This is a genomic window from Microvirga sp. VF16, from assembly GCF_016864375.1.
GTDB lineage: Bacteria > Pseudomonadota > Alphaproteobacteria > Rhizobiales > Beijerinckiaceae > Microvirga.
This window is the reverse complement of the sequence record NZ_CP069354.1, coordinates 4486496-4598861: the sequence shown is the minus strand read 5'-3', so window position 1 is coordinate 4598861 and position 112366 is coordinate 4486496. Positions and strand designations below refer to the sequence as shown.

110 protein-coding genes, 2 tRNA genes and 2 pseudogenes (2 of these 114 cut by a window edge) are annotated in these 112366 nt (G+C 62.5%); 58 read left to right on the top strand and 56 right to left on the bottom strand.

The window, feature by feature from the left end; translation table 11 throughout:
* On the bottom strand, positions 1 to 381 hold the 5' portion of the coding sequence (locus tag JO965_RS21575) for a glycosyltransferase (RefSeq protein ID WP_203441034.1). Its footprint begins 1449 nt before the window's first position; 381 of the gene's 1830 nt are visible here — the first part of the coding sequence; its start codon is at positions 379 to 381; its stop codon lies beyond the left edge, outside the window.
* A 67-nt stretch (positions 382 to 448) separates the two neighbouring features.
* Between JO965_RS21575 and JO965_RS21570 the strand changes: the two genes are divergently transcribed.
* On the top strand, positions 449 to 1327 hold the full coding sequence (locus tag JO965_RS21570) for a transporter substrate-binding domain-containing protein (RefSeq protein WP_246776645.1): 879 nt from the start codon (positions 449 to 451) through the stop codon (positions 1325 to 1327).
* 105 nt (positions 1328 to 1432) lie between these two features.
* Positions 1433 to 3166 carry a lysine--tRNA ligase gene (locus JO965_RS21565; protein WP_203441032.1) on the top strand — a complete coding sequence of 578 codons (1734 nt, stop codon included), beginning with the start codon at positions 1433 to 1435 and terminating at the stop codon, positions 3164 to 3166.
* Between the two features lie 6 nt (positions 3167 to 3172).
* Here the strand turns inward: JO965_RS21565 and JO965_RS21560 are convergent, their stop codons facing one another.
* Positions 3173 to 3805 (bottom strand): helix-turn-helix transcriptional regulator, encoded by a 633-nt coding sequence (locus tag JO965_RS21560; RefSeq protein WP_203441031.1) that lies wholly within the window; start codon positions 3803 to 3805, stop codon positions 3173 to 3175.
* A 154-nt stretch (positions 3806 to 3959) separates the two neighbouring features.
* Between JO965_RS21560 and JO965_RS21555 the strand changes: the two genes are divergently transcribed.
* Positions 3960 to 4304 (top strand): DUF952 domain-containing protein, encoded by a 345-nt coding sequence (locus JO965_RS21555; protein ID WP_203441030.1) that lies wholly within the window; start codon positions 3960 to 3962, stop codon positions 4302 to 4304.
* The gene (locus JO965_RS21550; protein WP_203441029.1) at positions 4301 to 5386 is read left to right on the top strand and encodes a quinone-dependent dihydroorotate dehydrogenase; all 1086 of its coding nucleotides are present in this window, start codon (positions 4301 to 4303) and stop codon (positions 5384 to 5386) included. The genes JO965_RS21555 and JO965_RS21550 overlap by 4 nt, the downstream gene beginning before the upstream one ends.
* A gap of 6 nt (positions 5387 to 5392) precedes the next feature.
* Here the strand turns inward: JO965_RS21550 and JO965_RS21545 are convergent, their stop codons facing one another.
* Together JO965_RS21545 and JO965_RS21540 are read right to left on the bottom strand one after the other, a co-directional pair.
* Entirely contained in the window at positions 5393 to 6736 is a 1344-nt protein-coding gene (locus JO965_RS21545; protein ID WP_203441028.1) for an MATE family efflux transporter, read from the bottom strand.
* 17 nt (positions 6737 to 6753) lie between these two features.
* Positions 6754 to 7017, bottom strand: coding sequence for a DUF6460 domain-containing protein (locus tag JO965_RS21540; protein WP_203441027.1), 264 nt, complete (start codon positions 7015 to 7017; stop codon positions 6754 to 6756).
* A 95-nt stretch (positions 7018 to 7112) separates the two neighbouring features.
* Between JO965_RS21540 and JO965_RS21535 the strand changes: the two genes are divergently transcribed.
* Positions 7113 to 8054, top strand: a complete 942-nt coding sequence (locus tag JO965_RS21535) for an alpha/beta hydrolase (RefSeq protein WP_203444302.1) — start codon at positions 7113 to 7115, stop codon at positions 8052 to 8054.
* Here JO965_RS21535 and JO965_RS21530 read toward each other — a convergent pair.
* The 4 genes from JO965_RS21530 to JO965_RS21515 form a co-directional block, all read right to left on the bottom strand.
* The gene (locus tag JO965_RS21530; protein WP_203441026.1) at positions 8051 to 8722 is read right to left on the bottom strand and encodes a response regulator transcription factor; all 672 of its coding nucleotides are present in this window, start codon (positions 8720 to 8722) and stop codon (positions 8051 to 8053) included. The genes JO965_RS21535 and JO965_RS21530 overlap by 4 nt on opposite strands.
* Positions 8723 to 8849: 127 nt before the next feature.
* On the bottom strand, positions 8850 to 9299 hold the full coding sequence (locus JO965_RS21525) for a secondary thiamine-phosphate synthase enzyme YjbQ (RefSeq protein ID WP_203441025.1): 450 nt from the start codon (positions 9297 to 9299) through the stop codon (positions 8850 to 8852).
* On the bottom strand, positions 9296 to 11176 hold the full coding sequence (locus JO965_RS21520; protein ID WP_203441024.1) for a cisplatin damage response ATP-dependent DNA ligase: 1881 nt from the start codon (positions 11174 to 11176) through the stop codon (positions 9296 to 9298). The genes JO965_RS21525 and JO965_RS21520 overlap by 4 nt, the downstream gene beginning before the upstream one ends.
* Complete coding sequence (locus JO965_RS21515; protein WP_203444301.1) at positions 11173 to 12222, bottom strand: ligase-associated DNA damage response exonuclease; 1050 nt, start codon at positions 12220 to 12222, stop codon at positions 11173 to 11175. The genes JO965_RS21520 and JO965_RS21515 overlap by 4 nt, the downstream gene beginning before the upstream one ends.
* Positions 12223 to 12298: 76 nt before the next feature.
* Between JO965_RS21515 and JO965_RS21510 the strand changes: the two genes are divergently transcribed.
* Complete coding sequence (locus JO965_RS21510) at positions 12299 to 13228, top strand: class I SAM-dependent methyltransferase (protein WP_203441023.1); 930 nt, start codon at positions 12299 to 12301, stop codon at positions 13226 to 13228.
* Here the strand turns inward: JO965_RS21510 and JO965_RS21505 are convergent, their stop codons facing one another.
* Positions 13229 to 14050: an SDR family oxidoreductase gene (locus JO965_RS21505; RefSeq protein WP_203444300.1), complete on the bottom strand. Its 822-nt coding sequence runs from the start codon at positions 14048 to 14050 to the stop codon at positions 13229 to 13231.
* Between the two features lie 87 nt (positions 14051 to 14137).
* Entirely contained in the window at positions 14138 to 14620 is a 483-nt protein-coding gene (locus JO965_RS21500; protein ID WP_203441022.1) for a GNAT family N-acetyltransferase, read from the bottom strand.
* Positions 14621 to 14714: 94 nt separating this feature from the next.
* Here JO965_RS21500 and JO965_RS21495 point away from each other — a divergent pair, with 94 nt between their 5' ends.
* Both JO965_RS21495 and pdeM read left to right on the top strand, forming a co-directional pair.
* Complete coding sequence (locus JO965_RS21495) at positions 14715 to 17336, top strand: ligase-associated DNA damage response DEXH box helicase (RefSeq protein ID WP_203441021.1); 2622 nt, start codon at positions 14715 to 14717, stop codon at positions 17334 to 17336.
* On the top strand, positions 17333 to 18034 hold the full coding sequence (gene pdeM, locus JO965_RS21490; protein WP_203441020.1) for a ligase-associated DNA damage response endonuclease PdeM: 702 nt from the start codon (positions 17333 to 17335) through the stop codon (positions 18032 to 18034). Before JO965_RS21495 ends, pdeM begins: the two co-directional genes overlap by 4 nt.
* 176 nt (positions 18035 to 18210) lie before the next feature.
* Here pdeM and JO965_RS21485 read toward each other — a convergent pair whose 3' ends face one another.
* The 3 genes from JO965_RS21485 to JO965_RS21475 form a co-directional block, all read right to left on the bottom strand.
* On the bottom strand, positions 18211 to 18972 hold the full coding sequence (locus tag JO965_RS21485; RefSeq protein WP_203441019.1) for a TIGR02186 family protein: 762 nt from the start codon (positions 18970 to 18972) through the stop codon (positions 18211 to 18213).
* Positions 18969 to 19898, bottom strand: coding sequence for a sulfite exporter TauE/SafE family protein (locus JO965_RS21480; RefSeq protein WP_203441018.1), 930 nt, complete (start codon positions 19896 to 19898; stop codon positions 18969 to 18971). Before JO965_RS21480 ends, JO965_RS21485 begins: the two co-directional genes overlap by 4 nt.
* A 103-nt stretch (positions 19899 to 20001) precedes the next feature.
* The gene (locus JO965_RS21475) at positions 20002 to 23184 is read right to left on the bottom strand and encodes an SEL1-like repeat protein (protein ID WP_203441017.1); all 3183 of its coding nucleotides are present in this window, start codon (positions 23182 to 23184) and stop codon (positions 20002 to 20004) included.
* A 364-nt stretch (positions 23185 to 23548) separates the two neighbouring features.
* Between JO965_RS21475 and JO965_RS21470 the strand changes: the two genes are divergently transcribed.
* The 8 genes from JO965_RS21470 (at position 23549) to JO965_RS21435 (ending at position 32424) form a co-directional block, all read left to right on the top strand.
* The gene (locus JO965_RS21470; protein WP_203441016.1) at positions 23549 to 23959 is read left to right on the top strand and encodes a MerR family DNA-binding transcriptional regulator; all 411 of its coding nucleotides are present in this window, start codon (positions 23549 to 23551) and stop codon (positions 23957 to 23959) included.
* 288 nt (positions 23960 to 24247) lie between these two features.
* Positions 24248 to 26041 (top strand): acyl-CoA dehydrogenase C-terminal domain-containing protein, encoded by a 1794-nt coding sequence (locus tag JO965_RS21465; RefSeq protein WP_203441015.1) that lies wholly within the window; start codon positions 24248 to 24250, stop codon positions 26039 to 26041.
* Between the two features lie 117 nt (positions 26042 to 26158).
* Positions 26159 to 27367 carry an acetyl-CoA C-acetyltransferase gene (locus JO965_RS21460; RefSeq protein ID WP_203441014.1) on the top strand — a complete coding sequence of 403 codons (1209 nt, stop codon included), beginning with the start codon at positions 26159 to 26161 and terminating at the stop codon, positions 27365 to 27367.
* A 122-nt stretch (positions 27368 to 27489) separates the two neighbouring features.
* Entirely contained in the window at positions 27490 to 29700 is a 2211-nt protein-coding gene (locus JO965_RS21455; protein ID WP_203444299.1) for an FAD-dependent oxidoreductase, read from the top strand.
* 278 nt (positions 29701 to 29978) lie between these two features.
* Positions 29979 to 30488 (top strand): DinB family protein, encoded by a 510-nt coding sequence (locus JO965_RS21450; RefSeq protein ID WP_203441013.1) that lies wholly within the window; start codon positions 29979 to 29981, stop codon positions 30486 to 30488.
* Positions 30485 to 31033, top strand: a complete 549-nt coding sequence (locus tag JO965_RS21445; RefSeq protein ID WP_203441012.1) for a thioesterase family protein — start codon at positions 30485 to 30487, stop codon at positions 31031 to 31033. Before JO965_RS21450 ends, JO965_RS21445 begins: the two co-directional genes overlap by 4 nt.
* Positions 31034 to 31088: 55 nt before the next feature.
* Positions 31089 to 31712, top strand: a complete 624-nt coding sequence (locus tag JO965_RS21440) for a 2-hydroxychromene-2-carboxylate isomerase (protein WP_203441011.1) — start codon at positions 31089 to 31091, stop codon at positions 31710 to 31712.
* 7 nt (positions 31713 to 31719) lie between these two features.
* Positions 31720 to 32424, top strand: a complete 705-nt coding sequence (locus tag JO965_RS21435) for an aspartate/glutamate racemase family protein (RefSeq protein ID WP_203441010.1) — start codon at positions 31720 to 31722, stop codon at positions 32422 to 32424.
* A 276-nt stretch (positions 32425 to 32700) separates the two neighbouring features.
* Here the strand turns inward: JO965_RS21435 and JO965_RS21430 are convergent, their stop codons facing one another.
* Positions 32701 to 36210 (bottom strand): PAS domain-containing hybrid sensor histidine kinase/response regulator, encoded by a 3510-nt coding sequence (locus JO965_RS21430; protein WP_203441009.1) that lies wholly within the window; start codon positions 36208 to 36210, stop codon positions 32701 to 32703.
* A 61-nt stretch (positions 36211 to 36271) separates the two neighbouring features.
* Entirely contained in the window at positions 36272 to 37186 is a 915-nt protein-coding gene (locus tag JO965_RS21425; protein ID WP_203441008.1) for a LysR family transcriptional regulator, read from the bottom strand.
* A gap of 103 nt (positions 37187 to 37289) precedes the next feature.
* Here JO965_RS21425 and JO965_RS21420 point away from each other — a divergent pair, with 103 nt between their 5' ends.
* The 4 genes from JO965_RS21420 (at position 37290) to JO965_RS21405 (ending at position 40070) form a co-directional block, all read left to right on the top strand.
* Positions 37290 to 37724, top strand: a complete 435-nt coding sequence (locus JO965_RS21420) for a DoxX family protein (RefSeq protein ID WP_203441007.1) — start codon at positions 37290 to 37292, stop codon at positions 37722 to 37724.
* Between the two features lie 10 nt (positions 37725 to 37734).
* The gene (locus JO965_RS21415; RefSeq protein ID WP_203441006.1) at positions 37735 to 38262 is read left to right on the top strand and encodes a VOC family protein; all 528 of its coding nucleotides are present in this window, start codon (positions 37735 to 37737) and stop codon (positions 38260 to 38262) included.
* A gap of 55 nt (positions 38263 to 38317) precedes the next feature.
* Positions 38318 to 38752 (top strand): large conductance mechanosensitive channel protein MscL, encoded by a 435-nt coding sequence (mscL, locus tag JO965_RS21410; RefSeq protein ID WP_203441005.1) that lies wholly within the window; start codon positions 38318 to 38320, stop codon positions 38750 to 38752.
* A gap of 115 nt (positions 38753 to 38867) precedes the next feature.
* A complete protein-coding gene (locus JO965_RS21405; protein WP_203441004.1) occupies positions 38868 to 40070 on the top strand; it encodes a pyridoxal phosphate-dependent aminotransferase in 1203 nt (400 codons plus the stop codon).
* Between the two features lie 10 nt (positions 40071 to 40080).
* On the opposite strand, the gene JO965_RS21400 is transcribed toward JO965_RS21405, so the two are convergent.
* On the bottom strand, positions 40081 to 40545 hold the full coding sequence (locus JO965_RS21400) for an RbsD/FucU family protein (protein WP_203441003.1): 465 nt from the start codon (positions 40543 to 40545) through the stop codon (positions 40081 to 40083).
* 161 nt (positions 40546 to 40706) lie between these two features.
* On the opposite strand from JO965_RS21400, the gene JO965_RS21395 reads away from it, so the two are divergent.
* A complete protein-coding gene (locus JO965_RS21395; protein WP_246776644.1) occupies positions 40707 to 41759 on the top strand; it encodes an AbrB family transcriptional regulator in 1053 nt (350 codons plus the stop codon).
* Positions 41760 to 41762: 3 nt separating this feature from the next.
* Here the strand turns inward: JO965_RS21395 and JO965_RS21390 are convergent, their stop codons facing one another.
* Entirely contained in the window at positions 41763 to 43382 is a 1620-nt protein-coding gene (locus JO965_RS21390; protein WP_203441002.1) for a hypothetical protein, read from the bottom strand.
* Positions 43383 to 43484: 102 nt separating this feature from the next.
* Entirely contained in the window at positions 43485 to 44357 is an 873-nt protein-coding gene (locus tag JO965_RS21385) for a MurR/RpiR family transcriptional regulator (protein WP_203441001.1), read from the bottom strand.
* Between the two features lie 139 nt (positions 44358 to 44496).
* Between JO965_RS21385 and JO965_RS21380 the strand changes: the two genes are divergently transcribed.
* The 7 genes and pseudogenes from JO965_RS21380 to JO965_RS21350 form a co-directional block, all read left to right on the top strand.
* Complete coding sequence (locus tag JO965_RS21380; protein ID WP_203441000.1) at positions 44497 to 45285, top strand: N-formylglutamate amidohydrolase; 789 nt, start codon at positions 44497 to 44499, stop codon at positions 45283 to 45285.
* 63 nt (positions 45286 to 45348) lie between these two features.
* Positions 45349 to 46884: an amino acid permease gene (locus JO965_RS21375; protein ID WP_203440999.1), complete on the top strand. Its 1536-nt coding sequence runs from the start codon at positions 45349 to 45351 to the stop codon at positions 46882 to 46884.
* A gap of 63 nt (positions 46885 to 46947) precedes the next feature.
* Positions 46948 to 48318 (top strand): glutamine synthetase family protein, encoded by a 1371-nt coding sequence (locus JO965_RS21370; protein ID WP_203440998.1) that lies wholly within the window; start codon positions 46948 to 46950, stop codon positions 48316 to 48318.
* 68 nt (positions 48319 to 48386) lie between these two features.
* Positions 48387 to 49778, top strand: coding sequence for an aldehyde dehydrogenase family protein (locus tag JO965_RS21365; protein ID WP_203440997.1), 1392 nt, complete (start codon positions 48387 to 48389; stop codon positions 49776 to 49778).
* 11 nt (positions 49779 to 49789) lie between these two features.
* Positions 49790 to 50953: an iron-containing alcohol dehydrogenase gene (locus JO965_RS21360; RefSeq protein WP_203440996.1), complete on the top strand. Its 1164-nt coding sequence runs from the start codon at positions 49790 to 49792 to the stop codon at positions 50951 to 50953.
* 77 nt (positions 50954 to 51030) lie between these two features.
* A protein-coding gene (locus JO965_RS21355; protein ID WP_203440463.1) for an IS5 family transposase occupies positions 51031 to 51785 on the top strand; the annotation gives its coding sequence in 2 pieces (ribosomal slippage) (positions 51031 to 51370 and positions 51370 to 51785; 756 coding nt in all).
* A 79-nt stretch (positions 51786 to 51864) separates the two neighbouring features.
* Positions 51865 to 53031, top strand: a pseudogene (locus JO965_RS21350) (IS701 family transposase); the annotation flags it as partial.
* Between the two features lie 441 nt (positions 53032 to 53472).
* Here the strand turns inward: JO965_RS21350 and JO965_RS21345 are convergent.
* Positions 53473 to 54504, bottom strand: a complete 1032-nt coding sequence (locus JO965_RS21345) for an IS110 family transposase (RefSeq protein WP_203439776.1) — start codon at positions 54502 to 54504, stop codon at positions 53473 to 53475.
* Between the two features lie 182 nt (positions 54505 to 54686).
* On the opposite strand from JO965_RS21345, the gene JO965_RS21340 reads away from it, so the two are divergent.
* Together JO965_RS21340 and JO965_RS21335 are read left to right on the top strand one after the other, a co-directional pair.
* On the top strand, positions 54687 to 55961 hold the full coding sequence (locus JO965_RS21340) for an IS701 family transposase (RefSeq protein WP_246776643.1): 1275 nt from the start codon (positions 54687 to 54689) through the stop codon (positions 55959 to 55961).
* Between the two features lie 199 nt (positions 55962 to 56160).
* Positions 56161 to 57192: an IS110 family transposase gene (locus tag JO965_RS21335; protein ID WP_203439776.1), complete on the top strand. Its 1032-nt coding sequence runs from the start codon at positions 56161 to 56163 to the stop codon at positions 57190 to 57192.
* 441 nt (positions 57193 to 57633) lie between these two features.
* Here JO965_RS21335 and JO965_RS21330 read toward each other — a convergent pair.
* The 3 genes and pseudogenes from JO965_RS21330 to JO965_RS21320 form a co-directional block, all read right to left on the bottom strand.
* Positions 57634 to 58800 (bottom strand): annotated as a pseudogene (locus JO965_RS21330) (IS701 family transposase); the annotation flags it as partial.
* A 62-nt stretch (positions 58801 to 58862) separates the two neighbouring features.
* Positions 58863 to 59849 carry an IS481 family transposase gene (locus JO965_RS21325; RefSeq protein WP_203444297.1) on the bottom strand — a complete coding sequence of 329 codons (987 nt, stop codon included), beginning with the start codon at positions 59847 to 59849 and terminating at the stop codon, positions 58863 to 58865.
* Positions 59850 to 60143: 294 nt separating this feature from the next.
* Positions 60144 to 60740 (bottom strand): NADPH-dependent FMN reductase, encoded by a 597-nt coding sequence (locus JO965_RS21320; RefSeq protein WP_203440995.1) that lies wholly within the window; start codon positions 60738 to 60740, stop codon positions 60144 to 60146.
* 103 nt (positions 60741 to 60843) lie between these two features.
* Between JO965_RS21320 and JO965_RS21315 the strand changes: the two genes are divergently transcribed.
* A complete protein-coding gene (locus JO965_RS21315) occupies positions 60844 to 61248 on the top strand; it encodes a helix-turn-helix domain-containing protein (RefSeq protein WP_203440994.1) in 405 nt (134 codons plus the stop codon).
* A gap of 1 nt (position 61249) precedes the next feature.
* On the opposite strand, the gene JO965_RS21310 is transcribed toward JO965_RS21315, so the two are convergent.
* Positions 61250 to 61909 (bottom strand): HAD family phosphatase, encoded by a 660-nt coding sequence (locus JO965_RS21310; RefSeq protein ID WP_203440993.1) that lies wholly within the window; start codon positions 61907 to 61909, stop codon positions 61250 to 61252.
* A gap of 178 nt (positions 61910 to 62087) precedes the next feature.
* Here JO965_RS21310 and JO965_RS21305 point away from each other — a divergent pair, with 178 nt between their 5' ends.
* On the top strand, positions 62088 to 62855 hold the full coding sequence (locus tag JO965_RS21305) for an ion transporter (protein ID WP_203440992.1): 768 nt from the start codon (positions 62088 to 62090) through the stop codon (positions 62853 to 62855).
* Positions 62856 to 62860: 5 nt separating this feature from the next.
* Here the strand turns inward: JO965_RS21305 and JO965_RS21300 are convergent, their stop codons facing one another.
* The 4 genes from JO965_RS21300 to JO965_RS21285 all read right to left on the bottom strand — a co-directional run bounded on the left by JO965_RS21300 (position 62861) and on the right by JO965_RS21285 (position 68237).
* On the bottom strand, positions 62861 to 63967 hold the full coding sequence (locus tag JO965_RS21300; RefSeq protein ID WP_203444296.1) for an ABC transporter ATP-binding protein: 1107 nt from the start codon (positions 63965 to 63967) through the stop codon (positions 62861 to 62863).
* A 5-nt stretch (positions 63968 to 63972) separates the two neighbouring features.
* Complete coding sequence (locus tag JO965_RS21295) at positions 63973 to 66162, bottom strand: iron ABC transporter permease (protein ID WP_203440991.1); 2190 nt, start codon at positions 66160 to 66162, stop codon at positions 63973 to 63975.
* Positions 66163 to 66274: 112 nt separating this feature from the next.
* The gene (locus JO965_RS21290; protein ID WP_203440990.1) at positions 66275 to 67321 is read right to left on the bottom strand and encodes an ABC transporter substrate-binding protein; all 1047 of its coding nucleotides are present in this window, start codon (positions 67319 to 67321) and stop codon (positions 66275 to 66277) included.
* Positions 67322 to 67442: 121 nt separating this feature from the next.
* Positions 67443 to 68237, bottom strand: coding sequence for an inositol monophosphatase family protein (locus tag JO965_RS21285; protein ID WP_203440989.1), 795 nt, complete (start codon positions 68235 to 68237; stop codon positions 67443 to 67445).
* A gap of 195 nt (positions 68238 to 68432) precedes the next feature.
* Here JO965_RS21285 and JO965_RS21280 point away from each other — a divergent pair, with 195 nt between their 5' ends.
* From JO965_RS21280 to JO965_RS21245, 8 genes are all read left to right on the top strand, one after another.
* Positions 68433 to 68879, top strand: coding sequence for an NUDIX hydrolase (locus JO965_RS21280; protein WP_203440988.1), 447 nt, complete (start codon positions 68433 to 68435; stop codon positions 68877 to 68879).
* 113 nt (positions 68880 to 68992) lie between these two features.
* Positions 68993 to 70165, top strand: coding sequence for a zinc-dependent alcohol dehydrogenase (locus tag JO965_RS21275; RefSeq protein ID WP_203440987.1), 1173 nt, complete (start codon positions 68993 to 68995; stop codon positions 70163 to 70165).
* 11 nt (positions 70166 to 70176) lie between these two features.
* Positions 70177 to 70752 carry a cyclase dehydrase gene (locus tag JO965_RS21270; protein ID WP_203440986.1) on the top strand — a complete coding sequence of 192 codons (576 nt, stop codon included), beginning with the start codon at positions 70177 to 70179 and terminating at the stop codon, positions 70750 to 70752.
* Between the two features lie 9 nt (positions 70753 to 70761).
* Positions 70762 to 71211: a DUF488 family protein gene (locus JO965_RS21265; RefSeq protein ID WP_203440985.1), complete on the top strand. Its 450-nt coding sequence runs from the start codon at positions 70762 to 70764 to the stop codon at positions 71209 to 71211.
* Positions 71212 to 71250: 39 nt separating this feature from the next.
* Complete coding sequence (locus JO965_RS21260; RefSeq protein ID WP_203440984.1) at positions 71251 to 71793, top strand: MOSC domain-containing protein; 543 nt, start codon at positions 71251 to 71253, stop codon at positions 71791 to 71793.
* Between the two features lie 301 nt (positions 71794 to 72094).
* A complete protein-coding gene (locus JO965_RS21255; RefSeq protein WP_203440983.1) occupies positions 72095 to 73906 on the top strand; it encodes an ABC transporter ATP-binding protein in 1812 nt (603 codons plus the stop codon).
* Positions 73907 to 73947: 41 nt separating this feature from the next.
* Positions 73948 to 74445: a GAF domain-containing protein gene (locus tag JO965_RS21250; protein ID WP_203440982.1), complete on the top strand. Its 498-nt coding sequence runs from the start codon at positions 73948 to 73950 to the stop codon at positions 74443 to 74445.
* Between the two features lie 9 nt (positions 74446 to 74454).
* Positions 74455 to 75744, top strand: coding sequence for an FAD-binding oxidoreductase (locus JO965_RS21245; RefSeq protein WP_203440981.1), 1290 nt, complete (start codon positions 74455 to 74457; stop codon positions 75742 to 75744).
* A 228-nt stretch (positions 75745 to 75972) separates the two neighbouring features.
* Here the strand turns inward: JO965_RS21245 and JO965_RS21240 are convergent, their stop codons facing one another.
* The 5 genes from JO965_RS21240 to hemA form a co-directional block, all read right to left on the bottom strand.
* Complete coding sequence (locus tag JO965_RS21240) at positions 75973 to 76284, bottom strand: hypothetical protein (RefSeq protein WP_203440980.1); 312 nt, start codon at positions 76282 to 76284, stop codon at positions 75973 to 75975.
* Positions 76285 to 76393: 109 nt separating this feature from the next.
* Positions 76394 to 78073, bottom strand: coding sequence for a M10 family metallopeptidase C-terminal domain-containing protein (locus JO965_RS21235; RefSeq protein ID WP_203440979.1), 1680 nt, complete (start codon positions 78071 to 78073; stop codon positions 76394 to 76396).
* A gap of 383 nt (positions 78074 to 78456) precedes the next feature.
* The gene (locus JO965_RS21230) at positions 78457 to 78723 is read right to left on the bottom strand and encodes a hypothetical protein (RefSeq protein WP_203440978.1); all 267 of its coding nucleotides are present in this window, start codon (positions 78721 to 78723) and stop codon (positions 78457 to 78459) included.
* A 215-nt stretch (positions 78724 to 78938) separates the two neighbouring features.
* A tRNA-Thr gene (locus JO965_RS21225) sits at positions 78939 to 79013 on the bottom strand.
* 64 nt (positions 79014 to 79077) lie between these two features.
* The gene (gene hemA, locus JO965_RS21220; protein ID WP_203444295.1) at positions 79078 to 80304 is read right to left on the bottom strand and encodes a 5-aminolevulinate synthase; all 1227 of its coding nucleotides are present in this window, start codon (positions 80302 to 80304) and stop codon (positions 79078 to 79080) included.
* 384 nt (positions 80305 to 80688) lie between these two features.
* Here hemA and murA point away from each other — a divergent pair, with 384 nt between their 5' ends.
* The 5 genes from murA to JO965_RS21195 all read left to right on the top strand — a co-directional run bounded on the left by murA (position 80689) and on the right by JO965_RS21195 (position 84954).
* Positions 80689 to 81978 carry a UDP-N-acetylglucosamine 1-carboxyvinyltransferase gene (murA, locus tag JO965_RS21215; RefSeq protein WP_203440977.1) on the top strand — a complete coding sequence of 430 codons (1290 nt, stop codon included), beginning with the start codon at positions 80689 to 80691 and terminating at the stop codon, positions 81976 to 81978.
* A gap of 140 nt (positions 81979 to 82118) precedes the next feature.
* Entirely contained in the window at positions 82119 to 82559 is a 441-nt protein-coding gene (locus tag JO965_RS21210) for a DUF2948 family protein (RefSeq protein WP_203440976.1), read from the top strand.
* Positions 82559 to 83851, top strand: a complete 1293-nt coding sequence (hisD, locus tag JO965_RS21205; RefSeq protein ID WP_203440975.1) for a histidinol dehydrogenase — start codon at positions 82559 to 82561, stop codon at positions 83849 to 83851. Before JO965_RS21210 ends, hisD begins: the two co-directional genes overlap by 1 nt.
* Positions 83852 to 83982: 131 nt before the next feature.
* Positions 83983 to 84468 carry a UPF0262 family protein gene (locus JO965_RS21200; RefSeq protein WP_203440974.1) on the top strand — a complete coding sequence of 162 codons (486 nt, stop codon included), beginning with the start codon at positions 83983 to 83985 and terminating at the stop codon, positions 84466 to 84468.
* 54 nt (positions 84469 to 84522) lie between these two features.
* Entirely contained in the window at positions 84523 to 84954 is a 432-nt protein-coding gene (locus JO965_RS21195) for a low molecular weight phosphatase family protein (RefSeq protein WP_246776916.1), read from the top strand.
* Here the strand turns inward: JO965_RS21195 and JO965_RS21190 are convergent.
* The 3 genes from JO965_RS21190 to JO965_RS21180 all read right to left on the bottom strand — a co-directional run bounded on the left by JO965_RS21190 (position 84919) and on the right by JO965_RS21180 (position 86689).
* Complete coding sequence (locus tag JO965_RS21190) at positions 84919 to 85242, bottom strand: AzlD family protein (protein WP_203440972.1); 324 nt, start codon at positions 85240 to 85242, stop codon at positions 84919 to 84921. The genes JO965_RS21195 and JO965_RS21190 overlap by 36 nt on opposite strands.
* Positions 85239 to 85940, bottom strand: a complete 702-nt coding sequence (locus JO965_RS21185) for an AzlC family ABC transporter permease (protein WP_203440971.1) — start codon at positions 85938 to 85940, stop codon at positions 85239 to 85241. Before JO965_RS21185 ends, JO965_RS21190 begins: the two co-directional genes overlap by 4 nt.
* A gap of 80 nt (positions 85941 to 86020) precedes the next feature.
* Positions 86021 to 86689 (bottom strand): TerC family protein, encoded by a 669-nt coding sequence (locus tag JO965_RS21180; RefSeq protein ID WP_203440970.1) that lies wholly within the window; start codon positions 86687 to 86689, stop codon positions 86021 to 86023.
* A gap of 435 nt (positions 86690 to 87124) precedes the next feature.
* On the opposite strand from JO965_RS21180, the gene JO965_RS21175 reads away from it, so the two are divergent.
* The 6 genes from JO965_RS21175 to JO965_RS21150 all read left to right on the top strand — a co-directional run bounded on the left by JO965_RS21175 (position 87125) and on the right by JO965_RS21150 (position 92593).
* A complete protein-coding gene (locus tag JO965_RS21175) occupies positions 87125 to 87793 on the top strand; it encodes a tripartite tricarboxylate transporter TctB family protein (protein ID WP_203440969.1) in 669 nt (222 codons plus the stop codon).
* A complete protein-coding gene (locus JO965_RS21170) occupies positions 87793 to 89295 on the top strand; it encodes a tripartite tricarboxylate transporter permease (RefSeq protein ID WP_203440968.1) in 1503 nt (500 codons plus the stop codon). The genes JO965_RS21175 and JO965_RS21170 overlap by 1 nt, the downstream gene beginning before the upstream one ends.
* A 59-nt stretch (positions 89296 to 89354) precedes the next feature.
* Positions 89355 to 90329, top strand: coding sequence for a tripartite tricarboxylate transporter substrate-binding protein (locus JO965_RS21165; RefSeq protein ID WP_203440967.1), 975 nt, complete (start codon positions 89355 to 89357; stop codon positions 90327 to 90329).
* A gap of 122 nt (positions 90330 to 90451) precedes the next feature.
* Positions 90452 to 90528: transfer RNA gene (locus JO965_RS21160), tRNA-His, on the top strand.
* Between the two features lie 269 nt (positions 90529 to 90797).
* Positions 90798 to 91904, top strand: coding sequence for a DUF262 domain-containing protein (locus tag JO965_RS21155; RefSeq protein WP_203440966.1), 1107 nt, complete (start codon positions 90798 to 90800; stop codon positions 91902 to 91904).
* Complete coding sequence (locus tag JO965_RS21150; protein ID WP_203440965.1) at positions 91901 to 92593, top strand: MAE_28990/MAE_18760 family HEPN-like nuclease; 693 nt, start codon at positions 91901 to 91903, stop codon at positions 92591 to 92593. Before JO965_RS21155 ends, JO965_RS21150 begins: the two co-directional genes overlap by 4 nt.
* Here the strand turns inward: JO965_RS21150 and JO965_RS21145 are convergent.
* From JO965_RS21145 to JO965_RS21125, 5 genes are all read right to left on the bottom strand, one after another.
* Positions 92560 to 93603 carry a DNA cytosine methyltransferase gene (locus tag JO965_RS21145; RefSeq protein ID WP_246776642.1) on the bottom strand — a complete coding sequence of 348 codons (1044 nt, stop codon included), beginning with the start codon at positions 93601 to 93603 and terminating at the stop codon, positions 92560 to 92562. The two genes, JO965_RS21150 and JO965_RS21145, sit on opposite strands and share 34 nt — an antisense overlap.
* Positions 93600 to 93980, bottom strand: a complete 381-nt coding sequence (locus JO965_RS21140) for a very short patch repair endonuclease (RefSeq protein ID WP_246776641.1) — start codon at positions 93978 to 93980, stop codon at positions 93600 to 93602. The genes JO965_RS21145 and JO965_RS21140 overlap by 4 nt, the downstream gene beginning before the upstream one ends.
* A gap of 251 nt (positions 93981 to 94231) precedes the next feature.
* Positions 94232 to 94408, bottom strand: a complete 177-nt coding sequence (locus JO965_RS21135; protein WP_203440963.1) for a hypothetical protein — start codon at positions 94406 to 94408, stop codon at positions 94232 to 94234.
* 83 nt (positions 94409 to 94491) lie between these two features.
* Complete coding sequence (locus JO965_RS21130; RefSeq protein ID WP_203440962.1) at positions 94492 to 94743, bottom strand: hypothetical protein; 252 nt, start codon at positions 94741 to 94743, stop codon at positions 94492 to 94494.
* Positions 94740 to 95153, bottom strand: coding sequence for a hypothetical protein (locus JO965_RS21125; protein ID WP_203440961.1), 414 nt, complete (start codon positions 95151 to 95153; stop codon positions 94740 to 94742). Before JO965_RS21125 ends, JO965_RS21130 begins: the two co-directional genes overlap by 4 nt.
* A 158-nt stretch (positions 95154 to 95311) precedes the next feature.
* Between JO965_RS21125 and JO965_RS21120 the strand changes: the two genes are divergently transcribed.
* The 3 genes from JO965_RS21120 to JO965_RS21110 all read left to right on the top strand — a co-directional run bounded on the left by JO965_RS21120 (position 95312) and on the right by JO965_RS21110 (position 96261).
* Positions 95312 to 95515, top strand: a complete 204-nt coding sequence (locus JO965_RS21120) for a hypothetical protein (protein ID WP_203440960.1) — start codon at positions 95312 to 95314, stop codon at positions 95513 to 95515.
* Between the two features lie 78 nt (positions 95516 to 95593).
* Complete coding sequence (locus JO965_RS21115; RefSeq protein ID WP_246776640.1) at positions 95594 to 96043, top strand: DUF5681 domain-containing protein; 450 nt, start codon at positions 95594 to 95596, stop codon at positions 96041 to 96043.
* On the top strand, positions 96040 to 96261 hold the full coding sequence (locus JO965_RS21110; RefSeq protein WP_203440959.1) for a hypothetical protein: 222 nt from the start codon (positions 96040 to 96042) through the stop codon (positions 96259 to 96261). Before JO965_RS21115 ends, JO965_RS21110 begins: the two co-directional genes overlap by 4 nt.
* A gap of 98 nt (positions 96262 to 96359) precedes the next feature.
* Here the strand turns inward: JO965_RS21110 and JO965_RS21105 are convergent, their stop codons facing one another.
* Positions 96360 to 97031: a metallophosphoesterase family protein gene (locus JO965_RS21105; RefSeq protein WP_203440958.1), complete on the bottom strand. Its 672-nt coding sequence runs from the start codon at positions 97029 to 97031 to the stop codon at positions 96360 to 96362.
* A gap of 1189 nt (positions 97032 to 98220) precedes the next feature.
* On the bottom strand, positions 98221 to 98478 hold the full coding sequence (locus JO965_RS21100; protein WP_203440957.1) for a hypothetical protein: 258 nt from the start codon (positions 98476 to 98478) through the stop codon (positions 98221 to 98223).
* A 166-nt stretch (positions 98479 to 98644) separates the two neighbouring features.
* Between JO965_RS21100 and JO965_RS21095 the strand changes: the two genes are divergently transcribed.
* Together JO965_RS21095 and JO965_RS21090 are read left to right on the top strand one after the other, a co-directional pair.
* Positions 98645 to 98989 carry a helix-turn-helix transcriptional regulator gene (locus tag JO965_RS21095; RefSeq protein ID WP_246776639.1) on the top strand — a complete coding sequence of 115 codons (345 nt, stop codon included), beginning with the start codon at positions 98645 to 98647 and terminating at the stop codon, positions 98987 to 98989.
* Positions 98990 to 99084: 95 nt separating this feature from the next.
* Entirely contained in the window at positions 99085 to 99252 is a 168-nt protein-coding gene (locus JO965_RS21090; protein WP_203440956.1) for a hypothetical protein, read from the top strand.
* A 43-nt stretch (positions 99253 to 99295) separates the two neighbouring features.
* Here JO965_RS21090 and JO965_RS21085 read toward each other — a convergent pair whose 3' ends face one another.
* Positions 99296 to 99670 (bottom strand): hypothetical protein, encoded by a 375-nt coding sequence (locus tag JO965_RS21085; protein WP_203440955.1) that lies wholly within the window; start codon positions 99668 to 99670, stop codon positions 99296 to 99298.
* A gap of 219 nt (positions 99671 to 99889) precedes the next feature.
* Between JO965_RS21085 and JO965_RS21080 the strand changes: the two genes are divergently transcribed.
* Positions 99890 to 100213: a hypothetical protein gene (locus tag JO965_RS21080; protein ID WP_203440954.1), complete on the top strand. Its 324-nt coding sequence runs from the start codon at positions 99890 to 99892 to the stop codon at positions 100211 to 100213.
* Positions 100214 to 100573: 360 nt separating this feature from the next.
* On the opposite strand, the gene JO965_RS21075 is transcribed toward JO965_RS21080, so the two are convergent.
* The 5 genes from JO965_RS21075 to JO965_RS21055 all read right to left on the bottom strand — a co-directional run bounded on the left by JO965_RS21075 (position 100574) and on the right by JO965_RS21055 (position 104738).
* Positions 100574 to 101569, bottom strand: a complete 996-nt coding sequence (locus JO965_RS21075) for a catalase family peroxidase (RefSeq protein WP_203440953.1) — start codon at positions 101567 to 101569, stop codon at positions 100574 to 100576.
* A gap of 566 nt (positions 101570 to 102135) precedes the next feature.
* Positions 102136 to 102405, bottom strand: a complete 270-nt coding sequence (locus JO965_RS21070; protein ID WP_203440952.1) for a hypothetical protein — start codon at positions 102403 to 102405, stop codon at positions 102136 to 102138.
* 210 nt (positions 102406 to 102615) lie between these two features.
* Entirely contained in the window at positions 102616 to 102960 is a 345-nt protein-coding gene (locus JO965_RS21065) for a hypothetical protein (RefSeq protein WP_203440951.1), read from the bottom strand.
* Between the two features lie 453 nt (positions 102961 to 103413).
* Positions 103414 to 103572 (bottom strand): WGR domain-containing protein, encoded by a 159-nt coding sequence (locus JO965_RS21060; protein WP_203444291.1) that lies wholly within the window; start codon positions 103570 to 103572, stop codon positions 103414 to 103416.
* Positions 103573 to 104231: 659 nt separating this feature from the next.
* The gene (locus JO965_RS21055) at positions 104232 to 104738 is read right to left on the bottom strand and encodes a MucR family transcriptional regulator (protein WP_203440950.1); all 507 of its coding nucleotides are present in this window, start codon (positions 104736 to 104738) and stop codon (positions 104232 to 104234) included.
* A 701-nt stretch (positions 104739 to 105439) separates the two neighbouring features.
* Between JO965_RS21055 and JO965_RS21050 the strand changes: the two genes are divergently transcribed.
* On the top strand, positions 105440 to 105646 hold the full coding sequence (locus JO965_RS21050; RefSeq protein WP_203440949.1) for a hypothetical protein: 207 nt from the start codon (positions 105440 to 105442) through the stop codon (positions 105644 to 105646).
* Positions 105647 to 105764: 118 nt separating this feature from the next.
* Here JO965_RS21050 and JO965_RS21045 read toward each other — a convergent pair whose 3' ends face one another.
* From JO965_RS21045 to JO965_RS21010, 8 genes are all read right to left on the bottom strand, one after another.
* Positions 105765 to 106496: a Crp/Fnr family transcriptional regulator gene (locus JO965_RS21045; RefSeq protein ID WP_203440948.1), complete on the bottom strand. Its 732-nt coding sequence runs from the start codon at positions 106494 to 106496 to the stop codon at positions 105765 to 105767.
* A 226-nt stretch (positions 106497 to 106722) separates the two neighbouring features.
* On the bottom strand, positions 106723 to 106956 hold the full coding sequence (locus tag JO965_RS21040; protein ID WP_203440947.1) for a hypothetical protein: 234 nt from the start codon (positions 106954 to 106956) through the stop codon (positions 106723 to 106725).
* Between the two features lie 484 nt (positions 106957 to 107440).
* A complete protein-coding gene (locus JO965_RS21035; RefSeq protein ID WP_203440946.1) occupies positions 107441 to 107776 on the bottom strand; it encodes a hypothetical protein in 336 nt (111 codons plus the stop codon).
* Complete coding sequence (locus JO965_RS21030; protein ID WP_203440945.1) at positions 107773 to 108039, bottom strand: hypothetical protein; 267 nt, start codon at positions 108037 to 108039, stop codon at positions 107773 to 107775. The genes JO965_RS21035 and JO965_RS21030 overlap by 4 nt, the downstream gene beginning before the upstream one ends.
* Positions 108040 to 108300: 261 nt before the next feature.
* Positions 108301 to 109581, bottom strand: a complete 1281-nt coding sequence (locus JO965_RS21025; RefSeq protein WP_203440944.1) for an AAA family ATPase — start codon at positions 109579 to 109581, stop codon at positions 108301 to 108303.
* Positions 109581 to 110570, bottom strand: coding sequence for a toprim domain-containing protein (locus tag JO965_RS21020; RefSeq protein WP_203440943.1), 990 nt, complete (start codon positions 110568 to 110570; stop codon positions 109581 to 109583). Before JO965_RS21020 ends, JO965_RS21025 begins: the two co-directional genes overlap by 1 nt.
* A gap of 62 nt (positions 110571 to 110632) precedes the next feature.
* Positions 110633 to 110980: an AlpA family transcriptional regulator gene (locus tag JO965_RS21015; RefSeq protein ID WP_203440942.1), complete on the bottom strand. Its 348-nt coding sequence runs from the start codon at positions 110978 to 110980 to the stop codon at positions 110633 to 110635.
* Positions 110981 to 111361: 381 nt separating this feature from the next.
* Positions 111362 to 112366: the 3' portion of a site-specific integrase gene (locus JO965_RS21010; RefSeq protein ID WP_203440941.1), read on the bottom strand. It continues 189 nt past the right edge of the window; the window shows 1005 of its 1194 coding nt (coding positions 190-1194); its start codon lies beyond the right edge, outside the window — the gene reads right to left on this strand; the stop codon is at positions 111362 to 111364.

Below are 112366 nucleotides of genomic sequence, written 5' to 3'. Positions count from 1 at the left end.
GATCGCAACTGGCCGGCCCTTGGGCCACGTGCTGAAAAGACGAGCGAGTGCTGCGCCGCGAGGCGCCATCACAAACCCGGATTTCGTACCGGCCAAGGGAGCGATGCCCGTCAGGATGCTGTTGGGATAATCAGACGAGCGTGACAGGCGAGGGGCTGCCAGAAAAGGCAGTTGGAGTTCGGCGGCAAGGGCGCGGTAGAAATCGTCCTCATGAACGATGTTATGCTTCAGCAGAAATTCGTCGGCCGATACACCGGCGAATTCGGCGAGGATCGCGGCTTGGCGTAATGTTTCCGGCGAGTACCCGTGATGAGCCAGAAAGCCGATCTCGATCGGCAGCGCTGTTGACTGTGGACGCCTCTCCGCTAGACCCTGCCTCATGAGCACAGGGCGCTTTCGGAAAGTCGTCTTGATGGGTGCCGGGCCACGTGCAAGAGAATATCGGTTTATGGTTCGAGATATCGTTACATTGGTCGCGCGCTTCCCATCGAAGATCAAGCCCTCCGGGTTCATCGGGGCCGCCTTGTCGCTGCTTTTGGCGTCGAGCCTCGCTCAAGCTCAGGCCGTGAACATCCCGAACTTCTGGGATCCAAGAACGCAGCTTGAGCGGCCGGACCTGCCGACGACCCGCACGATCCGCTTTCTCGTCGACGATGATTTCCCGCCGCTTCATTTCCCGGGTCTCGATGGCGGCCCAACCGGATTTTCGGTGGAGCTTGCCCGCGCCGCCTGCGAGCGCCTGGGCCTCACCTGCACTATTCAGGTCCGCCGCTTCGACATGCTGCTCGATGCTCTGAATGAACGGCAGGGCGATGTGGTGGCTGCAGCCATTCCCGTGAATGCGGATTTGAGGCGGCGCTTCGCCGTCACGTCCCCGTATTTCAAGATTCCGGCGCGCTTTGTCGTGCGCAGGGACCGCAATCAGCCGGCTCCCGACGCCAAGACGCTTCAGGGCAAGACCATCGGTGTCGTCGGCGGCACGGCCCATGAGGCCTTCGCGAAGGCCTTCATGGCGGGCAGTACCCTCAAGCCCTATCCGGAGGCAGCCGCGGCTCAGGCTGCCCTTAAGGCAGGCGAGGTCGACTACCTGTTTGCCGATGGTCTGGGTTTTGCTCTCTGGATAGGGGGAGAGGAGGCTGGCGGGTGCTGCGACTTTTCCGGTGGTTCTTATCTGGAGAGCCGCTTTTTCGGTGAGGGGATCGGCTTCATCACCCGCACCGATGACGATGCTCTGCGCCGTGCCCTGGATTTCGCCCTGCAGCAGCTTTGGAAGGAAGGAAAATACGCGGAGCTTTATCTGCGCTTCTTCCCGATCAGCCCATTCTAGGCGTCCCTTTACCTCGGACCAGACAGGTTTACCGCATTGACCCTAACGGGTCTCATCCCTAGTGTGCCGCGCTTCTGGAAGCATTTTCCTGCAAGCACTAGGCCCATGTCCCGACCCCTGACCCTCGATCCTGCCCTGATTGAAGCCGCCCAGACCGCCAATGCCTGGCCTTTCGAGGAGGCGCGCAAGCTCGTCGAGCGGCTCAAACGGACGGGAAAGAAAGAGGCTTTGTTCGAGACGGGCTACGGTCCCTCGGGCCTGCCGCATATCGGCACCTTCGGGGAGGTGGCCCGCACCAGCATGGTGCGCCATGCCTTCCGGGTGCTGACCGGAGACAGCATCCCCACGCGCCTCGTCGCCTTCTCGGACGACATGGACGGCCTGCGCAAGGTGCCGGACAACATCCCGAACAAGGAACTCGTGGCCTCTGCTCTTGGCATGCCCCTGACCCAGGTGCCAGACCCGTTTGGCACCCATGAGAGCTTTGCGCATCACAACAATGCACGCCTGCGCGAATTCCTCGATGCCTTCGGCTTCGACTACGAATTCATGTCCGCGACCGAGTGCTACAAGGCGGGGCGCTTCGACAAGACTCTGCTCACGGTGCTCGAGCGCTACGATGCCGTGATGGCGATCATGCTACCCTCGCTGCGCGAGGAGCGTCAGCAATCCTACTCGCCCTTCCTGCCGGTCCACCCGAAGACTGGCATCGTCATGCAGGTGCCGATCGACGAGCGGAAGCTCGACGCCGGCACCATCGTCTGGCGCGATCCCGATACCGGCGAGCGCTTTGAGACGCCGGTGACGGGCGGTCATGCCAAGCTGCAATGGAAGCCTGACTGGGCCATGCGCTGGGTGGCGCTCGGCGTCGATTACGAGATGGCCGGCAAGGATCTGATCGACAGCGTGAAGCTCTCAGGCGAGATCGCCAAGGCGCTCGGCGGCCTGCCGCCGGACGGGTTCAACTACGAGCTCTTCCTGGACGATAAGGGCCAGAAGATCTCCAAGTCGAAGGGCAATGGACTGACCATCGACGAGTGGCTGACCTATGGCACGCCGGACAGCCTGCGGCTGTTCATGTTCAACAAGCCGCGTGAGGCCAAGAAGCTCTACTTCGACGTCATCCCGCGGCAGGTGGACGATTATCTGACCTTCCTGGAGAAATATCCGGCGCAGGATGCCAAGGCGCGTCTGATGAATCCGGTCTGGCATCTCCACGCGGGTGAGCCGCCGGCTCCCGAGCTGGTCGCCTCCGGCGGCGCCAACCAGCCTGGCACGACGATTTCCTTCTCCATGCTGCTCAACCTAGTGGCCGTGGCGAATTCCGAGGATCCCAACGTGCTGTGGGGGTTCATCCGCCGCTATGCACCGGGCGTCTCGCCGGAAACCCATCCGCGCCTCGACAGCCTGGTAAAGCGCGCCGGTCGCTATTTCGAGGACTTCGTGAAGCCGCAGAAGGCGTATCGTCTGGCGGACGAGGTCGAGGCGGCTTCTCTACGCCGGCTTGAGGAAGTGCTCGGCTCCTTCGAGACCGGAGAGCGGCCCGCGACCGCGGAGGCGATCCAGGAAGAGATCTACAATGTGGGCCGGGCCGAGCCGCGCTATCAGGATCTCAAGGCCAAGGGCGCGACGCCCGAGCGCCCGGGCGTATCCATCGAGTGGTTCAACACGATCTATCAGGTGCTTCTGGGTGAGCCCCGCGGCCCGCGCTTCGGCTCGTTCGTGGCTCTCTATGGCGTGAAGGAGACGCGTGCGCTGATCGAAAAAGCGCTCAACGGCGATCTGGTGCGCGACCACGAGACATTCTTGAAGGAGCGCGAAGCCGGCCGCGCGGCTTAAAAGCGCTTACTGCCGTGCCCACATGATCCGGGCGGCCCAGGAAATCTCTTCCGCCGGGATCACCTGGTCTTCCTGGTCCTTGGCGAGGGACGTCATCTCCAGGGTCTTGGCCGAGCGGCGCTTGAGCTCCTTGGCCAGGATCTTCCCATCGGTCGTGCATACGACGATCCGGTCGCCCTTGCGGGTGCTGGCGGTCGGCGAGACGATGAGGATGTCGCCGTCACGGTAGAGAGGCGCCAAGCCATCGCCCGTGACTTCGAGGGCGAAGACCTTCTCCTGCCCGAAATCGGGGAATTCGATCTCGTCCCAGCCCGGGCCTTCGCTCGGCATGCCTTCTTCGTTGAAGATCTTGCCGGTTGCTGCTTCTTCCATGCCGATCAGCGGGATCATGGATCGGCGTAAAGAGCCTGAGGGTTCGACGAGGCGGAGGAAATCCTCCAGGGTCGCGCCGGTGGCTTTCAGGATTTTCGAGATTGACTCCGTGGAGGGCCAGCGCTCTCTGCCCTCGGGACTCACGCGCTTCGATTTATTGAAGCTGGTCGCGTCGAGACCAGCCTTGCGAGCCAGTCCTGATGCGGTCATGCCATGACGTGATGCCAACGCATCAATAGCAGCCCACACGCGCTCGTGAGATAACATCGGACTAACCTTCGCTAGGAGCGAAATAAATGAAAGCGAACCTATAATTAGGAATTAAGTGTACTCGAAACCTGAGACAACTACCAACAGACTATTGAGACAATATGTCTAATTTGGGTTGCTCCTGATGTGACGCAAGGCTAGCGAAGACTTCATGCACATTATTTATAAAATCTGCCCCGCTTTTCTTTGGCGGGAGGCTGAAAAAGCCGGATCCTTCGAAGGAGCACCCGTCGATATCCAGGATGGGTACATCCATTTTTCAACGGCAAAACAGGTCCGCGAGACGGCCAAGAAGCACTTTTCCGGGCAGGACAATCTGCTGCTGATCGCCATCGATGGCGATTCGCTGGGCCAAGCCCTTCGCTACGAACCCTCCCGCGGCGGTGACCTATTCCCGCATCTCTATGCTCCGCTATCCCTCTCTGCTGTCCGCTGGGTGAAGCCGCTGCCTCTCGGCGCGGATGGGCAGCACATTTTTCCGGATCTTCCCCGATGATCGGCGCTCTCTTTTCCCTGGCCAAACCCGCTCTCCATGCGCTCGATGCGGAGACCGCGCACCAACTGACGATCCGTGGATTGTCGCTGATGCCCATATCGCCCGCGCCCGCGGACGATGCGCGACTGTCGGTCAATGTGCTGGACCGGCACTTTCCCAATCCCGTCGGGCTTGCCGCAGGCTTCGACAAGCAATGCGAAGTACCCGACCAGCTTCTCGGTCTTGGTTTCGGCTTCGTCGAACTCGGCGGCGTGGTGCCGAAGCCGCAAGAGGGCAATCCGCGGCCGCGGGTCTTTCGGTTGCCGCAGGATGAGGCCGTGATCAACCGGTTCGGCCTCAACAGCGAGGGGCTCGATGCGGCGCGCCGGCGGCTCGCAAGCCGTCGCGGACGTCCGGGCATCGTCGGCGTCAATATCGGCGCGAACAAGGATTCGACGGATCGCATCGCCGATTATGTTCTGTGTATCGAGCGCCTGTGCGGGTTGGCCGATTTCCTGACGATCAACGTATCCTCGCCCAACACGCCTGGGTTGCGCGACCTGCAGGGCGAGGCGTTTCTCGACGATCTTCTCGCCCGCAGCATGGAGGCGCGCGACAAGGCGGATCAGGGACGCAAGAAGACGATCGTTCTGTTGAAGATTGCGCCCGATATTTCGCTCGACACGCTCGATGCGATCGTCGCCACGGCGCTCAAGCGCGGCATCGATGGGCTGACCATTTCCAACACCACCATTGCCCGGCCCGACAGCCTGAAGGAAAAAGCGCTCGCCACGGAAACGGGCGGTCTGTCAGGCAAGCCATTGTTCGTGCCGTCCACCAAGCTTCTTGCCGAGGCATTCCTGCGCGTCGAGCGCAAGATACCACTCATCGGTGTTGGCGGCATCGATTCCGCACAAGCCGCCTGGGCGAAAATCCGGGCAGGAGCAAGCTTGGTGCAGCTCTATTCGGCCATGGTCTACAAGGGCCCCGGTCTCGTCGGTGAGATCAAGAGCGGGTTGCTGCATATACTCGCGCACGAAAAGACGTCACTGGTGCAAGCACTCGGTAGAGATGCATCGGCGATCGCGCAGGGTCGATTCTGAGGATCTCTATGTTCCGGACATGCTGGCGAAGGTCTTCTTCGCCAATCTGGGATAAAGGGCGAACTGGCCGAGACCTCTTGCACTCAGGAAGGTCAGGAGGGCGATCCAGAGCGCGGTGTTGCCGAGATGGCCCGCGACCAGAAGAATGGCGCCGTAGATCGCAAAGGCGATCATCATGAGATCGCGCATGGACCGGGTCCAGGTGGCTCCCGTGTAGATGCCGTCGAAGGCGAAAGCGGCGGCGCCGAAGAATGGCGTCAAAGCCGCGAAAACCAAGTATTCTCGTGCGTAGGACCGCACCTCCGGATTCGTCGATACGAAGTCGATGAAGAACCCGCCACCGATCAGGAAGATACCCGAAACGGCAAGTCCGAAGCCGAGGCTCCATCCCAGGCTCAAGTTGATGGCGCGCCGGAAGCCGCGCTCGTCCCGGGCACCGATGCTCTGGCCGCACAGGGTCTCGGCGGCGGTGGCGAAGCCGTCGAGGAAATAGCCGCCGATCAGGAACATGTTGTAGAGCACTGCATTCGCCGCGAGCGTGACATCGCCCGAGCGCGCGCCAAGCGCGCTGAAGGTCGCGAAGGCGAGGATCAGCGCCACGTTACGGATCATGATGTCCCGGTTCATGGCGAGCGTCTGCAGCATCGCCGCCCGGTTCAGGACCTCATGCCATGTGACGGCGAGCGGATTGGAGCCGAGACGGCGCAGGACCACGATGCCAAGTCCGACGCCCAGCACTTCCGCCAAAGCCGTGCCGGTAGCAGCACCGGCTATGCCGAGACCGAAGCCGAGCACCAGCGCCATCGTGAAGATGATATTGGCCACATTGATTGCCACCTGCAGCAGCAAACCGAGATCCGTTCGGCCGCGCCCGAGGGTGGATCCTAGGATGACATAGTTCGCGAGCGTGAACGGTGCGGCCCAGATGCGGATGAAGAAATAGGTCGAAAGCGCCTCTGTCACCGCCTGGCTCGCGCCTGCCATGGGAAACGCGACGGCGGCAATGGGCCATTGCAGCAGGATCAGCAGGAGGCCGATAACTCCCGCCACCAGGAAAGCGCGGGCGAGCGTCAGGTCGACCTCGTGCCGGTTGCCGGCGCCGGTCGCCTGGGCAGTCAGGCCGGCGGTTGCCATGCGTAAGGAACCGAAGCTCCAGAACACGAAATCGAAGATCACGGCCCCCAGCGCCACCGCTCCGAGCAGATGCGCCTCGCCGAGCCGCCCGATCACCGTCGCATCGACGAGGCCCAAGAGGGGTGTCGTCACATGCGACAGGGTCATCGGCAGCGCAAGGGCCAGCATGCGGCGATGGGAAATGTCCAGCCGCTGAGCGGTCGGGGAGCCGTCCATGATCAGCCTCGAAAGTCTCAGCGCCGGTTGCTGAACAGGCGGGAAATGAGCCAGAGCGGCACGACGATCACCGCGCCGTACAGGATCCAGCGGCCGACCTTGAGAACCGTCTCCAAGCTGAGATCGAAAACGGAGGCGATCCAGTTGAACAGGCGCTCGATCAGTTCGAACGGCGTGATTTCGTAAAAGGCCAAGAAGGCGCCGACGAGCAGAGACAGGAAAATCAGCCTCACCAGCACAGAGCCGGGAGAGCCGCCGAGAAAACGGTTCAGGTTGGACATGTCCTCATCTCGTCAGAAAGCTTAACTAGACCTGGGTGTTCGCGTGTGCTTCATCGCAAGGGCCGGCGATGAACGCAACCCAATCCGAGCTTCGCATGATCGATCCCGCCCTTTTCGACCCCTCGGCCATCAGCGATGAGATCCGAGCCCAGAACGCTGAGATCGTGGCAAAGCTCGCCGTTCTGCCCGATCCGATGTCCGTGCCGCCGGCCCTTGTGCGGGAGCGGCGGCGCCAGGGGCTGGGGCCTTTCCCTCTGATGCCCTTGAGCGGCAAAGCCCGGACGATCACCATCGATGGGCCGGCCGGTCCGATCCCGTTGCGCATCATCGCCCCGGACAATCCGCGCGGCGTCTATTTCCACATCCATGGCGGCGGCTGGACCTGGGGCACGGCGGATGAGCAGGATCCCTGGCTCGACCGCTTGGCGGAGCGTTGCGGGCTGGCGGTCGTGTCCGTCGAATACCGCCTTGCACCTGAGAATCCCTATCCGGCCGCGCCCGACGATTGCGAGGCAGCGGCCCTTTGGGTCATTCGCGAGATGGAGAGCCGGTTCGGCACTTCGCGCCTGTTCATCGGCGGCGAGTCGGCCGGCGCCCATCTTTCGGCGGTGACGATCCTGCGCCTGCGGGACAGGCATGGCCTGAAGCCGTTCCGAGGTGCTAACCTGTTCGCCGGTTGTTATGATTTATCTTTGACGCCGAGCGTCCGGCATTGGGGCACCGAGCGGCTGATCCTCAACACGAATGACGTGAAGGTCTTCGCCGACAATTTCTGCGGTCATGTCCCTGATCGTCGCGATCCCGACCTCTCGCCCCTTTATGCCGACCTGAAGGACCTGCCGCCGGCTTTGTTCTCAGTCGGCACCAAGGACATGCTCCTCGACGACACGCTCTTCATGGCCTCGCGCTGGGTGGAGGCCGGGAACAAGGCCGATCTCGCCATCTGGCCGGGCGGCTGCCACGTGTTCATCCGCTTCGACAGCGCTCTGTCCGAGCAGGCGCTGTCGCGGATCGATGAGTTTATCGAGAAGCTTTAATCGGCTCCGGCCGGGGAGGGGCGCTGGGTCACGCCGATCTTCGAGGCGGCGATGACGGCCTGCGTGCGGCTGTCGACGCCGAGCTTGTCGAGGATGGCCGAGACGTGGGCCTTCACGGTGGCTTCCGAGACGCCGAGCTCGTAGGCGATCTGCTTGTTGAGCAGGCCCTCGGACAGCATGGTCAGGACGCGCACCTGCTGTGGAGTCAGGGTCCCGAGGCGGCGGACGAGATCGGCGGTTTCCGCATCTTCCGAGGCGGACAGGTCCACATCCGGCGGGGTCCAGGTATCGCCGGCCAAAACTGCCTGGATGGCGCCGCCGATGCTGTCGGTGTCGATGGATTTCGGGATGAAGCCGGAGGCGCCGAAATCCATGGCCCGGCGGATCACGGTGGGCTCTTCCGTGGCGGACACGATCACGACGGGCAGTTCGGGATATTGGGCTCGAAGCGACATCAGGCCGGAAAAGCCCTGAACGCCCGGCATCGTCAGGTCGAGCAGGATCAGGTCGACGTCCCGTTCCTGAGTCAGCGTGGCGTTCAAGTCATCCATGCCGCTCGCCTCGACCACCCGGGCCTGGGGCATGGTGGAGGCGACGGCCTGCCTCAACGCTCCGCGAAACAACGGATGGTCATCGGCAATGATGATCGTGGTGGTTTGACTTTGCACGTGTGCCTTCTCCCACGAGACGCTTGCTTGAGCCTTAGCCGCATCCCCGATGAAATAGCAAGGCGGCAATCGAAGACCTTGGCTATTCTAGGGGAAAGTACGGAGGCGTCACATCCCATCATGTGGATTACGCCCCGATCAGGTGAAAAATAAGGTCCCGCCGATGAGGCCTGTCCCGGTGCTCAGCAAGGTAAATCCCCTGCCAGGTTCCCAAGCCCATCCGGCCCTCGACCACCGGAATGCTCAAGGACACACCGGAAAGTACCGTTCGGATATGAGCCGGCATGTCGTCGGGGCCTTCTGCCGAGTGGACATAGCTCGCATTCCGGGGCGCCAGGCGATCGAAGGCGGTGAGCAGGTCCCGTCTAACATCCGGATCGGCATTCTCCTGGATCAGGAGCGAGGCCGAGGTGTGGCGACAGAAGACGGTCAGCAGGCCATGCCGGATGCCGGTGCCGGAGACCCAATGCGCCACCGCATCGGTGACCTCGGTCAAGCCTTGGCCCAGCGTCTCGACGCGGAGCTGGCCGCTGGCCTGCTGTGTCACGTCGCCTGCAGAGAGAGTGTCGATCCTCATCCCTTCTGCCTCTTCGCTTCCTTGTCCTGCAGCGGATAGACCTCCTTTTCGCCCCGTTCCAGGATCTTCTCCAGGGTCTCGATCCGGTCGGCCTCGGCCGCTGGCTTGTCCCAGCGGATGCGGTTGATACGGGGGAAACGCATGGCGACCCCGGATTTGTGCCGGGTCGAGCGCTGCAGCCCCTCGAAGGCCACCTCCAGCACGAGGCCCCGATCCTTGCCGTATTCCACCTCCCGAACCGGGCCGAAGCGGTTGACCGTGTGATTGCGGACATAGCGGTCGAGCCTCAAGAGCTCCTCGTCGGTAAAGCCGTGATAGGCCTTGCCGACCGGCACCAGTTCCTCGCCGCCGGGGCCGTCGCGCCAGACGCCGAAGGTGTAGTCGGAATAGAAGGACGAACGTTTTCCGTGGCCGCGCTGGCCGTACATCATCACGGCGTCGACGAGATAAGGGTCACGCTTCCACTTGTACCAGTAACCCTTGGGGCGGCCAGGGAGATAGGGGCTGTTTGCCCGCTTGATCATGCATCCCTCGATGGCATCCGCATCGGGACCGGCGCCGACGGAGGCCGGGTCGGAGCGGGCGGCGGCGAGGTCCTCCCAGCTTGAGAACGGCACCATGGGCGAGAGGTCGATGCGCGGATCGTCGATGCGGGCGACGAGAGCTTCGAGGCGTTTACGCCGCTCGGCGAAGGGGAGGGGACGCAAATCCTCCTCGCCCTCGAACAGGATGTCGTAGACCCGCAAATGCGCCGGAAACTCGGCGATGAGTTTCGGGGTCACGGCTTTCCGGTTCAGGCGCTGCTGCAGCACGTTGAAGCTCTGAACCCGGCCCTCGCGGACGATCAGCAACTCGCCGTCGATGGCGCCTTCGAAGTTCAACGCTTCGACCAGATCGGGAAAGGCGCGGGACACGTCCTCGCCGGTGCGGGAATAGATCCGCCGCACCGGACGCCCGTCGCTGCCGTGGCCGGAAGCCGCCTGGAGGCGGATGCCGTCCCATTTCCATTCCGCCAGGAACTCGTCGGCATCGAGCTTGCCAAAATCCTCGTCCTCCAGCGGGTGCGAGAGCATCGGCGGGCGAAAGGGCGCGGGATTGCTGGTCTCGGGCTTCGGCCCCTTGCCTTCGACCCAGGCGAAAAGATCCTCGTAAGGAGCCTCCAGCCCATGCCAGATCAGCTCGACCTCGTCGGGTTCGACCTGCCCAAGCTGGGCGACTGCCGTCTTGGCAAGCCGCGCTGAGACACCGACCCGCAGCTCACGCGTGATGAGCTTGATCAGCGCCCAGCGTCCGGTTTCATCCAGCGCGTCCATCCACGCAGCAACCCGCGCGGGCAGGTCGCTCTTGCCCGTGGTGGCGAGCGTCTCGATGACCTCGGTGAGGGTCGGGACATGGGGCGGCGGGTTGTTGTGGCCGGGCCCGATCTCTCCTCTCCCTTGCGGGGAGGAGTTGGAGGTGGGGGTGGTTGGACCGGGTAAGCGGCCGCTTTGAGAGGCACTGGCAGGACCGGTTGCGAAGATACTGTCCGCATCCCGTTCTGGCTTTTCGACCCCCACCCCTGCCCCTCCCCGCAAGGGGGAGGGAAGCGCCACACTCTCATGCCCCGGGGACGGCCAGATCAACGCCACGGTCTCGGCCAGATCGCCCACATAGTGATAGGACACCCGGAACAGCTCCGGATCGGTCCGCTCCTCGACAAGCCCGCGGATCAGACCAGGCTTGGCCTCCTTGAACATGAGCGCTCCGGTCATGGCGGCCAGCGCGTAGCCGCGGTCCGGGTCCGGGGTATGGCGGAAATAGTCGGTCAGCAGCCGCAGCTTCGCGTTGCGGCGCGGCTCGTAGCCGAGACGGTCGAGGAGGGCGGCGAAGCGGTTCATGCGGCGCTCCCCTCGGCCGCGGTGGCTTGCGGTTCCTCCGCCTCCTCGTCGCCGTAGCCTAGCATGTGCAGAGGTCGCGCCCTGATGCCATGGGTGGTGCACCAATGGACCAGCGCGTCCTCCTGGCCATGGGTGACCCAGACCTCGCCGGCGCCGGTCTCCTGGATCGTGCGACAGAGGTCGTCCCAATCGGAATGGTCGGAGATCACGAGGGGCAGTTCGACGCCCTTCTGCCGGGCCCGCGCCCGCACCCGCATCCAGCCGGAGGCGAAGCAGGTGACCGGATCGGGAAAGCGGCGGGACCACAGGTCCTGGATCGAGGAGGGCGGGCAGATCACGATGGCGCCGGCGAGCTTCGAGCGCTCGGCGGCCGCGACCTTCGGCGTGTCGCCCAAGGGGATGCCTTCCGACTTGTAGAGCTCGGTCAGGCGTTCCATGGCGCCGTGGAGGTAGATCGGCTTGTCGTAGCCCTCCTCGCGCAGCAGCGCCATGACGCGCTGCGCCTTGCCGAGCGCATAGGCTCCGACGATATGGGCGCGCTCGGGAAACAGTTCGACAGAATCGAGGAGCTTGCGCACCTCAAAGCGCGTGTCCGGATGGCGGAAGACCGGCAGGCCGAAGGTCGCCTCCGTGATGAAGACGTCGCAGGGCACGACCTCATAAGGAAGGCAGGTCGGGTCCTCCGCGCGCTTGTAATCGCCCGAAACGACGACGCGGGTGCCGCCGGCCTCGATGGTAATCTGCGCCGAGCCCAGCACGTGGCCGGCGGGCGTGAAGCGCACATCCACCTCGCCGATCCGCTGACTCTCGCCCAGGGGAGCCTCCTGCGTGGAGCCTGCGAAATCCGCGCCGTAGCGCACCGCCATGATGAGCAGGGTCTCCCGCGTCGCCAGGACCGAACGGTGGCCCGATCGGGCGTGATCCGAATGGCCATGGGTGATCAGTGCCCGTTTCACGGGCCGAACCGGATCGATGTGGAAGTCGCCGAGGGGACAATAGAGCCCTTGCGGGGTCTGGGTGAGGATGTCGGTGGAACGCAGCGCCATGGGATCGATATAGGATTGCCGGATGGGTAATCCGAGTCGCATTGACACTGTTCCGTCTCTCCCTCATGCCACAGCCATGTCTCCGACCACGACCGTTCGATCCACCGGCGATTTTCGCGCCGATCGCCGCTATGAATATGCCCGCGCCGCCTTCGACGAGGGCGATTTCGAGGCTGCCGCCGATCTGGCGCGGCAGGTGATCGAGCTTGCTCCGGATTTCGCGCCTGCTCAGGCCATGCTGGGGCGCTCGGCGGCCGAACTGGGGTTGCGGGATGAGGCGGTGAACGCGCTCCGTCAGGCCCTCGCGCTCGAGCCCGGGGACGCGCTGGGCGTGCGCCTCGATCTTGCGAAGCTCGGTGCGCTCGCGCCCGACGAGGCGATTACCGACGGCTATGTGCGAGCGCTGTTCGACGATTACGCGCCGAAATTCGACCGGCATCTGACCAAGAGCCTCGCCTATCGCGGTCCGGAGTTGATCGCCGATGCGCTGCGGCGCGCCTGTTCCAAGCGGATCCGGGATTATCGCTTCGGGCTGACGCTTGATCTCGGCTGCGGCACCGGGCTGATGGCGCAGGAACTCGCAGGATGCTGTGACACCATCGAAGGTGTCGACCTCTCCCCGCGCATGCTGGAGAAGGCGGAGAAAACGAAGCTCTACAATGCCCTTCACGAAGGCGAACTCGGTGCGTTCTTGAGCGGACGCCGGACGAGCGAGGCCGATCTCGTGGTGGCGGCCGACGTGTTCGTCTACATGGCGGCGCTCGATGCGGCCTTCCGCGAGGCGCATCGGGTATTGAAGCGCGAAGGACTCTTCGCCTTTACCGTCCAGGCTCACGAGGGCGAGGGTTTCGTCCTCGGCGAGGATGCGCGTTACGCCCATAGTGAGCTCTATCTGCGCAGGCTCGCGGACGACACCGGCTTTGCGACGGTGATCGTCGAGCGCGTCTCGACCCGGGAGGATCGCGGTGTACCGGTTCCCGGGCTTCTCGTGGTGCTGCAGCGCTGATTAGTACTGAGACGGCGTCGAGGGGTGCGGCGCGCTCTCGTAGCAGCCCGCCACCGATTGATCGAAATCGATCACAGAGCCGGTCATCATGCCGGATTCCGAACTGCACAGGAACGCGACGGCACGGGCCACTTCGCGCGGCTCCAACAGGCGGCCGAAGGGCTGATTCTTTACGGCGTTTTCGAGCCAGCCGTCCTGGGCCGCGTGGTAGGTCTTCATGATCCGGTCCTCGCCCGGCGTGTTCATCCAGCCGATGTTGAGCGCGTTCACGCGGATACGCCAGGGCATGAGGCTGAAGGCGGCGTTTTTGGTCAGCGTCGCGAGCGCGCCTTTCGAACCGCTATAGGCGGTGATGAAGGGCTGGCCGCCATGGGCCGACATGGACAGGATGTTGACCATCGCGCCTTGAATCTTCTCGCGCCGCATGATCTTGGCGGCTTCCTGCATCAGGAAGAACGGGGCGCGGACGTTGACCGCGAACATGCGGTCGAACAGCTCCGGGCTGGTGTCGAAGATCGTGCCGCGATCGGTGATACCGGCGGCGTTCACCAGCGCGTCGATGCGCCCGAACACGTTGTCCGCCCGCGCGGTCACCTGGCGCGCCTCCTCGACGCTTTCGAGATCGGCCTGGACGAATTCCGTGTGGCAGCCCTGTTCGGAAATCTCGCGCGCCACCGCATGTCCGCGTTCCGCGTTGCGCCCGCAGATCACGAGGCCCTTGGCACCGCGCTCGGCGAAGGTGCGGGCGATGGCCTCGCCTAATCCTTGCGTGCCTCCGGTGACAACCGCGATGGCATTCTGGAATTGGAAATCGTCGGGCATGGCGTTGGCCTTTTCATTCTCGTTGTTGGCGTTAAGCCGAACTGAAATGATCTTGAGGGAGATGGCAAGGGGTTTAGGCCCCGGCACTCACACCTTAAGCTCCTTCACCATCTCCCAGCATGCGACCGAAACGGGCCCGCTCCAGGTCTCCGCAGCTTCGACGATGTCAGCAGCATGGCGCCAGCCGCAGCGTTCATAGAAGGCGCGGGCATCGTGATTGCCGACGAGGCAAAGGAGACGAGCCCGGTCGAAGCCGCTTGCCCAGATCGCATGTTCGCTCGCCTGAAGCAGGGCACGGCCGAGGCCAAGCTTTCGCCCGGCCGGAGCGATGTAGAGTTGGCCGAGCGTGTTTCCCGCCCAGGCGGCGAAGCCCAGAAGCCGGTCTTCGGAATAGGCGGCCAATGGCTGGACGGGAAAGTTCCTCACCCGCTCGATGAAGAAGGTTTCGTCGCGAAAGGCTGCCACGCTCGGTGGCTGCAGCGGAGCCTGGGTCTCCTGCCAGACCGCATGGTAGAGCCTGCCGATCTCTTCCAGTTCATTGTGCCCGGCCGCGCGAAGTCCGTCGCCCATGGCTGTCCCTCCGGCACCCCAGTAGACGTAATGCTGTATCGGGCGTCAAGGAAGTCTCTGGCGAAAGTACCGGCGGCCCTTATGTTGAGGATACATGTTGCAAGCCTCCGCCTCCCTTCTCCCCGAAGCCTTCCATGACTGGTTCAAGCGCCGTGGCTGGGAGCCGCGGGAGCACCAGCTCGAACTCCTCGCCAAGGCGCGGCAGGGTCGCTCGGTGCTGCTCGTGGCGCCGACGGGTGCAGGCAAGACGCTTGCCGGCTTCCTGCCGAGCCTGGTGGAACTGGCGGAGAGGGGGCCGAGCCGGGGCACAGCCAAGGACGGGCGGGGGATTCACACCCTCTACATCTCGCCGCTCAAAGCCCTTGCCACCGATATCGCCCGCAATCTTGAGACGCCGGTGCAGGAGATGGCGCTTCCCGTGCGCATCGAGACGCGCACCGGCGACACGCCCTCGCACAAGCGCGCCCGGCAGATCGAGCGGCCGCCCGACATTCTTCTCACCACGCCGGAGCAGCTGGCGCTGCTTCTCGCCCATGCGGAGGCGCGGGAGTTCTTCAAGGACCTGCGGCGCGTGGTGCTGGACGAGCTGCATTCCCTCGTCACCTCGAAGCGCGGTGATCTGCTGTCGCTTGGATTGGCAAGGCTTCTGTCCATCGCCCCGCAGGCGACGGCGGTAGGGCTCTCGGCGACCGTGCGCGAGCCGGATGATTTGAGACGGTATCTGGTGGGGCGGCGGACAGCAGATTCCCTCCCCCCTTGTGGGGGAGAGGGTAGGCCAGCGCCTGACTCGGAGCCTGTCCCACCCGGCCGCACCACCCCCACCCCTAACCCTTCCCCGCAAGGGGGAGGGGAAACAACCATGGCCGATCTCGTCGTGGTCCATGGCGGCGCGCAGCCCGATATCCAGATGCTGGAGATCGACGAGCGTCTGCCGCTGGCGGGCCACACGGCCTCTCTGTCGATGCCGGCGATCTACGATCTCATTCGCACGCACAAGACCACGCTTGTTTTCGTCAACACGCGGCTGCAGGCGGAATACACGTTTCAGGAACTCTGGAAGCTCAACGACGACAACCTCGCCATCGCGCTCCATCACGGCTCGCTCGACGTATCGCAGCGCCGCCGCGTCGAAGAGGCCATGGCGGCGGGAAAACTGAAGGCGGTGGTGTGCACCGCGACGCTCGATCTCGGCATCGACTGGGGCGATGTGGATCTCGTGGTGAATGTGGGTGCACCAAAAGGCGCGTCGCGCATCATGCAGCGCATCGGCCGCTCGAACCATCGCATGGACGAACCGTCGGAGGCCTATCTCGTTCCGGCGAACCGCTTCGAAATTCTTGAGTGCCGCGCGGCACTGGATGCGGTGCACGAGGCGGCGCAGGATACGCCGGATGCGCGCATCGGCGCACTCGACGTGCTCTGCCAGCACATCCTCGGCATGGCCTGCGCCGAGCCGTTCAAGCTCGATGAATTGTATGAAGAGGTGCGCTCTGCAGCACCCTATGCCGACCTTCCTTACGAGGATTTCGAGGCCTGCGTCGCCTTCGTCGCCACCGGTGGCTATGCGCTTCGGGCCTACGAACGCTTTGCCAAGATCGTGAAGGGCAAGGACGATCTGTGGCGCGTGCGCGATGCGAGGATCGCACAGCAGTACCGGCTCAATGTCGGCACCATCGTCGAATCCACCATGATCAAGGTGCGGCTCGGCAAGACGGCGCGCTCGCGGCCCGGCACCGTGCTGCCGCGCGGACGCATCCTTGGTGAGATCGAGGAATATTTCGCCGAGACACTGACGCCCGGCGACACGTTTCTGTTTGCCGGCGAGGTGCTGCGCTTCGAAGGCATTTCCGAGGACGAGGTGCTGGTCACGCGCGCAGGCTCCGGCACCGATCCGATGATCCCGTCCTACGAGGGCGGCAAGTTTCCGCTTTCCACCTTCCTTGCCGCGCGGGTGCGCGCAATCCTCGCCGATCCCTTCGAATGGGACCGCCTGCCGCAACAGATGACGGAATGGCTGCTGCAGCAGCGCCGCCGCTCGATTCTGCCGGGGCCGCGTGACTTGCTCGTCGAAACCTTTCCGCGCGGCAACCGCTTTTACATGACCTGCTTTCCCTTCGAGGGCAGGCTCGCGCATCAGACCCTCGGCATGCTGCTGACCCGCCGCCTGGAGCGGGCGAAGCTGAAGCCTCTCGGATTTGTCGCCAATGATTACGGCATCGCCGTCTATGGCACGGGCGATATAGCGGCGCGGGCTGCACGCGATCCAACCTTCCTGGACGACCTTTTCTCCGAGGACATGCTCGGCGACGATCTCGAGGATTGGCTCGCGGAATCAGCGCTGATGAAGCGCACCTTCCGCCAATGCGCCGTGATCGCCGGGCTCATCGAGCGTCGCTTCCCGGGAGAGAAGAAGACCGGCCGGCAGGTCACGATCTCCACCGATCTCGTCTATGACGTGCTGCGCAAGCACGAGCCCGACCACGTGCTCCTGCGGGCCGCCCGGGCGGATGCGGCAACGGGACTCCTCGACGTGAGGCGCCTCGGCGTGATGCTAGAGCGCATCCGGGGGCGAATCATCCACAAGCCGCTCGACCGGGTATCTCCCTTAAGCGTGTCCGTCATGCTGGAGATCGGCCGCGAGCGCGTCTATAGCGACAACGCGGACGAGATTCTGGCCGAGGCGGAAGCGGCTCTTCTCGACGAGGCTTTGGCGTGACGGCTTTGGTTAAGAACAAACAGACAACACACGAGATCGAGCTTTCCGGGCAGCTGGCGCTTCTCGACCTGACGGGTGCGATGTATCTGCCCGCGCACGACACATTGCTTGTGGCCGATCTCCATTTCGAGAAGGGATCGTCCTTCGCCCGGCGTGGCATGATGCTGCCGCCCTACGATACCCGCGAGACCCTGATCGCCCTTTCCGATGCGGTGTTCCGCTTCAACCCGAAGACCGTCATCGCGCTCGGCGACAGCTTTCACGATATCGGCGGGCCGGATCGGCTCGGGACTGAGGAGCGCACCACTCTGACCGATGTGCAGAAGGGGCGCGAGTGGATCTGGGTCACGGGCAACCACGACCGTATCCTGCCGGAGAGTATCGGCGGTCAGGTGATCGAGGAGATGGCGCTCGGATCGCTCACCCTGCGCCATGAGCCCATGGCGGGAGAGCAGGCCGAGATCGCGGGTCACCTGCATCCGGTCGGCAAGGTGGTGATGCGTGGACGCGCCACGCGGCGGCGCTGCTTCCTCACCGATGGCAAGCGCTGCGTCATGCCAGCGCTCGGCGCTTATGCCGGCGGGCTCAACGCCTGCGATGCCGCCTTCAAGCCGCTCTTCCCAAAGGGCTTCACGGCGCATCTCATCGGCACCGAGCGCATCTTCGCCATCGCCCGGGCGATGCTTTGTAGGGATTGAGGCTCAGACCCTGCCACTGTCATTCCGGGGCGCCAAAGGCGAGCCCGGAATCCATAACTGCTGAGTTTGCAGAATTAGATCTGACTCTGCTCACCCTTCCCTGAGACCTCGTGTTTATGGATTCCGGGCTCCGCTGCGCGGCCCCGGAATGACAGTCGACTGAAAGCGCGTCTCGCCTAATCCCGCCGGAAGATCGTGTTGGCGAGCCATCCGGAGAAGAGGGCGATCACGGCCGTTGCGAGGCCGTAAGCCAGGGACCAGTCGCGGGCGATGACGCCGATCTGCTCCTCGAAGCCGGTCTTGACCAATTCGAAATGAGTTTGCGTGCGGGCCAGGATCACGGTGTCGGCAAAGAGCGTGACATCCACATCGTAATTGCCTGGCGGGGCGGTGGCCGGCAAGGCAACGCTCGCGCGAAAGATCTCGGGCGTCAGGAAGGTCACCCCGCGCTCGTCCTGGAGGTAGAGGCCTTCCTCGGCTTTGAGCCGATAAAGCGCATCCCGGAAAGGCTGGTCCGCGCCGTCGCGATGGCTCGTGAAATCGGCAGAATTGATGATGGCGTTCAGGCCGATCTTCTGGCGCCGGCGCAGCTGGTCGCTCGTGATCTCATCGATGGGCCGGGAGCTGAGAACGTTCAGATAGGCCGGTGCCGCCGGAAACTTCTGCTGAGACTGATTGATCCAGACCGGACCGAGGCGCTCCCTCTCGCGCACGGTCAGAAACTGGCGCGGGCCGCGAACGGTGACGACAATGTCGTAGCCCGTGGCGCGGGCGATCGTCTGCGCATCCCGCTCGATGGCGCCGAACACGGCGATCTGCGTGCCGGTATAGTTCGAATTGATCAGGACCCGGTGGTTCGACAGTGAGGTGATCAGGGTTTCCGCGCGCGCGGACACCATCATGCCGAGAAGGATCAGGAGGGCACTGATGATCCTCACGTGCGCGTCTCCTGCGTCGTGATGGAGAAGGGTTCCTTCGGCTCCAGCACGAGTTCGAGCCCAAAGCGCAGGCCCACCGCCAGCAGCAGGATCGCGAGCAGGAAACGGAACAGCTCGGCCCGCAGGTGGCGCCCCATCCGCGCGCCGAACTGAGCGCCGAACACACCGCCGACGATGAGCAGGATCGCCAGCACCATATCGACCGCCTGGTTCGTCACCGCATGCAGAATGAGGGCCACGAGGGTGGTGCAGACGATCTGGAACTGCGAGGTGCCCACGACCACGTTGGTCGGCACCCGGAAGATGTAGAGCAAAGTCGGCACCACGATGAAGCCGCCGCCGATGCCGAGCAGCGCGCCGGCAAAGCCGATGAACAGCGACAGCCCGACGATCGGGATGATGCTGACATAGAGCTTGGAGCGGTAGAAGCGCATGCGCAGAGGCCAGCCGAGATAGGGCGCGTGCTCGCCGGCCCGCCGCCGCAGGCGCACTGCGCCGCCCTTCCGCCGGCTCCAGAATTCCCGGATGCTCTCCTTCAGCATCAGGCTGCCCACGATGGTGAAGAGCGTCACGTAGGAGATGACGATGACGAGATCGAGCTGGCCGGCCCGTCGCGCGGCCGCGAAGAACCAGACGCCGAGCGCCGAGCCGACAAAACCTCCGGCCACCAAGATGGCGCCGAGCTTATGGTCGAGGGCGTTGCGGCGAAGCGCCCCGAGGACGCTGGTGGTGGAGGAGGCGACGATCTGGGCCGACTGAGTCGCCACCGCGACGGCCGGGGGAATGCCGAGGAAGATCAGGAGCGGGGTCATGAGAAAGCCGCCGCCGATGCCGAACAGTCCGGATATGAAGCCTACCGCCGCACCCATCCCCAGAATGAGAAGAACGCTCACAGGCATCTCAGCGATCGGCAAATAGATTTGCAACCCGGTTCCCCCAATGGCCGGTGCAGCCACGTTGTTGTTACAGCATCATGCAGGCGGTGTAACGGTCATGTTCTGAACGGAAGATGACAATGCCTGCGAGATTTCAACTCCGGTCGCCCGATGTTCGATCCAGAGCGGCTGTCCGGCCTTGAGCGGTCATCGGCGGCTTGTTGGCAATGGGGTCGACAGCCCTCGGGCGCCAGAGTTCGAGGGCGGCCTTGGCGGCCTTCAGCTCGGCCGGGCCCAGTCGTCCGGCCAGGTCGTCGCGCTTCTGGGCAGCCTCCGCGTCTCCCTGGGTCGCCGCGAGGGAGAACCACTGGAAGGCCTTGGCCCGGTCGGGCTTCGCTCCGATGCCACGGGCGAGAAGGATGCCCATGTTGAACTGGCTGTCGCGGAAGCCGGCTTCGGCGGCCTCGCCGAACCAGCGCATGGCCGCGGCGTAATCCGGCTTCCCGCTCTTGCCGGAGGCGAGGAGGGTGGCGAGGTTGTGCATGGCGCGAATGTTGCCGCCCAGAGCCGCACGCTCGTACCAGAACGTGGCCTGCTTGAGATCGAGCGGAACGCCGTCTCCCTTTTCGCGCATCATGGCGAGCCGTTCCTGGGCCGGAGGGAGACCGGCCTGGGAGGCGCGCTCGAACAGACGTGCTGCGGCGCTCACGTCCTTTGTCATGCCGTGTCCCTCGGCGGCTCGGGATGCGATCTCGTAGAGCACCATCGCGTCGCCGGAGAGAGCCGCGTGCTGCAGCGATGCCGGGGTATCCGTCGGAATGCCGTCGATGGTCGCGGGATCGACGAGAAATTGCCCGGTCGCCAGCGGATCGGCCGCGATGGATCCGGTAGCGAAGGTGGACGATTGGAAGATGTTCTTCTCGTCGGTCAGAGAACCGCTGCCGGCTTCTTCGCCGGGCTTCGCCTCCGCGGGTTTCGCCGGTTCCTGTCGCGCGCTGGCCGGCGCCGGAGGCAGATCATGCGGGTTCCGCGCGATGGACAGGATCTGGTAGGTGCCGGCGGTCAGGATCAGGAATGCGAGCCCGAGGAGGAGAGGGCGGCGCCGGCTGTCGAGGCTCCGGCGCAGGCGCTCGAACAGGGACGAGGCGGGAGATATGGGCTCTTCAGCCTCCAGCAGCTCGGCTTCGTCCGCAGATTCCGCCTCCATCAGAGGCGTCGGGGATGCCGATGGCACCGGGTCCAGTGCCGCACTCTGTGCCGCCCTTCTGGCTGCGGCGATGAAGCTGGCACGCATGGTGCCGAGGCCGGATTCCGGAGTCGTTTCAACGACCGGAACCTTCGGTGCTTCGTGAGAGGCCGTGTCTGAAGCAAGGGGCGCGACCTCTTCGATCTGCGACAGGGTGGCGGCATGAAGTCTGCGCACAGCCGCTTCGAGACGGTCCGCCGGGGGCAACGGATCGGCCGGCAGCGGCGGAACAGCGTTGCTCGTCCCGGTGATGGACGACGTGCTTTCCTTCGGCAGACGGACGGTGAGCGACTCCAGAGCATCATGAACGGCCCGCAGGGTTTCCTGCGTTTTCTTGTCGGACCGGCTATGCATTGCCTTCAGTTCGACAACGCCATGCTTGAGAGCGTCGAGATCTCCCGAACCCGGCAGGGAGGGACGGATATCGTTCAGCGCGGTCCGGGCGGCGTGTTCGGCAATGCCGACGGCCTCATCCCGAAGGTTCTTGAGATGCCCGGTCGCCTCGGTGAGAGCCGTATGCAGAGCTTCTCCGGGCATCTGCTCGAAATGCTTGGTCAGGGCCATGACCTGCCGTTCGAGCGCATCGAAGCCTGCCGGTTGAGGCGGCGTGCGTTCGAGTTTCTCGTCGATGGAGCGCAGCATCTGCGCCATGCTGGAGGTGTCGGACTGTCGGCCAAGTTCGCGCAGCTCCTGCTCGATGCGGTCGAACCGCTGCATCAGGGGCTCATGGGAGGACGCCTCCCGCTCTGCGACGGCCTCGATCCGCGAGGACAGGCGCTCGATGGTGCCGGTCAATGCCTCGCCGCCCTCAGAACGGCTTTCCGACAGGCTCGCCATACGCTCGGTCAGGAGCGCGAGCTGTTCGCTGACCGGGGTGAGATCGGCCGGGGCCGGTTCGGGGCGGCGGGCGAGGAGCTCGATGCGTCGGCTTAAGGTCTCCAGCTGCTCGGGAATCTTGCTCGTCTCCTGCGCCGTGGCGGAGACGTAGAGGGCCGAGCAGACATCATCGAGGGAGGTCTTCAAGGCAGTGAAGTCGCTCTTGCTCACCTGATGCAGGCGAAGCTCCGAGACCTGGCGGCCGAGGATCTCGATGTCGTCGGAGAGCCGGGCGATCTGCTGCGGCTCGGCCCGGTGTGCCAGATCCTGGCGCATGTCGACGATCTGGCTGCTGAGGAAATCGACGACGGAGCGGTCGATTCCGGTCTTGGCCACCGCGTCGATCTTATGCTTGATGAGATCGATCTCATGGCCAATCCGCCGGTACAGGTCTTCGCCCACCTCTCCCGAGAGAGATTGAATCTGTTCGTAGAGAACGGTGATGGAGCCTGCGAGGGTGCGCAGATCCTTGGTCGTCGGTCCCTGTTCGAGATCCTTGGCGATCGAGCCGAGAGCGGCATCGAGGGCTGCGATCTCCTCTCGGGTTGCCAGGCCTTCGATGCCGGAGCGGAGGCCCTCGATCTCGGTGCGGATCGTCTCCACGGCCGGTGCAAGCCCTGGAGCCGGCTGTTCCAGATGGGTGGCGAGACGCGACATGTCGGCCCGCAGACCGACGAGCGTTTCGGAAACGGGGGCGAGCGCCTTGAGCGCCTCCTCCATCGGAAATTCGATGCGCGGCGGAGCGGCCCGTTCCGAGGCGACTTGGCGCTCCACCGTGTCGAGGCGTTCCTTCAGGGATGACAGGGCCTGGGACAGCACCACGGCGATCCGGTCCTGCTGGTCCGCCGAGCCGCGCGCCGCGTCGTTCAATCGGATTTCGGCCTGCTCGATCCAGCTCGCCATGGATTCGAGCGCAACCGCTGTGCGGGAGGACTGGTCCTGCGCTTGGCGTTCGCTCTCGGCCGCTATGGCGGCCATGAGGGCGTCGTAATCCCGCCTCTGTTGCGGACGGGGCGCGGACGACATCCGGGCGATCAGGCTGTCGAGGTCGCTGCCGGCCTTCCGGCGCGGGGGCGTGGGTCTCTCCTGTATCTCGTCGAGCACGGTCGCGACCCATTCCTCAAGGCTCATGCCGGCCCGGCGAGCCGCCGCGGTAATCAGCTCGCGGGCGTCGAGGTCCAGGTCGTCAGGTCTCGAGAAGACGTGTCGTCTCATGATGGGGCTCGCGGGGATACGCGTGAACTCATGAAGGCTGACACGGCCCCGTGCCGATGCCCGCCTGACGGGTGTGAGGCCTGAAAGAGGCGAATCACGACGCTCCCAGTCCCTTCATCCGACCCGCAACTTTTGTCCGGCGTAGTAAAAAACCCGTTAAACAGAGGGGATTTAGAGGCAAGCAGTGCCCGGAAATTGGGCATCTTCCCCTTAGTTATGTGCGAAGCGGCACATTCCTCCGTCTCTGGGGCATGGAGCCTATGCAACACTCTTGCAAGTTAAGAAATTTATGTTCTATTATTTCGTTACCGAAGGGGAAGTGCTCAGGGCGCTGAACCCAAAAGAGAAAATGATGGGGCAGTCCATGGATCAGCTTGCAGGCGCCACCCATGCCGGTGACACCGGAGAGGGCGCGAAATTTTACACGATAGGCGATCTCGCACGCGAGTTCGGAGTGACCCTCCGCACCCTACGCTTCTATGAGGACCGGGGCCTTCTCGCCCCGCGTCGGGATGGGACGGCGCGCATCTACGATGTCCGCGACCGCGAGCGTCTCTCCGTCATCCTCAAGGGTAAGCAGCTCGGTTTCACACTGACCGAGATCCGCGCCATGGTGGCCGAGGAGCGCTCGGGCAATGGGGCGGCCATGAACCTCAAGCTCTCGCTCGACCAGATCGAGGACCAGATCCGTCATCTCGAGCAGCAGAAGGTCGAGATCGAGGAGGCTCTGGCCGAGCTTCAGTCTCGGCGTGCCGGCCTCGCGGCCGCTGCCTGAGCGGCGTTTCCTCAAAAACTCCGGATTCCACAGCGCCCATCCGCTGGCAGGCGATTTGCCTGCTGCCGGGTGGGCGTTGCCGTTTGCTGGTGCAGGCCCTCAAAGGTTAAGTCTCCGAGGGATATGAGCGCGGCTTGGCCGGAAATCGGCTGCCCTTGGTTCCACCAAAGATTTCCCGCCCTACCTCTTTCCAAAACGGCGAGATAGTTTATATGTGAACTATCTACTTGGCCGGCGTTCTTCCCTTGGGGAAGTTTTGATGCCGGTATCCGATCTGGGAGAGTCCGAATGCCGGTCTACAAGGCCCCCGTCGAAGACGTCATGTTCCTCCTGAACGACGTGTTCCCGATTGAGCGTCACAACAATCTGCCTGGGTTTGCCGATGCGACGCCCGATACGGTGGAGGCGATCCTCGCCGAGGGTGCCAAGCTCTGCGAGGAGGTGTTCGCACCGCTGAACCTTTCAGGCGACCAGGAGGGCTGCACCCGCAACGCGGACGGCTCGGTAACGACGCCGAAGGGCTTCAGGCAAGCCTACGAGGCTTATGCCGCCGGCGGCTGGATGGGCCTTGCCGCGCCGGAGGAGTTCGGCGGCCAGGGGTTGCCTTCGGTCCTGAACACGGTCATGCAGGAATTCATCTCCGCGGCGAATCTCGCGCTCGGCATGTATCCGGGCCTGACACAAGGTGCCATCGCGGCACTCCTGGTGCACGGCACCGAGGAGCAGAAGAAAACCTATCTGCCGAAGATGATCGAAGGCGCCTGGACCGGCACCATGAACCTCACCGAGCCTCATTGCGGCACGGATCTGGGTCTCCTCAAGACCAAGGCAGTGCCGAACGGCGACGGGTCATACTCCATCTCCGGCACCAAGATCTTCATCTCCGCCGGCGAGCACGACATGGTGGACAACATCGTCCATCTGGTGCTTGCCCGCATCGAGGGCGCACCCGCCGGCACGAAGGGAATTTCGCTCTTCGTGGTGCCGAAATTCCTCGTGAAGGAGGACGGCTCGCTCGGCGAGCGCAACGGCGTCTCCTGCGGCTCGCTCGAGCACAAGATGGGTATTCACGGCAACGCCACCTGCGTGATGAACTACGACGGTGCCAAGGGCTGGCTCATCGGCGAGGCCAATCGCGGGCTCAACGCCATGTTCGTGATGATGAACGAGGCGCGCCTCGCCGTCGGTGTTCAGGGTCTGTCGCAATCCGAGGTCGCGTATCAGAACGCTGTGGCCTACGCCAAAGATCGCCTGCAGGGCCGTGCGCTCACCGGAGCGAAGTTTCCCGACAAGCCGGCCGATCCGATCATCGTGCATCCGGACGTGCGCCGCACGCTGCTCTCCATCAAGGCCGTCAACGAGGCGGGCCGTGCGCTCATCGTCTGGTCGGGTCTCAACAGCGACGTCGCGCATCGCTCGTCCGACGAGGCGCAGCGTCAGGTTGCCGATGATTACATGGGCCTGATGACGCCGGTGGTGAAAGGCGTGCTCACCGATCTCGGCTTCGACAATGCCGTCAAGGCGCAGCAGATGTTCGGCGGCCATGGCTATATCGAGGAATCGGGCATGTCGCAGTTCGTGCGCGATGCCCGCATCGCCATGATCTACGAGGGCGCCAACGGCATCCAGGCCATGGATCTCGTCGGCCGCAAGCTCGGCAAGGATGGCGGGCGCGCCGTCATGACCTTCTTCAACGAGGTCGGCGCCTTCTGCCAGGAAAACGCAGGCGACGAGAATCTGAAGGTCTACATCGCGCCGCTGCAGCAGGGCCTCGGCCACCTGCAGCAGGCGACCATGTGGTTCATGCAGAACGCGATGGCGAAGCCCGACAACGCAGGCGCCGGCGCCACCGACTACATGCATCTCTTCGGCCTCGTGGTGATGGGCTACATGTGGGCCAAGATGGCGAAGGCTGCGCAGGCGAAGAAGGCTGAAGGAAACGGCGTTGCGGACAGGATGGACGCCAAGCTCCTGACCGGTCGCTTCTTCATGGAGCGCCTTATGCCCGAGACAGCCACGCGCCTTGCCCGCATCACCACCGGCGCGGACACGACCATGGCACTGCCGGCGGAAGCATTCTGACAACACGCGGCATCCCGGCCGAAGGGCCGGGATCGCACGACGAGTAAAGCACTCTATTCTGATAACGATCCCGGATCGCTTTCGCGTCCGGGATGACAGCATGACCGGGAGGCCTCCATGGCTGAAGCCTATATCTACGATGCCGTTCGCACCCCGCGCGGACGCGGCAAGCCGGACGGTTCGCTGCACGAGGTGCCGGCGGTCGATCTCGCCGTGACGGCGCTCGATGCGATCCGCAAGCGCAACGATCTCGATCCGATGCTGGTCGAGGACGTGGTGCTCGGCTGTGTCGATCCCATCGGCGAGGCTGGCGGCGACATTGCGCGCGCGGCGGCACTGAAGGCCGGCTTCGGCAAGGAAGTTCCCGGCGTGCAGATCAACCGCTTCTGCGCCTCGGGCTTGGACGCCGTGAATCTCGCGGCCGCGCAGGTGATGTCGGGCATGAAGGACATCGCCATCGGCGGCGGTGTCGAATCCATGAGCCGCATCGGCATGGGCGCTTCCGGCGGCGCCTGGCCGGTCGATCCCGGTCTCGCCATTCCCACCTATTTCCTGCCGCAGGGCATCTCGGCGGATCTGATCGCGACGAAATACGGCTTCTCACGCGACGATGTCGACGCCTATGCGGTCGAGTCGCAGAAGCGCGCAGCAAAAGCATGGGACGATGGGCGCTTTGCCAAATCCGTCGTGCCGGTGAAGGATGTGAATGGCCTCACGATCCTGGCGAAAGACGAGCACATGCGGCCGCAGACCGACATGCAGTCCCTCGGCCAGCTCAAGGCCGCCTTTGTGCAGATGGGCGAGATGGGCGGCTTCGATGCCGTGGCCACCGCCGCGCACCCTGATGTGGAATTCGTCAATCATGTGCACCATGCCGGCAACTCGTCCGGCATCGTCGACGGTGCCGCCGCCGTGCTCGTCGGCAACAAGGAGGGCGGCGCGAAGGCCGGCCTGACACCTCGCGCGCGCATCAAGGGCTTTGCCTCCATCGGCTCCGATCTCGCACTCATGCTCACCGGCCCCATCGATGTGTCGGAGCTTGCCTTGCGCAAGGCCGGCATGACGAAGGATGACATCGATCTCTTCGAGATCAACGAGGCCTTCTCGTCGGTGGTGCTGCGCTACATGCAGGCGCTCGATCTCGACCCGGCGAAGGTCAACGTGAATGGCGGTGCCATCGCCATGGGCCATCCGCTCGGCGCGACAGGTGCCATGATCCTCGGCACCGTGCTCGACGAGCTGGAGCGCACCAACAAGCAGACGGCCCTGATCACCCTGTGCGTCGCCGCCGGCATGGGCACGGCCGCGATCATCGAGCGGGTTTAATTTCACTGTCATCCCGGGGCCGCGGAGCGGAACCCGGGATCGTAAGACCAGAAATCGGATAACGATCCCGGCTCTTCGCTTCGCTCCGGCCGGGATGACGGGAACCCTCCCGGGAGGACATGATGACGAACTTCACCAATTTCCGCTTCGAGGTTGACGCCGACGGAATCGCGCTCGCGACCTGGGACATGCCCGGCCGTTCTATGAACGTGATCACCCCCGAGGTGATGGGCGAGTTGGAACAGATCATCGAAAAGGTCGCCGGCGACGAGGCCATCAAGGGCTGCGTCATCACCTCCGGCAAGGAGGCTTTTTCGGGCGGCGCCGATCTCACCATGCTCCAGGGGCTCGGCGCCGAATACGGGCGTCTTGCGAAGGAGAAGGGCGAAGAGGCTGCGATGCAGTTCTTCTTCGAGGAATCGCGCAAGCTCTCGCTGCTCTATCGCCGTCTCGAGACCAGCGGCAAGCCGTTTGCCGCAGCCATCCATGGCGTATGCCTCGGCGGCGCTTTTGAACTCGCGCTCGCCTGTCATTTCCGCGTGCTCTCGGACGTGGATTCCACCCGCGTCGGCCTGCCGGAGGTGAAGGTCGGGCTCTTCCCCGGCGCGGGCGGCACGCAGCGCGTGGCGCGCCTGATGCAGACGGGCGATGCCCTGCAGATGCTGTTCAAGGGCGAACAGATCCGCCCGCTGATGGCGCGCAACATGGGTCTTGCCCATGCGGTCGCGCCGCGCGACCAGATCGTGCAGACGGCGAAGGACTGGATCAAGCAAGGCGGTTCGGCCGTCGCGCCCTGGGACCAGAAGGGCTACAAGCTGCCTTCCAATAAGGTCTATTCCGCCGCGGGCATGCAGATCTGGCCACCGGCCAACGCGATCTACCGTCGCGAGACGCAGGACAATTACCCGGCGATCCGCGCGATCCTCGAATCCGTCTATCAGGGTCTGCAGCTGCCGATGGATCTCGCCTTGAAGGTGGAGTCGCGCTGGTTCGCCAAGATCCTGCGCTCGAAGGAAGCGGCGGCCATGATCCGCACGCTCTTCATCTCCATGCAGGATTTGAATAAGGGCGCTCGCCGTCCGAAGGACGTACCGCCGACGAACCTGAAAAAGGTCGGCGTCGTCGGCGCGGGCTTCATGGGGGCGAGCGTCGCCTACGTGACGGCCAATGCGGGCCTTGAGGTCGTGCTCATCGACCGCGACATGGAATCGGCCGAGAAGGGCAAGGCGCATTCGCACAAGCTCATGTCCGACCAGATCATGAAGGGACGCGCCAAGACGGCGGACCGCGATGCGCTGCTCGCGCGTATCACGCCTTCTGCCGATTACGGCGACCTGAAGGATTGCGATCTCGTCATCGAGGCCGTGTTCGAGGATCCCAAGGTGAAGGCCGAAGTGATCCAGAAGGTGGAGGCGGCGATCCGCCCGGATTGCATCTTTGCCTCCAACACATCGACCCTGCCGATCTCGGGGCTCGCCCAGCAATCGAAGAATGCTGGTCAGTTCATCGGCATCCATTTCTTCTCGCCGGTCGAGAAGATGATGCTGGTCGAGGTCATCATGGGCAAAGAAACCGGCGACAAGGCGCTCGCCGCCGCGCTCGATTATGTGCGCCTGATCAAGAAGACGCCGATCGTCGTCAACGATTCACGCGGCTTCTTCGCCAATCGGTGCGTGCTCGCCTATATCCTCGAAGGTCATCTCATGTTCACCGAGGGCCTGCCGGCGGCGATGATCGAGCAGGCGGGCCGGCAGGCGGGCATGCCGGTCGGTCCGTTGTCGCTCAACGACGAGGTCGGCGTCGATCTCGGCCTCAAGATCCTGCGCGCCACGAAGGCGCAGCTGGGTGAGACCGCCATCATTCCGCAGCAGGAAGAACTGCTCACGACGCTGGTGGAGAAGGAAGGGCGCCTCGGTCGCAAGAACCGCAAAGGGTTCTACGATTATCCGGAAGGTGGCCAGAAGCATCTCTGGCTGGGCTTGAAGGATCTTCAGACGAAGCATGTGGAGCCCGAGTTCGTCGACATGCAGGAGTTGAAGCAGCGCCTGCTCGTCACGCAGGCTCTGGAGGCGGCGCGCACTTTCGAGGAGGGCGTGATCACCGATCCGCGCGAGGCGGATGTCGGCTCCATCCTCGGCTTCGGTTTCGCGCCCTATACGGGCGGCGCGCTCTCCTACATCGACTTCATGGGCGCGAAGGTTTTTGTGGAGCTGTGCAAGAACCTGCAGGCCAAGCACGGCGACCGCTTCGCGCCGCCGAAGATCCTTCTCGACATGGCTTCGAGCGGCGACACCTTCTACGGCCGCGCCGCTGGGACGAAGAAGGCGGCGTGAGCCAACGTTGTCATCCCGGACGGCGAAGCCGATCCGGGATCGCGAGGGAAAGAGCGCTGACAGGCCCTCTCCCCCTTGTGGGGGAGAGATGGAGAGGGGGTGTGAGCGATAGCCTATCCGTGTATGGCGCCAGCACCCCCCTCCCTAGCCCTCCCCCACAAGGGGGGAGGGGAATAGCGTCCCTCTTGTCCCACGATCCCGGATCTTCGCTTTGCTCCGTCCGGGATGACGGTATGGTGTCGACGTTGGAAATCGGGACGACCTCAAGGAGCCTTTCCATGGAATCGCACTTTGCCATGATGGCGGGCTACAATGCCTGGTGCAACGAGCGCATCTACGATGCGGCCGCGCAATTATCCGATGCGGATTACCGTGCGGATCGCGGGGCGTTCTTCAAGTCGGTTCACGGCACCCTCAACCATCTCCTCGTCGCCGACCGCATCTGGCTGAAGCGCTTCTCTGGACAAGGCGAGGCGCCGAACCGGCTCGATGCGATCCTGTTCGAGAATCTCGACGAGCTTCGGGCCGCGCGCGAGAAGGAGGATGAGCGGATCGTCGCCTATATCGACAGCCTGTCCGATGCCGATTTGGCTGGACGCATCCGGTACCGGACGATCACGAACCCGATGGAGATCGAGCAGCCGCTGGCACCGGCCCTGACCCATTTCTTCAACCATCAGACCCATCATCGCGGACAGGTCCATTGCCTGTTGACAGGCTTCGGGCTTGAGGGGCCGTCGCTGGATCTCATCCTGTTCCAACGTCAGAGCGGAATGGGCCTCTCATGAACCTGTGGCTGCGTGTCCTTCACCTGATCATCGCATCCTTCTTCCGACCGAGGCTCGATCCGGCGCGGGACGTGTCGCGCTTAGAGTTCCGCGTCTGGCCGCACGATCTCGATACGTCTCTGCACATGAACAACGGGCGCTACTGGACGCTCATGGATCTCGGCCGCACTGACATCATGATCCGCTCCGGCCTGTGGCGGCCCATCCTCAAGCACGGCTGGGTGCCGGTGGTGGGCGCGGGGCAGATCCGGTTCCGGCGGGAGCTTAAGGCTTTTCGCATCTTCACGCTTGAGACTCGCATTCTCACCTGGTCCGAGGGCCATGTGGTGATGGAGCATCGACTACTATCCGAATCCAAGGACGGCAGCCCCATTCTCAACGCCATCGCTCTGGTCCGGGCCGGGCTCTATGACCGCAAGGAGCGGCGCTTCGTTTCCATGGATCGCCTGCTTGGGGAGATCGGCATCGAGGCAAAGGCACCGGCTGCTGCCCCTGAGGTCGCGGCTTTTCTCATGGCCGAAGAGACGTTGAAGAGCGCCGCCTGATGGTCCAAGGTGGGGCCGACGCCGTTTTAGGCCTGAACAACCCCGAATCGGACCCATGCCCCGCACCATCGATTATTATTTCTCTCTCGTGAGCCCCTGGGCCTTTATTGGCCATGTGCCCTTCATGGAAATCGTGCAGAAGCACGGGGTCGAGGTCAATTTCAAGCCGGTCTTCCTCGGTCGCGTCTTCTCGGAGACCGGTGGCCTGCCGCTCGCTCAGCGCCACCCGGCGCGGCAGCGCTACCGGATTCTTGAATTGCAGCGCTGGCGCGAGAAGCGCGGCCTGTCCTTCAATATCAACCCGAAGCATTGGCCCTTCGATGTGAATCTCGCCGACCGTTTCGTCATTGCGATCACCGCTTCCGGCAAGAGTCCCGATGCCTTCCTGCGCCGCGCCTTTGCCGCCATATGGGAAGAGGAGCGTGACCTGGGCGATCCGCTCGTTCTGACGGAGTTGGCGGAGCAGGCCGGGCTCGACTCGTCAGCGCTCATGGATGTGGTGACCGGCAGCACCACCGAGGCGATCTATGCCCTCAACCTCGAAAACGCCGTTGCAGGCGATGTCTTCGGCTCACCGGCCTATGTGCTCGACGGCGAGGTGTTCTGGGGGCAGGACAGGCTCGAATTGCTCGACGATGCCCTGAGTTCCGGTCGCGCACCCTATACGCCGAGCCCTTGAGACCATCATGGAACAGGCGACCATCGGACTCATCGGCGGCATGAGCTGGGAAAGTTCGGCCGAATATTACCGCATCATCAATCAGGAGATGAACCGTCGTCTCGGCGGCGTGCATTCGGCGCAATGCCTGATGTATTCCGTCGATTTCGAAGGGATCAAGCGGCGTCAGCATGAGGGCGATTGGGACAGCCTCGCGGAGGCGATGAAGGAAGCCGCTCAGCGGCTGGAACGCGGTGGAGCGGACTTCATCGTCCTGTGCACCAACACCATGCATCGCGTCGCCGACGCAATCTCGACATCCGTCACAATTCCGCTGCTTCATATCGCCGATCCGACGGCAGAAAAGATCAAGGCCGCAGGATTTGAACGTGTCGGCCTCCTCGGCACGGCCTTCACCATGGAGCAGGACTTTTACAAGGGCCGCCTGCAGCAGAATCATGGGCTTGAGGTCATCGTGCCGGACGAGAACGACCGACGCATCGTGCACGAGATCATCTACAAGGAACTCGTGCTGGGGATCATCAAGCCGAAGTCGCGCCAGGCCTATCGCGAGATCATCGCGCGCCTGATCGAACGTGGCGCGCAGGCGGTCATTCTCGGCTGCACCGAGATCATGCTCCTGGTCTCCGACGAGGACAGCGCCGTGCCGCTGTTCGACACCACGACGATTCATGCGGTGGCAGCAGTTGATGAGGCGTTGAAGTCTGCCTGAGATATACGCTGTGTCATCCCCGGCGAGAAGGCGAGGGAAGGGGATCCATGGCGCTGAGCGTGCGGGTGGATTCCCTTCCCCTCCGCTGCGCTCCCGCCGGGAATGACACGCCAACGACACCCACTGTCATTCCGGGGCGCCGTAGGTGCGCCCGGAATCCATAACTGCTGACGCTGCAGAACGAAGCATGACGCGGCTCGTCCCTTCCTGAAACGTTGTGTTTATGGATTCCGGGCTCCGCTGCGCGGCCCCGGAATGACAGTGGGTCGGTTGTACCTACTCCGCCGCCACCTTCGTCGCCCGCCATTGCGTCAGCAGCGCCCGCAAGGCCGCCGGCTTCAGGGGCTTGTTGAGCACATGGATGTTCATCGCCGCCGCTGCATCGCGCACCACCGGCGTGCGGTCGGCGGTGACAAGGACGGCGGGCGTGTCGACCTGGGTCTTCCAGCGCAGAGCCTTGATGAGTTCGAGACCGTCCGTGTCATCGAGGTGATAATCCGCGATGATGACTTCCGGCAGGGCCTTGTGCGTTCTCAGCGCCTGATGCGCGCTCTCCAGATCGGACGCCGTCCAGGTATCGCAGCCCCAGCCCGAGAGAAGCAGACGCATGCCTTCCAGGATCGCGGGCTCGTTGTCGATGACGAGCACGCGCAGGCCCGACAGCACGGTCGCGGGAGCCTTTGGCGGCTCGGGCGCAGCGGCGGTTGCGGGAAGAGCCGCCACCACCGGCACCTCGACCCGGAACACGGAACCACGCCCCACTTCCGAATTCAGCGTGATCGGGTGTTTGAGCACGCGCCCGAGGCGCTCGACGATGGAAAGGCCGAGCCCGAGGCCGCGTGCGACCTTCATGCCCTGATCGAGGCGCTGGAATTCGCGGAACACGATACGCTGCTTCGAGGGCGGGATGCCGAGACCCGTGTCCCACACCTCCAGCACCAGATGGCCATCGCGCCGTCGCGCGCCGACGAGCACGCGTCCCGACGGCGTGTACTTGATCGCGTTGGAGATCAGGTTCTGCAGCAGGCGGCGCATCAGGCGCCGGTCGGAGCGCACCGTCAGCGACGACGTAACGAAGGCAAGCTTCAAGCCCTTGTTGCGGGCGACAGGTTCGAACTCGCGCTGCAGCTGGCGGAACAGATCATCGATGCGGAAACTCGACCATTGCGGCTTCATGGCGCCTGTGTCGAGGCGGGAGATATCGAGAATCGCGGTCAGAATTTCCTCGACCGCATCGAGCGACGCATCGATGTTTTCGGCCAGCGTTGCATCGCCTGCCTCGCGATCCCGCTCCACCAGGGAGACCGCATAGAGCCGTGCCGCATTGAGCGGCTGCAGAATGTCGTGCGAGGCGGCGGCGAGGAAGCGCGTCTTGGAGATGTTCGCCTCGTCGGCCTCTCCCTTTGCGTTTCTCAACGCTTCGTTGAGGCGCGTCAGTTCCTCGGTTCTCTCGCGCACGCGCTGTTCCAGCGTCTCGTTCGCGCGCCGGCTCGCCTCTTCCGCCGCCACAGTTTCGGTCACGTCGGTGTAGGTGGTCACGTGGCCGCCATCCGGCAGCAGGTTCGAGCGGATCTCGATGACCTTGCCGGAGGGAAAGAGCTTGAGGCGCACGGGCTCCACATCATGACGGAAGGAGTGGAGACGAGCTTCGACAAGCTCATCGATCTTGCCGGGACCGTATGATCCGCGCGAGGCATTGTAGTGAACGATGCGCTCCATGCCGATGCCCACGTGAACGAAATTGGGCGGCATGTCGTAGAGATCGATGAAGGCCTGGTTCCAGGCGAGCACGCGCAGATCGCTGTCGAGCACGGTAATGCCCTGCTTGGCGTAGTTCAGCGCATGCTGGAGCAGATCGCGACTGTGCTGGATCGCCGCGGAGGCATCGTCGAGCAGTTTGAGCGCCGCTTCCGTGGACAGGGTGCGACGGCGCAGCAACAATGAGAGCGCGAGACGCGACGAGGCCGTGCCGATCGCGGAAGCCAACAGGTGCTCCGCATAGCGCAGTAGATGGATATCCGCTTCGGCGCGCGGATCCAGATGCTGCCCGCGGCTATGGGTGAAGCCTTCGAAGGAGCGGGTCGTTCTCTCCTCGCCGAGATAGCGGGCGACGGTGGCGCGCAGCTCGCCGACGGTGACGCTGGCGCGGAACAGGCGGAAGCTCGGTGTCGCGGAGGCTGCGGCCTCACCCAGGAAAACATTGGCCTGGATCTGCTCCATCGCCGTCACCGGCCGCCACAGGGAGAAGCCGATATAGCAGAGGATGTTGAGCGTCAGGCTCCAGACGACGCCGTGCGTGAGTTGAGGCAGGTCGACACCGAACAGGGATGTGGGCTTGAGAACCGTGATGCCGAAGGGGCCGGTGACGACCATGTCGGACCAGAACACGCCATCCCACACGAGGCTCGGGAGAAGAAGCGTGTAGGCCCAGGTGAGGAAGCCAACGACGAGCCCGACGCTGGCGCCGAGCGCCGTGCCGCGCGACCAGATGAGCCCGCCGAGGAAGGCGGGCGCGACCTGCGCGATCGCGGCGAAGGACAAGAGGCCGATGGCGGCAAGCGCCGCTTCCCCGGAGGAGCGGTAATAGGCGTAGCCGAGGAGGATCACGAGGACGATGGAGACACGCCGAACGCCGATGACGAAGTTGCCGGGATCGACGCCGGCAAAGGCGCGCCGCCGCAGCACGATGGGCATGACGAGATGGTTCGAGATCATCACCGCCACGGCGACGGAATCGACGATCACCATGGCCGTGGCAGCCGAGAAGCCCCCGAGGAAGGCGAGGACGGCGACGGTGCCCGCCTTGTCCGTGAGCGGCAGCGCGAGCAGGGTCATGTCCCGGTCGATGGTGCCTTCGGGAAACGAGGCAAGGCCCGCCAGCGCAATCGGGATCACGAAGAGATTGATGAGAACCAGATAGAGCGGAAACAGCCATGCAGTGCGTTTGAGATCCGCGATGTCGTGGTTCTCGACCACGGTCACATGGAACTGACGCGGCAGGAGAAGAGCCGCGCAGGTCGAAAGCAGAATAAGGGTGATGTAGCTGCCGAAGCCCGAAGTCCGGCCCATCAGGTCCGCGCTGGTCCCTTGCGCGTGGAGGCGCTGCACGATGGCATCGTAGCCGTCGAACATCACGAAGGTGATGTACCCGCCGACGACCAGGAAGGCGATCAGCTTCACCACCGACTCGAGGGAGATCGCCAGCAGGAGCCCGTTCTGGTGCTCGGTCGCATCCGTGTGACGGGTGCCGAAGGCGACGGCAAAACCTGCCAGCACGAGGGCGACGACGAGAGCGAGATCGCCGATGAACGGCGGCTTGGACAGGAATGTCTCGTTGGCGGCGCTCATGAACACGTCGAGCGAAGACGAGACGGCCTTCAATTGCAGGGCGATATAGGGAATGGAGCCGACGACGGCGATCACGCTGACGAGGGCGGCGACCCGCTCACTCTTGCCGTAGCGGGCCGCGACAAAGTCGGCGATGGAGGAAATATTCTGCGTCTTTGCGATCCTGACGATCCGGGCGACGAGGGGATACCCTAAGCCGATGACGATGATCGGCCCGATATAGATGGCCAGGAAGTCGAAGCCGGAATGGCTGGCAAGCCCCACTGATCCGAAGAAGGTCCAGGACGTGCAATAGACTGCAAGCGCGAGGGCCGCGATGGTGGAGCGGGCAGGACCCTGAATGAAGCGCCGCCCCCCATTGTCGCCCCAATGGGCCACCGTGAACAGGAAGCAGAGATAAACCAGCGCCGACAGCACGACGGCCCAGGTGGCGACCATAGGCTTTAACCCTCACAAGCAAACGTGGAATAGCTTTAGCGGGTTAAGGGCGTGAAAGCCATCACAGGCCCTTGTCCCATTCCGGTTCCGGCCCGAAGCGCTCGGCCAGGAACGCCACGAAGGCGCGCACCTTGGCCGGAGCCTGCCGGCCCGAGGGCAGGACGGCATGGATGGCGGGTTCGTAGGTCGGATAATCGGTCAAGACCGGAACGAGGCTACCGTCGCGCAGGCTGTCGCCGACGATAAAGGTCGGCTGATAGATCAGCCCCTGTCCGGCGACGGCCGCGGCCAAGAGTGCATCGCCGTTATTGGCACGCAGGTTGCCCTGCACTGGCACGATGGTTTCGGCATCCATGCCAAAGGTCCAGCGGTTCGCCCCGATGGCACTGGGCAGGGTATAGCCGAGGCAGTTGTGCCGGGAGAGCTCGCCCAGATTCTGCGGGGTTCCGTGCGTCTTGAGATAGGCGGGAGAGCCGCAGACGATGGTCCGGCAGGTAGCGAGCCGCCGGGCAACGAGGCTCGAGTCCTTCAGCCGCCCGATCCGGATCGCCAGATCCCATCCTTCCTCGATGAGATCGACATAGCGGTCGGCCAGCCCCAGATCGAACGAGACGGCGGGATAAAGACGACTGAACTCGGTGAGAGCGGGGACGACCTGTCGGAAGCCGAAGGTGAGGGGAACGTTGAGCCGCAGCGTCCCCCGGGGCTCGATCCGGTCGAGGCTGGCAGAGGCTTCCGCTTCTTCGATTTCGGCAAGAATGCGCTCGCAGGCAGCCAGATAGCTTCGGCCTCCCTCGGTCAACACCAGCTTGCGCGTGGATCGATGCAGTAGCTTGACCCCGAGCCGGTCTTCGAGGGCAGCCACATGTTTCGTCACCATCGTCTGGGACAGATCGAGGGCGCGCGCCGCTGCCGAGAAGCTGCCGAGCATTGCGACGCGAACGAAGACCTGCATGCCGGTGATACGGTCGAGCATCGAGACAATTTCACTCTCTGAGTGTGAAGTGATATTCCAGATCGGAGATTATCATATCGATAGTTTGAGATCATAGGGGAGGGGCCACTTCAGGAGATCTCTGATGATCGATACCCGTACCGCCCCCTACGCCGCCCTGGTCCTGCGCATCACGCTCGGCGTGCTCTTCCTCGCCCATGCGGGCCTCAAGGTTTTCGTGTTCACGCCGGCCGGCGCAGCCCAATTCTTCGGCAGCCTGGGCCTGCCTCCGGCCCTGGCCTATCTGACCATCGCGGTCGAAGCGGCCGGTGGCCTTGCCCTCATCCTCGGCTTCTACACCCGCTGGGTGTCGCTCGCCCTGATCCCGGTCCTTCTCGGCGCCATCGTCTTCGTGCACGGCCCGGCCGGCTTCTTCTTCAACAATCCGAATGGTGGTTGGGAATATCTGGCATTCTGGATCGCCGCTCTCGTGACGCAGGCTCTCCTGGGCGACGGCGCCCTTGCGGTGCGGGCCGGATCGGCGAAGACTGCTCCCGCATTGTCCACGCGTTCGGCCTGAGGCCCGTTCCATGATCAAGCCCATTCCCCATGATGCCACCGGAACGCCGGTGGCGCGGCCCATCGATCCCGGCGTCAGGATCGGCCATGTCCATCTGAAGGTGGCCGATATCGACCGTTCGCTCGCCTTCTATTGCGGCGTGCTCGGCTTCGAGCTGATCCAGCGCTACGGCACCCAGGCCGCCTTCGTCTCGGCGGGCGGCTACCATCACCACATCGGCCTGAACACCTGGGAGAGCAAGGGCGGGTCCCCGCCGCCTCCCGGCACCACGGGCCTCTACCATGTAGCGATCCTCTACCCGACGCGGGCGGCCCTCGCCGATGCGCTCTACCGGCTGGCCGAGGCCGGCATTCCGCTGCAGGGCGCGAGCGATCACGGGGTGAGCGAGGCGCTTTACCTGAGCGATCCGGACGGCAACGGCATCGAGCTCTATGTCGACCGCCCCGAGGAGCAGTGGCCGCGAACGGCCAATGGCGAACTCGCGATGGTCACGCAGCGTCTCGATCTGCAGGATCTGCTGGCGGCCCGCGAGACTTGACGAAATTCCCAGATCGGACAGCTTAACCTTGGGGTTAAGCTAAAGAGGTCCGGTCATGTGGAATGAATTCAAGCAGTTCGCTTTGCGTGGGAACGTGGTCGATCTCGCCATAGGCATCATCATCGGTGTCGCCTTCGGCAGGATCGTCGATTCCCTCGTCGGCGACATCTTCATGCCAATCATCGGGGCCGTGACAGGTGGCCTCGACTTCTCGAACTACTTCACGGCTCTGTCGGGCAACGTCACGGCCGGGTCGCTCGATGAGGCCAAGAAGCAGGGCGCCGTGCTCGGCTGGGGCAACTTCATCACTGTCACCATCAACTTCATCATCATCGCCTGGATCCTCTTCCTGCTGGTCAAGGGCATGAATCGCCTGCGCCGCACGGAGGATGCCAAGACCGGCACGGCCGACAAGCCTGCGGAGATCCCCGCCGATGTGAAGCTGCTGACGGAAATCCGCGACCTTCTGAAGACAGGCCGCACGACCTGACATCGATCACGGTTTTCGATCGGACCCTTCGTCTTTTGTCATGAGACGCATTCCATACTTGCCTTGAGCGGGCGAACGGGCCATCCCTGTTCGCCTGTCTTCGAGGAAATCTCCCATGAACGTGTCCGTCTCGATCCCGTCCGTCCTCAACCTGCGCCCCGAGGCGGAGCAGGCGCCGACGAGCGGCATCGTCGACGTGTTCAGCTACGGCCGGCTGAAGCCCGGCATCATTCCGCTCTGGGTGGGCGAGGGCGATCTGCCGACGCCATCCTTCATCTGCGAGGCGGCCGCTCAGTCGCTCGCGAAGGGCGAGACCTTTTACACCTATCAGCGCGGCATCCCGGAACTGCGGCAGGCCATCGCCGCCTATCACGAGTGGGTCTACGGCAGGGCCTTCGATCCGGAGCGCTTCTTCGTCACCTCCGGCGGCATGCCGGCAATGCAGATCGCCTTCCGCATGCTGGCCGGCAACGGCGATGAGGTCCTGGTTCCGACGCCCGCCTGGCCGAACTTCGCCGGCGCGATCACCATTGCCGGCGCGCGTCCCGTCGCCGTGCCGATGAACATCGACGCCAAGGGCTGGCATCTCGATTTCGAGCGGCTCGAGAAGGCGATCACGCCGCGCACCCGGGTGCTCGTCATCAACTCGCCCTCGAACCCCACCGGATGGGTCGCGAGCCATGCGGATTTGCGCACGGCGCTCGATCTTGCCCGCCGGCATGGTCTCTGGATCGTCGCCGACGAGATCTACGGCCGCTTCGTCCACGACCCGGCGCTCACGATCGATGGCCGCACCCCGTCCTTCCGCGATGTGATGGAGCCCGAGGACAAGATCGTCTTCGTCCAGACCTTCTCCAAGAACTGGGCCATGACCGGCTGGCGCCTCGGCTGGCTGGAGGCTCCGCCCGCGCTGGGGCAGGTCATCGAGAACCTCGTGCAGTACCAGACCTCTGGAACGCCGGTCTTCGTGCAGCGTGCAGGTATCGCCGCCATCGAGCAGGGCGAGGATTTCCTGGCCGATCAGATCGCCAAGGCTCGCCATGGTCGGGAGGTCGTCGGGCGGCTGGCGGAAACCGGTCTCGTGGAACTGCCGCCGCCAAGCGGCGCCTTCTATGCCTTCCTGAAGATCAAGGGCGCGACGAACTCTAAGGACATCGCGTTCCGTCTCATCGACGAGGCCAATGTCGGCCTCGCACCAGGCTCCGCCTTCGGCGATGCCGGCGAGGGCTACCTGCGCCTGTGCTACCTGCGCAAGCCCGAGGACGTGGAAGAGGCGGTGCGCCGCATCAGCGAGGCCCTGCCGAGGCTCGTGGCCTGAGCGAAGTTCTCTAAGGAGGCGGGATCACGCCCTTCTTCAGGATGAAGCAGCCGTAGAAGCGACGCTCGCCGGTGGCGACGATGGCATAGGCCTTCTTCGCCCGCTCATAGAACGCAAACCGCTCGACCGATCCCATCGGCCAGCTGTCGCGCCCGGCGTCGCGCCGGGCGACCGCATCGATCTCTCCTTGAGCCTCCTGCTGAATGGCCGGGAGTTCGTCCGGATTGCCGACGACCTCCATGCGCTCAGCGGGAGAGTCGACGAAACTGTCGAGCGGCATGACCGAGAGGATCGCGCGCACGGCCAGTGGCGAGGTGATGTTGTCCATGCGGATCAGCCGGCCGAAGGTCGTCTGACGCGCGATGGAATCGGCGGGAAAATTGGCGTCGCAGATCACGAGATCGTCGCCGTGGCCCATGGCCCGGAGCACATACAGCAGATCGGCATTGAGCGCCGGGTCGATTCCGTGCAGCACCGTTTCCTCCCTATCTTGATTGATCGTGCAATCTCAGCAGGGTTTCGAGATCTCTGCAACGCTTCAGCCCGGAGCCTTGGATATGGTCAGACCTTGGCCGCATGGCATCTGCGCATGATCGGCATTTGACGTCAGGGCAAAGGGCGTCCATGAGCAGAGCCGTGATCCGTCTCGTCTTCGCCCATCTCACCCAGATTCTCGTTGCCGCTCTCGGCGGGCTCATTTTCCACTGGCTCGGCGTTCCGGCCGCGTGGCTGTCGGGCGCGGCCATAGCGGCGACGCTGTGGGGTTTGACCGGCCGGGCCGTGCATATGCCGAAGGCGCTTGCCGATGCCGCCATGCTGATCTCGGGTGCCGCCATGGGCGCGGCGGTGACACCTGCAGCCATCGCCGCCATGGGACGCTATCCGGGCAGCCTGATTCTCCTGGTCATCGGCGTCGTCGCCATCTCGGCGGCGTCGAGCGCCTGGCTCGTGCGGATGTCGGGCTGGGGCAAGGCCGATGCAGTGCTGGCCTCCGTGCCGGGGGCGCTCTCCACCGTTCTCGCCGTCGCCGCCGACCGGAAGGCGGAGGTGGCCTCCATCGCCATCGTGCAAAATTTCCGGCTCTTCGTGCTGATCGCGCTCCTGCCGAGCCTCGTTGTCATGACCGGGGGCGGGGGCAATGCGGGCGTTCTGATCGGCGAGGGGCTTCCCGTCCAGAGCCCGCAAGGCATGGCGTTCATTCTTCTCGGCGGGCTCGCTCTGGGGTTGGTGTTCACCCGGCTGAAGGTGGCCGCACCGATCCTGCTCGGTGCTACCGTCGTCAGCTCCGTCAGCCATGGCACGGAATTTGTGACGGGCGTTATCCCGCCGGTCATCGCCACGGGCGGTCTTGTGCTGATCGGACTCTTCATCGCCGAGCGCTTCCGCCACATCCAGCGCTCGACGCTCAAAAGCGCGCTAGTCGCCGCGCTCGGATCCTTTTCGATCGGCATGGTGGTGGCGGCGCTCTTCGCGGGAGCCGCCGCATGGCTTGCCGGGGTCAGCTTCGCCAACGGGCTCGTGGCCTTCGCTCCCGGCGGGCTCGAGGCCATGACCGTGCTGGCGCTGGTCCTCGGGCTCGACCCACTTTATGTCGGCATCCACCACCTCGTCCGCTTCCTCGGCATCGGACTGGTCCTGCCGTTCTTCATCGGCTGGCTGCAGAGGAGCCGGCCGGAGGCTGCAGAATAGCGCTTAGAATCCCCCGAATTTCCTAAGCACCTTCAATGCCCGGCGAGGGAGCCGTGGGATAGAGCCTAATCTGCTCACGCTTAGCATTCCCTCCATCTTGGCGGCCTGCATTCTCAGCCAAGGCAAAGATTGAGCAAAGCGCTTGGGCGAATGCTGCCTGAGAGGCCATTGGGTGGGGTTGATAGGAATGCTCGATAGGAGCTGAGGTGCGCATTGCTCAATGAGCATTTTAAAAACAGTCGACTTTCTACGGTCCGCTTCAGGAACTCCGAGAAGTGCTTCAAAGATGGAGCGACTGTTAAAGGGGATGAAACAATCGGCATAGAAATCGCGTTCCAATAAGATCATTCCATGCCAAGCGCTCATCCTGTGCTCCCAATAAAATTGGTCCCGAGAATCAAGAATGCCGCGCGCTGCGTTGAAGTCAGTGTCGTGAATGAAGTCAGCAAAATATTCCGGTATTAAACTCTTGTTCTCCGAACCACGCATTCCGTCTATTTTTTGTGCTGACCAATTCGTCGCGGTGAGGGCAAGCTCCGCCATGGATGCAGGAGTTTCGGGCATCTTTTCCGAATAGGCCTGACCTTTGTAGAAAAATCGCCCAATCTCCAAAAGATTGGCCGTGATGATCAGGACATCTCTATCCGCAAAGTGCCTTTGCATCGGCGCAACCACTGAACGATGATGATTAGAGTATGTCGTTCTGTTGAGAACCTCCTTTAGCTCCTCAGGAGTGGAGGTTGGCTGATGAACGATGGTATACGTAATTCCAGCGACACGAGCCAACTCACGAGCGACTTCGCAATCAATCGCAGTCTTTTTTCCGCGATCGTATGTATATCCGTCGAACCGAATTCCTGAATGGAGGGCAAGAGCAAGCACTGTCCGAGAGTCCATGCCCGCCGTGATGCTCAGGGAGACGCGTTTGCCCGATGCAACTTTCTCGAGCGCGGTTGTTGTGCGTTTAAGAACGGCGTCAGTTGCCTGCTGTGGCGTCAATTTCTTAATCGGTCCTCTTGGCCAAAAACGAATGACCTTGGCTTGCACAAAATCGTACAGCGTGTTGGGTGTCAGCAGGCGTGTCCGAACATAAGGCGTATGATTGCCTGGAAAGCCGTAACGAGACGGAAGTTCAATCCTCTTGATCTCTCCACCAAGGGTTTCTTCAACAAGGCGGGCATGGGATGCAACAACTCCCCCATCAGCCGCATAAAAGACCGTACGCATTCCGGTGGCATCGGTGATAATGCGCGGCTTATCTTTTCTGCCGTAAACGATGACGTGTCTGCCACAATATCGGTCGATGGTGTCGAAGAACTGCGTCTCGCTTTTGAGAAGCGCGTCAAACATGTGCTGAGCGGGGGATTCTGAAGCGGAATTTTGACCGCCAAATGTGTTGTGTCCTGATCTCCGATCAGTCGCGGATAGCGATCTTTCATCAGTCTCAGTGCTGACGCACGTCCCTAAGATCACTACGGCAAATTCGCCGTTGGATGCAGAATCAACAGAATTGAGATCATCGATAAAAAAATTGTCGAATATCGGTCCTGCTATGAAATCAACTGGAGGCGTTGTGCTTTCTTGAGAAAGGACAAAGCCCCGAGGATACACTCGGGGTCCCATAAAATAACTGTCTCCTCCCGGAGTGTGTGTTTGGATAAGGCTTTCATATAATATATCATACCATTAATACAGTATATAGATACACTTGTTGAGGGCTCGGAGTTAGATTTTTGGATCTCTTAGCCGCTCGACTGCTTCCATGCGCGGCTTGGCCGTATCCCACAGGCGTTTGGTGACGGTAGCTACCAGCGCCTCCGTCAGCAGCAGAAGGCCGGCCGAAGAATCCCAATTGGACGGGGCGACGATGTGGGCCGGCAGCACGTGCCGGGCGACACGGGCGATGGGCGAGAGCCAGGGATCGGTAAGCAGAACGACGGTCGCGCCTTGCTTGGCCGCCGTCTCGCAAAGGGCCGTGACGTCCTCCTGATAGCGGCGGATATCGAAGGCGACGATCACGTCCTTCTTCCCGATCTCGATCATCCGGTCGCGCCAGAGGGCGGGCTGCCCCTCGATGTAATCCACGTGGCTGCGCACGATGCGGAAATGGCTCTCCGCATAGCGTGCGAGCGCCCCCGTGAAGCGTCCGCCGGTGAAATGGATGTGCCGCCGCGGGTCGCTCAGCAGGATCACCACGGCGTCGAATTCGGCCGGTGCAATGTTCTCCACCGTCGCCCGCAGGTTCCCGATCACCGCCTCTGCGAAGGAGGCGAGCGCCGGCGCACCCTGGCCCTTGTCGGAGGGGCTCGCCTTGGCGAGTGGTGAGAGGAGTTGGGCTTCGAGTTCCTCGCGCAGGTGCTTCTGGAAATCCGGGAAGCCGCCGAACCCCAGCCTTGTGACGAATCGCAGGACCGAAGGGGCGGAGATGCCGGCCCGAGAGGCGAATTCGGCCACCGTATCGAGCCCGGCGAAGGGGTAATGGCTCAGAAGCAGATGCGCGGCGCGCTTCTCGCTGGGGGTAAAGGAATCCATCTCGTGCCGGATGCGCTCGGCGAGGCTCGGCGGGTCTACAGGGGAAATAGCGCTGTCTCGTTTCATGTTGGAATGTTTCGTTTCCCCACCTTGACGGTTTTTAAAAGCTGTACCAAAAATTTCACATAAGAAAAATCCGTAAGAAACGTACCAAGCGTTCAATCGAGGGCTAGGGCCTGCTGCCCGCAGGCAAACGGAGGACCGCATGGCGCATGCGAGTCGGAAGACGGCCGATCTGTCCTCTGCCGCAACGGCAGAGCAGCCGGTTGCCGTCGTGGAGAATCCGCAAGGGCGCTTGCCGATCCTGCTCATCTGCGAGCATGCCTCGAACCGCCTCCCGGCCCGCTATGGCACTTTGGGCCTCGGGCCTGCCGAACTCGAAAGCCACATCGCCTGGGACCCCGGAGCGCTGGGCGTCGCGAAAGAGCTCTCGCGCCTGCTCGACGCACCGCTGATCCATGCCAGCGTGTCGCGCCTGGTGCTCGATCTCAACCGCGAGCCCACAGCGCCGGATTCGATCTGGACGCTGAGTGAACGCACTACGATTCCCGGCAATCTCGATCTCGACGACGCGGAGCGGGCAACACGCGTGCGTGATGTGTACGATGCCTTTCACAATGCGGTCGATGAGTTTGCGAATGTGCGCCAAGCCGCAGGACAGCTGACCGCCATCGTCTCCATCCATTCCTTCACGCCGGTCTATCGCGATGTGCCACGTCCCTGGCAGATCGGCCTGATCTTCGACCGCGACGAGCGCTATGCGCGCAGCGTCGAGGCCGGACTGAAGCAGGATCCGACGCTCGTCGTCGGTATGAACGAACCCTATTCACCGGCGGACCGGGTGTTCCACACCCTGGAGCGCCACGCCGAGAGGCGTGGCCTTCCCCCGCTGATGATCGAAATCCGCAACGACCTGATCCGCACGGAAGACGGACAGGCGTTGTGGGCCAACCGTCTGGCGCCGCTTTTGAGGGAGGGGGCACGGACGCTCTGATGACGGGCATGGCGCATGATGTGCCGTGATCCGAAACGCAGAACTTCTTGGAGGATCAACTCGATGTCAGTCGGACAAGGAAGCACAGGGGTCCATGCCCCACCGGCCGGAGTGCAGGGCGCTGCCGGCATCACCTATACCACGGTGGATGAAAGCTATTTCGAGGCGCGGCGTCTCAAGCGCCATGCCCGCGTCTGGTCGCTCTGGGCGCTCGGCGTCGGCGCGGTGATCTCGGGCCATTATTCCGGTTGGAACCTCGGCCTCACCAACGGCTTCGGCGCGATGTTCTTCGCCACCATCATCATCGCGATCATGTATCTCGGTCTCACCTTCTCGCTCGCCGAGATGTCGCCTGCGCTGCCGCATACGGGCGGCGCCTATTCCTTCGCGCGCACCTCCATGGGGCCGTGGGCGGGGTACATCACGGGTATCGCGGAGAACATCGAGTTCGTTCTGACTCCGGCCGTGATCGTGTTCTTCATCGGCTCGTACCTGTCCGCGATCTTCGAGACGGCGCCGGCTTTCCAGCCCGTCTATTGGGTGCTGTGCTACGCATTGTTCGTCGGGCTCAACGTCATCGGCGTCGAGCTCTCGTTCAAGGTCACGGTAGGAGTGACACTGGCGGCTCTCGCCGTGCTGGCCTTCTTCTACGTATCGGTGCTTCTGTCCGGCCAGTTCGACTTCGGCCGCTGGGCGCTGAACATCGGTCCGGACGGTGCGGAACTGCCGAATGGCGGCGGACCCTTCCTGCCTTTAGGGATCGGCAGCATTCTCGCCTCGCTGCCCTTTGCGGTCTGGCTGTTCCTCGCCATCGAGCAGCTGCCGCTCGCGGCCGAGGAATCGCACGATCCGCAGAAGGATATGCCCAAGGGCATCATCGCTGGCATTCTGACCCTGATCGCGTCCGCGTTCCTCGTGCTCCTCCTGAACACGGGCATCGCGCCGGGCGCCGCGGGCCTCGGCAAGTCCGGCGAGCCGCTGCTCGACGGGTTCCGCACCCTGTTCGGCACGGATATCGCGAAGATCCTGGCGGCGGTCGCGGTGATCGGACTGATCGCCTCGTTCCACACCATCATCTTCGCCTTCGGGCGGCAGATCTACTCGCTCTCGCGGGCAGGCTACTTCCCAAGCTTCCTGTCGGTAACGCATGGCGAACGCAAGACGCCGCATGTGGCACTGGTCGCAGGCGCTGTGCTCGGCCTCCTGGTGATGCTGATCATCTGGTTTGCGCGCGGTGCTGAAGCCGGTGCCACCGTCATCGGCGGCACACTGCTCAACATGGCGGTCGCGGGTGCGATGCTCGCCTACTTCATGCAGGGCATGTCCTATATCGTGCTCAAGAAGAAGTTCCCGAACCTGCACCGGCCTTACACCAGCCCCTTCGGCATCGCAGGTGCGGTGATCTGCATGGTGATTGCGGCGGTAACGCTCTACTTCCAGCTGACGGACTCGGTCTTCCAGACTGCCGTCATCGGCGTCGCCATCTACTATGCTGTGATGATGGCCTACTTCCTGCTGATCGGACGCCATAAGCTTATCCTTTCGCCGGAGGAGGAGTTCGCCCTCACCAAGGGCGAGAGCGAGTACAAGTCGCATTGATGCGAACCGGGAGCGCGCGCAACCGCGCGCTCTCATTTCCCTCTTCGGTCAAGGTTTTTCTTAATGGACGCTCCCAAAATCAAGAACGCCACTGAGGCCGCGGAATATGTGCGCAGCCGCGATCTTCCTTTCGTGAAGGTCGGCGTGACCGATGCCGATGGCATCATGCGCGGCAAATACATGGCCCGCGACAAGTTCGAATCCGCTCTCGAGAAGGGCTTCGGCTTCTGCGACGTGGTGCTGGGTTGGGACTCCAACGATCAGCTCTATGACAACACGAAGCTCACCGGCTGGCATACGGCTTATCCGGATGCATCCGTGCGGGTGTTGCCGGAGACCATGCGGCTCATTCCGTTCGAGAACGATCTGCCGTTCTTCCTCGCCGAGTTCGATGGCTACGCGGAGGCGGCCTGCCCACGTGGCGTTCTGCGGCGTGTCTTGAAGAAAGCGGAGGATATGGGCTTTGCGGTCTCGGCCGCTGCCGAGTTCGAATTCTTCCTGTTCGAAGAGACCCCACATTCCGTGCGCGAGAAGAATTATCGCGATCTCAAGAATATCACGCCGGGTTTCTTCGGCTATTCGGTGTTGCGCTCGGGCGTTCACGCGGATTTCTACCATGAGCTTCTCGACCTCGCGAACAAGATGGATTTCGAGATCGAAGGCCTGCACACCGAGACCGGCCCAGGCGTGCTGGAGGCTGCGATCCGCGTCGACGATGCGTTGAACGCGGCCGACAAGGCGGCGCTGTTCAAGACCTACACCAAGATCCTCGCGCAGCGCCGCGGCTGGATGGCGACCTTCATGGCCAAGTGGTCGCGCGATTGGCCCGGCCAGTCCGGTCACCTGCACGCCTCGCTCAAGGATCTGAGCACCGGCAAGGGCGCGTTCTACGATGCGAATGCCAAGCACAACATGTCGGAGACCATGCGCTGGTTCGTCGGCGGGCAGCAGAAGCTGATGCCGGAACTCCTCGCCATGGTCGCCTGCACGGTGAACAGCTACACCCGGCTCATTCCCGGCTTCTGGGCGCCGACCGATTCCGCCTGGGGCGTGGAGAATCGCACCACGGCGCTTCGCGTCATTCCGGGTTCCGAGAAGTCGCAGCGTGTGGAGTATCGAGTCGCCGCCGCCGACATCAATCCATATATCGCGCTCGCCGCTGCCATTGGCTCGGGCCTGTGGGGCATCGAGAACCGGATCGATCCGGGCGAGCCGATTCAAGGAAACGCCTATGCGGTGGAGCACCCGAAGGAGCGGGCGCTGCCGCGCTCGCTCGGCGAGGCTGCGGAGCGGCTGAAGGGCTCGCAGGCCGCCCGGCAGCTCTTCGGCGACACCTTCGTCGAGCATTACGCTGCAACACGCGAATGGGAGGAACGCGAGGCCCGCAAGGCCATCACCGACTGGCAGCTCGCACGTTACTTCGAGATCATTTAAGAGACTTCATGACACACGAGAGGAGAGGACTATGATCTGTTGAGGATCATAGTCTTTCGAGCATTATCATGGCTGATACCGATATCGTCTGCATTTCCCCCATCGATGGACGCGAGCTCGTCCGCCGTCCCATTATGTCCGAGGCCGCCATCGATGCGGCGATCAAGGCTGCGCGCGAGGCTCAAGTTACATGGCGCAACACGTCCATTGCCGAGCGCGCGCAAAAGGTCTCCACCTTCCTTGATGCGCTGCTGGCCATGAATCAGGAGGTGGTGCCGGAGATCGCCCAGCAGATGGGTCGTCCGGTGCGCTATGGCGGCGAGTTCCGCGGGGTCGAGGAGCGTGCGCGCTACATGATCTCGATTGCGGAGAAGAGCCTACGGCCGATCCCGGCCGACGACGAGAAGCCGGGCTTCCGCCGCATGATCAAGCGCGAGCCGGTTGGCCTCGTGCTCGTCATCGCGCCCTGGAACTATCCGTATCTCACCGCCATCAACACCATCGTGCCGGCGCTCATGGCTGGCAATGCCGTGCTGCTGAAACACGCCTCGCAGACGGTGCTCGCCGGCGAGCGCTTCCAGATAGCCATGGACCGGGCTGGACTGCCGAAAGGCCTGTTTCAAAACCTGCATCTCTCGCACGACCAGACGAGCCGTATCCTGGGCTCTGGTCTCGTCGATCATTGCAACTTCACTGGTTCCGTCTCCGGCGGGCGTTCCATTGAGCGTGCGGCGGCAGGAAGCTTCACCTCGCTCGGACTCGAACTCGGCGGCAAGGATCCGGCCTATGTGCGCGAGGATGTCAATCTCGATCACGCCATCGAGAACCTCGTTGACGGCGCGTTCTTCAATTCGGGCCAGTGCTGCTGCGGCATCGAGCGCGTCTATGTGCATGAGAAGCATTACGACCGCTTCGTGGAGGGCGCGGTCAACCTCGTGAACTCCTACGTGCTCGGTAATCCGCTCGACGATGCGACGACATTGGGACCGATGGCGCATAGGCGCTTCGCCGATCTCGTGCGCCAGCAGAATGCAGAAGCGGTGTCGAAGGGTGCGAAGGCGCATATCGCTGCCAAGAAATTCGCCGCGGATGTGGGCAGCACCGCCTATCTCGCTCCGCAAGTGCTCACCAACGTGGATCATTCCATGAGCGTCATGCGCGACGAGAGCTTCGGACCGACCGTCGGCATCATGAAGGTGAAGGGCGACGAGGAGGCGATCCGCCTCATGAACGATTCGCCCTACGGTCTCTCCGCCGCGATCTGGACCTCCGATGTCGATGCGGCGGAAGCCATCGGCGAGAAGCTCGAGACCGGCACCGTGTTCATGAACCGCTGCGATTATCTCGATCCCGCGCTTGCCTGGACCGGCGTCAAGGATACGGGCCGCGGCGCAAGCTTGTCGCGCTTGGCTTACGAGTCGCTCACCCGTCCGAAATCCTACCACCTCCGTCAGATCTGATTGCGAGTATCATGACTACATCTCCCCGCTCCAACTGGAACTACCCCACCGCCGTCCGCTTCGGCGCGGGCCGCATCTCGGAACTCGCCGAGGCCTGCAAGGCTGTCGGCATTTCGTCGCCGTTGATCGTGACGGATCCTTTCCTCGCCACACAACCAATGACAAAGGCGGCGCTCGAACAACTGAATGGTGCTGGCCTCAGGGCGGCGATCTTTTCGGACATCAAGCCGAACCCGGTCGAGACCAATGTTTACAAGGGGCTTGAGGTCCTGAGGTCCGGCAAGCATGACGGTGTCGTCGCCTTCGGTGGCGGCTCGGCGCTCGATGCCGGCAAGGTTATCGCCTTCATGGCGGGCCAGACGCGGCCGATGTGGGATTTCGAGGATATCGGCGATTGGTGGACCCGCGCCGACCCGAAAGGCATTCTTCCGATTATCGCCGTGCCGACGACCGCGGGCACAGGCTCGGAAGTTGGCCGCGCCGGCGTGATCACGCAGGAAGCCACGCACACCAAGAAGGTGATCTTCCATCCGCTGATGATGCCGAAGATCGTGATCTGCGATCCAGAGCTCACAATCGGCATGCCGCCACATATCACGGCCGGTACCGGTCTTGATGCGCTCGCGCATTGCATCGAGGCCTATTGCGCACCGGGCTATCACCCAATGGCGGACGGCATCGCCGTGGAAGGCATCCGCCTCGTAAAGGAATATCTGCCGCGTGCCTATCAAAACGGCAAGGACATCGAAGCCCGTGCGCAGTTGATGTCGGCCGCCGCCATGGGTGCCACGGCGTTTCAGAAAGGCTTAGGCGCGATCCATGCCCTCTCGCATCCGACCGGAGCGCTTTACGATACGCATCACGGCCTGACGAATGCGGTCTTCATGCCCTACGTGCTGGTCTATAACCGCAAGGCCATCGAGAGCAGAATCGAGCGTCTTGCAGCTTATATCGGTCTCGAGCCGTCGTTCCAGGCCTTCCTCGATTGGGTGCTGCAACTGCGCAAGGATCTCGGCGTGCCGCACACGCTGGAGGGCCTGAAGGTCGACGCGGCCCGTTTCGACGAGATGTCCGAGATGGCGCCCAACGATCCCACCGCCGGCGGCAATCCGGTGCCGATCACCAAGGAGAGCGCCCGCAAGCTCTTCGAGGATGCGCTGGCCGGACGGCTCTAGGACCAATCGACATTCAGGGTTCAAATTCGCGGCGGTGCGTGATTCATAGGTCTCCAGCTTCGATCTGGGGAACCTGCATGGCCAAGCGATATGAACTGACCGGCGAGCAATGGCGGCGCATTGAGGGGCTGTTGCCCGGCAAGTCCGGCGATCCCGGGCGGAGTGGCCGGGATAATCGGGTGTTCGTCAATGGCGTGTTGTGGATCCTGCGCTCTGGCGCGCACTGGCACGACCTTCCCGAGCGCTATGGCAAGTGGAAGACCGCGCATCAGCGTTTCCGGCGCTGGGCCAAAGCCGGGGTCTGGGAACGCGTGTTCGCCGATCTGATCCATGACCCGGACAATGACTACGTGATGCTCGACAGCACCCTGGTCCGCGCCCACCAGCAGGCCGCGACCGGAAAAGGGGGGATCCGAACCAGGCTCTGGGGCGCTCCCGAGGTGGATTGACCACCAAGATCCACATGGTCGTGGAGGGCCAGGGGCGCCCGTTGCGGGTCATCCTGACCCCGGGCCAGCGGGGCGATGTCACCCAGGCGCCGGTCTTGCTCAACGGCTTGTCGGCGAGACGCGTCCTCGCCGACAAGGCCTATGACAGCAACGCGCTCCGCCGCATCGTCGCTGGGATCGGGGCCGAGGCCGTCATCCCCTGCAATCCGACCCGCAAGCAGCCGATCCCCTACGACTTCGAAGCTTACAAGGCCCGCAATCGCATCGAACGTTGCTTCAATAAGCTCAAGCACTTCCGGCGGATCGCCACCCGATACGACCGGCGCGCCGACCACTTCCTTGGCTTCATCCACCTCGCCTGTGCCATCCTCTGGATGCGATGAATGTCGATTCAGCCTAGCACTACAGTTGCACCCGTCGGTTTTGCGCTAATTACCTCCTGATCTGACACAGGAGGCTGCCATGACCGGTGTGGCCGTCGAGCAGATGCTCGAACTCTGGTGCGTGGAGTTGCGTCAGGTCAAAGCTCACCTCAAATCGCTGTTTGCCCATCCCAGCATCGCCGCCTCGGCCGCCGCCTTCCTCGACGGGCTGCTGGGGCCGGAGCGGCGCAAGACCGGCTGGATGCGCGCGGAAGCCGCCGGCGATTCGGGCCCTTGGCGCCAGCAGGCGGTGCTCGGCCGCAGCCACTGGGACGCCGATGCGCTGCGGGATATGGTGCGCGACTATGCGCTCGAGACGCTCGCCTCACCCGGGGCGGTGCTGGTGATCGACGAGACCGGCTTTCTCAAGCAAGGCCAGCGCTCGTGCGGGGTAGGCCGACAATACACCGGATCGGCGGGCAAGATCACCAGTTGCCAGATCGGCGTGTTTGCCACCTACGTGTCGGAGAAGGGCTGCGCCTTCATCGATCGCCAGCTCTATCTGCCCAAGGACTGGACCAACACGCCCGAGCGCCGCACGGCGGCTCAGGTGCCGGATGCCATTCGCTTTGTCACCAAACCCGAGATCGCCGCCGAGATGATCGAGCGCGCGATCGCGGCTGACGTGCCGTTCGACTGGGCGGCGACGGACTCCATCTACGGCGTGGGCTCCATCGAGATGCTGTTGCGCCGGGCCGGCAAGGGCTATGTGCTCGGCGCTCATGCGACCGATCAGTTCAACTCCTGGGGCGACAAACCTGAGGTGGCCGGCATGGCCGAGCAGATCGCAAAGGCTCTTGCTCCCGGGACTTGGCGACGCCTGTCGGCGGGAGACGGCACCAAGGGAGCGCGCCTGTACGAATGGGCTTATCTAGAGTTGGCGGATCTCGAGGCGGATGAGTACAACGAAGACCTCACCGGCCTGTGGACGCGCGGCCTGCTGATCCGACGCAGCATCGCTGATGGGGATCTGGCGTTCTTCTCGACCTGGTGCCCGGCCGGCACGTCGATCGAAGAGTTGGTGCGGGTCGAGGGCCAGCGCTGGGCGATCGAAGATGCGTTCGAGACCGCCAAAACGGAGCTGGGGCTGACGCACAACGAAACCCGCTCGTGGCATGGCTGGCACCGGCATGTCTCGCTGGTGATGCTGGCCTTTGCCATGATGGCGGTGGTGCGCGAGCGCGCCAACACTCTCACGTCACCCCAAAAAAGAAACGACGAAGCCCGGCTCCAGCGCTGGTGCGATGGTCTGTCCAGGAAATCCGCCGTGTGGCCACCCGCCTCCAGCAGCGTCGGATCGAGCCTGCCTTCGTGATCGCCTGGTCCGCGTGGCGACGCGCGCATCAGGCGATGGCGCAAACCTCACATCGCAAACGCAAGGTGCAACTGTAGTGCTTCTGTAATGGGCCGTTGGGTGTCAAGCCCCTGAGTGACTGTCCTGTCGCCGAAGTCTTGCTTCTGTTCGGGGTCGACGCGAGGCCGCCCCACCATGCCATCAGAGAGGATGCGGTCAGCCCATCTAAGGCGCGTGTTCCACCTCGATGAGATGCTCACGGCACTACTTACGGCTTGACCGCCTCCATCGTCCCGGCGACGGGACCTCAGGAGAACGGGACGATCGCCGCCCCGTTCCGAACGCTTGTTTCTCCTATGCGGCAACGCCCTCCCGGTTCCAGCGGAAGGTGGTGCCGTCGATCCAGATGCGATGCAAAATGACCGCAAGCTTCCGGGCCAGCGCCACCTTGGCCCGCCGCATGCCGCGCCGCTTGGCCACCTCCAGCGCCCAGCGCTTGAGCGCAGAGAAGCGCACCGCGCGGGTGAGCAGGATATGGGCTCCTTCATAGAGCGCCGTGCGCACCATCGGATCGCCCACCCGGCTCACGGCTCCCGTGATATCCGTCTCGCCCGACTGATACTTCTTCGGGGTCAGGCCAAAATGCGCGCCCACCGCCCGCGAGCGCGAGAACCGCTCAGGATGATCGACTGCGGACGTGAAGGTGACCGCGATCAGCGCGCCAACGCCTGGCACGCTCATCAGCCGCCGGCAGACCTCGTTCTTCCGGGCGATCGCCAGCATGGCCCGATGCAATCGGGCAAACTCCATTTGCAGCGCGTCCCGGGCGCGCAGCATGGCTTCGGCAATCTTCTCCAGCATTTCATGACCGGCCGTGAGGGTGCGCACCCGGGCGGCAAACTGGCCCTTGCTGATCTCGCCGACCTTCAGGCCGAAGCCGCGCAACAGCCCACGCAGGCTGAGCTCGACATCACGCATCTTGGCCTGCAGCTGCTTGCGGGCCATGAGCAGCGCCCGCACTTCTTGCGCCGGCGGCGACTTGCAGTGGACGGGGCGGAACCAGCCCATGCGCAGCAGTTGGGCGATGCCGCGCGCATCGCGCCGGTCGGTCTTGACGATCATGGCCGAGAGCGCCGCCTTGACATGCCGCGTCTCCAGCAGCACGACTTCGAACCCAGCCTGCACAAGGCCGGCATGCAGCCACTGCGAAAGTGGCCCGGCCTCCAGGCCGACGCGGGTGAGCGGTAGGCTCAGGCTGGCGAGAAAGGCCGCAAGCGCCTCCGGCTCGCTGGCGACCTTCGCCTCGCGGACAATCTGTCCGGAGCCATCGAGGATGCAGACGCTGCTCAGTTCCAAAGACACGTCGATTCCGGCATAGTAGTCCATGGCTGTCCCTCATGATGCTTGGGGCCGATCCGCTCGGACCCCGTTCCAACACACATCACTCTGAGGGACAGCCACCCCGCTCCGCTACTGCGTGAGCGGCAGGCCCATTACGGCATCTAGCATTACAGTTGCAGGTGCCGCTCATGGGCTCATAATCTCCTGATCTGACCCAGGAGGCTGCCATGACGGGTGTGGCCATCGAGCAGATGCTCGAACTCTGGTGTGTGGAGTTGCGTCAGGTCAAAGCTGATCTCAAATCGCTGTTTGCTCATCCCAGCGTGGCCACCTCGGCCGCCGCCTTCCTCGATGGGGTGCTCGGGCCGGAGCGGCGCAAGACCGGCTGGATGCGCGCGGAAGCCGCCGGCGACTCGGGGCCGTGGCGCCAGCAGGCGGTGCTCGGCCGCAGCCACTGGGACGCCGATGCGTTGCGGGACATGGTGCGCGACTATGCGCTCGAGACGCTCGCCTCACCTGGTGCGGTACTGGTGATCGACGAGACCGGCTTTCTCAAGCAAGGGCAGAACTCGTGCGGGGTCGGCCGGCAGTACACCGGATCGGCGGGCAAGATTGCCAGTTGTCAGATCGGCGTGTTTGCCGCTTACGTATCGGACAAGGGCTGCGCCTTCATTGATCGTCAGCTCTATCTGCCGCAGGACTGGACGAACAAGCCCGAGCGGCGCACCGCCGCCCATGTGCCTAACAGCATCCGCTTTGTCACCAAACCTGAGATTGCCGCCCAGATGATCGAGCGCGCGCTGGCCGCCGGCGTGCCGTTCGAGTGGGTGGCCACCGACACCGTCTATGGCGTGGGCAAAGTGGAGATGCTGTTGCGCCGGGCCGGCAAGGGCTATGTGCTGGGCGCGCATGCCACGGATCAGTTCTCGTCCTGGATCGACAAGCCCGAAGTCGCCGGCACGGCCGAGCAAATCGCGCAGGCACTTTCTCCCGAGGCTTGGACGCGCCTGTCAGCCGGCGATGGTACGAAGGGGGCGCGCCTGTATGACTGGGCTTATCTCGAACTCGCCGATCTCGCGGCGGAGGAATACAACGAGCATCTCACCGGCTTGTGGACACGGGGGCTGCTGATCCGGCGCAGCCTCTCTGATGGGGATCTGGCGTTCTTCTCGACCTGGTGTCCGGCTGACACCCCGATGGAAACCTTGGTGCGGGTCGAGGGACAGCGATGGGCGATCGAGGATGCCTTTGAGACCGCCAAAACCGAGCTGGGGCTGACGCACAATGAGACGCGCTCGTGGCACGGCTGGCACCGGCATGTGTCGCTGGTGATGCTGGCCTTCGCCATGATGGCGGTGGTGCGCCAGCGTGCCAACAGTCTGACCTCCCCCCAAAAAAGAAGCGACGAAGCCAAGCTGCAGCGTTGGTACGCTGGTCTGTCCAGGAAATCCGCCGCGTCGCCACACGCCTCCAGCAGCGACGCATCGAGCCCGCCTTCGTGATGGCCTGGTCCGCTTGGCGCCGCGCGCATCAGGCGATGGCACAAACCTCACATCGCAAGCGGAGGGCGCAACTGTAATGCTAGATGCCGTAATGGGCCTGCCGCTCACGCAGTAGCGGAGCGGGGTGGCTGTCCCTCAGAGTGATGTGTGTTGGAACGGGGTCCGAGCGGATCGGCCCCAAGCATCATGAGGGACAGCCATGGACTACTATGCCGGAATCGACGTGTCTTTGGAACTGAGCAGCGTCTGCATCCTCGATGGCTCCGGACAGATTGTCCGCGAGGCGAAGGTCGCCAGCGAGCCGGAGGCGCTTGCGGCCTTTCTCGCCAGCCTGAGCCTACCGCTCACCCGCGTCGGCCTGGAGGCCGGGCCACTTTCGCAGTGGCTGCATGCCGGCCTTGTGCAGGCTGGGTTCGAAGTCGTGCTGCTGGAGACGCGGCATGTCAAGGCGGCGCTCTCGGCCATGATCGTCAAGACCGACCGGCGCGATGCGCGCGGCATCGCCCAACTGCTGCGCATGGGCTGGTTCCGCCCCGTCCACTGCAAGTCGCCGCCGGCGCAAGAAGTGCGGGCGCTGCTCATGGCCCGCAAGCAGCTGCAGGCCAAGATGCGTGATGTCGAGCTCAGCCTGCGTGGGCTGTTGCGCGGCTTCGGCCTGAAGGTCGGCGAGATCAGCAAGGGCCAGTTTGCCGCCCGGGTGCGCACCCTCACGGCCGGTCATGAAATGCTGGAGAAGATTGCCGAAGCCATGCTGCGCGCCCGGGACGCGCTGCAAATGGAGTTTGCCCGATTGCATCGGGCCATGCTGGCGATCGCCCGGAAGAACGAGGTCTGCCGGCGGCTGATGAGCGTGCCAGGCGTTGGCGCGCTGATCGCGGTCACCTTCACGTCCGCAGTCGATCATCCTGAGCGGTTCTCGCGCTCGCGGGCGGTGGGCGCGCATTTTGGCCTGACCCCGAAGAAGTATCAGTCGGGCGAGACGGATATCACGGGAGCCGTGAGCCGGGTGGGCGATCCGATGGTGCGCACGGCGCTCTATGAAGGAGCCCATATCCTGCTCACCCGCGCGGTGCGCTTCTCTGCGCTCAAGCGCTGGGCGCTGGAGGTGGCCAAGCGGCGCGGCATGCGGCGGGCCAAGGTGGCGCTGGCCCGGAAGCTTGCGGTCATTTTGCATCGCATCTGGATCGACGGCACCACCTTCCGCTGGAACCGGGAGGGCGTTGCCGCATAGGAGAAACAAGCGTTCGGAACGGGGCGGCGATCGTCCCGTTCTCCTGAGGTCCCGTCGCCGGGACGATGGAGGCGGTCAAGCCGTAAGTAGTGCCGTGAGCATCTCATCGAGGTGGAACACGCGCCTTAGATGGGCTGACCGCATCCTCTCTGATGGCATGGTGGGGCGGCCTCGCGTCGACCCCGAACAGAAGCAAGACTTCGGCGACAGGACAGTCACTCAGGGGCTTGACACCCAACGGCCCATTACAGAAGCACTACAGTTGCACCTTGCGTTTGCGATGTGAGGTTTGCGCCATCGCCTGATGCGCGCGTCGCCACGCGGACCAGGCGATCACGAAGGCAGGCTCGATCCGACGCTGCTGGAGGCGGGTGGCCACACGGCGGATTTCCTGGACAGACCATCGCACCAGCGCTGGAGCCGGGCTTCGTCGTTTCTTTTTTGGGGTGACGTGAGAGTGTTGGCGCGCTCGCGCACCACCGCCATCATGGCAAAGGCCAGCATCACCAGCGAGACATGCCGGTGCCAGCCATGCCACGAGCGGGTTTCGTTGTGCGTCAGCCCCAGCTCCGTTTTGGCGGTCTCGAACGCATCTTCGATCGCCCAGCGCTGGCCCTCGACCCGCACCAACTCTTCGATCGACGTGCCGGCCGGGCACCAGGTCGAGAAGAACGCCAGATCCCCATCAGCGATGCTGCGTCGGATCAGCAGGCCGCGCGTCCACAGGCCGGTGAGGTCTTCGTTGTACTCATCCGCCTCGAGATCCGCCAACTCTAGATAAGCCCATTCGTACAGGCGCGCTCCCTTGGTGCCGTCTCCCGCCGACAGGCGTCGCCAAGTCCCGGGAGCAAGAGCCTTTGCGATCTGCTCGGCCATGCCGGCCACCTCAGGTTTGTCGCCCCAGGAGTTGAACTGATCGGTCGCATGAGCGCCGAGCACATAGCCCTTGCCGGCCCGGCGCAACAGCATCTCGATGGAGCCCACGCCGTAGATGGAGTCCGTCGCCGCCCAGTCGAACGGCACGTCAGCCGCGATCGCGCGCTCGATCATCTCGGCGGCGATCTCGGGTTTGGTGACAAAGCGAATGGCATCCGGCACCTGAGCCGCCGTGCGGCGCTCGGGCGTGTTGGTCCAGTCCTTGGGCAGATAGAGCTGGCGATCGATGAAGGCGCAGCCCTTCTCCGACACGTAGGTGGCAAACACGCCGATCTGGCAACTGGTGATCTTGCCCGCCGATCCGGTGTATTGTCGGCCTACCCCGCACGAGCGCTGGCCTTGCTTGAGAAAGCCGGTCTCGTCGATCACCAGCACCGCCCCGGGTGAGGCGAGCGTCTCGAGCGCATAGTCGCGCACCATATCCCGCAGCGCATCGGCGTCCCAGTGGCTGCGGCCGAGCACCGCCTGCTGGCGCCAAGGGCCCGAATCGCCGGCGGCTTCCGCGCGCATCCAGCCGGTCTTGCGCCGCTCCGGCCCCAGCAGCCCGTCGAGGAAGGCGGCGGCCGAGGCGGCGATGCTGGGATGGGCAAACAGCGATTTGAGGTGAGCTTTGACCTGACGCAACTCCACGCACCAGAGTTCGAGCATCTGCTCGACGGCCACACCGGTCATGGCAGCCTCCTGTGTCAGATCAGGAGGTAATTAGCGCAAAACCGACGGGTGCAACTGTAGTGCTAGATGTCTGGATGCGAGACCTCCTTGGCGTGAGCGACGACCTGGAGGGCTTGAGGCAAAGCGTGTGGATCGGGTGGCTTCGCGCGCCGATTGGCCAGCTTCGGCTCAGCGACCAAGCGGCTTCGCACGACCTCGTCCGGTGATCGCCCCTTGAGCACGCGCTGGCGTCTTCTGTTGTAGGCTTGGTTGAAGCCCTTGAGCAGCGTCTCCAGATCCCCATGGCTGTAGATCGTGATGCCGAGCACTTCACGCTGCACCCGTCCATTGAAGCGCTCGGCGAGACCATTCGTCTGCGGCGTATACGGCTTGGTCCTGCGATGCTCCACCTTCAACTGGTGGCAGGCGTCCTCGAAGCCATCAGCGGTAAAGCACGAGCCACGGTCGGTGAGCACGTGGGTGACCTTGAAGGGAAACGCGCGGATCGCTTCTTTGAGGAAGGCAATCGCGCTTATGGCCAGCTCGTCGTCTTTGACGGCCAGGTGCACCCAGCGCGAGCAGCGGTCGATGGCGACATAGAGGAAGCGTTTGCGGCTCTCGCCATTGGCGGTTCTCAGCTTGGGCAGGTGTTTGATGTCCATGTGCACGAAGCCGAGATCGTAGTCCTTGAAGGTGCCGCTCCGGCGCTGGCGCTGCTGCGCCGGTGGCAGGCGGCCTAAGCCTTCAGCCTTGAGGATGCGGTAGACCGCATCACGGTTGAGATGCGGCAGGAAATGCGTGACCACGAAGGTCAGATCGTCGAGCGGAAAGCCGGTGGCCTGGCGCAGGGCGCAGACGATGGCGCGTTCCTCCTCGGTGGCCCTCCAGGGCAGCTTGTGCGGCCGGCTGCTGTGGTCCTGACAGTCTTTGGGGCCGCGCTTGCGCCATTTGCGGACCGTCTCGGTGCTCACACTGAAGCGCTGGGCCAGCACGCCCGTCGGCTCGGATGAGCGGGCAATCTCCTGGCGGACGGCTGGAGTGGTGCGGGCTTGCGGATGAAGGGAGTGCATCATGTCCTCCTGCGATGAGGAGCTCGGCGCCGCAGGCCGTCAAAGCGCCAAGCATACTCCTCAATCGCGCAACGCACTTGGTCCCAACAACGTTCCGCCACCAGACAGCTAGAGCATCGGACCCAAAAGTGGACCCACTTTTGGGATTCAATCCGATGCTCCACTCTTTGAAGAGCGCATCGTTCGACGCGGAAAACCGGGTCCACTTTTCCGCACGATGCGCTAAAAGAACACCGCTCGATCAATGACAAAGGCACCGCTGCGGATATCAGCGGTGCCTTTTGCGTTGAGAGTTTAGGCGGCAGCCTTCAAAGGCGTCTTGCGCTCGGCCCGCAGCGACTTGAGAGCCTCCGTCCAGCGGAAGAGTTCGTCGAGCATCGTGGCCGCCGAGGTCTTGTAGATGTCGGGAGCGTTGAGATTGCCGTTCTCGTCCAGGTTCTGGAACACCATCGGCATGGGAACACCTTCCGGGATCGGCATCATCTTCAAGGTCGTGACGATCTGCTTCGCCACCTGAACGGAGCGCAGGCCGCCCGAGATGCCGCCATAGCTCACGAAGCCGGCCGGAGTGTAGTTCCATTCCCGCGAGAGGAAGTTGAGCGCGTTCACGAGCGCCGGGGGCGGGGCGTAGTTATATTCAGGCGTCACGAACACGAAGGCGTCGGCGGCAGCCACGCTCTCGGCCCAGGCCCTGGTGTGGGCATGGCGATAGTTCTGCTTCATCGGGTGCTCGGGCTCGTCGAAGACCGGCAGGTTGAACTCCGCCAGGTCGACCAGGACCGGCTCGAACTTGCCATGCTCGGCCGTATATTTGCTGAACCATTCAGCGATGCTGGGGCCAATCCGGCCGGGACGGGTGCTGCCGATGATGATGTGAAGCTTGGGCTTCATGGGACGTCCTTGATTTGCAATCGGTGAGTGGAACCCGTAAGTTCCGTTTTGTAACCGACGCTCATTAAGTAACTTATCGGCTGCTTCGCAAGGAGGCACTTTCATGTCACCCAGTCACATCCATGTGCCTGACCATTGCCGGACGGTGACCGAAATCCTGTCGCGCGTCGGCGACAAGTGGAGCATTCAGGTCGTGGTCCAGATGGGCGAAGGACCTAAGAGATTCAATGAGTTACGCCGCTCGGTAACGGGGATCTCGCAGCGCATGCTGACTCTGACGCTGCGCGGATTGGAGCGCGACGGGCTCGTGACCCGTACCGTCTATCCGACCATTCCGCCGCGGGTCGATTACCAGCTCACAGGGCTGGGTTGCTCCCTGCTCAGGACTGTACGCGGCCTCGGCGAATGGGCGATCGCCAACCGCGACGAGATTCTGGCAGCCCGGCAACGCTTCGACCAGGGCGGTGATGCTGACGGCGACGTTTCGCAGAAATTCGACGCTGCCTGATTTAGCGACCGGTCCGGTGCTCCAGGATCTCCCAGAGCGCGGGGTCCCGGAAGGTCATGACGGCGCCATCGGCGCCGACATCCCGCATCTCGTCCGCCGTGAGTCCCGTCAGGACGCCGAAGGAGAATAGGCCGGCAGCCTTGGCGGCCCTCATGCCGGAGGGTGAATCCTCAAAGGCGATGGCCTCTTCCGCCTTGATTCCCAGTCGCTCCAGCGCAGTCAGATAGGGCAGGGGATCGGGCTTGCCGCGCTCGACCTCTTCGATGGTAATCTCGACCTTGAACCGCCCTGCCAGCCCGAGCACTTCCAGCATGTGGTCCGCGTTGAGGCGCGGCGCGTTGGTGACGAGCGCGATCTTGATGCCGCTGCCCTCGGCCCAATCGAGGAGATCCAGCAGCCCCTCCAGCGGCTTCAGCTGTGTAGCCATGCGGCGGAAGGTGGCCTCCTTCTCGTCGGCATAGGCTTCGTGCCGGTCGACTGGCAGATGCGGCAGGAGCGAGGCGAAGATGGCCTCGTTGGTTCGCCCGATGATCTTCGAGCGGTAGATCTCCTCGTCGATCGCCACGCCCTCATCCTTGAGGACCTCGGCAAAAGCCTCAAGGTGGACAGGATCGCTGTGCACCAATGTTCCATCCATATCGAAGATCAGAGCTTTGAGCATCGGGACGTCTCTCAACAATGTCGGGCCTCGGGGCGAGGGATAGCTCGCTTCGCCTCGGAAGGCACCCCGTTGGAATTGCAACCCTGCTCTATAGATAATCGGAGACCTGATAAACCGTATAAAGCGTGATCCCACCGATGGTTCGTATCCTTTCCCGCTCAATCGATGAGATCTTCCGATGCGGGTGACCGATAAGCTGAGGCTTCTTTACGAGGGGGACACGCAGGAGGCGCACCAGTTTCGCTATGCGCTCCTGGTCTTCGACGTGACGACGATCCTTTTCATCGTCGTCACCTCCTTCCTGCCGCGATCCCCGGCCTTCGAGTGGATGGACATGATCATCGGCCTGACCGTTCTGGCTGATTTCTTGGCCCGCCTCGCCATCAGCCGGACGCCATTGAAGGATCTGCTGCGTCCGACGACCTGGGCAGACATCGTTGCGATCGTATCCTTTCTGGCCTTGTGGATCGGGGAAGGACTTGGATTCCTGCGCATCCTGCGGACCTTGCGCCTCCTGCGGACCTATCAGCTGACCGCGCGGCTCAGGGTCGATTTTCCGTTCTTCAGGCGCTACGAGGACCTGATCATCGCATCGGTGAATCTCGCCGTCTTCATCTTCATCATGACGGGCTTTGTCTACGAGACGCAGCGTTGGACGAACACGAAGATCGGCAATTATATCGACGCGCTGTACTTCACCATCGCGGCTCTCACCACCACGGGATTCGGCGACATTACGCTGACGAGGACGCTGGGACATCTGATTTCCGTCATCATCATGATCTTCGGCGTCACGCTCTTCCTGCGGCTCGTGCAGGTGCTTCTCCGTCCCGACAAGGTGCGCTTTCCCTGTCCCGTCTGCGGCCTGCAGCGGCATGACAGAGACGCGGTTCATTGCAAGGCCTGCGGCACGACCCTCAATATTCCGGACGAGGGAGCGATCTGATGGCCTTATGCGTTCGGGACGATGGCGACGCCGCGCTGCATCACGAATGAGATCGATACGGGCGTGCCCGGAGCAATCGGTTCCTTGCGGCCGTACTGAACCACGAACAGGTTCCCGATGGCGCTTTCCACCTCGTATTCCACCTGCGTACCGAGATAGGACGCCTTCCGCACTGTGCCGACGAGCGCGCCGGAGGCGGCCGCCGACTCGTCAATCAAAATGGCATCCGGCCGAACGGCGAGTTTGACAGCACCCTGGCTCGCATTCCTGTGTGGAAGCTGGAGGCCTACATTGCCGACATTCACCTGCGCCGTCGATCCGGCGATACTCACGAGATCGCCGGAGACGATGTTGGCGTCGCCGATGAAGTCGGCGACGAACAGGTTCGCCGGCTCCTCGTAAAGCTCGCGCGGCGCGCCGGTCTGGGCGATGCGAGCATTGGACATGACGATGATGTGGTCGGAGACGGCGAGCGCTTCCTCCTGGTCGTGCGTGACATAGGCGACAGTGAGGTTGAGGCTCTGCTGCAGCTCGCGGATATCCTCGCGCACCCGGCGGCGCAGCTTGGCGTCGAGGTTGGAGAGCGGCTCGTCGAAGAGTAGGACCTGCGGCTCCAGCACGAGCGCACGGGCCACCGCCACGCGCTGCTGCTGGCCGCCGGAGAGTTCGGACGGAGCGCGCTTCTCCAGGCCCTGGAGGCCGATGAGAGAGAGCTTCTCCATGGCCATCTCGTACGCGTCCTTCTTCGACACGCCCTGCACGGATGGACCATAGGCCACGTTCTCCAGCACCGACATATGCGGGAAGAGCGCATAGGACTGGAACACCATGCTCACGTCGCGATCCGCTGCGGAGAGGTTCGTCACGTCGCGCCCGCCGATCAGGATCTGGCCTTCACTCGCCATCTCAAGCCCTGCGATCATGCGCAAAGTCGTGGTCTTGCCGCAGCCCGAGGGCCCGAGCAGGGTCACGAGCTGACCCGGCTCGATGGTGAAGGACACATCGTCCACCGCAGTGACGTTGCCATAGCGCTTCGTCACATTGCGGAATTCCACCGATGCCGCCTCCTTCTTGGAGGCTATCAGGCGGGACAGGGGGTTGATGGAGGACATCTTGTTCATGGGACGGCCTGGACGGCAACGGGAGAGGGAGAGGTGCTCGCGCTGCGGCGCCCGAGGCGCCGTTCGCCGACGGCCAGCTGGATCGCCACGATGGCGAGCAGCATGACGAGAATGAGCACGGTGGAATAGGCAATTGCGAGGCCGAATTCGCCCGCCTCGACGCGGCCGACGATGTAGGTTGTCGCCATATTGTATTCGGCTGTGACGAGGAAGATCACGGCGCTTACGGCCGTCATGGCGCGCACGAAGGAATAGACGAGCGAGGCGACGATGGCCGGCCGCAGCAGCGGCAGCACCACGCGGCGCATAGTGGTCGAGGAGCGGGCGCCCAGCGTCAAGGAGGCTTCATCGAGGCTCTTGTCGATCTGGCTCAAGGTGGCGATGCCGGAGCGCACGCCCACTGGCATGTTGCGGAAGACGAAGCACATCACGAGGATGAAGCCGGTTCCGGTAATCTCGATCGGCGGCACGTTGAAGGCGAGGATGTAGGACACGCCGACGACGGTGCCGGGAATGGCGAAACTCAGGAGCGTGCCGAACTCGAAGGCGCGCTGGCCAGAGAAGCGCTGGCGGGTGAGCAGATACGCGGTCAGGAGACCGATGGCGGCCGTCAGCGGCGCCGAGAGCGCGGCTACTTTCACCGTCGCGAAGAACGAATCCCAGGCCGAGCCGGAGAAATAGAAGCCCGAGCCGGACCGCTCGATGCGGAAGGCCGTGAGGAAGTGCTCGAAGGTCGGCGTGTAATCGCGGCCCATGGAACGGACGAAGGCTCCGACCACGATGATCGCGTAGATGGCGACGGTGAAGAGCGCCCAGGGCAGCGCCGTGAGATAGGAGGCCAGTGCCACCCGTCGCGGCAGCGGCAGCGGAATGCCGGCGTCGCCCTTGCCGGTCACTGTGGTGTAGACCCTCTTGCCGAGCCAGGCATGCTGCAGCCAGAAGGCTCCGAGCGTGAAGGCCAGCAGGATGATGGAGAGCACGGCTGCGCGGCCCTGATCCTGCTGCGCGCCCACGACGGCGAAGAAGATTTTTGTGGAAAGAACCTCGTAGTTTCCGCCCAGCACCAGCGGATTGCCGAAATCGGCGAGGCTCTCGACGAAGCCGAGGAGGAAGGCGTTGGCGAGACCTGGACGCATGAGCGGCAGCGTCACCGTCCAGAAGGTCGTCCAGCTCTTGGCGCGCAGGGTCTGTGAAGCCTCCTCGAGCGTCGGGCTGATGCCCTGCACGACGCCGATCAGGACGAGGAAGGCAATCGGCGTGAAGGCGAGAAGCTGTGCGATGAATACGCCGGGAAGGCCGTAAATCCAGCGCGAGCGCGGCACGCCGAACCATTCCCACAGCACCGCGGAGAGCGCGCCCGAGCGGCCGAAGAGCAGAATGAGGGCGAGGCCGATCACGAAGGGCGGTGTGATGATAGGCAGAACGCTCATCACGCGCAGGAGCTTCTTGTAGCGGAAGCTCGTGCGCGTCGCGATCAATGCGAAGGCCAAGCCCAGAGCCGTGGTGCCGACGCCCACGAGCAGCCCGAGGAAGAGCGTGTTCCACGCAACGCCGCAGCGCAGATCGCTCGACAGGCAATCCAGCCCCCAGATCGAACGGTCCAGGAACTTCATGAAAAATTCGTACGGGGCGAAGTTGCCGCTGTTGTCGGCAAAGGCACTCGCCAGGATCGTGGTGACCGGGAAGAAGACGAAGACAGTGATGAGGGCGATGACGACGCCAATGGACGAGGTGACGAAGGCATCGCCGCGACACCAGCCATGGGCCGCAAGGCCGTGGCACAGGATGATGAGGAAGGCGGTTGCGGTCAGGGCTGCGCCATAGCCCATGCCGGCCTGACTGGGACCGGGCTCGCCGAAAAGACCTTTCAGGATGTCGAGGGTCCAACCGTTCAGGCCAATGGAGAAGCCTTGGAGAACGACGAGAGCGAGGCCGAGAAGACCCGATGCGATGAGCCAGTTGCCGTTGGCTTGCGCCGCAGGGCGAAACACCGGAGCCAACGCCATGCCCAGGGGGGCCAGGATCGGCAGGAGCCACCACGCGCCTTTGAACCCGTGGACCAGAGCCGATCCGCTGACGAAATAATCGGCGAGGGTGGGAACGGCAGTCCGGTCGAAGCCGTACCAGGGCAGGAGGGCAAAGCCGACCCAGCTCAGAACGATCCAGCCAAGGGTTGCCCGTGACATCTTCTGTTCTCGCCTCAAGACCGATGCGAAGCTCGGTCTTCACTGTGATCAGGGTATGGGGATGCCTTGGCGAAGTGAAACATCTCTTCGCCAAGGCATGCTTTATGTCCGACTATTTCGGCAGGTTCTTCACCTCGTTGTCCCACTTGGACAGGAGGCGCTTGCGCTCGGCCGAGGAACCGTATTTCGCGAAGTCGAAATTGATCAGCTTGATGTCGGTGAGCTTCGGCGCCTGGGGGGGAACCGGCGTGTTCTTATTGGACGGTACCTGATACGACTTGGCTTCCGCGCCGAGCTTCTGCGCATCGGCGGTGAGCGCCCAATCGTAGAATTTCTTGGCGTTGTCGAGGTTCTTGGCTCCCTTGATGATCGACATGGAGCCGATCTCGTAGCCCGTGCCTTCGCAGGGAGCGACCACCTTCACCGGCGCCTTGTCGACGACCATCGTCACGATGTCGTGCATGAAGGCAATGCCGGCGGTGGTCTCGCCGAGGGCCATGGCCTTGGCGGGGGCAGCACCCGACTTCGTGTATTGATTGACGTTCTTGTGCAGGGCCTTGAGGTACTCGAAGCCTTTGTCCTCGCCCATGATCTGCACGATGGTGGCGAGAAGCGTATAGGCGGTGCCGGAGGAGTTTGGATCTGCGACCTGCACTTCATCCTTCAGCTCGGGCTTCAGCAGATCCGCCCAGCATTTCGGCTCGCCGATCTTGTTCGATTGCGCGAGTTCGGTGTTGTAGCCAAAGCCGAGTGCGCCGGAATAGATGCCGACGGTGCGGTTCTTGGATTGCTCCCACTGGCGCACGGCCCAATCCTGCAAGTCACCCATCTTCGGCGACTTGTACTCTTCGGTCAGCCCTTCCTCTGCCGCCTGCATGTGCGGGTCGCCTGTACCACCCCACCAGACGTCGGCGCGGGGATTGGCAGCCTCGGCCTTGACCTGGGCATAGATCTCACCCGAGCTCTTGCGGGTCATGGAAACCTTGATGCCCGTCTCGCGCTCAAAGGCGGTCGTCATGGCACGGCACCATTCCTCCTGGACACCGCAATACATGACCAGTGCGCCCTGCGCCTGGGCCGTGCCTGCGGACATGAAGGACAGGGCCGTCATGGTGCCCGCCAGCATGGTTGCTGCAACGAAATTCTTCTTCACGCTCATTTTATCCTCCCATGGTATTGTTTTTGTTATTGATTGGTCGGCTAAGCTCTCTCCATTGGGGCAGCGGGTCAAGAGCCTAGCCGGCCATTCAAATCTGAATCTTTAGAATAAGATGCCGGACTCAAGGCTCTTGCGAGATGCCGGTTGCGGCCATCAGCACATCGGCCAGCTCTGGCGTACAGGCGAGAACCGGATTGCCCTTCCTGAGTCCGTCCTTGGCCAGGAAATTGTTGGTCCAGCCTCCGGCTTCCTCGATGATCAGAAGCCCGGCCAGGACATCCCAGGAATTGATGTGGAGCTCGCAATAGGCATCGATGCGACCGTCCGCAACGTAAGCGAGGCCGAGCGTGCCCGAGCCGGCGCGGCGCACATTGGCGCCACTCTTCTTCAGCTTGTCGACAGCGGCGATGTAGGGCTCCGGCGGCAGGCGTGACGACCAGCCGGCCTCCACGGTCGCCTGCCGCATGTCGGCAAGGCCGCTGACCCGGATCGCCTCGCCGTTGAGGAGCGCGCCGCGAAGGCGCCGGCCGGTGTAGAGCTCGGCCTGCATCACGTTGTAGATCACGCCGATCTCGACCGTTCCCTCGCGCACGAAGGCGATGGAGATGGCAAAGTGTGGGATGCCGCGGGCGAAATTCGCCGTGCCGTCGATGGGGTCGACCACCCAGACATCGCGCTCGAAGGAGCCGCCGCCTTCCTCGCCGAAGAAGGAATCGTCGGGAAACAGCTCGCTCAAACGGCGCCGGATCAGCTCCTCCACCTCCGCATCAGTGGCGGTCAGGAAGTCCTGGGGCCCCTTGAAATCCGGCCGCTGCGAGCGCGGCCGTTCCAGAAAGCGCTTGCGCGCCAATACGCCCGCTTCCCGGGCGATGGCGCAGGCGGCGGCAAATCTCATCTCCAGGCTGTCTGTCGTCATCGTGGCGGAGCGTCCTTCGGGATCAAAAGATAGGCTTGCACTGTTATGGGGCAGTCATGAAGCTTTGAGAGGATGGAGAATCGTATGAGGGCGGAGATTGACGATGTCCTCATATCTTTTCGAATTGATCCTTCCTTAGCCGGCTCAAATCATCTACGTTACAAACTATCTCACTAGGAATTCTACTCTCGTCGAATGCCCCAGACACCAAAAGAAGAACTCAGCCAGGTTGCGGCACTCCCTTTCCGAATCAAGGACGGCAGGATCGAGGTGCTTCTCGTCACGTCGCGCGAGACCAAGCGCTGGCTGATTCCGAAGGGCTGGCCGATGAAGGGCAAGAAACCGCACAAGGCAGCTGCTCAGGAGGCTGAAGAAGAGGCCGGCGTGAAGGGCGAGATCGAGAACAAGCCTCTCGGCTTTTACGATTACTGGAAGCGCCGGACCACGCATTTCGATCTCTGCCGCGTCAACGTCTATCCGCTCGAAGTCTCCAAGCAGCTCAAGTCCTGGCGTGAAAAGGGGCAACGCAGAGCCCAGTGGTTCGAGGTGGAAGAGGCGGCGCATCAGGTTCTGGAACCGGCGCTCGCCGATCTCATCCGGAGCCTGCCCGAGCATGTGCAACCCCTCGCATCGGTGGGGTAGCGGGCGGAATTTACAGAAGCCCAGGGAACACGCGGCCCTCCAAGAAGTCTTTCCCCTGACGAATGTGGTCAAGCGGCGGAGCTTGACCATTTCCATGCAGTGAGGAGACTTCGATGAAGGCGCTTGTTTGGCACGGCACCACCGATATTCGTTGCGACTCGGTTCCCGATCCGCAGATCGAGCATCCGCGCGACGCGATCATCAAGGTGACGAGCTGTGCCATCTGCGGCTCCGATCTTCACCTCTACAACCATTTCATGCCCGGCATGAAATCCGGCGACATCATGGGGCACGAGACCATGGGCGAAGTCGTTGAGGTTGGTGCCGAGTCCAAGAGCAAACTGAAGGCCGGCGACCGGGTGGTGATCCCGTTCACGATCATCTGCGGCGAGTGCGAGCAGTGCAAGCGCGGCAATTTCTCTGTCTGCGAGCGCACCAACCGCAACGGTCATATCGCGGCCAAAGCGTTCGGCCACACGACGGCGGGTCTGTTCGGCTACACGCATCTGACCGGTGGTTACGCGGGCGGGCAGGCCGAGTATCTGCGCGTGCCTTTCGCCGATGCCACCCATATCAAGGTGCCGGACGGCATACCGGACGAGAAACTTCTCTTCCTCAGCGACATCTTCCCCACCGGCTGGCAGGCTGCCGTGCAATGCGACATCCAGCCGACCGATACGGTGGCGATCTGGGGCTGCGGACCCGTGGGCCAGATGACGATCCGCAGCGCCGTTCTGCTCGGGGCGAAGCAGGTCATCGCCATCGACCGGATCCCCGAACGGCTCGCCATGGCAGAGGCCGGCGGCGCCATCACGATCAACATCGACGAAGAGAGCGTGATCGAGCGCCTCAACGAACTCACCAATGGCAAGGGGCCCGAGAAGTGCATCGATGCCGTCGGCATGGAAGCGCATGCGACCGCGACGATCGATTCCATGTATGATCGGGTGAAACAGGCGACGATGATGGAGACGGATCGTCCGCATGTGCTGCGCGAGATGGCCTATGTCTGCCGCCCGGCCGGGACGCTCTCGATTCCCGGCGTTTACGGTGGCTTGCTCGACAAGATTCCCTTCGGGGCAATCATGAACAAGGGGCTCACCATCCGCACGGGCCAGACACATGTGAACCGCTGGAGCGACGATCTTCTGCGCCGCATCGAAGAAGGTCAAATCGATCCGTCCTTCGTCATCACGCATACGGTGTCCCTCGATGAGGGGCCTGACATGTACAAGGTCTTCCGCGACAAACAGGACGGCTGCATCAAGGTCGTCATCAAACCCTGACAGGTGAGATCATGCGCTACGAAACCGAAAGAACGCGCCGCCGTGGTCAGGCCGACACGGCAACGGACACTTTGGCCCGCGGACTCGGCCTGTTTTCCATCGCTCTCGGGATTGCCGAGATTGCCGCGCCACGCGCAATGGCACGAGCGCTCGGCATGAAAGGGCAGGAGGGGCTGATCGCCGGCTATGGCGTGCGCGAGATCGCAACCGGAATCGGCATTCTGGCGTCGAAAGACCCGACACCCTGGATCTGGGGACGTGTCGCCGGTGACGGGCTCGACCTTGCAACGCTGGCGACGGCTCTCGAAGGCGACAACCCGCGGAAGGGCAAGGTCGGCATCGCTATGGCGGCGGTCGCCGGCGTAACGGCGCTCGATGTCTATTGTGCACAGACCTTGAGCCGCGAAAGCCCGCATCCGCTGGAGCCGTTACAGGATTATTCCGACCGCACCGGCTACCCGCGCGGTATCGAGCGAAGTCATGGTGCGGCCAGCGATTTCGAGGTTCCGCGGGACTTCCGCACGCCCGAGGCGCTGCGGCCCTATACGCAACCAGAATCGCCTCGACATCCTCGGCCATCCATGTAACTTCGCGGCATGACAAAGCCGCCAGTTTTTACCATCGGATATGAGGGAGCGGATGTGGACCGCTTCCTCACAACGTTGAAGGACGCAGGAGTCGCAACCCTCGCGGACGTCCGCGCCGTTGCGCTCTCGCGCAAGCGCGGTTTCTCGAAATCGGCTCTCCGTGATGCCCTGACGAGCCAAGATATTGGCTATCAGCATTTCATCAAGCTCGGCACGCCGAAGGAGGGACGTCAGGCGGCTCGGGCCGGTGACGGCGACCTGATGCGCCGGATTTATTGCGACGAGGTTCTGGCCACTGAACCGGCTCAGGAGGCTTTTCGCGAACTGGAGGCTCTCGCTCAAGCCCAGCCGATTTGCCTTCTCTGTTTCGAGCGCGATCCGGCCAATTGTCATCGGCGTATTCTGGCCCAGCGTCTCGCCGAGAGGGGCTTCGAGACGGTGGATCTGACGGTTCTCTGACGCTACAAGCGAGAGGGGCACAGGAAGGCAGAGCAAGAGATGCAGGCAGTCGTCACGGCGGTGAGCAGTAGTCCCAGCCATAGCTTCAGCAAGCCCAACCGCGAATCCATCCGCCTTCTCGCTGGCCTCGGGGTCGAGGACGATGCCCATCTCGGCACGACGGTCAAGCATCGCTCCCGCGTGGCGAAGGATCCGAGCCAGCCGAACCTGCGGCAGGTTCATCTGATCCATGCAGAGTTGCACGACGAGCTGCGGGCGAAGGGCTTTGCCGTATCGGCCGGCGAGATGGGCGAGAACGTCACCACGCGCGGCATTGATCTCCTCGCCCTTCCGGCCGGCTCACGTCTGCTGATCGGCGAAGAAGCCGTGATCGAGGTGACGGGACTGCGTAATCCCTGCGTTCAGATCGACCGCTTCCAGAAGGGCCTGATGAAAGCGGTTCTGGACAAGGACGATCATGGTAATCTCATCCGCAAATCCGGTGTCATGGCCATCGTTCTCGAAGGTGGCGAGGTGAAAGCGGGTGATGTCATTTGGGTGGAAACGCCATCCGAACCGCACCGACCGCTCGAGGTCGTTTGACATTTCTCAAGCCGATGAAACAAAACTGCAGTTGCCAAGTTGAACGAACTGCACTACTTTGCGCTTAGGTTTAATTTCTAGAGAGGGAGGACTGCATGGCTTTTGTGTGCTTGCTGAACGTTCCTCCCGCGTTCGGACTTTAGGTCCGACCAAGCGGGGCTCCAAGGCCCGGCAACCCTTACCAAGCTTCCATCATCCATGATTTTCGAGCGACGTCAGACGCTGTAAGCCGCCGTCTCCGCTGTCGCTCTTCAAAAATTCGGGGAGAGGTGCGCGCTCCAGGCGCCGCCTGTTCGCTGCCATGAACCAGCAAAAGAAGAGCGGGGACGCCACCCGCGACGTTTTGAGATTCACTTTCCGCCATTGGCGCGAGGAACCGCGCTATGTGGTGCTGATCGTCGTCACCATGATGGTCTCGACACTCGCCGACGTGTTCATGCCCGTCTTCGCGGGACGGCTCGTCGATGCCATCGCCATGGGCGTCAGCGACCGCGATGCTGCATTGCATGCGGCCCTCGTCGCCTTCGCTTTCATGACCGGCCTCGGTCTACTGATGATCGTCATGCGGCACTTGGCGTTCTACGGCATCGTGGAGCTGACGCTGCGGGTGATGGGACGTGTGGCGCAGGATGCGTTTGCGCGCGTCCAGCGTTTCTCGACCGATTGGCACGCGAATTCCTTCGCCGGCTCCACCGTGCGCAAGATCACGCGCGGCATGTGGGCGCTCGATCTGATGCACGACACGCTCCTGCTCGCACTGCTGCCCTCGCTCACGGTGCTTGCCGGCTCGATGATCGTGCTCGGTCTGCGCTGGCCGGTGATGGGCGTCGTCATCGGCTTGAGCGCGCTCGCCTATATCGTCATGACAGGCTTTCTCGCGACCCGCTATGTCGCGCCTGCGGCGCGGCTGGCGAATGCGTGGGATACACGGGTCGGAGGCACTCTCGCCGATGCCTTGAGCTGCAATCCCGTCGTCAAGGCCTTCGGTGCGGAAATGCGCGAGGACCAGCGCCTTACATGGGTGCTGGGCAAGTGGCAGAGCCGCACGCGCCGCGTCTGGCAGCGCGGCACCAACAGCGGCACGGTGCAGTTCATCGCGCTGCTCGGCATCCGCGCCGCCATCATCGGTACGGCGATCTGGCTGTGGTGGCAGGACCGTGCGACACCGGGCGATCTCGCTTACGTGCTCACGACCTATTTCGTGATCCACGGCTACCTGCGCGATGTCGGCATGCACATCAATAACCTGCGCCGCTCCGTGAACGACATGGAGGAGCTCGTCGAGATCCACCGGGAGCGCGTCGGCGTGCCGGACCGGCCCAATGCGAAGCCGATCCGCATCTCGCGCGGCGAGGTCGCGTTCGACCGCGTCACGTTCCACTATGCCGGACATGACACGCCGCTCTACCGGGATCTGTCCCTGACGATCCGAGCGGGCGAGCGCGTCGGCCTCGTGGGGCCCTCGGGATCGGGCAAGACGACACTCGTCAAGCTGATCCAGCGTCTCTACGACGTGACGGGCGGGCAGATCCTGATCGACGGACAGAACATCGCTCAGGCCGAGCAGGCATCCTTGCGTTCGCAGATCGCCATCGTGCAGCAGGAGCCGATCCTGTTCCACCGCACGCTGGCCGAGAACATCGCCTATGCTCGTCCCGGTGCCGGTATGGCGGAGATCGAGCGGGCGGCACGGCTCGCCAATGCGCACGACTTCATCATGAGCCTGCCCAAGGGCTATTCCACCCTCGTGGGCGAGCGCGGCGTGAAGCTTTCGGGCGGCGAGCGTCAGAGGGTTGCCATCGCGCGCGCCTTCCTGGCCGATGCGCCAATCCTGATCCTGGACGAGGCGACCTCCGCGCTCGATTCGGAGTCCGAGGTGCTGATCCAGCAGGCGATGGAGCGGCTCATGGTGGGGCGTACCTCCATCGTGATCGCGCACCGCCTCTCGACCGTGCGCGCCCTCGACCGCATCCTCGTCTTCGACAAGGGGCGGATGGTGGAGGAGGGGGATCATCTGACCCTCTATCGCAAGGGCGGCCTCTATCGCCGCCTCTGCGACCACCAGGGGCTGGATCTCGCCAAGGCGCCCCGGTCCGACATGGCTGCCGAATAGGGATCTGGACAAGGTCCCTTCAGAATCCTAAGGAAAATCCCATGTTTGAAGTCAAAGACATCCCCATCTCCGACAACAAGCGGGACTTTTATGCTTCGCTCGCCCAGCAGCTTTCCGGACTTCTGGAAGGCGAGCCGGATGCGATTGCGAATGCCGCCAACATGTCGGCCCTGATCTATCAGTTCCTGCCCGATCTGAACTGGGCCGGGTTCTACTTCATGCGCGGCGAGGGCCTTGTTCTCGGTCCCTTCCAGGGCAAGACCGCCTGCGTGCGCATCGCGGTCGGGCGCGGCGTGTGCGGCACGGCGGTGGAGCGCAAGGAATCCATCGTGGTGCCGGACGTCCATGCCTTCCCCGGCCACATCGCCTGCGACAGTGCTTCCCGCTCCGAACTCGTCGTGCCGCTCATCAAGGACGGCAAGGTGCTGGGCGTGCTCGATCTCGACAGTCCCAACCCGAACCGGTTCGACGAGGAGGATCGCGAGGGCTGCGAGAAGCTGGTGCAGATCTATCTCAAGGCTTCCGAGTTCCCACTTTAGTCCTCAGATATGCAGCCCGCCTATATCGACACCTATTACAGCCGGACTGCTGACACGACGGAAACCTATCCGCAGGCGACGGGACGGATCGAGGCGGATGTCTGTATCGTCGGCGGCGGATTAGCTGGACTGACGGCGGCTTTGAAGCTTGTGCGCAGCGGGCGAAAGGTCGTGCTGCTCGAAGCCCAACGCGTGGCCTGGGGCGCCTCCGGCCGTAACGGCGGCTTCGTCTCGGCAGGTTATGCCACAGGACTCGCTGCCATCGAGCGCCGTGTCGGGCCCGATCAGGCGCGAGAGCTGTTCCGCTTCTCCATGGAGGGGGTGGAGATCGTCCGCGGCAATATCGGCGAGTTCGGGATTCAGGATGCGCATCCGGTACCCGGTATTGTGAAGGCGCTGCGGTACGACTCGCGCGGAGCCCTGCAGGCTGCGCGCGAGCGCCAGCAGCGCGAGTTCGGTTTGCAGCTTCGGTATCTGCCCCGCGAAGAGGTGGGGGAACTCTTCGTCTCGCCGAAATATCACGAGGCGGTTCTGGACGAAGGCGCCTTCCACTTCCACCCGTTGAATTACGGGCGTGCGCTGACCCGCGAAGCCACACGCCAGGGCGCTTCGATTCATGAGCACTCGCCGGTGGTCTCTGCAGATCTCGACGGCGTGCGCAAGGTCGTCCGCACGAAGCATGCCGAGATTTCGGCCGAGCATGTGGTGTTCGCAACGGGCGGCTATACCGGCGGCGTTCTGCCAGCGCTCAAGCGCGCCTTCCTGCCCATTGCCACTTACGTCCTGTTGACGGAACAGGCACCGGATCTGGTGCAGAGCGCCATCCGCACGCGGGCCGCCATCCTCGATGATCGCCGGGCAGGAGATTATTATCGACTCGTCGATGACGGAAACCGGATCCTGTGGGGCGGACGTATCACCACGCGCACGACTGATCCGGGCGATATCGCGACCCTGCTCAGGCGCGAGATGGTGACGACCTATCCGCAACTGTCCGGTTTGAAGGTCGAACTCGCCTGGTCCGGCCTCATGTCCTATGCCCGGCACCTGATGCCTCAGATCGGTCAATGGAAGCCGGGTGTGTGGTACTGCACGGCCTTCGGCGGCCACGGCATGAACACGACGGCGATTGGCGGGACGGTGATCGCGGAGGGCATTACCGGAGAGAGCGATCGCTATCGCCTTTTTGCGCCGTTCGATCTGGCATGGAATGGCGGCATCTTCGGCCGTGCCGCGGTTCAGCTTACCTATTGGAGCTATCAGGCCGCCGATGCGGCCAGGGAGTTACGCTCCCGCTGAACAGGCGGAATCGATGCTGAATTACATCTTCGCGGCGGAGGCCACAATCCAAAGGCAGCTGAAGCTGAACGCAAGGGCGATCAGATTCATGAGATAGGCCAGGGCATCATTGGCGGGGTGGCGTTTTCCCGTTTGATCCATCGCGCTTCCTCTCAAGCCGGAAGGTCTTGCGATGTGGATAATGCCTAAGCTTGCCGTCTGTCCAGATGGTTAACACATAATTTTCAGTCAACCACCAATCGTCCCGTGGATCGTTCCGAGGCGCCGGCTTTCGCAGGAGCAATCGCCGCCGCTGGAGCGCGGTTCGGCGATCCAGCACACACCTTTCGGTGTCACGCAGGTTGAGCCCTGGCGGATTCCCGCGCGGGTCCGCTCATAGGCCCGCAGCCGATGCTCACGAAAATAGGTGCGCTCCGTCGAGCGGAAGGGAGCGACAAGACCCGTCTCGGGTAGCGGCTTTTCGCTGTCGGCCGCGAGAACGAAAGTCGGAGCGGCCAATCCGGCAAACAGGGCGAGGCAGGCGGCGATGGGTGTTTTCATTCACGGCTCCCAAGGTCGAATCTGTTCAGCGGATGAAGAAATCCTCCTCGCATCATCACTTGTCAGATGGCAACCCGCCTCTCTGAGGCGGCCGATCACAAAAACCTGATCACAAATAGAAGTCGCTTTTCGACAATGCGGAGAGCGCTGCGACATTGATCTTGAAATCTGCTGACTTATCGCCGTTCACGTCACCTGACACGATGCCGTCGGCAAAGCGCAGCTCACCGGACTTGCCATGGAAAGCGTTCTTGCCAATGAAAGTGAAGGCCTGATTGCCTGTCGCAGAGGTCTTCGCATCGATGCTGCGCAAATCGATATGATCCGAGCCGCGACGGAAATCCGTGATCGTATCGATGACGGATCTGCGGGAGTCGCTCACAGCCTGGAAGATGAAAGCATCCGCTCCACTGCCGCCGGTGAGCGTGTCCTTCCCGCTTTGGCCACAGAGCTTGTCGCTGCCAGAGCCGCCTTCGATCACATCGTTGCCGCTGCGCCCGTAGAGCGTGTCCTTGCCGCCTTCACCCTTGATCGTGTTGGAGGCGCCGTTCCCGCGGAGTGTGTCGCCATAGGCGCTGCCGACAAGACCTTCGATGCTCGCATAGCTATCGCCCGAGGCGTCGCCCCGGTTGCTCGACGAGGATTGCAGATCGGCGATCACGGCGGCCTTCGCCGTGACGTAGCTTGCAATGTCGGTGCCTGTTCCGCCGTTCAGCAGATCCTTGCCGCTTCCGCCGATCAGCACGTCGTTGTCGCTCAAGCCATAAAGCTTGTCGTTGCCGCCATTGCCGCGAAGCGCGTTGCCGGCGATATTGCCCTTGACGACATCGCTTGCGGAGCCGCCAGAGGCATTCTCGATGAGGGAAAGCGTGTTGCCCTGATAGAGAAGAGCATTGGCGATGTTGCCGGCCGCAAGTTTCGAACCATCCCAATGCAACTTCGCACGTTGCTCCTGGGACGTGGTCGTCCAGGCTCCGGGCTGGAGATCGATGGAAAGCTCGGTGGTGTAATTGGCGAAGCTGTAGGTATCGGAACCGCCGCCATCCCAGACGGTCAGCAGGATCTGATTGCCGCCGGGAGCGCCCTGGCTGACGCCATTCACGACCATCTCACCCGTCGACGGGCTCCACGAATACAACGTGTCGCCGGCATTGGTCGCATAGTTTGCGCCGTAGATGTGCTGGACCGCGGCGATGTCGTACATCATGAGAGACTGGGCATAGCCCCAAGTCTCGTTGGTATAGCCCATATCGGTCGAAGCGCCCGCATAGGAGCGGTAGCTCATCACGGTATATTCCATGCCGTCGCGATCGAGCGGCATGTCGCCTTCATGGGCATGCTCAAGGCCAAGGGCGTGCCCGATCTCGTGGACGATGGTGAGATAGGCGTAATTGCCCTTCGCAGGGCTTGCATAGATGCGACTGGAATGGTTGACCCAGACGTCGCCGCCCGTTGCATCCGTTGTCGGGAAATAGGCCCACGCGGTGCTCGGCAGGTCCGATTGCGCAAAACGCAGATCGGCCGATGGGCCACTCACGCTGTCCATCTCCTGGAAGGTCAGATTGCTGACGGCCGAGTAAAGATTCAGTGCCGAACGCGTAATGAATTGCTGCCCACCATTGAACGCGCCAAACCCCTTCGCGGCCTCACCATCTCCATAGGACGAGCCGTATGAGGTGGCTGTCGTGGGAAAGCTGTAGGTCAGGTTGCTCGGCACCCATTTGATGTTGCCGAGAATGGCATCGATGTAAGCGTTTCCCGTTGAACTATATGTCTCGACAGCAGGCATGGTTCTTCAATCGAATAGAGCAGAAACTGATAAGGCGAAGGTTCGCGCGAGATCTGATCGGCAAATGGAAAGCAGCCTTGTTTTCGGAAAATAAGAAAAATCTCTTCCGGAAAGCTTAAGCGTGCCATTCGACAACGCTGCAACGCAAAGCGTTACAATAGATCATGGTATGCCGTCAGATGGAGGCCCCAGCGAGATTGTTTTCGTCAGCTGATTTCGCGCGAACTTTATCGCTTCAGAGCCCATAACGGATTTTCGAGAGGACTAAAAGCGGATCTGCTTGAATATTACCTTGCCCGACAACATGCCGCATGGCAGCATTTCTTGCCTGCCGGTCCCGGGGCAACTCGTGCCAGGACTTTCTGCGACAGGTTTTTCTGTCCCTATGAGGAAAGACGCCCGCTCCGTTTGGCGGGAACTTGGCGGATACTCGCTTTGAAGCGGATTTGCGTCTGGAGAGATGAGACTGCGGTTCTGCCGCTTTCCCCACTCACTCCTATATCGCGCGTTGCGATCGCCTCCTGGGCCAGAAGGCGAACGTCTTCAAGCCGCCATTCCTCGCTCAGCCACGTCCTGCCGATCACCTTGAGAATTTGTTCGAGCGTCGCATAGGGATCCGCGATCTCGGGCGCCGTGGCCGCATCCTTCATGATGTCCCCCCTTATGCCGGAGTTTTCCCCGGTCATTTTGGACGGAATACCTGCCTCAAGTGACAAGTGTTCCTAGGTCACAAGTATGGCAAAGCTGCAGTCTGAAAGAAACTGCACTTTTGGACAGGTTCAGCTGTCGGGGAGTGACGCCAATACTTTCCGGAAAGCGACCGGTCCGGATCGAGATTAGAACCGCCGCGCGTCAGGCGTTTGGCTGGTGCTGCCAGAGAGGATCGAACTCTCGACCTCTCCCTTACCAAGGGAGTGCTCTACCACTGAGCTACGGCAGCGCGCCAACGGGGAGGGCCGCTTACTGCCACAGGGCAGCCCTCCATGCAAGCTTGAAAATGATCTTTATTCAGCTGCCTGGACTTTCGGCTCCAGGGGGAGACGAAGCGCGGTCCAGACCTCCACCAGGGCGGCGGCCAGGGCGTCGATATGGGCGTTCGAATGGAACGGTCCTGGAGTGATGCGCAGCCGCTCGGTGCCGCGGGGCACGGTGGGATAGTTGATCGGCTGGATGTAGATGCCGTGCTTGTTCAGCAGCCGGTCCGAGGCCGCCTTGCAGGCTTCCGCGTCGCCGACCACCACCGGCACGATATGCGTGACGGTGTCCATGACGGGCAGGCCGACGCCGGTCAGGACCGCCTTGGTGCGGGCCACCTGGCGCTGCTGCTGCTGACGCTCGGCGGAGGATTCCTTGAGGTGCCGGATCGAGGCGGTGGCGGCCGCGGCGACGGCCGGGGGCAGGGCGGTGGTGAAGATGAAGCCGGGCGCGAAGCTGCGGATGGCATCCATCACGGCCCGGGTGCCGGTCAGATAGCCGCCCATGACGCCGAACGCCTTGCCCAAAGTGCCCTCGATCACATCGATCCGGTGCATGACCCCGAGGCGTTCCGCCAGCCCAGCGCCGCGCGGGCCATACATGCCGACCGCATGGACCTCGTCGATATAGGTCATGGCACCATAGCGCTCGGCCAGATCGCAGATCTGGCGGATGGGCGCGATATCGCCATCCATGGAATAGACGCTCTCGAACACGATCAGCTTCGGCCTCTCGCCGGCGGCCTGGAGCAACTCCTCCAGATGTTCGAGATCGTTGTGGCGGAAGATCGCCTTGTCGCAGCCGGACTGGCGCACGCCCTCGATCATCGAGTTGTGGTTGAGCGCATCCGACAGGATCAGGCAGTTCGGGATCAGCTTGGCCAGCGTCGCGATGCCGGTCTGGTTCGAGACATAGCCCGAGGTGAAGACCAGCGCCGCCTCTTTGCCGTGCAGGTCGGCGAGCTCGGCCTCGAGCGTCACGATGGGATTGCTGTTGCCGGAGATGTTGCGGGTGCCGCCGGCGCCGGTGCCGAGGCGCCAGGCGGCCTCGACCATGGCGCGGGTGACGTCCCGGTTCTGGCCCATGCCGAGATAGTCGTTGGAGCACCAGACGGTGATCGGGCGCGGGCCGTCCGGGGCATGCCAGATCGCCTGGGGATAGCGGCCAGCGAGCCGCTCGATATCGGCAAAAACGCGGTAGCGCCGCTCGGCCTGCAGGCGCTCGAGGGCTGACGTGAAGAAGTTTTGGTAATCCATCATCTCACCGGGTGGGCAAAGCAATGCCCGGGGATACTGAACCTATTATGCCAGATCACATTGATCCGGGTCAAAGTCCTGAGCCGTGATATTGCGGTTGAGAGCCGCTTGCGAAGCCTCTATTTGATAAAGGCGACGATGGGTCGCGTGAACCATGACTGACGTGAAATCGCAAGAGAAAGCTGATCGGCTGAAGGCGGCCTTGAAAGAGAATCTTAAGCGTCGCAAGGCTCAAGCTCGCGGTCGGCAGGCTGTGAAGACGTCGGAAGCCGAAGCCGGAAGCTTGAGTGTTTCCGACAAGCGCGACAAGCCGTCCGACTAGCCTGGAACGCTCAAGGCGCGCATAGCGCATAGCTCGCTAAAAAGGATTGCAAGGGGAATTCGATGGATCGCATTCGCATCACGGGCGGCGCACAGCTCAATGGCTTGATTCCGATTTCAGGCGCCAAGAATGCGGCCCTGCCTCTCATGATCGCCAGCCTGCTGACGGAAGAGACCCTGGAGCTCGGCAATGTGCCGAGGCTCGCCGACATCTCCTCCCTCCTGCGGATCATGAGCAATTTCGGCGTCGATCACTCGATCGCCGGACGCCGGCCCGGCCAATCGTCCGAGACGGGGCAGACGATCCGCCTGACGGGAAAGAACATCATCGACACCACGGCTCCCTACGAGCTGGTCTCGACCATGCGGGCGAGCTTCTGGGTCATTGCTCCCCTGGTGGCCCGGTTCGGCCACGCCAAGGTCTCCATGCCCGGCGGCTGTGCCATCGGCACCCGGCCGGTGGACCTCCTCATCATGGCACTCGCCAAGCTGGGTGCAGCCATCGAGATCGAAGGCGGCTATGTGGTGGCAACCGCGCCGAAGGGTCTGGTCGGAGCGGAGATCGACTTCCCGAAGGTGACCGTCGGCGGCACCCATGTGGCCCTGATGGCAGCGACGCTTGCTCAGGGAGCCACTGTGATCCGCAATGCCGCCCGCGAGCCGGAGGTCGTGGATCTGGCCGAATGCCTCATCAAGATGGGCGCCAAGATCCAAGGTGCCGGCACCTCTGAGATCGTCGTCGAAGGTGTGTCTAGCCTGGGCGGCGCCTCCCACGACGTCATGCCCGACCGGATCGAGACCGGCACCTATGCCATGGCGGTGGCCATGACCGGGGGCGACCTCGTCCTGGACAACACTCGTCCGGAATATCTCCAGGCCGCTCTCGATGTGCTGGGCCAAGCGGGGACAGAGGTGTCCTCGACCCATGGCGGGATCCGCATCCGGCGCAACGGCAATGGCATCCAGCCGGTCGATGTGACCACCGATCCCTTCCCGGGCTTCCCGACCGATCTGCAGGCCCAGTTCATGGCTCTCATGACCCGGGCGAGCGGCACGTCGCGCATCCGCGAGACGATTTTCGAGAACCGCTTCATGCACGTGCAGGAGCTCGCCCGGCTCGGCGCCCAGATCCGCCTCGACGGCGACAGCGCCTACGTGGACGGTGTGTCGGTTCTCAAAGGCGCGCCGGTCATGGCGACGGACCTTCGCGCTTCCGTGTCTCTAGTCATCGCAGGCCTCGTGGCCGAAGGCGAGACCACGATCAACCGGGTCTACCACCTGGATCGTGGCTTCGAGGCGCTCGAAGCCAAGCTCGCCCGCTGCGGCGCTCAGATCGAGCGCCTGAGGGGTTAAAAGAGCAAAATGGGGCCGGCATCAAAGCCGGCCCCTTTCCTTTCCGGGCCATGACGCGTCAAGGCTGCGGCGGAGAGGTTGCGCCGGGGCAGGGGGCTCTCTACCTAAACCTTAAAGTTCAACAATAGGTTGGTGGCCCCATGGACCTCCTGAAACTTGTCGCTTTCGATCCGGAAGATCTTGCCGTCATCTCCGCTCACTTACAGGATTCGCTGCTGCAGGTAGGCGATATCGCCTATCTGCCCCGGGAACGGCGTTTCGCCATACAGACCCGTCGCTTCGATTGGGAGGCGGCAACGCCTCAGCGCCGGCTGACCTGTATGCATTTCGAGAACGTCACGGGCGTGCGCGTCCGCGGCATCGACCAGACCAACAAGGACGCGGTTCTTAACCTTCTCGCCATCGCCTTCGAGGAGACCAGCGCCCCGTCGGGCACGGCCACCTTGATCTTTGCCGAAGGTGGCGCCATCCAGGTGGACCTGGAGTGCATCGAAATGCAGATGAAGGATACCGGCCCGGTCTGGGCCGCCGAAAGCCGCCCCTCGCACGAGGATCAGCTTCAATCGGTGGGGCGCCCGTAATGGTGCAGAGGCTCGACGCGCGGGAAGCTTCCTTCCCGTTGGCCTTCGCCGCGCTGCTTGCCGCCAAGCGCGAGGTGTCGGAGGATGTGGACCAGGCGGTGCGCGCCATCATCGAGGATGTGGTGGTGCGTGGCGACGAAGCCCTGATCGATTTCACCTATCGCTTCGACGGGCTGGCGCTCCAGCCCGAGACCCTGCGCATTTCGGATGCCGAGATCGACGCCGCCGAGGCCCAGTGCTCGAAGGAGGCACTGGAGGCCCTCGCGCTGGCGAAGGAGCGTATCGAGACCTACCACCGGGCGCAGCGCCCGCAGGATTCCATGACCACGGATCCGCTCGGGGTCACGCTGGGCTGGCGCTGGACCGCGCTCGAATCCGTCGGCCTCTATGTGCCCGGAGGCCGGGCGAGCTATCCTTCTTCCGTCCTGATGAATGCTGTCCCGGCGAAGGTCGCAGGCGTTCCGCGCATCGCCATGGTGGTGCCGACTCCGAAGGGTGAGACGAATCCGCTCGTCCTGGCGGCGGCGCGCCTTGCCGGCGTCGACGAGGTTTTCCGCATCGGCGGTGCTCAGGCGGTGGCGGCGCTCGCCTACGGCACCGCATCCGTGCGGCCGGTCGCCAAGATCGTCGGTCCCGGCAATGCCTATGTGGCGGCCGCCAAGCGCCGTGTCTTCGGCCAGGTCGGCATCGACATGATCGCCGGCCCCTCCGAGGTGCTGATCCTTGCGGATGCCCATGGCAATCCGGACTGGATCGCCGCCGATCTTCTGGCCCAGGCCGAGCACGATCCGGCCGCGCAGTCGATCCTGGTGACGGACAGTCCTGCTCTCGCCAATGCTGTGGAAAAGGCGGTCGAGCGTCAGCTCGAGACCCTGCCCAAGGCAGAGATCGCCGGCGCGAGCTGGCACGATTACGGCGCCATCATCCTGATCGATCGCCTTGAGAACGCCATTCCCCTCGTGGACCGGCTTGCGCCCGAGCATCTCGAGATCGAGACGGAGAACGCTGAAGAGCTTGCCTCCAAGGTGCGCAATGCAGGCTCGATCTTCCTCGGCAGCCACACCCCGGAGGCTATCGGCGACTATGTGGGTGGTCCGAACCATGTGCTGCCCACGGCCCGTTCCGCCCGCTTCTCGTCCGGACTTGGTGTGCTTGACTTCATGAAACGAACCTCGATCCTGAAATGCGATGCGGACGCTTTGCGTGCGCTCGGCCCCGCAGCGATCACGCTCGGGCGCTCGGAAGGACTGGAGGGGCATGCGAGGTCGGTCGCGATCCGCCTGAACCTCTAGCGCATCGTGCGGAAAAGTGGTTCCGGTTTTTCGCGCTCAACGATGTGCTCATCAGGAGCAGGAGCATCGGATGGGCCCCCAAAAGTGCAAATCCACTTTTGGGTCCGATGCTCAAGCCGATCGGAGGGGGGATGGCGAGCGAAGCGAAGGGGCGGACCCGGCTGGTTGCCGTCACGCTCGACGAGGCCTCTATCGGCCGCGGCAATCCCGATCAGGAGCATGAGCGGGCCATCGCCATCTACGACATCCTCGAAGAAAACACCTTCGCCCTGCCGAATTACGACGGTGGTCCCTATGCGTTGCGCATCTCTCTCATCGAGAAGAAGCTCTGTTTCGAGGTCACGGCCCAGGATGGCGCACATCTCGTCTCGCATCACCTGTCGCTGACGCCGTTCCGCAAGGCCATCCGCGACTACGAAATGATCTGCGACAGCTATTATCAGGCCATCCGCTCGGCCTCGCCGGCGCAGATCGAAGCCATCGATATGGGGCGGCGAGGCTTGCACAACGAAGCGGCCGAACTCCTGATGAAACGCCTGGAGGACAAGCTGATCCTCGATTTCGATACGGCACGCCGCATCTTCACGTTGATCTTTGCGCTTCACTGGAAGGGCTGACGCTTGGACGAGCCCCGCTCGAAACGGATCCATTCGGTTCTGTTCGTCTGCGCCATGAACGCGGTGCGCTCCGCGATGGCCGAAGCCATTGCGCGGCATTACTTCGGCAAGTCGATCTATGTGCAGTCAGCCGGCGTTCGTAAAAGCGACGCGGACGCCTTCACGGCATCGATCCTGTCCGAGGCCGGTATCGACGGCTCCAAGCACAAGCCGCGCACGCTCCAGGAATTGGAGGAATGGGAGGGGCTCAATTTCGACCTCATCATCTCCCTCTCGCCGGAGGCGCATCACGCAGCGCTGGAGCTGACCCGGACCATCGCCGCCGAGGTCGAATACTGGCCGACCCCGGATCCGACGATCACGCAGGGCTCGCGCGAGCAGGTGCTCGATGCCTATCGCAACATCCGTGACGGCCTGATGTACCGCATTCGCCTGCGGCTCAAGCAGGGCTCACAGAAGAGCCCGGATCATGGAGAGGGTGCCTAGTCCCGCAAGCAGGCCGACGATGTCGATCCGCGTCACGGCCATGGCCACGATGGCTGCCGTCAGGGCAATGATCGCAGGCCATCCGTTGTCGATCACCACCGGCAGGATCGTCGCCAGGATGATGGAACCGGGGAGGGCACGAAGGCCCCGCTCGATGCGCGGTGTGAGGCGCACCCGGCTCATGACCACGACGCCGGCGATGCGGCACAGGAACGTCACCAAAGTCATGGCCGCGATGGCGAGAACGGACCCCCATGGGCTCGCGATAATAGTGCCGAGCGTATTCATTCGATCAGCATCCCGGCCGCGACGCCGGCGAGCGCTCCGGCGATGATGAAGACATAGCCAGGTACGAGGGCGTGAACGATGAGCGACACGAGACCCGCCACGAGCCAGGGCAGGGCAGGTTTCGCGCCCTTCCACAAAGGCACGAGCATGACGCCGAAGAAGATCGGCATGACGAGATCGAGGCCGAAGCGCCTCGGCCCCGGCACAAGGGCGCCTGCGAAGAAGCCGGTGAGCGTGGCGATGAGCCAGACCAGCCAGAGAGTGATTCCGCAGCCTAAGAGCACGCCGACATCGCGCCCGCCTTCGCTGTGGTAGCGGGTGCTGACAAGCCAACCTGCTTCGGTGATGAGGAAAAGATTGAGGGCAGTGCGGGCGAGCGGCTCATCCTTGAGCCAGGGCTGAAGGGTCGCGCCCAAAAGGATCATACGCGCATTCACGACGGCCGTGACGGTCATGATCGTGAGGATCGTCGAAGGCGTCCAGACCTGCTGCCAGATTTCGAGCCCCACCATCTGGGAGGCGCCGGCATAGACAAAGGCGGAGAGACCTAAGGTTTCACCAAGCGACAGGCCCTTCTGGGCCGCCGCCGTGCCGAAGGCCACGGCAAACATGATGAAGCCGGGAAAGGCCGGCAGGGCGGCGCGAGCACCGTGCCGAAGACCTGCAGTGGAAAAATGAGGGCGGAGAGCGGGGGACATGAGCGACACGCTCTCTGCCTTCCCACATCTCCGCCGTCAATTGGAGATTAGTGATGCGTCGGTGAACAGACGTACGGTTGTTAACCGACGGTGCTGTTGACCATCGGATAAATCTCGAGGAAGCCCTCGTAGATCATCTTGAGCGACACGTAGAGGATGATCGCCAAGCCCACATAGGCGATCCAGCGGTAGCGCTGGAGCAGGCGGGCGATATACGAGGCCGCAACACCCATGAGGGCAATCGACAGAAGCAGGCCGAAGGCGAGAATGTAGGGATGCTCGCGTGCTGCGCCCGCGACCGCGAGCACGTTGTCGAGCGACATCGACACGTCGGCGATGATGATCTGCCAGGCGGCCTGCGAGAAGGTCTTGCGCGGCACGCCGCCGGCAATGATCCCGTCGTTATCGAGGTCTTTGCCCTCAAGAGCTTCTTCAGCCGCTTCTTCCTGTTCATGGGTCGTGCGCAGCTCGCGCCACATCTTCCAGCAGACCCACAGCAGCAGGATGCCACCGGCGAGGAGAAGGCCCACGATCTGGAGAAGCTGGGTCGTGATCAGCGCGAAAATGATACGCAGGACCGTGGCGGCGAGAACGCCGAGCAGGATCGCCTTGTTGCGCTGTTCTTTGGGAAGGCCGGCGGCGGCCAGGCCGATGACGATGGCATTGTCGCCGGCAAGCGCGAGGTCGATGCCGACGACCATCAGGAAGGCGACGACCTCGGGTCCGAAAAACTGCGAAAGTTCAAACATGCGGTGCCTCATACTGTCGGGTTGGGGCAGCGCATGCGAAACGCTCAAAAAGACGCATCTGGCACCGGCCTGGTCCGGAATTCCTCGGACCGGGAGCCGAAATGCAGGCAAAACCGTCTTTTTGAACGAACCCAGGCCGCCCTGGTTTTCATCCAGTCCGACATCGCCGCTCATATTTATGAGCGACCAGAGGGGCCCGGCCTGGCTACAGAGGTCCATCTAGACAAGATGCGGCAGAGGATCAAGTGATCTCCCACGCGGCTCATGCCACTGTCCTATAGTTTAATAGACGGCCCTCCTTCGCCTCTTCATTCGAAGAGGTTCTGTTGAGAAGCCTTCGCTTCAAGAAAACGGAAGCTTGATCCAGGCCGCAGCCTTGGGCCATATCGGTCTCAACAACCTTGGGCGCGGGATGCGCTCGCCGGGAGGTCGTCCATGTCTGTTCTTCACGAAGGCTCCGAGCCTCCGCGGCACCGCGGCCCGGTGCGTGCCCCGCAAAGCTTGGCGGGTGGCCTGCTTCTGATTGCGCTTGCGGCTCTCGCGCTCTGGCTGACGCGGGATCTCGACCAGGGCACACTCAACGCCATGGGGCCTGCCATGCTGCCACGCTGGCTCGCCATCGGGGTCGGGCTGTCGGGTCTGGCACTGGTTGTCACCGCTTTCCTCAAGGACGGCGATCTCCTCGAGCGCTGGAGCCTGCGCGGGCCGGTCTTCGTCATCGGCGCCATCCTGGCCTTTGCCCTCACCATTCGCGGCTATTCCTTCGGATCGCTGGTCATTCCCGGTCTCGGTTTGCTGGTCGCCGGTCCGCTCGCCATCATTCTTGGCGGCTTCGCCACGCCTGAGGCACGGCTGCGCGATCTCCTCATCCTGGCGCTCAGCCTGACCCCCTTCTGCATGGTGTTGTTCGGCGACCTGCTGAACCTGCCGATTCCCGTCTTCCCGCAGGCGCTGACAGGACTCTTTCCCGCCGACTGGTCGCAGAAGGCGGTGCTGCGGGCCACCGCCGCGATCATGGCTGCAGCGGCCGTTGTCGTGTTCGTTGCCACGCGCCGCCGGCGCCAAGCTTCGGTCGATGTGGCCGGCCATAACGGGAGGATCTGATGGGCGATCTCGTCTCCAATCTCAGCCTTGGCTTCGGCGTCGCGCTGTCACTCCAGAACCTAGGCCTCGCTTTCCTGGGCTGCCTCGTCGGCACCCTGATCGGCGTGCTGCCCGGCGTCGGCCCCATCGCCACCATCGCCATGCTGCTGCCGATTACCTTCGGGCTCGATCCGGTCGGCGCGCTGATCATGCTGGCCGGCATCTATTACGGCGCCCAGTATGGCGGCTCGACCACGGCGATCCTGGTCAACATTCCCGGCGAAGCCACCTCCGTGGTCACCGCTCTCGACGGCCACCAGATGGCCCGCCAGGGCCGCGCCGGCGTGGCGCTCGGCATTGCCGCCATCGGCTCGTTCTTCGCCGGCACGGTGGCGACCCTGGTCATCGCGGCGCTCGGCGCCCCGCTCACCGGCCTCGCGTTGATCTTCGGCCCGACCGAGTACTTCTCGCTCATGGTCATGGGCCTGGTGTTTGCGGTGGTGCTGGCCCGCGGCTCGATCCTGAAGGCCATCGCCATGATTCTGGTCGGCGTGCTGCTCTCCACCGTCGGCACCGACCTTGAGACCGGCGAGGAGCGCATGACCTTCGGCCTGCCGTTCCTGGCGGACGGCATCGATTTCGCCGTGCTCGCCATGGGCATCTTCGGCATCGCCGAGATCATGCGCAACCTCGACCACACCGAGCATCGCGACGTGGTGCGCCAGGCCATCGGCCGCCTGCTGCCGAATAAGGAAGACTTCAAGCAGGCCTACAAGCCGGTGCTGCGCGGCACTTTCATCGGCGCTATCCTCGGCATTCTGCCCGGCAACGGCGCGGTGCTTGGGCCGTTCGCGGCCTATACGCTAGAGAAGAAGCTCGCCAAGGATCCGCGCCGCTTCGGCCGCGGCGCCATCGAAGGCGTGGCCGGACCGGAATCGGCCAACAATGCCGGCGCCCAGACTTCGTTCATTCCGCTGCTGACGCTCGGCATTCCGCCGAATGCCGTGATGGCCCTGATGGTCGGCGCCATGACCATCCACGGCATCATTCCCGGGCCGCAGGTGATGACCAAGAACCCGACCCTGTTCTGGGGCATGATCGCCTCGATGTGGGTCGGCAACCTGATGCTGCTCGTCATCAATCTGCCGCTCGTCGGCATGTGGGTGCGGCTGCTCAAGGTGCCATACCGGCTGATGTTCCCGGCAATCCTGATGTTCTGCTGCATCGGCATCTACTCGATCAACTCGCTGCCCACCGACGTGATGTTCATCGGCCTATTCGGCTTCGTGGGCTACGTGCTGATCAAGTTCGGCTTCGAGCCCGCCCCGATGCTGCTCGGCTTCGTGCTCGGCAAGCTGATGGAGGAGAATCTGCGCCGTGCGCTCATCATCTCGCGCGGCTCGCTGGAGACCTTCATCGAGCGTCCGATCAGCGCCGGCCTGCTTGCGGTCGCCGCTATCCTACTTGTGATCGCCCTGCTGCCCTCCATCCGCAAGGGAAGGGACGAGGTGTTCACGGAGTAGCTTGCCTTCGATACGGCCTTGCCCACATGTAAGGCCATTACTTTCCAGGGAGGAAACTGATGAAGAAAGTTGCATTGGCCCTTGCCGCTGTCGCCGGCTTGGCTGCAACGGGCGCGCAGGCCCAAGGCTACCCCACCCGCCCGATCACCATGATCGTGCCCTTCGCGGCCGGCGGCCCGACGGATGTGATCGCCCGCATCGTCACCGACCACATGAGCCGCACCCTCGGCCAGCAGATCGTGATCGAGAACGTGGCGGGCGCCGGCGGCACCACAGGCATCACCCGTGCGGCGCAATCGCAGCCCGATGGCTACACCATCATGATGGGTCACATGGGCACTCACGGCGCCGCGCCGGCCCTCTACCCGAACCTCAAATACGACCCGACCAAGGACTTTGCCCCCATCGGTCTCGCCGCCGGCACGCCGATCGTGATCGTGGCCAGGAAGGACTTTCCGGCCAATGACCTGAAAGGCTTCCTCGACTACCTGAAGACCAATGGCGAGAAGGTGAACATGGCCCATGCGGGTGTGGGCTCCGTTTCCCACTCGACGGGCATCTTCTTCAACTCCGTGGTCAAGGTGAAGCCGACCATGGTCGCCTATCGCGGCACGGGCCCAGCCCTGAACGACCTCATGGGCAACACGGTCGATTTCATGACCGACCAGATCGTCAACGTGGCGCCGCAGATCCAGGGCAACAATATCAAGGCCTTCGCCATCGCGACGCCCGAGCGCTCCCCGGTCCTGCCGAATGTGCCGACCACCAAGGAAGCCGGCCTCGACGGCTATGAGGTCAGCGCCTGGAACGCGGTCTTCGCACCCAAGGGCACCCCGCCGGACGTGGTCAAGAAGCTCAGCGACGCGCTCATCAAGTCCCTCGACGACGAGAACACCAAGAAGCGCCTCCTCGATCTCGGCGGCGTGATCCCGACCGCGGCCGAAAAGACCCCGGAGGCCCTCCAGAAGCTCGTTGAGAGCGAGGTGGCCCGCTGGACCCCGGTCCTCAAGGCCGCCGGCGCCACGGCTGAATAAGCTTTTCAAAGCTTGACCATTCGAGACGGCGGGCCCTCAAGCCCGCCGTTTTCATTTCGAGCCTTGGGATCTCGAACAGGACTTGAAATTGCTCGCCCGGACGATTACACCCTGCCTCACGTGCAGCCGTAGCTCAGTTGGTTAGAGCACCAGATTGTGGATCTGGGGGTCCCCCGTTCGAGCCGGGGCGGCTGTACCATTCAAATCAAGCACTTCGGCATCGTAGGTTCAAAGCCTGCTTCCCAGAAAACGCGACTGGGAAGCATATGGGAAGCAGGGTGTGTCGCTGCCTGCCGAACCCACAGCCTGTGGTTCTCATCTATATCTCCGACGATTAAGGTTTTATGGCCCTCTGCAGCCTTACAGACGCCGATATACGAGCTGCATGATCAGGCTTGGCACTAGCGGCAGAATCGGATCATGTGACATTGAAGCTTCCTAACACATTGTTAGGATTGGAGAGCCGCGGTGACAAAGAGTATCGACGAAATTGAGAGTGCTGAGAAACAAATCCGCGCTCTACAGCAAGATGTAGATTATACAGTACGCGAGTACCCAGTAGAGGTTGTCGTCGGAAAGTATTTAACGGGACTTGACGATAATACCAATGAAATATTCGTGCCAGAGTACCAGCGTGATCTCATTTGGGATGACTCAAGACAATCAAAATTTATCGAATCGTTGCTCATCGGCCTTCCAATACCTTATATCTTTGCTGCGGACGCTGGCAACGAAGACGAAACATTATCCGGGCGCCTTGAAATCATAGATGGGACTCAGCGGCTGAGAACTCTCGCCAGCTTTCTACTCAATAGTCTCGAATTGCGGGGATTGGAGAAGCTGACGGCGTTGAACGGATTTACATACCGAGATCTACCCCCGTCTCGTCAAAGGCGTTTCAACCGCATCACTCTGCGCATGATCGAACTGACCGAACGTGCTGACGAGGAAACTCGCCGGGACATGTTCGATAGGATCAATACGGGATCAGTCCGCCTCAACGATATGGAGTCGCGTCGTGGGCGGCTCCCTGGGCCATTTGTGGCTTTGGTCAAGGACTTGGCCCAGGACAACTTATTTCGACTACTAGCCCCGGTCTCGGGACCAGCAGAGAAGCGATTCGAACGTGAAGAGCTTGTCGCTCGGTTTTTTGCATACCTGGATGAATTTGAGGATTTTGGCAGGACAGAAGCTGGAAAGGTCGTCTCTGATTTCGTCGACGACTATACGTCGCGCATGAATGCACAGCTCGAGGCCGAGGGGACTGGTGGCGCTTCTGAGACTCGGTTGCGCCGCGAGTGGTCGAATATGCTGGAGTTCGTTCGTCAAAACTATCCTTCGGGTTTCACGAAAAGTCCGAACGCGAGGACAACTCCTCGGGTGCGGTTCGAGGCAATCGGTGTTGGCTCAGCCCTTGCCCTGCGTGAGAATCCAAACCCACCTGGGGTTTCCCAAATTCCGAATTGGATTAACGGCGATACCTTCCGCAAGGAAACCACATCTGATGCTGCAAACAACCGCAATCGCGTGCTCAGCCGCATCAAGTTTGTCCGGGATAGGCTTCTTACAGCATGACCTACTTATTCTTGGACGACTTCAGCCGACGGAAGCTGCAGGTCAAAAGGTATCTTGCTGTCGTTTCCCGAACTGAACGAGAGGCGAAGTCCGGTCAAGGTCGGAAGATTGAGACGGAGCGGCTTCACGTTCTCCGAGCAGGGACCTTTTTGATCTTATACAATCTGGTTGAGGCCTCTGCGCGCGGTGCCCTCGAAGGGATCCATGATGTCATGGCAGCAGAGCGGGTCGCATTCAGCGATTTGACCCCCGGGCTAAGGCGCGAGATTGTCAAAGGGTTCATGCGAAACGGCAATCCAGATGTTCATGACAAGATGATCGATGTCCCTGTTGAGTTTGTAACCGCTTCTTTAGATGTCGAGTATCACTTCTCAGGAAACGTTGACGCAAAGCGCATTCGCGAAATTGCCGCCACATATGGCTTCTCGATCGACACTGACAATCGTAAAACACATAATGGCAAAGACCTTCTTGTGGTGAAAACCAATCGGAATGATCTAGCTCATGGGGACAAGACATACGACGAGGTCGGGCGAGACTTCACCGCAAGAGACCTAATAGGCATTGGTTATAGAACAATGTCTTATGTTGAAGGTATCCTACTGAACGTCGCGAAATATCTTGACGATAGCGCCTATAAGAATGTCGATATTGATCAGGCTGAAGCGGAAGAAGCCGCGATGACATGACGGATGATTGCCTGACCAATTGCTCTCCCGAGTGCCGGAGGGACAGCATTGCCAATAAGCCGTCCAATCTCTCGGAAGCTCACCGATTGACCTCTCGGCACAAACTCAAAGGTTTTCGGAAACGATTGCAACATCGCGCCTTCGCGGAGCGTTAGAGCGCGGTCTTGCTCAGGATGGCCAAAGCGACCATTCCCGAAGCCATAGAATTGGGTCGTGATAGTAGGTGAAGGTTGGCTCCAGGACATCCGGCCATACACAGACGGATAAGTACGTCCACGCTCACTCTGGTGGCAAGCAACTCTCATCTCCTCGGGCCATTCTCGCCAAGTACCTGCCGGTCGAGAAGCTTTGATCCGCGCAACGTTGATGGGGGTTAGAGCGCGTGACCGATGGAGGGGATCATCATCGTTAGAACTCCCGGCACTAACAGGAGGAAGGTTGCCAATGCACGACCAAACCGTCCGCGATCGACCAGAATGCCGCTTAGGCATCTCGATTTTTCCTAGGCGCGATGCCATTAGCACGAGCCTATTTCGGTTCTGCGGAACGCCGTAATGTGCAGTGTTCAACACGTCCCAGACAACATGGTACCCACTTGTTTCCAAACTTGAGACGAAATGCTTCCATAGAGCCAACCTACTCAAGCCTGGCACATTTTCCAGTGTTACGATCTCCGGACGTATCTCGTCGACAATTCGGAGAAAATCCAGAAGCAACTGCCAGCGCTCATCACCGGTGCCTTTGCCGGTTGTATATCGCGAGAACGGTTGGCACGGGGCGCAGCCGGCCAGAACTCTAATACCCTCGTCATCGAACAATTCTTGGACGGTATTACCATCAAGGCTGCCCACATCCTCTTCGATGAACGAGGCCTTGATGTTTCTCTCAAAGGGAAAACAGCAAGCAGGATCGAGGTCAATCCCGGCGCGGATCTCGATGCCAGCCTTCTTTAGGCCATACGAGAGCCCGCCCGCACCGCAGAAAAGATCAACTGCTTGGATTTTGCTCACGAGGCGTCCTGGTTCGAAGGGAGATGTTTCTCTAGGATAGGGATGATACCCCGTTTGATTTCGCACTCCCATATAGTCAGGACTGTCCAACCAAGCTTTTCCAGAGCTTCCTCGTCTCTCTTATCCCGTACGCGATTACGCTCGATCTTCTCAGCCCACCACCCATTTCGAGACGTCGGTAGTCGCGCCTTGGAGCACCCGTGATGGCCATGCCAGAAGCATCCGTGTACGAAGATTGCAAGGCGATACCGGGGTAAGACGACATCCGGCGTGCCAGGCAAGTCCTTTCGATGTAATCGAAAACGATACCCATGGGCGTGTAAGGCGCGGCGAACCGCTAGCTCGGGCTTAGTATTCGCCCGGCCGACTTTTCGCATCAACGCGCTTCGCTCTTCTTGGCTTAAGCGGTCTACCATCGCGATGAATGATTAGCACGGAGACGACTGCAGAGTCAGGTGTTCTATGACTGGGTTCGAACGCCGCTAACACCTCCCGGCTCGTTACTGGAAGCTAACTGCCCCAGTCTCCAGATGCGAACTGCAAGCCTCCTCACCTGCCTAGCAACGGCGCGTGTGGAGGCCGTGCCCATTTAGGTCGAGTAAGTCTAGGCCGACGTTCGGCCTTCGCTTCATGTTCTCTCGGACACAACATCGCCCTCCTGCTTGATCTCTGTCCGCAGCCGCTCCTGGACGGCATCGGGCCTGCCCTCGCGCAAAAGGGCCAGGATGTCGCCCGCGAGGTCGCGCCGTCCCTTGCGGTAGGCAGCCTGACGGCGGCGGGCCATGTCTCGAGACCTATGCTTCATCGATTCTTCCTCTCCATCGCACGCGGCTTAAGGCTAGGTGGCTGCGCAGCACGACACGCGGAACCTTTGCCTCCGGGCGCGCATCAGGCCCTGCCTTTCGACGGCAGGCGGAGCAGGTTCCCGCCCTCGGCAAGGCTGGCATTCTCCAGTAGCGCCTCGGCCATCAGCCGCGCGTAGGACGGGTTAAGCCGGAAGACGTCGACCATCTCCGTAGGCATGTACTTCATCGTGCCGTCGATCACGATGAGGCCATCCTCGTCGGTGTCGATCTCGATGCCGGTGTCGAGCATCAGCAAGGCAGCGTTCTTGGTCAGGTAGTCTTTGTTCTCGGTCATGGTGTTGCCCTCTGATCAGGGAGCGTGCCGCTGCGGCCTGAAGACGTCTGGCACAGAATGCTCTCGACGAAGCGACCGAAGACATCGTAGGTCCGCCCGCCCCAATCCTCCGGAGCCTGCAGGTAGCGGGACGCGATCCGCGTCTTCATCCGAAGTCCCTCCGGTGTGCTGGAGGGCTGCGCGAGAATGGCATCCTCAATGTCGGACACCTTCCAGCACAACCGATCGAATTTGGCCTCCGACAGCCTCGCGGGCTTGGCCTCCAAGGCGATTTCGGCCGCCTTGACGCGAGCCTGTGCTTTGGTGTGCTCGTCCATCAGCCGCAGCAGCGCAGCGTCGGGTACGGCTGGGCTGATTTCCTGGGTGACTGGCGGATCGTGGGGCGAGATGTGCTTCGAGCTATGGATCATCTCCTGTTCGTCAGCGGGTATGGGAACGCAGTATCGAGAGGCGGCATCTGAGATATCACTGATATCGTGATACCCTGAGGCTGCTCCCTAGTTAACGAGATCTCAACGATGAATTTGATATCACTGATGTGTCGTGGTAAATGAGAGAGAAGGCGACAATGGCCAAAGAAAAGGTGATGGCACCACAGCGGATCATCCTGAGCATGCCGCCTGATCTAAGGGAGCGTGTCCGCGCCTTCCGATTCGCGAAGCAGATCAATACTGAGGCGGAAGCTATCCGGACGTTGCTCGATCAGGCGCTCGAAACGAACGGCTTCGGAGCAGCGGATCAGCCCAAGCCACGACGGAAGAAGAAGCCCTAAGCAGCCTTTTGGCCGGTAGACGGAGAAGACAGGACGGATGATTCTTAGAACGAATGGAGAACCGAAGCGGGGGCAGCCATGACAGAGAACGCGCCCGATACTCGTAAAAACGAGACGAAAACGAGGGGCGGGCGACTGTTCGAGCCTGGCAATCCTGGGCGCCCTAAAGGCTCCCGCAACAAGGCAACACTCGCGTTGGAGGCTCTTCTCGATGGCGAGGCCGAAGCCCTGACGCGCAAGGCCGTCGAGATGGCGTTGGACGGCGACACGACGGCGATGCGGCTGGTGATGGACCGGATCATGCCGCCCCGGAAGGATCGGCCCGTGATGTTTGCCCTGCCGAAACTGGAGACGCCCGCCGATGCGGTGAAGGCATCCGCTGCCCTCGTCGAAGCCGTTGCATCCGGCGACCTCACACCCTCCGAGGCAGAGGATCTATCCCGGCTCGTGGACCGGTTCATCCGAGCCGTCGAGGCTACTGACATTCTGGAACGGCTGGAAAGCCTCGAAGCGGAGAGACTGAAATGAACCGAACCCTGAAGACCCGGACCCATCGCCTGGAGCAGGCGGCGGCTGCCAGTGACGAGAAGCTGTATTACCCCGTCATCCGCGCGACTGACACAGCAGACGCTGATCGGCAGATGGAGGCCTTGTACGCATCGGGTGCTCTCGATTGCTGGGGAGACCGCCCGATACCGGTCGTGCGGATCATCGGCCGCAAGCCGGAAGAGCCCGAGGCGGCATGATGCTGTCGACTGGATCGGCCTGCTGGCAATCGCCATCGCGCTTCATGGTCTGCATCCAAGCCGGTTCCAAAGCCGACATTGGAAGCGGGGAAGCCTGACTATTGTGCTTGGCTCTTCAGAAACTCAACGGCAGGCCCACGCTCGTCTGTGAACACGCCCGCTGTCAGCGGGCCACCAAACACGGCACCCGTATCGAGATTGGACCGGTAGGGGCGCACCTCTGGGCTGCCGGTCTCACTCGGCGTATGGCCATGAACCACATGCTTGCCGAAGTCGTAGTCGACCGACAGAAACTCGTCTCTGATCCAAAGCTTTGTCTGATCGTCTTGTTCGGAGAGGCTGAGACCAGGCTGAAGACCGGCATGGACGAAGTAGCGGTGTTCATCCTCATACAGGGTCGCAAGACCAGCCATCCAGAAGAGTACGTCAGCCGGAATGTCTCTAGGATGCGAGACGCCAAAGGACGCCAAAGTCGCGTCCCCACCGTTGCCGAGCCACCAAGAGGTGGCGGCAGGTTCCGCCACGGCCTCGAGGAGCATGGCTTCATGATTGCCCTTGAGGCAGATGATGCTCCCTGGCCACCGCTGCTGAAGCCGACGCACCAACGCGACGACACCGGCGCTGTCGGGCCCGCGATCGATGTAATCGCCCAGGAACACGAGCTTGCAAGAGCGCCCGCTCGCATGAGTGATGATCTGAGAAAGCAAATCGATCAGGAGATCGAGGCGCCCATGCACGTCGCCGATGGCATAGGTCAATCTCCCGCTCATGCCGCCATCTTCCATCCCATGCCAGCCCAAGCCCTGCTGATGATACCAGGCCTCAATGTATCCACCTGCTAACGCACAGAATGGAGTAGCCAGTTGCCGACAGAACTTCAGAGATAAAAGCAGGATCTGGTGAGATATGACCAAGGGCGATGCGATCTGCACTCGGCTATAGTTTCTTGGTCTGACGGTAGCGGTCCTGATTGAGCTGTTAGGCGAGGCGCGGAGAGGCTGGGAATTCCCAGCCTCTCCCCTTAGCCACGCTGAAACACGTCCGGGCCAGATGCGTTGTGGCTATGAAGGCTGTTCCCTGAACTCCGGCCTTCCGGCTCCTGGACCCGGCCTCCTTACCCGCGTACCATCCTAGCTAAGGGGGCCTTTCTTCTGTCCATACGAAAACGCTCCCTCGCCAGTGGGGGATCTGGGAGGGAGCGTGGTCTCCGAGGGAGAGAAAGTTGCCGGGCGGAACTTCCGGCAACAGGCCGGATCCTCAGGCTTGAATGCGGCGAATTTGGGCTGGCGCGGCGGCAAGTTGTTTTCAGTATACCCGCTGGCCCGACGGCACCTTCGGAGCCACTTTTACTGCATAGTCGGCGCGGCGTTCCATAGGTCCACATGAAGTCTTCGCGAAGACTTCAAAACAGGTTCCATACTAGCGATTATGCGAAATTGCGCGACCGGTTTTCGCGCGCTCGCTAGCGAGCGGAAGCCCCAATGAAAGAGGGCCGCGCTGGTCTTGCAACCCTCAGTCGCCAGATTGCCGACTGCCGGTCGGCTGCCAACCCGTGCGCTGGGGGATGGCCCATTATCGGCCGGCATCACCTCGATTACCGGTTCTACCTTGATCTCCTGATCGCGTGCTAGCGCCTTCCGATAAGGCCCGGCACCCGCCGTTGATACGCTGCTCCCCCACCATGCATTGTCTCTCTCGAGGGCCAATCTCCGCGAACGCAGGCCCGAGCCCAGCGAGCAAGAACCCAGCAAGTGCGATTCCGTATGCCTTGATCATCAGCCTTCTCCGTTGGTGATGATTGGACTCTGAACCACCCTGCAGACGGGGACTGTGAACTGTGTCACACCGGCGAAAGTCTTTATTCTTGTGGAGCCGCACCTGAGAAAGGAGTTCAGCCTCGCGACGAGGCGACGTGCACCGGTTCCATACTGAGGCTTATGCGAAATTCGCAGCCTGCTGCTAGGTGTTCGCGGTAGAGCCTTGGGATGGGCTTTCCACGACCAGCGACAGCGTAACCCGCCAGACGATCTGTCCGGCCGCGTCCTTGACGTCGACGGTAAAGTCGCGCCGGCTCCCGACCGGCATTTCTTCCTTCACAATGTCGGGCAGGGCCTTCTTGGCCTCAGCCTTGGCCGCTTCCAGGCCGTCCAGGTCCAGCCCTTCACGGTCGGGCGTGAACTCCTCGTCATCATGGATGTCGAAGAAAAAGCGAGGCATTAGGGACTCCGGCGCTTGAGAACAACGTCCGTTAACGCCTCGCGCCCTGTTGTCCGTTCCATACTGCCGGTTATGCGAAATTCGGGCGGATTAGCGGCGGCCGAAACTGTCAAGAGATTGACACAACCGATCAAGCGCGGTGCCTTGACCAGACTAGACTGATGCAATGGAACAGTCGTTCACCGACGAGATGCGGCGCATGCTTCGGGTCGAACTCATCCGGGATCCCTGTACGGCTGCCATGGTCGCCAGCCTCTACTCGGTGTCCCGCCGAACCCTGCACCGGCATCTGAAAGCCGAAGGCCGCACGTTCCGGCAGGTGGCCAACGAGGTCCGCTGCGAGATCGCCTGCACGCTGCTCACCAAGACGAACTTGTCGTTCAGCCAGATCGCTGAGGTCCTGAACTACTCCGAGCACGGCGCCTTCAGCCGCGCCTTTCGGCGCTGGTCGGGCCAGACCCCGTCGGCCTGGCGCAGCAGCCATCGCGGCTTATGCGAAATGGCGCGGTAGGTTTGACGTGCGCTGCTGCGGCACCATAGGCCATCTGGCCGATGTTTCTTTTCCTACATGCCGCTGGTATGGCTGGGTTCACCCGGAGGAGAACCGTGAAGCCTATCGAACGCGACGAGCTCGCCAAGCACCAGAAGCTGGAGGCGATCAACGCCCGCCTGGCCCAGCATGACCGGAAAGTCCAGATCACGCTGCTCCTGGTCGTCGTCCTGAATGTCGTGATCCTCGCCGTGGTGACCTATCTACTCCTCGGCCACCCCTGAGCGCCGGCTGCTCCCCGTTCCAGCCTGAAGGTTATGCAACAGATTACCGTCCTGGACTACCAAGCCCCTCGACCTGGGCAGACGCCGCCTGAGGCGGCAGGATTGCACAGCGGGTGAGATAGAGCGTAGCGAAAGTCTGGATGTAAACCATCCCGCACCAATGCCCTCCGCCGGTTTCGCCGGTGTCGCCCAGCAGCGCACGATACTGGACGGTGGAATGCGGCACCTCGATCCACTGCCCGTCCAGGAACATGTGCAGGTTGCCTGCGATGAACCGATAAGAGGCAGGACGGCAATCCCTGTCGTCGCAACAGCGAGCCCCCTCTGCGTTCGTCAGATGCGAATAGATGTCGTGGGCTTGGGCTGGGTGCAGCAGGCTGATGAGGGCAACGGATAAAACGGCCAATCGTGAAGCCATGTGACGCTCCCGACCCTGAGCGGCGGAGGCGCTGTGTCGAGCACCCAGAGACCGCAAGATGAAGGCCCAGCCACTGCAATCCTCTGCTCTGGATCCCGGTGTTGCCGTGCTTCAGCGCACACGCCGGACAAGCTGGCAGTTTCATACCCGGCCTCCTCGGAAATTCGCAAGGCGGCCAAGTTGGAGTAAACTATCTCTGATCCTGAGGAAGGTCTCGCCATGCGGTGCCTGCTCCTGCTGCTGGTCGTCCCGTGCTGTGCGTTCTCGGTCTTCGCCACCGAGCGCATAGAGGGCGAAATCGCTTTGTCAGCGCCGCAATGTGACTTGTTCGTCGTCCAGACCGACCGCGGCTTCTCACTGCTCCACGAGGATGGCTACTACAGCGTCTTTGAGGGAGACCGGATCAAGGGATCACTTCATACCTTAGGTTCACACGAGGTTGAGATCGTGGGTGAAGTCACGTTGGGTGTGACTGTCGAAGATTGGGGTCTCAAACTCGCGCAGGCAAAGGAGGTCTACTACCGTCGCTGTCGACAGTATTGAGTTCCCTACAGGGATTTATCGGGAATTGGTGGCCGGAACGCTTCCGCCACAAGGACTTTTAATTCAACCGGCGACGCGAGCGTACCATGAAGCGCTTCAAATCAGCCGCCAGGCGCAATGCTGCCTCTCAGTTCACGATCAGGTTGCCAACCTCTTTCGCCGGCCCGCAAACACCAATACCGCCAATCATCGCCGGCCCCGCGCACAGGCGTTTCAGGCCTGGGTTGAGGTGACTGGAGTTGCCGCTGATTTCTGATCTGACGGTCCACACCAACCCGACCTATCTCACATCGCTAAGTTGACGATGCCAACGGTCGTGCCTTCCATGTCTTAGAAGTGATGTGGCCGAGGTGCTTGCGGCTACTTGCCCTGACTGCGGCGCGACAGCGAAATATTGTAAACCGAGGACCGGACCGCGAACATGGGGTCATTCGCCGGGCCAGCGACGCCGTCCGGCAGGTTGACGACCGGATCGAAGGTGGCCGCATCGCAGGTGGCGTTCGGCTCAAGGGCGGTGATCGCGATTGTTCCGAGCTTCACCTGCTTGCGGTTCTCCTCGGGCCAGGTGGCCGTCACGTCATCGGTCGGATCGGTCGCTTCACCCAGGATCGCGACGAGCTCGAAGCTGGCGGGCCCCTTGGCAAGGCGTTCCTTCAGCTCGTCCATATAAAAGTTGTCTGGCTTTGCCTTGAGCTCCTCGTCACTCAGTCCGAGCTGGCCGGCCGTGGCGACAGTCTTGAGCTTGGCCAACTTCGCCTCGCCGCGCGCGTTCGTCAGGGTGAAGGCATGCACGGCCCAGTAATCTACACCGGCAAAGCTCGCCGGCACCGGGCGGGCATTGAGCCAAGCTGCCTGTCGAACCGTCTCCGGATTGGCGGCCTGGAACGCCCGGATCTTCTCGGCATCAGGCTTTCCGTCCGGGCCCGGAAGACGCGCCCTGAGACCCTCGAGTTGCTGTTGCGGCGTTCGGGCTACGAATATCGGAGCGGAGATGAACACGAAGACCATATCCTCCGAAGGGTCGCCGAAGCGCACGGCAAAGCCCCGCGTCACGGGTTTGGTCTTGTCCGAGATGTTGGGGTTGCCGCCAAACATGGAGAAGCGGGCCGTCACTGGGACCGTCTTAGTAAAATGCGGGGCCTTCGATAGGCTCGCAGCCTCGGATGAGGGCGTGAATGAGCCATTGACGCACATACCCTTGGCTCCGCCGGCGCGAACGTTGGGGGGAGTGCCAGACGCGGCGACCATCGCATTCACGATGGCCTCTGAATCAACCGTCTGGGCGGAAGCAGGAGTGACGGTCACGGAGACTACAAAAGACGCAGCACAAACCTGGATAAGGCGTCTCGACGTCATGTTGATCTCCCTGCTGGTATGTCACCCAAGGGAAGAGAAATAATGGTACTCCCATTCCGTCGGCGTGTCCAAGAACCCTGAGCAGATCACCGATCCAACAGCGGCTGCAGAGGGGAGAGATGCAACTCTGCAGTCCTCATCTCCCAGGCCTGGCTCGCTCAGGCTACCTTGTCGCGTCTGGGGCAACAAAAACTGAAGTTGGGGAGGTCTGTTTCGGCTTACACATCATTTCTCTCAGCAACGATGATGTCCGCCTGGCACGAGGCGGAAGTACACCGAATGTCCGCTCACACGGGGAGCACCAGACATTCCGAAAAGTCGGCGAACTTCACTGCCTGACCCTGGCTGTGTAAAAACTCAAACGGGTCCGAACTTGACAAACGATTTGTATAACTTCGTGCCCTTATGCCGGAAGATTCTCGGTCTGCCCGTGCCGCCAAGACAGAAAGTTGCTCCAGCGAGCGACACGTCCGCGTTTTTACCCAACCAAGACCTGCTGCAGACCTTCATCGTAAGCCGCCTCCGCTCGGCCCATGCTTCCCGTGTCTCTTGAAGACGAACCGGCGCTATTCGGTCCCCGCTTCAGGCGGTGGATCTCCGGTGAAGCGATAGGCGGCCCACGCGGCTCTGCCCTTTGCGGTGATCCTGTAGCGAACCATCTCGCGGCCGTCTGCAGCACGGGTGGCAGCTCGCTCCAGATAGCCTTCCTCCACCAGCCTCTTGGCTTGTGCATCAGTGCAGCCATGGGGCAAATGATCCGTGCCGTTTGCAGCCTCCGCCAGCGTTCCAAGCATGAAATAGTCTCGTGCCGTCAACTCGAACTCTTTGCGGCCCAACCCGAGGTCCTCTTACCGAACAACGATCACCGGTTCGTGAAGAGATGATATCCCGCGTCCGGCCATGGAGGCTCTGGACCTTCGCGCTATGCCTCGGATGAAAAGCGGTAATCACGAAAGCTTGGTGCAATTGGTGAGAGGTCTGGGTAGCCACGCCGCCGCTTCGCCCGCACAAGCTCATTCCCTAAACAGCCTTATCCGAAATGCGCGTTACATCTGAGGTGCTGGATTGATGCAGCTATCATCTTGGATATCGTGAAAGCTGATGCGGACTTTGCCGATGTGCTGAGCTGGATCGGCCGCGGCCCCGAGGCCAACCACCGGGTTCATCTCACCCACGAGGCATTCTTCAGCACTGTCGGCCAGTCTGAGCCGCACTTGGCGGTGCCGCACCCGAGCTTCGAAGTCGTTGAGCAGGAACAGGGTCTCCGGGTCTACGTCGACGTCGATGCGGCCATAGCGATGGCCATCGGCACCGGTGACGATCTGAATACCCGCGAGCAGGCGATAGAAATCTGCCGGCCATTCAACAATGGGGTTCTGGCTCTGTGGCATAGGCGACCCCGGTGTTTGGAGGATCCTTCAAAGCTTCAACACTCTAAGCGATGGCCATGCTTGGCGGTTCCAACCAACGAGGAGTATACGGAGATCACTGATGGGACCTTCCCAGAGCTCTTGATAACGTTGGTATCTGCATGGATCTTTCCATCGTTGGGGCCGAGCCCATGGTGCATGTCTATCGTTCCTCGGTTGGACCATAGTTGCAGAGCCATATGAGCACCCAAGGGCCGCCAAGGAGAATCAAGGCCATCACTGCCAGGACTGTTAGAGCCACTGCCTCTTCTGAAGCCATTCGCTCCTCCTCCGGCTGACACCGGCGATCCGGAATCATCTCTTTCAGCGATGATGCGGGATGCGCTGCCGCTTCGGTACGGTTCAGAAGAACTACCTCTCACAAACCTCGATAGCCGCGCCGCGGTTCTCGTCGGCATGGATATCGACCAGCTCCTATCCCTTGGTGCCAATCCGGCCCCAGTCGCGCACCAGGCGCACGGTCCCGAAGAGATCCCGCTCGCTCATGAGGGAATAGAACCGGGCCACATGCTGGGCATGGTCGACCCGTTGCAGTACGAGATGGAACAGAAAGGGGGAACGCTTGTCGTCCATCACGATCCTAGCTCATTCATCTCCCCGGTCTCCCGGCTGCGAAGGAGTTCGCGATGGATGACTTCGGCGGATATTTACCGTGGCTCCTGCTTGCGCTGGGTGTTGCGATAGCGGCCACACTGCTACTGTATGGGCTTGGATATATCCTGTAGACCTCCAAGAACCCAGCTCTGCCGCCTCCATCAAGTTCCGTCGGCTTTGCCGAAAACCTTTTTGGGGGCTCCAATGTGCTTCGAGGTCTCGGTTCAAGAGCAGAGGTAGATAGAGTAAAGCCGCTTCCTCCCCCTCTCTTAGACCCTTGTATTCGCGGGCTGCGCAAATTTGCACCCGTGCTGAGACGGAGCCAGGACGCCCATTCCGTCCACACAGGCTTCTCGGAAATTCTAGATGATCTTTCGCGCCCGTGCGAGGCTGATCAAGCTGGGTGAGTTCGGAGATAGCCCATGCAGGACGAGCGTCACGACGAACAGAGGCAAAGCGAGAAGCTGACGGTCGCTCCATTAAGCTTGTCGACAACGGTATTTGCATCGCCCGATCCCTGCCAACGGCAGAAGCGAACCGGGTCAGATTGCAGATCTTGAACGGAGGGGCAGGCAATCCTCGCCTGAGTGAGATGGTTGGGACGGGGTTTTGCTAAGCCACCTAAGGCCGCTCGGAGCTTACTCGCTGGTCTTCTTAGAAGGTGCACGACGCTTGGGTGTTGAAGCCTTGGCCGGAGCCGTTGCGGTCTCCTCCAGCGCTGCAGCTGCTTTCGCGGCGGTCTTCCGCCGCTGCTGGCCGAGGCCACTGCTTCTGGCGAGCTCGGAGCGCTTCTGCGCGTAGTTTGGCGCGACTATCGGATAGTCACCGGGAAGTCCCCACTTTGCACGATACTGTTCGGGGGTTAGCCCCAGCTTTCCAAGATGGCGCTTGAGCGTCTTGTACTTCTTGCCGTCTTCAAGACTGATCAGGTAGTCAGGCGTGACAGACCTGCGGATCGCAACAGCAGGCTCGCGCTTCTCAGACTCCAGTCGCTTGGGAGCGACTAACCCTCGGAGCGCAGCATGTACGGACGCTATCACGGCCGGCAGATCGGCCCGATGGACTGCATTGTTCGCAACATACGCTGAAACGATGTCGGTGGTGATGCTGGTGAGATCCAGCTTCTGCTGTTCTGCCTGATCCATAACTCATCCCATTACCGGGTATGGTGCAATCAGTTCGCCAAATACGTTGCGGGGTCAAGCATCTGCGCACGCCAGCACCTGCGGACGGTAATCCACCATCCCGGCTGAGGCGGCAGGATCGCACCCCGGGTCGTGTCGACAGGCACCGATCCGAACCACGACCGCTCGACTATGGTTGAGAGTTCGCTCGCTACACATCTGATTGACCCGCCGCATCACGTGCCCATACTGGCACTGATGAAGCGCCTCATCAGTTATATCCGCAGCTCCCTTGCCAAGCGTCGGCCTCAAGACGGCCTCACGGCAGTCGAGTACGAAGCTGTATGCCTGATCGCGTATGAGGGCACAGCGGCCTATGCCCGCGCTCGGCAGCAGGCCTTTTATTGCCGGGCCAGAGGGAGCGAGCAAGGCTTTAGGTTTTGGTCAGCCGTTGCAGGCGAGATTGATCGGCGGGCGGGTACCAGCGCTAAGCGAGCGGACGAACAGTCGAGATAGCATAGGATCGCCGACGCGACGGCAGCCTATCGGCGCTCCTCGTCTGCCGCCAGCTCGTCAAGGTGCTGGGCCGCCTCGAACAGGTGAAACTTGGCTTCGAGGAGCGAGCCTGCTCTCCACCATATTCTCTAACGGAGTACCTCGGCAGAGCCGAGGAGGAGTATTCCTAAATAGGATATTCTACCTCCTGAAGATAGGAGACTTGCATGACCCAAGAGCAAGTCGAGCACGTGGCACGAGCGTTCTACGAGGCCGAATTTCCGGGTACCTGGAATGATGCGCAAGGCGCGATTCAGAGGCACTTCAGAGACCTTGCTCGCACGGCGATTGCCACCCTGAACCGTCAGATGGCCCAGTGTCGTCGGTCAGCTACCAAGGCAAGCGCCATGTCCGACTCGCGCAAGATTGCCTAAGATCAAAGCCGCAGCCTGCCGGAGTATCGTCCATTCCCGACCTAGCCCAACCTGAGGCGAATTCCAAGATCAGCCGTGAGAGAGGCCACAGCGGAACGGCGGCAATTAGAGCCCCTGTTCAATCCCGCTCATAGGTCTGCGGCAGGAGCTGCTGGTAGCGCTGACGAATGATCCCGTAGCACTCACACGTGGCTTTCTGAAGAGCGGGACGGTCAAGGACCGTAATCATCCCTCTGCCTTGCTGGATGAGGCCCTTGTCCTGCAGCGTGCGCGTGACCTCGCTCACCGTCGAGCGCTGCACGCCCAGCATCTCGGCCAAGAACTCATGCGTGAGAGGCAGCTCCGCCTCACCCACTCTGTCCTGCGACATCAGGAGCCAGCGGCAGCAGCGGGCCTCGACGCTGTGAACGGCGTTGCAGGCGACGGTCTGGAGCGTCTGCGCCATCAGCGCCTCGGTGTGAAGTAGGACGAGTTGCCGGATCATGGGGCGGGCTGCCATGGCCTCTTGCATCCGGGAGAGGTCAATCCGCGATGCCGAGCCGCCCAGCTGGACGATGTAGCGCCCGAAGGACTGGCTGCTCACAAAGGCGCTCACCAGCCCGAACAGGCCCTCGCGGCCGAACACCGCCATCTCGGCCGCCTTGCCGTCCCGCATGACGGTAACGAGCGACACCATGGCATCATGCGGGAAGTAGGTATGCGTGACAGTCCCTCCCGGCTCAACGAGGATCTGACCGCGTTGCAGGTCCAGGACGGCCAGGTGCGGCTCCAGACAGGCCAGATCCTCTTTCGCCAGAGCGGCCAGGAGCCGGTTGTCCTGGTGTCGGGGTGGTCTCTGGACCTGGGCCATGGCAACGCCTCCTGCAGACGCCTAAACCAGCAACCCGTCAGATAACGCAGGAGAGATGCGGTACGGTCCTGACGTCCCTTCATTCGCTGAGCACCAAGCCCATACCTCACCTCGATCAGGAGCCTGTAGAAGCGCCGGATGCCCTGCTCTGGGTCGATCCAGTGCAGCACCAGATGGTGCTTGATCGAGGACCGGGCTCGTCATGGATAGAATTGCCTCAGTCGCTTCAGGACGAGCGGTTCTTCCCAGTCGGGCGATTTCGGTAGATCTGCCGCATCTTCTGAAAGCTTTCCTCGCGTGCCTTGGTAGCGAGTTGCTTTTGAACCTCATCAAGACGCCCGTGCTTTCGACCACATTGAACGCACTGCACAACGCTCATTGCTTCGATTTTAGCCGGCAGGATGGCCTGCCCGGCTCCGCATTTCGCGCAGGGATACGCAAACGTGATGGGTTTCGTCATGAATTTGTTGCTCTCCTCCTTGATCCGATCAGAAGCTGGCTCTGCCCTCGCGGTCAACCGCCTCGGCTTTTCCCGATGCTCTGCAACAACCGGTCCAAGGCACCCCTGCACACGAACGCAGTCGCCGTCCAGGTACTCGATGTCCTACCCGTCGGCTTGGGCGCTGGTGGGGCTGCTAAGGGATGCGTTTAAACGCAAGCCTTAGGAAGCCTTCCAGGCGCGGTTTCCTGCCGATGGCAACGATCCTGCCTGCAGGTGCTGAAAAGCCGTCAATGGGCGATGTCCTGAACCTGCCGCAGCAGCACAAACGCCCGTTTTCCATCGCCCAACTTCGGCATAACGTCATCTTTCACGGCTCTGAGTCTAAGCGTTTAAACGCATGCGCGCGGTGGCACCGCCAGCGGCGATTTCCAGGTTCCCGGCTACTATCCCACCGGCTGACGCACTTTTGCCGCTGGTGGCCGGGCATCCGGAATCTCCTGAGCTATTCGGCAGCGAGGGTATGGCCGGACAACTCTGTGAACTCTCCGTTCGCGACGGCGGTCCTTAAACGGACGATCCGGGCGCTGTCCTTGGCGCTCTCCTGGATGGTCAGCCTTGCCGCCTTGCCGATGGTCGACCGCAGCGCGACGATGGCCGAGCCCTCGTGGCGCATGCTCAGCGGCGTGGACGGATCGCGCCCCTGCGCGAGGAGCTGGCGCGCTGCCGCGAAGAACGGCGTAGAGGACCGGCACAGTTCCTGGCTGTCGAGGAGGGCGGCGTAGCGGTCCCGGCCCACCGGGCGAACCGTGAGGTGAAGGGTTGGAATGGAATGCCTCAACTCGCTCTCGTCCGGGTGACCGATCCATCGAGCTCGATCACCTCCACGACATCGCTGCCATGAGCATGGCTGTGCATGTCGGGTGAGCAGGTGCAAGGGCCGCCCCGGAACATCGAGCACCCGTCGTCGTGCGCAATGGTGACGTGATGCACGCCCGGCTTTCCGGCCAGGAGGCTGGTTTGATAGGCAAGGAGGCGGCCGAGATAGCCGGTGCCGTGCTTGCGCGCGCGCGCAGCTCTGGCGCGGCGTTGATGGCGGTTCATCGGGTTGGGCTCCTGTCGGACTTCCCATGAGGGGTGAGCTGACAGACACGTCTCGCCTTGGTCGCTTTCCCTTCGTGGCCTACCTGCTTCACCGCCCCCCACCTCACCGCTCGCTCGTCCTGGTTGCTCCACCTTTTGATCCTTGCTCCACCACCCACCACCTCCCAAGAGGAGGTGGTGGTGGAGCAGGTGTGAGCGCTCCACTGCTCCACCTTTGCTCCACCTTGAGTGAGCAAGGTGGAGCAAGGAGAGAACGCGTCACTAACCCGGCTCCTCGAAGTCCCCAGGGATGACGAAGGCACGCAACTTCCGGCTTCGATCCTCTTTGTCGACGGACTTCAACGCGCCGGTCTCGATCCACGTCTTGATGATGGTCTTGACCTTGGCCTTCGCGGCCTTGTCGGAGAGGTCAAGGCTCAGGACTTCAGCCACGCACTTGCCGACCCAATCCGGGGATTGGGGATCAAGCCGCCATTGCCCGTCGGCGATGCGATGACGGACTTCGTGCATGTGGTCCGCCGTCACGTCGTCAAAGTGTTTGGGAGGTTCCCACTGGGCCACGACGCCGATCCAGTCGCTGGGCCGGGTGTCGGTTGCGTTTCCCAGGTCGATGCTTTCCAGCTTGAACCATGTCGAGTTTTCAGACGGTGGAGCGAGGTTCGCCTTGCCGTCGAAGGTGCGGAAATGCAGGCGGCGGTTCTCCACGCCCCACTTGTCCGCCTCGGCCTGGGTCATCTGGTTGATCGTCCGGGCCGCACGGGCGGCGCTCAGGAGGGCAACCGCACCACGACCATCTTCCACGGTGGCTTCGGCTCCGTTGGTCTTGCGGACGTGATGATTCAGGCCGAAGGCGCAGTTAGTCCGCTGAGCGATGCGGTTGATAGTCTTGGCGACGGCATCGATAGCCCCGTTGTCGTTTTCGGAGACTTGATGCACCGAGACGAACGGATCGAGGATGACAACCCCAATCCCGTTCGCGCGGATGGTTGCCTCCATGGCTTCCTCCACCACGGTGGCTATCCTGGTTCCTTCCCTGGTCTGCTCAGCGAGGCTGATCGGGGAGTCTCGTCCGCTATCGAGGAAGAGCCAGCCCTCGATCTCTTCGGACCGTATCCCGTAAAACATCATGGCCGCGCCGACGCGCCGCTCCAGTTCGTCGCGCGGATCTTCCCCGTTCCACAGCCAAACCTTGGTTCGCTCGTTCGGCGTTACGCCGAGCAGGTCCCGGCCCGTGCAAATCGCCAGGGCTTCCACGATGGCAAGGTTCGTTTTACCGACGCCACCCGGCGCAACCGTCGTCGAGGCGAATTGCCGGATGTAGTGACGGCCATAAATCCACTCGCGCGGCGGAATCGTTTTGGGATCGCGCCACTTGAACGGCGTGGCCGACACCAGCGGCTGGGGCTTCTGCGCCCCTTGCTGACGCTCCTGGCGCGGCGGCTGCTGTTGCTCCCGCTGCTGCTGTTTCGGCTTCAGACGGCGCAGGCTGGTCACCCGCGCAGCATCTTCCGTAGGAGGGGGAATATACTCGCGCTCGAACATCAGGCGTTCCTCCCTTTGGGAGTGTTCAGCGCGTTGAGCGCGTCGTTCATGTCCTTGCCGAAGTCGGGAGTGCCTGCAAACACATCCCGTCCCGCCGCATCCCAGCGCATCGCGCAGGCCTCGACAGCCCGCTCATTCGCGCCATTCCTGTCGTTCTCTGCCAGGAGAGTGATGGCCTCGATACCAGAGAGCACCGGCAAGTTCGCGATGGTGCTCGCCGAGCCCAGCGCCCAGACTGGCGTGAACCCGAGCTGCCGCGCCGCGAGGCATGTCTCGACCCCTTCGCCGACGACGAGCCCCATCGTCACGTCTTCGTCGGGATCTAGCTTGACAGCAGCACCGCGCGAGGGACCGAGCATCATCGGCTTCCCGACCTTCTCGCCCTCCAGCGTGAGCCTGCGGCGGTGGATCGCCACGATCTCGTCGGTCTGGATATCCCGCATCGCGCAGACCATGGCCGGTACGAAGATCAGCTCGCCGCGCTCATCCTTCCAGGGGCACCGAGGATGGTACCTGAGATCGGCTGTATCCTCGGGGAACAGCAATCCTCGGCCCGCAAGGTACTTCTGGACGATGGTCCCGCGCGGCTCTCTTGCCTCGGCCCAGATTTCGCGGAAGCGTTCCCGGACCCAGGCAGCCCGGCGTTCCTGGTCCCTGTCTGGCGCAGCGGGTGCGGGAGCGGCAGGGCGGGTCATGGGAGCCCGTTCGCCCTTGGATGGCCGCCAGGACGGAAGCCCCAGCATCTCGCGCACATGGTCGCGGCAGAGCAGTTCATCGTCGCCCGCGAAGCTTGTGACCCAGAATCCCTCCGGGTAGACGGAGCTGATGTGGACCGACAGGCTGCGGTCTTGTCGACTGTGGCCGGGACCAGAGGCCAGGATGCGGTTGTGGCCGATGACATCACCGCCGAGGGCGTGGGCGACGGAACGGGGGTCGAGGTCGTACGAAGAGACTTTGTCTGCCCACAAAGTCTTGCAATTGTTGCTCATCGAGCTATCTGCCTTGAGCCCTTGCACGCCCCCTTTCCGTGCAGGGGTCTTTCGTGAAAGGGTCAGGCGGCGGTCTCTTCGGAGCCGGGCATGGAAATGTCGGCGGGCTCAGGGGTTGGGGTCCATTCGCCGCGCTCGACGGCCTGAAGGTAATCAATCAGCACGCCAAGCTTCCAGCCTAACTTCCTCTCCCCGAGTCTGAGCGGCGTCGGCATTTTCTTCTCGCGATAGAAACGTCTCAACTGTGGCACGCTGAAGTTAAGCAGGGCGGCGGTCTGCTCGACGCCGAGAACACAGTGACGGTAGGCTTCAGGCGGAAGCCGCCCGATCAACTCGTGCGGCAACGGGCGAGCCGCCGTTCCGGCCCCAAGGCCAGCGCCGATGGGAGAGGTGGAAATGCGAGACTTCATGGTGATGGGTTCCTTAGTCTCGTCGCCCAACGTTTCCGGGCGACGTTGTGACTTCAAAATAGTCGCTATGGACTGAAACGAGAACATACGAGGTGTTGGCACAAACGGCCGGGAATCGTGGAAAGTCTGGTAAATTGTCTTTATAAATCAATGTGTTACGATAAATTTTTCCATAGTCAGGAATGTGGATTGCGGGTACGGCTGTGACTTTCCCCTGCGGAAACTAACAATCGTGACTGATGGACCGCACAGCCGGGTTTTGCGACTGGCGAACGCTCAAGCCGTGGTCGCTTTAGGCCGAGGCCATGCAGCCGTCATTGTGTCCCGGCGTTCCGGCAAGCCGAGTTGCACAGGAGGCCGACTGCGCCCGTTCAAATCTCGTCAGGCATCACTCCGGGAGGACTCGTCTTTCACCAGAGCCGCGACATGAGCGGCCCAGTGGGCGAGCGCCTGGCGCTTTTCCTTGGCGTAGGTCGCTCTGTTGTAGACACCCGCCACACCGGCCTTGTGGCCGGAGACGTGATTGAGGATCGCCTCGATGACGTGGGGAAGGATGCCGAGTTCTCCGAGGCGAGTCGCCACGGTCCGGCGAATGTCATGAAGCCGCCAGGGGCGGACCTTCTTGCCCGCTTCAATGATGCGCTTGTCCAGTGCCGCTTTGGCCTTGCTCCAGCCCTGGAAGCCTCCTGCACCATCGCCGAAGACGAGACCACGCCCGTCGCGGCGCGGGGCATCACGCAGGATGTCCAAGGCGGCATCGCTCAGCGGCACATCATGCGGAAGGCCGTTCTTGGTCCGCTCCCTCGGGATCGTCCAGAGCGCCTGCGCCTCGTCGATCTCGCTCCAGCCTAAGGCCCCGACTTCCGCGCGGCGCTGGCCGGTGAGGAGGAGCAGGCGGACGATGCGTCCGTGGTCGTCGTCGCGGCAGGCCTTCCAGATGGCCGCCAGCTCCTGATCCTTCAGGACATGATCGCGCGAGATTTCGTCGGCGGCCTTGTTGGTGCCGACGACGGGATTGGTCTCGGCCAGGCCTTCTCCCATCGCCCATGTGAACAAAGCCGACAGCGAGGCGCGGGCGCGGTTGGAGGCGAAGGGGCCTCGCTCGCGCGCAATCTCGCTCAAGCGCACAGCCACCGTGCCGCGCTTGATCTGATGCAGCGGCAGTTCACCCATAGCAGCCCAATGATGCGTCAGGTGGCGCTCGATCTCCTCGTAGCTGCGGGGCTTCAACTTCGGCTTGGCGTGTTCCTCCAGGTAGCGTTTGGCCACGGAGCCGAGGGTCACCGCCGCGCGGGCGCGGCTCTCGGCCTTCTCGGTTTGCGGATCGCCGCCGAGCTGGACCTTCGCCAGTATTCCACGTGCGGCCTCGCGGGCCTTGTCCGCATT

Coding starts and splice junctions, on each gene's coding strand:
- JO965_RS21570 (WP_246776645.1), top strand. CDS start 449: ATGGTTCGAGATATCGTTACATTGGTCGCGCGCTTCCCATCGAAGATC.
- JO965_RS21565 (WP_203441032.1), top strand. CDS start 1,433: ATGTCCCGACCCCTGACCCTCGATCCTGCCCTGATTGAAGCCGCCCAG.
- JO965_RS21560 (WP_203441031.1), bottom strand. CDS start 3,805: ATGTTATCTCACGAGCGCGTGTGGGCTGCTATTGATGCGTTGGCATCA.
- JO965_RS21555 (WP_203441030.1), top strand. CDS start 3,960: ATGCACATTATTTATAAAATCTGCCCCGCTTTTCTTTGGCGGGAGGCT.
- JO965_RS21550 (WP_203441029.1), top strand. CDS start 4,301: ATGATCGGCGCTCTCTTTTCCCTGGCCAAACCCGCTCTCCATGCGCTC.
- JO965_RS21545 (WP_203441028.1), bottom strand. CDS start 6,736: ATGGACGGCTCCCCGACCGCTCAGCGGCTGGACATTTCCCATCGCCGC.
- JO965_RS21540 (WP_203441027.1), bottom strand. CDS start 7,017: ATGTCCAACCTGAACCGTTTTCTCGGCGGCTCTCCCGGCTCTGTGCTG.
- JO965_RS21535 (WP_203444302.1), top strand. CDS start 7,113: ATGATCGATCCCGCCCTTTTCGACCCCTCGGCCATCAGCGATGAGATC.
- JO965_RS21525 (WP_203441025.1), bottom strand. CDS start 9,299: ATGAGGATCGACACTCTCTCTGCAGGCGACGTGACACAGCAGGCCAGC.
- JO965_RS21520 (WP_203441024.1), bottom strand. CDS start 11,176: ATGAACCGCTTCGCCGCCCTCCTCGACCGTCTCGGCTACGAGCCGCGC.
- JO965_RS21515 (WP_203444301.1), bottom strand. CDS start 12,222: ATGGCGCTGCGTTCCACCGACATCCTCACCCAGACCCCGCAAGGGCTC.
- JO965_RS21510 (WP_203441023.1), top strand. CDS start 12,299: ATGTCTCCGACCACGACCGTTCGATCCACCGGCGATTTTCGCGCCGAT.
- JO965_RS21505 (WP_203444300.1), bottom strand. CDS start 14,050: ATGCCCGACGATTTCCAATTCCAGAATGCCATCGCGGTTGTCACCGGA.
- JO965_RS21500 (WP_203441022.1), bottom strand. CDS start 14,620: ATGGGCGACGGACTTCGCGCGGCCGGGCACAATGAACTGGAAGAGATC.
- JO965_RS21495 (WP_203441021.1), top strand. CDS start 14,715: ATGTTGCAAGCCTCCGCCTCCCTTCTCCCCGAAGCCTTCCATGACTGG.
- JO965_RS21475 (WP_203441017.1), bottom strand. CDS start 23,184: ATGAGACGACACGTCTTCTCGAGACCTGACGACCTGGACCTCGACGCC.
- JO965_RS21470 (WP_203441016.1), top strand. CDS start 23,549: ATGGATCAGCTTGCAGGCGCCACCCATGCCGGTGACACCGGAGAGGGC.
- JO965_RS21465 (WP_203441015.1), top strand. CDS start 24,248: ATGCCGGTCTACAAGGCCCCCGTCGAAGACGTCATGTTCCTCCTGAAC.
- JO965_RS21460 (WP_203441014.1), top strand. CDS start 26,159: ATGGCTGAAGCCTATATCTACGATGCCGTTCGCACCCCGCGCGGACGC.
- JO965_RS21455 (WP_203444299.1), top strand. CDS start 27,490: ATGACGAACTTCACCAATTTCCGCTTCGAGGTTGACGCCGACGGAATC.
- JO965_RS21450 (WP_203441013.1), top strand. CDS start 29,979: ATGGAATCGCACTTTGCCATGATGGCGGGCTACAATGCCTGGTGCAAC.
- JO965_RS21445 (WP_203441012.1), top strand. CDS start 30,485: ATGAACCTGTGGCTGCGTGTCCTTCACCTGATCATCGCATCCTTCTTC.
- JO965_RS21440 (WP_203441011.1), top strand. CDS start 31,089: ATGCCCCGCACCATCGATTATTATTTCTCTCTCGTGAGCCCCTGGGCC.
- JO965_RS21435 (WP_203441010.1), top strand. CDS start 31,720: ATGGAACAGGCGACCATCGGACTCATCGGCGGCATGAGCTGGGAAAGT.
- JO965_RS21430 (WP_203441009.1), bottom strand. CDS start 36,210: ATGGTCGCCACCTGGGCCGTCGTGCTGTCGGCGCTGGTTTATCTCTGC.
- JO965_RS21425 (WP_203441008.1), bottom strand. CDS start 37,186: ATGCTCGACCGTATCACCGGCATGCAGGTCTTCGTTCGCGTCGCAATG.
- JO965_RS21420 (WP_203441007.1), top strand. CDS start 37,290: ATGATCGATACCCGTACCGCCCCCTACGCCGCCCTGGTCCTGCGCATC.
- JO965_RS21415 (WP_203441006.1), top strand. CDS start 37,735: ATGATCAAGCCCATTCCCCATGATGCCACCGGAACGCCGGTGGCGCGG.
- mscL (WP_203441005.1), top strand. CDS start 38,318: ATGTGGAATGAATTCAAGCAGTTCGCTTTGCGTGGGAACGTGGTCGAT.
- JO965_RS21405 (WP_203441004.1), top strand. CDS start 38,868: ATGAACGTGTCCGTCTCGATCCCGTCCGTCCTCAACCTGCGCCCCGAG.
- JO965_RS21390 (WP_203441002.1), bottom strand. CDS start 43,382: ATGGGACCCCGAGTGTATCCTCGGGGCTTTGTCCTTTCTCAAGAAAGC.
- JO965_RS21385 (WP_203441001.1), bottom strand. CDS start 44,357: ATGAAACGAGACAGCGCTATTTCCCCTGTAGACCCGCCGAGCCTCGCC.
- JO965_RS21380 (WP_203441000.1), top strand. CDS start 44,497: ATGGCGCATGCGAGTCGGAAGACGGCCGATCTGTCCTCTGCCGCAACG.
- JO965_RS21375 (WP_203440999.1), top strand. CDS start 45,349: ATGTCAGTCGGACAAGGAAGCACAGGGGTCCATGCCCCACCGGCCGGA.
- JO965_RS21370 (WP_203440998.1), top strand. CDS start 46,948: ATGGACGCTCCCAAAATCAAGAACGCCACTGAGGCCGCGGAATATGTG.
- JO965_RS21365 (WP_203440997.1), top strand. CDS start 48,387: ATGGCTGATACCGATATCGTCTGCATTTCCCCCATCGATGGACGCGAG.
- JO965_RS21360 (WP_203440996.1), top strand. CDS start 49,790: ATGACTACATCTCCCCGCTCCAACTGGAACTACCCCACCGCCGTCCGC.
- JO965_RS21345 (WP_203439776.1), bottom strand. CDS start 54,504: ATGGACTACTATGCCGGAATCGACGTGTCTTTGGAACTGAGCAGCGTC.
- JO965_RS21340 (WP_246776643.1), top strand. CDS start 54,687: ATGACGGGTGTGGCCATCGAGCAGATGCTCGAACTCTGGTGTGTGGAG.
- JO965_RS21335 (WP_203439776.1), top strand. CDS start 56,161: ATGGACTACTATGCCGGAATCGACGTGTCTTTGGAACTGAGCAGCGTC.
- JO965_RS21325 (WP_203444297.1), bottom strand. CDS start 59,849: ATGCACTCCCTTCATCCGCAAGCCCGCACCACTCCAGCCGTCCGCCAG.
- JO965_RS21320 (WP_203440995.1), bottom strand. CDS start 60,740: ATGAAGCCCAAGCTTCACATCATCATCGGCAGCACCCGTCCCGGCCGG.
- JO965_RS21315 (WP_203440994.1), top strand. CDS start 60,844: ATGTCACCCAGTCACATCCATGTGCCTGACCATTGCCGGACGGTGACC.
- JO965_RS21310 (WP_203440993.1), bottom strand. CDS start 61,909: ATGCTCAAAGCTCTGATCTTCGATATGGATGGAACATTGGTGCACAGC.
- JO965_RS21305 (WP_203440992.1), top strand. CDS start 62,088: ATGCGGGTGACCGATAAGCTGAGGCTTCTTTACGAGGGGGACACGCAG.
- JO965_RS21300 (WP_203444296.1), bottom strand. CDS start 63,967: ATGTCCTCCATCAACCCCCTGTCCCGCCTGATAGCCTCCAAGAAGGAG.
- JO965_RS21295 (WP_203440991.1), bottom strand. CDS start 66,162: ATGTCACGGGCAACCCTTGGCTGGATCGTTCTGAGCTGGGTCGGCTTT.
- JO965_RS21290 (WP_203440990.1), bottom strand. CDS start 67,321: ATGAGCGTGAAGAAGAATTTCGTTGCAGCAACCATGCTGGCGGGCACC.
- JO965_RS21285 (WP_203440989.1), bottom strand. CDS start 68,237: ATGACGACAGACAGCCTGGAGATGAGATTTGCCGCCGCCTGCGCCATC.
- JO965_RS21280 (WP_203440988.1), top strand. CDS start 68,433: ATGCCCCAGACACCAAAAGAAGAACTCAGCCAGGTTGCGGCACTCCCT.
- JO965_RS21275 (WP_203440987.1), top strand. CDS start 68,993: ATGAAGGCGCTTGTTTGGCACGGCACCACCGATATTCGTTGCGACTCG.
- JO965_RS21270 (WP_203440986.1), top strand. CDS start 70,177: ATGCGCTACGAAACCGAAAGAACGCGCCGCCGTGGTCAGGCCGACACG.
- JO965_RS21265 (WP_203440985.1), top strand. CDS start 70,762: ATGACAAAGCCGCCAGTTTTTACCATCGGATATGAGGGAGCGGATGTG.
- JO965_RS21260 (WP_203440984.1), top strand. CDS start 71,251: ATGCAGGCAGTCGTCACGGCGGTGAGCAGTAGTCCCAGCCATAGCTTC.
- JO965_RS21255 (WP_203440983.1), top strand. CDS start 72,095: ATGAACCAGCAAAAGAAGAGCGGGGACGCCACCCGCGACGTTTTGAGA.
- JO965_RS21250 (WP_203440982.1), top strand. CDS start 73,948: ATGTTTGAAGTCAAAGACATCCCCATCTCCGACAACAAGCGGGACTTT.
- JO965_RS21245 (WP_203440981.1), top strand. CDS start 74,455: ATGCAGCCCGCCTATATCGACACCTATTACAGCCGGACTGCTGACACG.
- JO965_RS21240 (WP_203440980.1), bottom strand. CDS start 76,284: ATGAAAACACCCATCGCCGCCTGCCTCGCCCTGTTTGCCGGATTGGCC.
- JO965_RS21235 (WP_203440979.1), bottom strand. CDS start 78,073: ATGCCTGCTGTCGAGACATATAGTTCAACGGGAAACGCTTACATCGAT.
- JO965_RS21230 (WP_203440978.1), bottom strand. CDS start 78,723: ATGAAGGATGCGGCCACGGCGCCCGAGATCGCGGATCCCTATGCGACG.
- hemA (WP_203444295.1), bottom strand. CDS start 80,304: ATGGATTACCAAAACTTCTTCACGTCAGCCCTCGAGCGCCTGCAGGCC.
- murA (WP_203440977.1), top strand. CDS start 80,689: ATGGATCGCATTCGCATCACGGGCGGCGCACAGCTCAATGGCTTGATT.
- JO965_RS21210 (WP_203440976.1), top strand. CDS start 82,119: ATGGACCTCCTGAAACTTGTCGCTTTCGATCCGGAAGATCTTGCCGTC.
- hisD (WP_203440975.1), top strand. CDS start 82,559: ATGGTGCAGAGGCTCGACGCGCGGGAAGCTTCCTTCCCGTTGGCCTTC.
- JO965_RS21200 (WP_203440974.1), top strand. CDS start 83,983: ATGGCGAGCGAAGCGAAGGGGCGGACCCGGCTGGTTGCCGTCACGCTC.
- JO965_RS21195 (WP_246776916.1), top strand. CDS start 84,523: ATGAACGCGGTGCGCTCCGCGATGGCCGAAGCCATTGCGCGGCATTAC.
- JO965_RS21190 (WP_203440972.1), bottom strand. CDS start 85,242: ATGAATACGCTCGGCACTATTATCGCGAGCCCATGGGGGTCCGTTCTC.
- JO965_RS21185 (WP_203440971.1), bottom strand. CDS start 85,940: ATGTCCCCCGCTCTCCGCCCTCATTTTTCCACTGCAGGTCTTCGGCAC.
- JO965_RS21180 (WP_203440970.1), bottom strand. CDS start 86,689: ATGTTTGAACTTTCGCAGTTTTTCGGACCCGAGGTCGTCGCCTTCCTG.
- JO965_RS21175 (WP_203440969.1), top strand. CDS start 87,125: ATGTCTGTTCTTCACGAAGGCTCCGAGCCTCCGCGGCACCGCGGCCCG.
- JO965_RS21170 (WP_203440968.1), top strand. CDS start 87,793: ATGGGCGATCTCGTCTCCAATCTCAGCCTTGGCTTCGGCGTCGCGCTG.
- JO965_RS21165 (WP_203440967.1), top strand. CDS start 89,355: ATGAAGAAAGTTGCATTGGCCCTTGCCGCTGTCGCCGGCTTGGCTGCA.
- JO965_RS21150 (WP_203440965.1), top strand. CDS start 91,901: ATGACCTACTTATTCTTGGACGACTTCAGCCGACGGAAGCTGCAGGTC.
- JO965_RS21140 (WP_246776641.1), bottom strand. CDS start 93,980: ATGCGAAAAGTCGGCCGGGCGAATACTAAGCCCGAGCTAGCGGTTCGC.
- JO965_RS21135 (WP_203440963.1), bottom strand. CDS start 94,408: ATGAAGCATAGGTCTCGAGACATGGCCCGCCGCCGTCAGGCTGCCTAC.
- JO965_RS21130 (WP_203440962.1), bottom strand. CDS start 94,743: ATGACCGAGAACAAAGACTACCTGACCAAGAACGCTGCCTTGCTGATG.
- JO965_RS21125 (WP_203440961.1), bottom strand. CDS start 95,153: ATGATCCATAGCTCGAAGCACATCTCGCCCCACGATCCGCCAGTCACC.
- JO965_RS21120 (WP_203440960.1), top strand. CDS start 95,312: ATGGCCAAAGAAAAGGTGATGGCACCACAGCGGATCATCCTGAGCATG.
- JO965_RS21115 (WP_246776640.1), top strand. CDS start 95,594: ATGACAGAGAACGCGCCCGATACTCGTAAAAACGAGACGAAAACGAGG.
- JO965_RS21110 (WP_203440959.1), top strand. CDS start 96,040: ATGAACCGAACCCTGAAGACCCGGACCCATCGCCTGGAGCAGGCGGCG.
- JO965_RS21105 (WP_203440958.1), bottom strand. CDS start 97,031: ATGAGCGGGAGATTGACCTATGCCATCGGCGACGTGCATGGGCGCCTC.
- JO965_RS21100 (WP_203440957.1), bottom strand. CDS start 98,478: ATGCCTCGCTTTTTCTTCGACATCCATGATGACGAGGAGTTCACGCCC.
- JO965_RS21095 (WP_246776639.1), top strand. CDS start 98,645: ATGGAACAGTCGTTCACCGACGAGATGCGGCGCATGCTTCGGGTCGAA.
- JO965_RS21085 (WP_203440955.1), bottom strand. CDS start 99,670: ATGGCTTCACGATTGGCCGTTTTATCCGTTGCCCTCATCAGCCTGCTG.
- JO965_RS21080 (WP_203440954.1), top strand. CDS start 99,890: ATGCGGTGCCTGCTCCTGCTGCTGGTCGTCCCGTGCTGTGCGTTCTCG.
- JO965_RS21075 (WP_203440953.1), bottom strand. CDS start 101,569: ATGACGTCGAGACGCCTTATCCAGGTTTGTGCTGCGTCTTTTGTAGTC.
- JO965_RS21065 (WP_203440951.1), bottom strand. CDS start 102,960: ATGCCACAGAGCCAGAACCCCATTGTTGAATGGCCGGCAGATTTCTAT.
- JO965_RS21060 (WP_203444291.1), bottom strand. CDS start 103,572: ATGGACGACAAGCGTTCCCCCTTTCTGTTCCATCTCGTACTGCAACGG.
- JO965_RS21055 (WP_203440950.1), bottom strand. CDS start 104,738: ATGGATCAGGCAGAACAGCAGAAGCTGGATCTCACCAGCATCACCACC.
- JO965_RS21050 (WP_203440949.1), top strand. CDS start 105,440: ATGACCCAAGAGCAAGTCGAGCACGTGGCACGAGCGTTCTACGAGGCC.
- JO965_RS21045 (WP_203440948.1), bottom strand. CDS start 106,496: ATGGCCCAGGTCCAGAGACCACCCCGACACCAGGACAACCGGCTCCTG.
- JO965_RS21040 (WP_203440947.1), bottom strand. CDS start 106,956: ATGACGAAACCCATCACGTTTGCGTATCCCTGCGCGAAATGCGGAGCC.
- JO965_RS21030 (WP_203440945.1), bottom strand. CDS start 108,039: ATGAACCGCCATCAACGCCGCGCCAGAGCTGCGCGCGCGCGCAAGCAC.
- JO965_RS21025 (WP_203440944.1), bottom strand. CDS start 109,581: ATGTTCGAGCGCGAGTATATTCCCCCTCCTACGGAAGATGCTGCGCGG.
- JO965_RS21020 (WP_203440943.1), bottom strand. CDS start 110,570: ATGAGCAACAATTGCAAGACTTTGTGGGCAGACAAAGTCTCTTCGTAC.
- JO965_RS21015 (WP_203440942.1), bottom strand. CDS start 110,980: ATGAAGTCTCGCATTTCCACCTCTCCCATCGGCGCTGGCCTTGGGGCC.